The organism is Streptomyces sp. LARHCF249 (assembly GCF_052871255.1).
In genome coordinates this window covers 55,193-164,742 of sequence record NZ_JBIXJQ010000009.1, presented here as the reverse complement: position 1 = coordinate 164,742, position 109,550 = coordinate 55,193, and the positions used below count along the sequence as shown (strand labels likewise).

General features: G+C 72.4%; 109 protein-coding genes, 1 tRNA gene, 1 pseudogene and 1 riboswitch (2 of these 112 running past the window's edge). Of the genes and pseudogenes, 62 read left to right on the top strand and 49 right to left on the bottom strand.

Translation table 11 applies throughout. The features are described 5' to 3' along the window. Window positions 1-987: the 5' portion of an FAD-binding and (Fe-S)-binding domain-containing protein gene (locus ACIPUC_RS25750; protein WP_446592483.1), read on the bottom strand. The gene continues 1,743 nt to the left of window position 1, outside the view; the window shows 987 of its 2,730 coding nt (coding positions 1-987); it begins with the start codon at window positions 985-987; the stop codon falls past the left edge of the window. Between the two features lie 114 nt (window positions 988-1,101). On the opposite strand from ACIPUC_RS25750, the gene serC reads away from it, so the two are divergent. Together serC and ACIPUC_RS25740 are read left to right on the top strand one after the other, a co-directional pair. Further along, on the top strand, window positions 1,102-2,220 hold the full coding sequence (gene serC / locus ACIPUC_RS25745; RefSeq protein ID WP_446592481.1) for a phosphoserine transaminase: 1,119 nt from the start codon (window positions 1,102-1,104) through the stop codon (window positions 2,218-2,220). A gap of 137 nt (window positions 2,221-2,357) precedes the next feature. After that, complete coding sequence (locus tag ACIPUC_RS25740) at window positions 2,358-5,498, top strand: sacsin N-terminal ATP-binding-like domain-containing protein (protein ID WP_446592480.1); 3,141 nt, start codon at window positions 2,358-2,360, stop codon at window positions 5,496-5,498. Window positions 5,499-5,516: 18 nt separating this feature from the next. Here ACIPUC_RS25740 and ACIPUC_RS25735 read toward each other — a convergent pair whose 3' ends face one another. Further along, window positions 5,517-7,970, bottom strand: coding sequence for an HAD-IC family P-type ATPase (locus ACIPUC_RS25735; RefSeq protein ID WP_446592478.1), 2,454 nt, complete (start codon window positions 7,968-7,970; stop codon window positions 5,517-5,519). Between the two features lie 171 nt (window positions 7,971-8,141). On the opposite strand from ACIPUC_RS25735, the gene ACIPUC_RS25730 reads away from it, so the two are divergent. Continuing rightward, window positions 8,142-8,768, top strand: coding sequence for an NIPSNAP family protein (locus tag ACIPUC_RS25730; protein ID WP_446592476.1), 627 nt, complete (start codon window positions 8,142-8,144; stop codon window positions 8,766-8,768). Here ACIPUC_RS25730 and ACIPUC_RS25725 read toward each other — a convergent pair. After that, window positions 8,765-9,046 carry a DUF2530 domain-containing protein gene (locus ACIPUC_RS25725; RefSeq protein WP_446592475.1) on the bottom strand — a complete coding sequence of 94 codons (282 nt, stop codon included), beginning with the start codon at window positions 9,044-9,046 and terminating at the stop codon, window positions 8,765-8,767. The genes ACIPUC_RS25730 and ACIPUC_RS25725 overlap by 4 nt on opposite strands. Before the next feature lie 204 nt (window positions 9,047-9,250). On the opposite strand from ACIPUC_RS25725, the gene ACIPUC_RS25720 reads away from it, so the two are divergent. Next, window positions 9,251-10,714, top strand: coding sequence for an NCS2 family permease (locus ACIPUC_RS25720; RefSeq protein WP_446592474.1), 1,464 nt, complete (start codon window positions 9,251-9,253; stop codon window positions 10,712-10,714). A 3-nt stretch (window positions 10,715-10,717) separates the two neighbouring features. Here the strand turns inward: ACIPUC_RS25720 and ACIPUC_RS25715 are convergent, their stop codons facing one another. Continuing rightward, window positions 10,718-10,900: a hypothetical protein gene (locus ACIPUC_RS25715; protein ID WP_030156886.1), complete on the bottom strand. Its 183-nt coding sequence runs from the start codon at window positions 10,898-10,900 to the stop codon at window positions 10,718-10,720. Window positions 10,901-11,018: 118 nt separating this feature from the next. Between ACIPUC_RS25715 and ACIPUC_RS25710 the strand changes: the two genes are divergently transcribed. The 5 genes from ACIPUC_RS25710 to ACIPUC_RS25690 all read left to right on the top strand — a co-directional run bounded on the left by ACIPUC_RS25710 (window position 11,019) and on the right by ACIPUC_RS25690 (window position 15,738). After that, window positions 11,019-11,456, top strand: a complete 438-nt coding sequence (locus tag ACIPUC_RS25710; RefSeq protein WP_446592472.1) for a MarR family winged helix-turn-helix transcriptional regulator — start codon at window positions 11,019-11,021, stop codon at window positions 11,454-11,456. Window positions 11,457-11,481: 25 nt separating this feature from the next. Further along, on the top strand, window positions 11,482-12,849 hold the full coding sequence (locus ACIPUC_RS25705) for an MFS transporter (RefSeq protein WP_446592471.1): 1,368 nt from the start codon (window positions 11,482-11,484) through the stop codon (window positions 12,847-12,849). A 170-nt stretch (window positions 12,850-13,019) separates the two neighbouring features. After that, window positions 13,020-13,571: an RNA 2',3'-cyclic phosphodiesterase gene (gene thpR, locus ACIPUC_RS25700; protein WP_446592470.1), complete on the top strand. Its 552-nt coding sequence runs from the start codon at window positions 13,020-13,022 to the stop codon at window positions 13,569-13,571. Window positions 13,572-13,800: 229 nt separating this feature from the next. Continuing rightward, window positions 13,801-14,580: a dimethylargininase gene (gene ddaH / locus ACIPUC_RS25695; protein WP_446592666.1), complete on the top strand. Its 780-nt coding sequence runs from the start codon at window positions 13,801-13,803 to the stop codon at window positions 14,578-14,580. A 165-nt stretch (window positions 14,581-14,745) separates the two neighbouring features. Beyond that, on the top strand, window positions 14,746-15,738 hold the full coding sequence (locus ACIPUC_RS25690) for an aldo/keto reductase (protein WP_446592468.1): 993 nt from the start codon (window positions 14,746-14,748) through the stop codon (window positions 15,736-15,738). A gap of 6 nt (window positions 15,739-15,744) precedes the next feature. On the opposite strand, the gene ACIPUC_RS25685 is transcribed toward ACIPUC_RS25690, so the two are convergent. Beyond that, window positions 15,745-16,428, bottom strand: coding sequence for a GDSL-type esterase/lipase family protein (locus ACIPUC_RS25685; protein ID WP_446592467.1), 684 nt, complete (start codon window positions 16,426-16,428; stop codon window positions 15,745-15,747). A 77-nt stretch (window positions 16,429-16,505) separates the two neighbouring features. Between ACIPUC_RS25685 and ACIPUC_RS25680 the strand changes: the two genes are divergently transcribed. Then, a complete protein-coding gene (locus ACIPUC_RS25680; protein ID WP_446592466.1) occupies window positions 16,506-17,498 on the top strand; it encodes a WD40 repeat domain-containing protein in 993 nt (330 codons plus the stop codon). Between the two features lie 97 nt (window positions 17,499-17,595). Here ACIPUC_RS25680 and ACIPUC_RS25675 read toward each other — a convergent pair whose 3' ends face one another. Next, window positions 17,596-18,513: a DUF3027 domain-containing protein gene (locus tag ACIPUC_RS25675; RefSeq protein ID WP_446592465.1), complete on the bottom strand. Its 918-nt coding sequence runs from the start codon at window positions 18,511-18,513 to the stop codon at window positions 17,596-17,598. A gap of 345 nt (window positions 18,514-18,858) precedes the next feature. Here ACIPUC_RS25675 and ACIPUC_RS25670 point away from each other — a divergent pair, with 345 nt between their 5' ends. The 4 genes from ACIPUC_RS25670 to ACIPUC_RS25655 all read left to right on the top strand — a co-directional run bounded on the left by ACIPUC_RS25670 (window position 18,859) and on the right by ACIPUC_RS25655 (window position 22,439). Then, entirely contained in the window at window positions 18,859-20,220 is a 1,362-nt protein-coding gene (locus ACIPUC_RS25670) for an MFS transporter (RefSeq protein WP_446592464.1), read from the top strand. Window positions 20,221-20,346: 126 nt separating this feature from the next. Further along, window positions 20,347-20,835 carry a DUF2771 domain-containing protein gene (locus tag ACIPUC_RS25665; protein WP_215139559.1) on the top strand — a complete coding sequence of 163 codons (489 nt, stop codon included), beginning with the start codon at window positions 20,347-20,349 and terminating at the stop codon, window positions 20,833-20,835. A 13-nt stretch (window positions 20,836-20,848) separates the two neighbouring features. Next, complete coding sequence (locus ACIPUC_RS25660) at window positions 20,849-21,601, top strand: futalosine hydrolase (protein ID WP_446592463.1); 753 nt, start codon at window positions 20,849-20,851, stop codon at window positions 21,599-21,601. Then, the gene (locus ACIPUC_RS25655; RefSeq protein WP_446592462.1) at window positions 21,588-22,439 is read left to right on the top strand and encodes a 1,4-dihydroxy-6-naphthoate synthase; all 852 of its coding nucleotides are present in this window, start codon (window positions 21,588-21,590) and stop codon (window positions 22,437-22,439) included. Before ACIPUC_RS25660 ends, ACIPUC_RS25655 begins: the two co-directional genes overlap by 14 nt. 63 nt (window positions 22,440-22,502) lie before the next feature. Here the strand turns inward: ACIPUC_RS25655 and ACIPUC_RS25650 are convergent, their stop codons facing one another. Continuing rightward, a complete protein-coding gene (locus ACIPUC_RS25650; RefSeq protein ID WP_322975534.1) occupies window positions 22,503-22,886 on the bottom strand; it encodes a cold-shock protein in 384 nt (127 codons plus the stop codon). Between the two features lie 179 nt (window positions 22,887-23,065). Here ACIPUC_RS25650 and ACIPUC_RS25645 point away from each other — a divergent pair, with 179 nt between their 5' ends. Further along, on the top strand, window positions 23,066-23,317 hold the full coding sequence (locus ACIPUC_RS25645) for a hypothetical protein (protein WP_446592461.1): 252 nt from the start codon (window positions 23,066-23,068) through the stop codon (window positions 23,315-23,317). Between the two features lie 33 nt (window positions 23,318-23,350). Here ACIPUC_RS25645 and ACIPUC_RS25640 read toward each other — a convergent pair whose 3' ends face one another. After that, window positions 23,351-23,986 (bottom strand): HAD family hydrolase, encoded by a 636-nt coding sequence (locus tag ACIPUC_RS25640; RefSeq protein ID WP_446592460.1) that lies wholly within the window; start codon window positions 23,984-23,986, stop codon window positions 23,351-23,353. A gap of 94 nt (window positions 23,987-24,080) precedes the next feature. Between ACIPUC_RS25640 and ACIPUC_RS25635 the strand changes: the two genes are divergently transcribed. From ACIPUC_RS25635 to ACIPUC_RS25615, 5 genes are all read left to right on the top strand, one after another. After that, window positions 24,081-25,103 (top strand): FecCD family ABC transporter permease, encoded by a 1,023-nt coding sequence (locus ACIPUC_RS25635; protein ID WP_446592458.1) that lies wholly within the window; start codon window positions 24,081-24,083, stop codon window positions 25,101-25,103. Beyond that, complete coding sequence (locus ACIPUC_RS25630; RefSeq protein ID WP_446592456.1) at window positions 25,100-26,143, top strand: FecCD family ABC transporter permease; 1,044 nt, start codon at window positions 25,100-25,102, stop codon at window positions 26,141-26,143. Before ACIPUC_RS25635 ends, ACIPUC_RS25630 begins: the two co-directional genes overlap by 4 nt. Before the next feature lie 5 nt (window positions 26,144-26,148). Continuing rightward, window positions 26,149-26,934, top strand: coding sequence for an ABC transporter ATP-binding protein (locus ACIPUC_RS25625; RefSeq protein ID WP_446592665.1), 786 nt, complete (start codon window positions 26,149-26,151; stop codon window positions 26,932-26,934). A gap of 130 nt (window positions 26,935-27,064) precedes the next feature. After that, window positions 27,065-27,577: a SigE family RNA polymerase sigma factor gene (locus ACIPUC_RS25620; protein ID WP_446592455.1), complete on the top strand. Its 513-nt coding sequence runs from the start codon at window positions 27,065-27,067 to the stop codon at window positions 27,575-27,577. Between the two features lie 9 nt (window positions 27,578-27,586). Then, a complete protein-coding gene (locus ACIPUC_RS25615) occupies window positions 27,587-28,426 on the top strand; it encodes a hypothetical protein (protein WP_446592454.1) in 840 nt (279 codons plus the stop codon). Between the two features lie 48 nt (window positions 28,427-28,474). Here the strand turns inward: ACIPUC_RS25615 and ACIPUC_RS25610 are convergent, their stop codons facing one another. Continuing rightward, on the bottom strand, window positions 28,475-29,470 hold the full coding sequence (locus ACIPUC_RS25610) for a hypothetical protein (protein ID WP_446592452.1): 996 nt from the start codon (window positions 29,468-29,470) through the stop codon (window positions 28,475-28,477). Window positions 29,471-29,602: 132 nt separating this feature from the next. Between ACIPUC_RS25610 and ACIPUC_RS25605 the strand changes: the two genes are divergently transcribed. The 3 genes from ACIPUC_RS25605 (at window position 29,603) to ACIPUC_RS25595 (ending at window position 34,855) form a co-directional block, all read left to right on the top strand. After that, window positions 29,603-32,038, top strand: coding sequence for a helicase-associated domain-containing protein (locus tag ACIPUC_RS25605; RefSeq protein ID WP_446592450.1), 2,436 nt, complete (start codon window positions 29,603-29,605; stop codon window positions 32,036-32,038). Between the two features lie 346 nt (window positions 32,039-32,384). Next, a complete protein-coding gene (locus tag ACIPUC_RS25600) occupies window positions 32,385-32,975 on the top strand; it encodes a DUF4291 domain-containing protein (RefSeq protein ID WP_446592449.1) in 591 nt (196 codons plus the stop codon). A 236-nt stretch (window positions 32,976-33,211) separates the two neighbouring features. After that, window positions 33,212-34,855, top strand: a complete 1,644-nt coding sequence (locus ACIPUC_RS25595) for a DNA repair helicase XPB (RefSeq protein ID WP_446592448.1) — start codon at window positions 33,212-33,214, stop codon at window positions 34,853-34,855. A gap of 19 nt (window positions 34,856-34,874) precedes the next feature. On the opposite strand, the gene ACIPUC_RS25590 is transcribed toward ACIPUC_RS25595, so the two are convergent. Beyond that, window positions 34,875-35,060 (bottom strand): hypothetical protein, encoded by a 186-nt coding sequence (locus tag ACIPUC_RS25590; protein ID WP_446592447.1) that lies wholly within the window; start codon window positions 35,058-35,060, stop codon window positions 34,875-34,877. A gap of 289 nt (window positions 35,061-35,349) precedes the next feature. Between ACIPUC_RS25590 and ACIPUC_RS25585 the strand changes: the two genes are divergently transcribed. Continuing rightward, window positions 35,350-37,416 carry a HelD family protein gene (locus tag ACIPUC_RS25585; protein WP_446592446.1) on the top strand — a complete coding sequence of 689 codons (2,067 nt, stop codon included), beginning with the start codon at window positions 35,350-35,352 and terminating at the stop codon, window positions 37,414-37,416. 175 nt (window positions 37,417-37,591) lie between these two features. Here the strand turns inward: ACIPUC_RS25585 and ACIPUC_RS25580 are convergent, their stop codons facing one another. After that, the gene (locus ACIPUC_RS25580) at window positions 37,592-38,278 is read right to left on the bottom strand and encodes a copper homeostasis protein CutC (RefSeq protein ID WP_446592444.1); all 687 of its coding nucleotides are present in this window, start codon (window positions 38,276-38,278) and stop codon (window positions 37,592-37,594) included. Between the two features lie 119 nt (window positions 38,279-38,397). Between ACIPUC_RS25580 and ACIPUC_RS25575 the strand changes: the two genes are divergently transcribed. Continuing rightward, window positions 38,398-39,066, top strand: coding sequence for an HD domain-containing protein (locus ACIPUC_RS25575; protein WP_446592443.1), 669 nt, complete (start codon window positions 38,398-38,400; stop codon window positions 39,064-39,066). Between the two features lie 57 nt (window positions 39,067-39,123). After that, on the top strand, window positions 39,124-40,353 hold the full coding sequence (locus tag ACIPUC_RS25570; RefSeq protein WP_446592664.1) for a Cmx/CmrA family chloramphenicol efflux MFS transporter: 1,230 nt from the start codon (window positions 39,124-39,126) through the stop codon (window positions 40,351-40,353). Between the two features lie 7 nt (window positions 40,354-40,360). Here the strand turns inward: ACIPUC_RS25570 and ACIPUC_RS25565 are convergent, their stop codons facing one another. From ACIPUC_RS25565 to ACIPUC_RS25550, 4 genes are all read right to left on the bottom strand, one after another. Beyond that, window positions 40,361-41,929 (bottom strand): caspase family protein, encoded by a 1,569-nt coding sequence (locus tag ACIPUC_RS25565; RefSeq protein ID WP_446592442.1) that lies wholly within the window; start codon window positions 41,927-41,929, stop codon window positions 40,361-40,363. Then, window positions 41,917-43,077, bottom strand: a complete 1,161-nt coding sequence (locus ACIPUC_RS25560; RefSeq protein WP_446592440.1) for a hypothetical protein — start codon at window positions 43,075-43,077, stop codon at window positions 41,917-41,919. The genes ACIPUC_RS25565 and ACIPUC_RS25560 overlap by 13 nt, the downstream gene beginning before the upstream one ends. 86 nt (window positions 43,078-43,163) lie before the next feature. Further along, window positions 43,164-43,436, bottom strand: a complete 273-nt coding sequence (locus ACIPUC_RS25555; RefSeq protein WP_446592438.1) for a DUF4031 domain-containing protein — start codon at window positions 43,434-43,436, stop codon at window positions 43,164-43,166. Then, a complete protein-coding gene (locus ACIPUC_RS25550) occupies window positions 43,433-43,804 on the bottom strand; it encodes a hypothetical protein (protein ID WP_446592436.1) in 372 nt (123 codons plus the stop codon). The genes ACIPUC_RS25555 and ACIPUC_RS25550 overlap by 4 nt, the downstream gene beginning before the upstream one ends. A gap of 109 nt (window positions 43,805-43,913) precedes the next feature. On the opposite strand from ACIPUC_RS25550, the gene ACIPUC_RS25545 reads away from it, so the two are divergent. The 4 genes from ACIPUC_RS25545 to ACIPUC_RS25530 are packed head-to-tail and all read left to right on the top strand — an operon-like array spanning window position 43,914 to window position 47,935. Continuing rightward, window positions 43,914-44,843 (top strand): MurR/RpiR family transcriptional regulator, encoded by a 930-nt coding sequence (locus tag ACIPUC_RS25545; protein WP_446592663.1) that lies wholly within the window; start codon window positions 43,914-43,916, stop codon window positions 44,841-44,843. Between the two features lie 31 nt (window positions 44,844-44,874). After that, window positions 44,875-45,816 carry an N-acetylmuramic acid 6-phosphate etherase gene (gene murQ, locus ACIPUC_RS25540; RefSeq protein ID WP_446592434.1) on the top strand — a complete coding sequence of 314 codons (942 nt, stop codon included), beginning with the start codon at window positions 44,875-44,877 and terminating at the stop codon, window positions 45,814-45,816. Between the two features lie 33 nt (window positions 45,817-45,849). Then, window positions 45,850-47,325, top strand: coding sequence for a PTS transporter subunit EIIC (locus ACIPUC_RS25535; RefSeq protein WP_446592433.1), 1,476 nt, complete (start codon window positions 45,850-45,852; stop codon window positions 47,323-47,325). Between the two features lie 16 nt (window positions 47,326-47,341). Beyond that, a complete protein-coding gene (locus ACIPUC_RS25530) occupies window positions 47,342-47,935 on the top strand; it encodes a GNAT family N-acetyltransferase (protein WP_446592431.1) in 594 nt (197 codons plus the stop codon). A 22-nt stretch (window positions 47,936-47,957) separates the two neighbouring features. Here the strand turns inward: ACIPUC_RS25530 and ACIPUC_RS25525 are convergent, their stop codons facing one another. Then, window positions 47,958-49,364: a hypothetical protein gene (locus ACIPUC_RS25525; RefSeq protein WP_446592430.1), complete on the bottom strand. Its 1,407-nt coding sequence runs from the start codon at window positions 49,362-49,364 to the stop codon at window positions 47,958-47,960. Window positions 49,365-49,507: 143 nt separating this feature from the next. On the opposite strand from ACIPUC_RS25525, the gene ACIPUC_RS25520 reads away from it, so the two are divergent. Then, window positions 49,508-49,714 (top strand): hypothetical protein, encoded by a 207-nt coding sequence (locus ACIPUC_RS25520; protein ID WP_446592429.1) that lies wholly within the window; start codon window positions 49,508-49,510, stop codon window positions 49,712-49,714. A 13-nt stretch (window positions 49,715-49,727) separates the two neighbouring features. Here the strand turns inward: ACIPUC_RS25520 and ACIPUC_RS25515 are convergent, their stop codons facing one another. Then, a complete protein-coding gene (locus tag ACIPUC_RS25515; RefSeq protein ID WP_446592428.1) occupies window positions 49,728-51,155 on the bottom strand; it encodes a hypothetical protein in 1,428 nt (475 codons plus the stop codon). Between the two features lie 140 nt (window positions 51,156-51,295). Between ACIPUC_RS25515 and ACIPUC_RS25510 the strand changes: the two genes are divergently transcribed. Continuing rightward, the gene (locus ACIPUC_RS25510; protein WP_446592427.1) at window positions 51,296-51,499 is read left to right on the top strand and encodes a hypothetical protein; all 204 of its coding nucleotides are present in this window, start codon (window positions 51,296-51,298) and stop codon (window positions 51,497-51,499) included. 3 nt (window positions 51,500-51,502) lie between these two features. Here ACIPUC_RS25510 and ACIPUC_RS25505 read toward each other — a convergent pair whose 3' ends face one another. Beyond that, window positions 51,503-52,162, bottom strand: a complete 660-nt coding sequence (locus ACIPUC_RS25505; RefSeq protein WP_446592426.1) for a hypothetical protein — start codon at window positions 52,160-52,162, stop codon at window positions 51,503-51,505. Next, complete coding sequence (locus ACIPUC_RS25500; protein WP_446592425.1) at window positions 52,159-52,377, bottom strand: hypothetical protein; 219 nt, start codon at window positions 52,375-52,377, stop codon at window positions 52,159-52,161. The genes ACIPUC_RS25505 and ACIPUC_RS25500 overlap by 4 nt, the downstream gene beginning before the upstream one ends. Window positions 52,378-52,491: 114 nt before the next feature. Between ACIPUC_RS25500 and ACIPUC_RS25495 the strand changes: the two genes are divergently transcribed. Then, the gene (locus ACIPUC_RS25495) at window positions 52,492-53,328 is read left to right on the top strand and encodes a helix-turn-helix domain-containing protein (protein ID WP_446592423.1); all 837 of its coding nucleotides are present in this window, start codon (window positions 52,492-52,494) and stop codon (window positions 53,326-53,328) included. Continuing rightward, window positions 53,312-53,566, top strand: a complete 255-nt coding sequence (locus ACIPUC_RS25490) for a DUF397 domain-containing protein (protein ID WP_446592422.1) — start codon at window positions 53,312-53,314, stop codon at window positions 53,564-53,566. The genes ACIPUC_RS25495 and ACIPUC_RS25490 overlap by 17 nt, the downstream gene beginning before the upstream one ends. A gap of 3 nt (window positions 53,567-53,569) precedes the next feature. On the opposite strand, the gene ACIPUC_RS25485 is transcribed toward ACIPUC_RS25490, so the two are convergent. Beyond that, on the bottom strand, window positions 53,570-54,751 hold the full coding sequence (locus tag ACIPUC_RS25485; protein ID WP_446592421.1) for a S8 family peptidase: 1,182 nt from the start codon (window positions 54,749-54,751) through the stop codon (window positions 53,570-53,572). A 387-nt stretch (window positions 54,752-55,138) separates the two neighbouring features. Here ACIPUC_RS25485 and ACIPUC_RS25480 point away from each other — a divergent pair, with 387 nt between their 5' ends. Then, entirely contained in the window at window positions 55,139-55,501 is a 363-nt protein-coding gene (locus tag ACIPUC_RS25480) for a protease inhibitor I9 family protein (protein WP_446592420.1), read from the top strand. A 1-nt stretch (window position 55,502) separates the two neighbouring features. On the opposite strand, the gene ACIPUC_RS25475 is transcribed toward ACIPUC_RS25480, so the two are convergent. Then, a complete protein-coding gene (locus ACIPUC_RS25475; protein WP_446592419.1) occupies window positions 55,503-56,252 on the bottom strand; it encodes a beta-glucanase in 750 nt (249 codons plus the stop codon). 69 nt (window positions 56,253-56,321) lie between these two features. Next, window positions 56,322-56,945, bottom strand: coding sequence for a phosphoribosylanthranilate isomerase (locus tag ACIPUC_RS25470; RefSeq protein WP_446592418.1), 624 nt, complete (start codon window positions 56,943-56,945; stop codon window positions 56,322-56,324). 216 nt (window positions 56,946-57,161) lie between these two features. Between ACIPUC_RS25470 and ACIPUC_RS25465 the strand changes: the two genes are divergently transcribed. Then, window positions 57,162-57,659 carry a Uma2 family endonuclease gene (locus ACIPUC_RS25465; RefSeq protein WP_446592416.1) on the top strand — a complete coding sequence of 166 codons (498 nt, stop codon included), beginning with the start codon at window positions 57,162-57,164 and terminating at the stop codon, window positions 57,657-57,659. A gap of 94 nt (window positions 57,660-57,753) precedes the next feature. Here the strand turns inward: ACIPUC_RS25465 and groL are convergent, their stop codons facing one another. The 4 genes from groL to thrC form a co-directional block, all read right to left on the bottom strand. Continuing rightward, window positions 57,754-59,376 carry a chaperonin GroEL gene (gene groL / locus ACIPUC_RS25460; protein ID WP_446592415.1) on the bottom strand — a complete coding sequence of 541 codons (1,623 nt, stop codon included), beginning with the start codon at window positions 59,374-59,376 and terminating at the stop codon, window positions 57,754-57,756. A gap of 302 nt (window positions 59,377-59,678) precedes the next feature. Further along, the gene (locus ACIPUC_RS25455; protein WP_030009783.1) at window positions 59,679-59,885 is read right to left on the bottom strand and encodes a cold-shock protein; all 207 of its coding nucleotides are present in this window, start codon (window positions 59,883-59,885) and stop codon (window positions 59,679-59,681) included. 408 nt (window positions 59,886-60,293) lie between these two features. Further along, on the bottom strand, window positions 60,294-60,569 hold the full coding sequence (locus tag ACIPUC_RS25450; protein WP_446592413.1) for a MoaD/ThiS family protein: 276 nt from the start codon (window positions 60,567-60,569) through the stop codon (window positions 60,294-60,296). Window positions 60,570-60,607: 38 nt separating this feature from the next. Further along, on the bottom strand, window positions 60,608-61,906 hold the full coding sequence (gene thrC, locus ACIPUC_RS25445) for a threonine synthase (RefSeq protein ID WP_446592412.1): 1,299 nt from the start codon (window positions 61,904-61,906) through the stop codon (window positions 60,608-60,610). Continuing rightward, window positions 61,900-62,051: riboswitch (SAM riboswitch) on the bottom strand. It overlaps the preceding gene by 7 nt. A 185-nt stretch (window positions 62,052-62,236) precedes the next feature. On the opposite strand from thrC, the gene ACIPUC_RS25440 reads away from it, so the two are divergent. Both ACIPUC_RS25440 and ACIPUC_RS25435 read left to right on the top strand, forming a co-directional pair. After that, a complete protein-coding gene (locus tag ACIPUC_RS25440; protein ID WP_446592411.1) occupies window positions 62,237-63,214 on the top strand; it encodes a glucosyl-3-phosphoglycerate synthase in 978 nt (325 codons plus the stop codon). Between the two features lie 46 nt (window positions 63,215-63,260). Beyond that, a complete protein-coding gene (locus ACIPUC_RS25435) occupies window positions 63,261-64,616 on the top strand; it encodes an alpha,alpha-trehalose-phosphate synthase (UDP-forming) (protein WP_446592409.1) in 1,356 nt (451 codons plus the stop codon). A 49-nt stretch (window positions 64,617-64,665) separates the two neighbouring features. Here the strand turns inward: ACIPUC_RS25435 and otsB are convergent, their stop codons facing one another. The 3 genes from otsB to ACIPUC_RS25420 all read right to left on the bottom strand — a co-directional run bounded on the left by otsB (window position 64,666) and on the right by ACIPUC_RS25420 (window position 67,173). Beyond that, entirely contained in the window at window positions 64,666-65,514 is an 849-nt protein-coding gene (gene otsB / locus ACIPUC_RS25430; RefSeq protein ID WP_446592408.1) for a trehalose-phosphatase, read from the bottom strand. A gap of 74 nt (window positions 65,515-65,588) precedes the next feature. Beyond that, complete coding sequence (locus ACIPUC_RS25425) at window positions 65,589-65,825, bottom strand: DUF3263 domain-containing protein (RefSeq protein ID WP_446592406.1); 237 nt, start codon at window positions 65,823-65,825, stop codon at window positions 65,589-65,591. Between the two features lie 46 nt (window positions 65,826-65,871). After that, the gene (locus ACIPUC_RS25420; RefSeq protein ID WP_446592404.1) at window positions 65,872-67,173 is read right to left on the bottom strand and encodes an ABC transporter substrate-binding protein; all 1,302 of its coding nucleotides are present in this window, start codon (window positions 67,171-67,173) and stop codon (window positions 65,872-65,874) included. 166 nt (window positions 67,174-67,339) lie between these two features. On the opposite strand from ACIPUC_RS25420, the gene ACIPUC_RS25415 reads away from it, so the two are divergent. The 3 genes from ACIPUC_RS25415 to ACIPUC_RS25405 all read left to right on the top strand — a co-directional run bounded on the left by ACIPUC_RS25415 (window position 67,340) and on the right by ACIPUC_RS25405 (window position 70,453). Then, entirely contained in the window at window positions 67,340-68,272 is a 933-nt protein-coding gene (locus tag ACIPUC_RS25415; protein WP_446592661.1) for an ROK family protein, read from the top strand. Then, window positions 68,272-69,429 (top strand): N-acetylglucosamine-6-phosphate deacetylase, encoded by a 1,158-nt coding sequence (gene nagA / locus ACIPUC_RS25410; protein ID WP_446592402.1) that lies wholly within the window; start codon window positions 68,272-68,274, stop codon window positions 69,427-69,429. Before ACIPUC_RS25415 ends, nagA begins: the two co-directional genes overlap by 1 nt. Window positions 69,430-69,529: 100 nt before the next feature. Beyond that, window positions 69,530-70,453: a 1-phosphofructokinase family hexose kinase gene (locus ACIPUC_RS25405; protein ID WP_446592400.1), complete on the top strand. Its 924-nt coding sequence runs from the start codon at window positions 69,530-69,532 to the stop codon at window positions 70,451-70,453. A gap of 4 nt (window positions 70,454-70,457) precedes the next feature. Here the strand turns inward: ACIPUC_RS25405 and ACIPUC_RS25400 are convergent, their stop codons facing one another. Next, entirely contained in the window at window positions 70,458-71,489 is a 1,032-nt protein-coding gene (locus ACIPUC_RS25400) for a CBM35 domain-containing protein (RefSeq protein WP_446592399.1), read from the bottom strand. 68 nt (window positions 71,490-71,557) lie between these two features. Further along, a complete protein-coding gene (cdgB, locus tag ACIPUC_RS25395; protein WP_446592398.1) occupies window positions 71,558-73,309 on the bottom strand; it encodes a diguanylate cyclase CdgB in 1,752 nt (583 codons plus the stop codon). Between the two features lie 303 nt (window positions 73,310-73,612). On the opposite strand from cdgB, the gene ACIPUC_RS25390 reads away from it, so the two are divergent. Next, window positions 73,613-74,194, top strand: a complete 582-nt coding sequence (locus ACIPUC_RS25390) for a flavin reductase family protein (RefSeq protein WP_446592397.1) — start codon at window positions 73,613-73,615, stop codon at window positions 74,192-74,194. 66 nt (window positions 74,195-74,260) lie between these two features. Here ACIPUC_RS25390 and arfB read toward each other — a convergent pair whose 3' ends face one another. Beyond that, a complete protein-coding gene (gene arfB, locus ACIPUC_RS25385; RefSeq protein ID WP_446592396.1) occupies window positions 74,261-74,686 on the bottom strand; it encodes an alternative ribosome rescue aminoacyl-tRNA hydrolase ArfB in 426 nt (141 codons plus the stop codon). A 159-nt stretch (window positions 74,687-74,845) separates the two neighbouring features. Here arfB and ACIPUC_RS25380 point away from each other — a divergent pair, with 159 nt between their 5' ends. Both ACIPUC_RS25380 and ACIPUC_RS25375 read left to right on the top strand, forming a co-directional pair. Continuing rightward, entirely contained in the window at window positions 74,846-75,421 is a 576-nt protein-coding gene (locus tag ACIPUC_RS25380; RefSeq protein ID WP_030718836.1) for a TerD family protein, read from the top strand. Between the two features lie 93 nt (window positions 75,422-75,514). Next, a complete protein-coding gene (locus ACIPUC_RS25375; RefSeq protein ID WP_446592395.1) occupies window positions 75,515-76,075 on the top strand; it encodes a GNAT family N-acetyltransferase in 561 nt (186 codons plus the stop codon). Here ACIPUC_RS25375 and ACIPUC_RS25370 read toward each other — a convergent pair. After that, complete coding sequence (locus ACIPUC_RS25370; RefSeq protein ID WP_446592393.1) at window positions 76,072-77,484, bottom strand: M1 family metallopeptidase; 1,413 nt, start codon at window positions 77,482-77,484, stop codon at window positions 76,072-76,074. The genes ACIPUC_RS25375 and ACIPUC_RS25370 overlap by 4 nt on opposite strands. Before the next feature lie 72 nt (window positions 77,485-77,556). Continuing rightward, on the bottom strand, window positions 77,557-78,114 hold the full coding sequence (locus tag ACIPUC_RS25365; RefSeq protein WP_446592392.1) for a GlcG/HbpS family heme-binding protein: 558 nt from the start codon (window positions 78,112-78,114) through the stop codon (window positions 77,557-77,559). 276 nt (window positions 78,115-78,390) lie between these two features. Here ACIPUC_RS25365 and ACIPUC_RS25360 point away from each other — a divergent pair, with 276 nt between their 5' ends. The 3 genes from ACIPUC_RS25360 (at window position 78,391) to ACIPUC_RS25350 (ending at window position 80,848) form a co-directional block, all read left to right on the top strand. Next, window positions 78,391-79,641, top strand: coding sequence for a sensor histidine kinase (locus ACIPUC_RS25360; protein WP_446592391.1), 1,251 nt, complete (start codon window positions 78,391-78,393; stop codon window positions 79,639-79,641). Further along, a complete protein-coding gene (locus ACIPUC_RS25355) occupies window positions 79,638-80,261 on the top strand; it encodes a response regulator (protein WP_446592390.1) in 624 nt (207 codons plus the stop codon). Before ACIPUC_RS25360 ends, ACIPUC_RS25355 begins: the two co-directional genes overlap by 4 nt. Window positions 80,262-80,344: 83 nt before the next feature. Further along, window positions 80,345-80,848: a hypothetical protein gene (locus ACIPUC_RS25350; protein ID WP_446592389.1), complete on the top strand. Its 504-nt coding sequence runs from the start codon at window positions 80,345-80,347 to the stop codon at window positions 80,846-80,848. A 3-nt stretch (window positions 80,849-80,851) separates the two neighbouring features. On the opposite strand, the pseudogene ACIPUC_RS25345 reads toward ACIPUC_RS25350, so the two are convergent. Beyond that, window positions 80,852-81,558: pseudogene (locus ACIPUC_RS25345) on the bottom strand (pentapeptide repeat-containing protein). Between the two features lie 94 nt (window positions 81,559-81,652). Here ACIPUC_RS25345 and ACIPUC_RS25340 point away from each other — a divergent pair. The 3 genes from ACIPUC_RS25340 (at window position 81,653) to ACIPUC_RS25330 (ending at window position 84,157) form a co-directional block, all read left to right on the top strand. Further along, window positions 81,653-82,645 carry a zinc-binding dehydrogenase gene (locus ACIPUC_RS25340; protein WP_446592660.1) on the top strand — a complete coding sequence of 331 codons (993 nt, stop codon included), beginning with the start codon at window positions 81,653-81,655 and terminating at the stop codon, window positions 82,643-82,645. Between the two features lie 103 nt (window positions 82,646-82,748). After that, complete coding sequence (locus ACIPUC_RS25335) at window positions 82,749-83,309, top strand: carboxymuconolactone decarboxylase family protein (protein WP_446592388.1); 561 nt, start codon at window positions 82,749-82,751, stop codon at window positions 83,307-83,309. Beyond that, window positions 83,306-84,157 (top strand): RNA polymerase sigma-70 factor, encoded by an 852-nt coding sequence (locus ACIPUC_RS25330; protein ID WP_446592387.1) that lies wholly within the window; start codon window positions 83,306-83,308, stop codon window positions 84,155-84,157. Before ACIPUC_RS25335 ends, ACIPUC_RS25330 begins: the two co-directional genes overlap by 4 nt. A gap of 21 nt (window positions 84,158-84,178) precedes the next feature. On the opposite strand, the gene ACIPUC_RS25325 is transcribed toward ACIPUC_RS25330, so the two are convergent. Both ACIPUC_RS25325 and ACIPUC_RS25320 read right to left on the bottom strand, forming a co-directional pair. After that, window positions 84,179-84,655: an N-acetyltransferase family protein gene (locus ACIPUC_RS25325; protein ID WP_446592386.1), complete on the bottom strand. Its 477-nt coding sequence runs from the start codon at window positions 84,653-84,655 to the stop codon at window positions 84,179-84,181. Window positions 84,656-84,698: 43 nt separating this feature from the next. Next, the gene (locus ACIPUC_RS25320; RefSeq protein WP_446592384.1) at window positions 84,699-85,634 is read right to left on the bottom strand and encodes an aminoglycoside phosphotransferase family protein; all 936 of its coding nucleotides are present in this window, start codon (window positions 85,632-85,634) and stop codon (window positions 84,699-84,701) included. A 119-nt stretch (window positions 85,635-85,753) separates the two neighbouring features. Here ACIPUC_RS25320 and ACIPUC_RS25315 point away from each other — a divergent pair, with 119 nt between their 5' ends. After that, window positions 85,754-87,136, top strand: coding sequence for an NAD(P)/FAD-dependent oxidoreductase (locus ACIPUC_RS25315; protein WP_446592382.1), 1,383 nt, complete (start codon window positions 85,754-85,756; stop codon window positions 87,134-87,136). Window positions 87,137-87,214: 78 nt separating this feature from the next. Here ACIPUC_RS25315 and ACIPUC_RS25310 read toward each other — a convergent pair. Next, window positions 87,215-87,289, bottom strand: a tRNA-Thr gene (locus tag ACIPUC_RS25310). Between the two features lie 212 nt (window positions 87,290-87,501). On the opposite strand from ACIPUC_RS25310, the gene ACIPUC_RS25305 reads away from it, so the two are divergent. From ACIPUC_RS25305 to ACIPUC_RS25295, 3 genes are all read left to right on the top strand, one after another. Next, the gene (locus tag ACIPUC_RS25305) at window positions 87,502-88,590 is read left to right on the top strand and encodes an ABC transporter ATP-binding protein (RefSeq protein ID WP_446592380.1); all 1,089 of its coding nucleotides are present in this window, start codon (window positions 87,502-87,504) and stop codon (window positions 88,588-88,590) included. A 185-nt stretch (window positions 88,591-88,775) separates the two neighbouring features. Next, window positions 88,776-89,192, top strand: coding sequence for a hypothetical protein (locus ACIPUC_RS25300; protein WP_069921294.1), 417 nt, complete (start codon window positions 88,776-88,778; stop codon window positions 89,190-89,192). Window positions 89,193-89,220: 28 nt separating this feature from the next. After that, a complete protein-coding gene (locus ACIPUC_RS25295; RefSeq protein ID WP_446592378.1) occupies window positions 89,221-90,006 on the top strand; it encodes a nucleotidyltransferase family protein in 786 nt (261 codons plus the stop codon). 145 nt (window positions 90,007-90,151) lie between these two features. Here ACIPUC_RS25295 and ACIPUC_RS25290 read toward each other — a convergent pair whose 3' ends face one another. From ACIPUC_RS25290 to ACIPUC_RS25265, 6 genes are all read right to left on the bottom strand, one after another. Further along, complete coding sequence (locus ACIPUC_RS25290; protein ID WP_446592377.1) at window positions 90,152-91,666, bottom strand: DoxX family membrane protein; 1,515 nt, start codon at window positions 91,664-91,666, stop codon at window positions 90,152-90,154. 169 nt (window positions 91,667-91,835) lie between these two features. Next, the gene (gene rlmB / locus ACIPUC_RS25285) at window positions 91,836-92,807 is read right to left on the bottom strand and encodes a 23S rRNA (guanosine(2251)-2'-O)-methyltransferase RlmB (RefSeq protein ID WP_446592375.1); all 972 of its coding nucleotides are present in this window, start codon (window positions 92,805-92,807) and stop codon (window positions 91,836-91,838) included. A gap of 103 nt (window positions 92,808-92,910) precedes the next feature. Then, window positions 92,911-94,311, bottom strand: coding sequence for a cysteine--tRNA ligase (gene cysS, locus ACIPUC_RS25280; RefSeq protein ID WP_446592374.1), 1,401 nt, complete (start codon window positions 94,309-94,311; stop codon window positions 92,911-92,913). 94 nt (window positions 94,312-94,405) lie between these two features. Then, on the bottom strand, window positions 94,406-94,900 hold the full coding sequence (ispF, locus tag ACIPUC_RS25275) for a 2-C-methyl-D-erythritol 2,4-cyclodiphosphate synthase (protein WP_446592372.1): 495 nt from the start codon (window positions 94,898-94,900) through the stop codon (window positions 94,406-94,408). Continuing rightward, window positions 94,890-95,636: a 2-C-methyl-D-erythritol 4-phosphate cytidylyltransferase gene (ispD, locus tag ACIPUC_RS25270; protein WP_446592370.1), complete on the bottom strand. Its 747-nt coding sequence runs from the start codon at window positions 95,634-95,636 to the stop codon at window positions 94,890-94,892. The genes ispF and ispD overlap by 11 nt, the downstream gene beginning before the upstream one ends. 275 nt (window positions 95,637-95,911) lie before the next feature. Continuing rightward, window positions 95,912-96,394, bottom strand: a complete 483-nt coding sequence (locus ACIPUC_RS25265) for a CarD family transcriptional regulator (RefSeq protein WP_003953493.1) — start codon at window positions 96,392-96,394, stop codon at window positions 95,912-95,914. Window positions 96,395-96,986: 592 nt separating this feature from the next. Between ACIPUC_RS25265 and ACIPUC_RS25260 the strand changes: the two genes are divergently transcribed. Further along, window positions 96,987-97,679, top strand: a complete 693-nt coding sequence (locus tag ACIPUC_RS25260) for a DUF461 domain-containing protein (protein ID WP_446592369.1) — start codon at window positions 96,987-96,989, stop codon at window positions 97,677-97,679. 71 nt (window positions 97,680-97,750) lie between these two features. Here ACIPUC_RS25260 and ACIPUC_RS25255 read toward each other — a convergent pair whose 3' ends face one another. Next, complete coding sequence (locus ACIPUC_RS25255) at window positions 97,751-98,431, bottom strand: response regulator transcription factor (protein WP_030387286.1); 681 nt, start codon at window positions 98,429-98,431, stop codon at window positions 97,751-97,753. Beyond that, window positions 98,428-99,666 (bottom strand): sensor histidine kinase, encoded by a 1,239-nt coding sequence (locus ACIPUC_RS25250; RefSeq protein WP_446592368.1) that lies wholly within the window; start codon window positions 99,664-99,666, stop codon window positions 98,428-98,430. The genes ACIPUC_RS25255 and ACIPUC_RS25250 overlap by 4 nt, the downstream gene beginning before the upstream one ends. A gap of 213 nt (window positions 99,667-99,879) precedes the next feature. Here ACIPUC_RS25250 and phoU point away from each other — a divergent pair, with 213 nt between their 5' ends. The 3 genes from phoU (at window position 99,880) to ACIPUC_RS25235 (ending at window position 102,568) form a co-directional block, all read left to right on the top strand. After that, entirely contained in the window at window positions 99,880-100,557 is a 678-nt protein-coding gene (phoU, locus tag ACIPUC_RS25245) for a phosphate signaling complex protein PhoU (RefSeq protein ID WP_446592367.1), read from the top strand. A 112-nt stretch (window positions 100,558-100,669) separates the two neighbouring features. After that, on the top strand, window positions 100,670-100,819 hold the full coding sequence (locus tag ACIPUC_RS25240) for a hypothetical protein (protein ID WP_167344738.1): 150 nt from the start codon (window positions 100,670-100,672) through the stop codon (window positions 100,817-100,819). Between the two features lie 207 nt (window positions 100,820-101,026). Continuing rightward, the gene (locus tag ACIPUC_RS25235; RefSeq protein WP_446592365.1) at window positions 101,027-102,568 is read left to right on the top strand and encodes a hypothetical protein; all 1,542 of its coding nucleotides are present in this window, start codon (window positions 101,027-101,029) and stop codon (window positions 102,566-102,568) included. Between the two features lie 75 nt (window positions 102,569-102,643). On the opposite strand, the gene ACIPUC_RS25230 is transcribed toward ACIPUC_RS25235, so the two are convergent. Further along, window positions 102,644-103,405: a phosphoglyceromutase gene (locus tag ACIPUC_RS25230; protein ID WP_446592363.1), complete on the bottom strand. Its 762-nt coding sequence runs from the start codon at window positions 103,403-103,405 to the stop codon at window positions 102,644-102,646. A 152-nt stretch (window positions 103,406-103,557) separates the two neighbouring features. Here ACIPUC_RS25230 and ACIPUC_RS25225 point away from each other — a divergent pair, with 152 nt between their 5' ends. Then, window positions 103,558-104,868, top strand: a complete 1,311-nt coding sequence (locus tag ACIPUC_RS25225; protein WP_446592362.1) for an MDR family MFS transporter — start codon at window positions 103,558-103,560, stop codon at window positions 104,866-104,868. Here ACIPUC_RS25225 and ACIPUC_RS25220 read toward each other — a convergent pair. Together ACIPUC_RS25220 and mshA are read right to left on the bottom strand one after the other, a co-directional pair. Then, a complete protein-coding gene (locus tag ACIPUC_RS25220) occupies window positions 104,840-105,328 on the bottom strand; it encodes a YbjN domain-containing protein (RefSeq protein WP_446592361.1) in 489 nt (162 codons plus the stop codon). The genes ACIPUC_RS25225 and ACIPUC_RS25220 overlap by 29 nt on opposite strands. Continuing rightward, entirely contained in the window at window positions 105,321-106,703 is a 1,383-nt protein-coding gene (mshA, locus tag ACIPUC_RS25215; protein ID WP_446592360.1) for a D-inositol-3-phosphate glycosyltransferase, read from the bottom strand. The genes ACIPUC_RS25220 and mshA overlap by 8 nt, the downstream gene beginning before the upstream one ends. Before the next feature lie 284 nt (window positions 106,704-106,987). Between mshA and ACIPUC_RS25210 the strand changes: the two genes are divergently transcribed. From ACIPUC_RS25210 to ACIPUC_RS25200, 3 genes are all read left to right on the top strand, one after another. Then, window positions 106,988-107,809 (top strand): class I SAM-dependent methyltransferase, encoded by an 822-nt coding sequence (locus tag ACIPUC_RS25210; protein ID WP_446592359.1) that lies wholly within the window; start codon window positions 106,988-106,990, stop codon window positions 107,807-107,809. A gap of 266 nt (window positions 107,810-108,075) precedes the next feature. After that, on the top strand, window positions 108,076-109,134 hold the full coding sequence (locus ACIPUC_RS25205; protein WP_446592358.1) for an NlpC/P60 family protein: 1,059 nt from the start codon (window positions 108,076-108,078) through the stop codon (window positions 109,132-109,134). Window positions 109,135-109,442: 308 nt separating this feature from the next. Further along, window positions 109,443-109,550, top strand: the 5' end (the start) of a protein-coding gene (locus tag ACIPUC_RS25200; protein ID WP_446592357.1) for a PP2C family protein-serine/threonine phosphatase. 1,200 nt of this gene lie beyond the right edge of the window; 108 of the gene's 1,308 nt are visible here — the first part of the coding sequence; its start codon is at window positions 109,443-109,445; its stop codon lies beyond the right edge, outside the window.

The following is a 109,550-nucleotide window of genomic DNA, read 5'->3' as shown; positions in this document are numbered from 1 at the left end:
CACCACCGCGTCGAGCGCGTCAGCGCCCCGTACGAGGTCCCGCGCCGCGCCCTCGTCCCGCATCTCCACGAACAGCCAGGCCCCGCCCCTCGGCAGGCCGACCGCTCCCGGCACCAGGTCCTGCGCCATCCCCTCCACCGTGAGCGGCCGGTACGGCAGCAGCCCGGCGGCCGCGTCCGCCGCCGCGCTCTCGTCCCCGTACCCCAGGACCGCCAGCACCGGCGCGGGCGGCAGCTCCACCAGGCGCACCACCGCCTCCGTGACCACCCCGAGCGTGCCCTCGCTCCCGCAGAACGCCCGCGCGAGCTGCACGCCCCGCTCGGGCAGCAGCGCGTCCAGTCCCCCGTAGCCGGAGATCCGCCGGGAGAAGCCGCCCGCCATCCCGGTGCGCAGGAGCGCCAGGTTGTCGCCGACGAGCTCCCGCAGGCCGTGGGGGGCTCCGGACCAGCCTTTCGCGATCCGGTGGGCGGTGCCCCCGTACGCCGTCACCGCCAGCTCGGCCACGTTGTCCGCGGTGGTCCCCCAGGCGACCGAGTGGGCTCCGCACGCGTTGTTGCCGATCATGCCGCCGAGGGTGCAGCGGGAGTGCGTGGAGGGGTCCGGGCCGAACGTCAGGCCGTACGGGCGCACCGCCTCCCGCAGCCGGTCGAGGACCAGCCCGGGCTGGACCACGGCGAGGCGCGCGGCCGGGTCCACGGAGACCAGGGCGTCCATGTGCCGGGTCAGGTCGAGCACCACGCCCACGCCCGTGGCCTGGCCCGCGATGGAGGTCCCGCCGCCGCGCGGGACGACCGGCACCCCGGCCGCGGCGCACACGCGCAGCGCGGCCGCCACGTCGTCGCCGTCGCGCGGCGCGACGACGCCGACCGGCACGCGCCGGTAGTTCGAGGCGTCCATGGTCGCCAGCGCCCGGGCCGCGGCACCGAAGTCCACCTCCCCGCGCAGCTCCGCCCGCAAGGTCCGCTCGAGTTCCCCGGGTGTGGTCACGGCGTCTACCCTGCCACCGGCCCGGCGTCCACGTCCGTCCACTCCTCATCCCGGTGCGTCTCATCGGGTGGACGCGCCTCCGGGGCGCGGACCGGGACCCGATACGCTCCGCTCGTGGCCGAGATCCAGATTCCCGCTGACATCAAGCCCGCCGACGGACGCTTCGGCGCGGGCCCCTCCAAGGTGCGGACCGAGGCGCTGGACGCCCTGGCCGCCACCGGTACCTCACTGCTCGGAACCTCGCACCGCCAGGCCCCGGTCAAGAACCTGGTCGGCTCGGTGCGCCAGGGGCTCCGGGACCTCTTCTCCCTCCCCGAGGGCTACGAGGTGATCCTGGGCAACGGCGGCTCCACCGCCTTCTGGGACATCGCGACCCACGGGCTGATCGAGCAGAAGTCCCAGCACCTCACCTTCGGCGAGTTCTCCTCCAAGTTCGCCAAGGCCGCGAAGCTCGCGCCGTGGCTGGACGCTCCGACCGTCATCTCCTCCGAGCCGGGCACGCACCCCGAGCCGCAGGCCGAGGCGGGCGTGGACGTGTACGCGTACACGCACAACGAGACTTCGACGGGTGTGGCGGCGCCGGTCAAGCGCGTCGCGGGCGCGGACGCCGGTTCGCTCGTCCTGGTGGACGCGACCTCGGGCGCCGGCGGTCTGCCGGTGGACATCACCGAGACCGACGTCTACTACTTCGCCCCGCAGAAGTCCTTCGCCTCGGAGGGCGGCCTGTGGCTGGCCGCGTTCTCCCCGGCCGCGCTGGAGCGCGCCGCCCGCGTGCACGCGTCGGGCCGGCACGTACCGGAGTTCTTCTCGCTGCCGACGGCGATCGACAACTCGCTGAAGAACCAGACGTACAACACCCCGGCGCTGTCCACCCTCTTCCTGCTGAACGAGCAGCTGGAGTGGATGAACAGCCAGGGCGGTCTGGAGTTCACGACCGGGCGTACGGCGGCCAGCGCGCGCAACCTGTACGGCTGGGCCGAGGCGTCCAAGTACGCGAACCCGTTCGTCGTGGACGCCGACAAGCGTTCCGCCGTCATCGGCACGATCGACTTCTCGGACGACATCGACGCGGCGGCCGTCGCCAAGGTGCTGCGCGCCAACGGGATCGTGGACACCGAGCCGTACCGCAAGCTCGGCCGCAACCAGCTCCGTATCGCGATGTTCCCGGCGATCGACCCGGCGGACGTACAGGCGCTGACCACCTGCATCGACTACGTGATCGAGAAGCTCTAGCAGTTGACCGCGCAGCCCCCGGCGGCCTCGTGCCACCGGGGGCTGCGCCGTGTTCGCCCACCTGACGGGCAAGCAGTGGCTCCGTACGCGGTACCTTCAGGAGTTCTTTGAAGGCGGCACAGCGTGGAGGCAGCGGCGTGAGCGTGCGAGTGACGGCGGCCCAGAGCGGCGTGGACCCCTTCGGCACGGCCCGGCTGCGGCGGGGGGTGCTCGACGCGTGGGGCGCGGGCCCGGCCCGCTTCCGCGAGGACGCCAACGCCGAGGAGGACCTGGCGCTCGGCGGCTACCGCGACCGGCTCGTCGTCGAGCTGGCCCAGAACGCCGCCGACGCCGCCGCGCGGGCCGGGGTGCCGGGCCGGCTGCGGCTCACCCTGCACGCGGGCGAGGGCGGGCACGCGGTGCTGGCCGTCGCCAACACCGGTGCTCCGCTCGACGCGACGGGCGTGGAGTCGCTGAGCACCCTGCGCGCCTCGGCCAAGCGGGAGGCCGCGGGAGGCGGCTCCGGGGACACCGTCGGCCGCTTCGGCGTCGGCTTCGCGGCCGTCCTCGCGGTCTGCGACGAGCCCGCCGTCCTCGGCCGCCACGGCGGCGTCCGCTGGTCCCTGGCCGAGGCCCGCGAACTGGCCCGCGACGCCGCCGTCGGCAGCCCCGGCCTCGGCGACGAACTGCGCCGACGCGACGGCCACGTCCCGCTGCTGCGGCTCCCGCTGCCCGCCGAGGGCACCGCCCCCGACGGCTACGACACCGTCGTGGTCCTCCCGCTGCGCGACGCCGCCGCCGAGGACCTCGTCGAGCGGCTCCTCACCGGCATCGACGACGCCCTGCTGCTCACCCTCCCCGGGTTGCGCGAGGTCGTCGTCGAGACACCGTCGGGCAGCACGGCGGGCCCCTCCCGCACCCTGCACCGCCGGGACGAGGGCCCGTACGCGGTCATCGAGGACTCCCGGTCGGGCACCAACCGCTGGCGCACCGTCCGCCACGGCGGCCCCATCGAGAAGGCCCTGCTCGCCGACCGGCCCGTCGAGGAGCGGCTGCGGCCCTCCTGGTCGGTGTCCTGGGCCGTGCCCGTCGACACCGACGGCGCGCCGCTGCGCCCGGCCACCGCGCCCGTCGTGCACGCGCCGACCCCCACCGACGAACCGCTGGGCATCCCCGCCCTGCTCATCGCGACCCTGCCGCTGGACACCACCCGCCGGCACCCGGCCCCGGGCCCGCTGACCGACTTCCTCGTGGAGCGCGCAGCCGACGCGTACGCCGAACTCCTCGGCTCCTGGGACCCGGTGACCACCGCCCTCGTGGACCTGGTCCCCGGCCCGCTCGGCAAGGGCGAGCTGGACGGGGCCCTGCGCGCCGCCGTGCTCCGGCGGCTGCCCCGTACGGCGTTCCTCGCGCCCGCCGCCCCGCCCGAGCACGCCGAGGAGCGGGCCGCGCTGCGCCCCTTCGAGGCCGAGGTGGTGGAGGGTGCGGGCGCCGACACCGTACGGGTACTGGCCGAGGTGCTGCCGACGCTGCTCCCGGCCGGCCTGGAGCGCCGTGCCGAGCTGCGCACCCTGGGCGTGGGCCGGCTGCCGCTCGGCGACGCCATCGAGCGGATCGCGGGCATCGAGCGGACCCCCGAGTGGTGGCACCGGCTCTACGACTCCCTCGCCGGGGTCGACCCGGACCGGCTGTCCGGGCTGCCCGTGCCGCTCGCCGACGGCCGTACGACGATCGGGCCGCGCCACGTCCTGCTCCCGTACGCGGACACCCCGGCGGACCTGGCCCGGCTGGGGCTGAAGGTGGCCCACCCGGACGCCGCGCACCCGCTGCTGGAGAAGCTCGGCGCCCTCCCGGCCACCGCGCGGGCCGTCCTGACGACCCCGCAGGTGCGGGCCGCCGTGGCCGGCTCGATGGACGCGGGCGAGATCTGGGACGAGGACGCGCTGGACCCGGAGGAACTGGTCGACGTGGTCCTGGGCCTGGTCCGGGACGCCGAACTGGCCCCGGGCGACGAGCCCTGGCTGGGCGCGCTGGCCCTCCCGGACGAGGACGGGGAGCTGACTCCGGCCGGCGAACTGCTGCTGCCCGGCTCGCCGCTCGCCTCGGTGATCCGCGAGGACGAGGTCCCGTACGTGGACGCCGAGCTGGCCTCCCGCTGGGACGCCGACACCCTCACCGCCGTCGGCGTCCTCGCCACGTTCCAGCTGGTCCGCGCCACCGACGTGGTACTCGACCCGGACGAACTGGAGCCGCGCGAGGGCGACTTCGCCGAGCCGGACGACGCGGGGCTGCTGGACGCGGTCGACGTGTGGTGCGAGGACCTGCTGGACCAGCTGCCGGACACCCCGGTCCCGCCGGTGGCCACGGAACTGGTCGCCGTACGGGACCTCGACCTGGTCGACGACGACTGCTGGCCCCAGGCCCTGGCGATGCTCGCGCAGCCCCCGCTCCGCGACGCCCTCACCCAGCCCGTGCGCGTCCTGCTCCCGGACGGCACCACGCAGTCGGTGCGCCCGTACACCGCCTGGTGGCTGCGCGACCACCCGGTGCTCGACGGCCGCCGCCCGGCGGGCCTGCGCGCGGCGGGCGGCGACCCGCTGCTGGCCGGCCTCTACACCTCGGCGGACGCCACCGGCTTCGAGGACGAGCAGGTCCTGCGGGCCCTGGGCGTACGGACCACCGTGCCGGCCCTGCTGGACGAGCCGGGCGGCGCGGCCGAGCTGCTGGCCCGCCTCGCCGATCCGGAGCGCGAGGTGACGGGCCGCCAGCTGCACGGCCTGTACTCGGCCCTGGCCGATCTGGACCCCGAGCAGGTCACCCTCCCGGACGAGCTGCGCGCGGTGGTGGACGGCGAGGTCCTGGTGGTGGACGCGGCGGAGGCGCTCATCGCGGACGCCCCGGACCTGCTCCCCCTGACGGAGGGCCTGCCCCTCCTCCCGGTGGCCCCGTCCCGCGCGGCCGACCTGGCGGACCTCCTCCAGGTCCGGCGCCTCTCGGAGACGGTCCCGGCGGAGGTCACCACCCCGGGCGAGGAACACGGGGTCCCTGAGCCGGTCCGCATCCTGCTGGGCCCCGCGACCCCGTCCACGTACCTCGAGCACGAGGAACTGATCGCGGGCGGCGTCGAACTGGACTGGCGCCACACCCCCGACGGCACCCTGCACGCCTCCACCCTGGAGGGCGTCGCCGCGGGCCTGGCCTGGTCGGCCGGCCAATGGCCGCGCCGCTTCGAGGTGGCAGCCCTCCTGGAGGACCCGTCCCGTACCGCGGAACTGGCCCGGGACCGCTGGTTCGACTGATGAGCAGCCCTCAGGCGGCTAGGCCGGGAACTTGCGGTCCACCCATCTGAAGGTGAACTCGATCAGGGTCGCGGCGGCCGCGGCGACCGCTACCGCGATCCAGGGCATGGTCACGCCCTCCAGCTTGAGCTGGAAGAAGTCCTGGAGCCACGGCACGACCAGCACGATCAGGAAGGCGCCGGCCATCGTGCCGACCAGGCCGACGCGCCACCACGTGTACGGGCGGGCGATGATCGCCAGGACCCACATCGAGGTGAGGAAGAGGGCGAGGGTGGCCGCGCTGGTCTCGGACTTCAGGGAGTCGGGGCCCGTGTAGTGGGCGCGGGCGATCAGGTACGTCACGAAGGTGGCCGTCGCCGCGATCACGCCGCCCGGGATGGCGTACCGCATCACCCGTTTCACGAAGTGCGGCCTCGCGCGTTCCTTGTTCGGCGCGAGGGCCAGGAAGAAGGCCGGGATGCCGATGGTGAGGGTGGACAGCAGGGTCAGGTGGCGGGGCAGGAACGGGTACTCGACCTGGGAGCAGACCACCAGGATCGCGAGCAGGACCGAGTAGACCGTCTTCGTGAGGAAGAGCGTCGCCACCCGGGTGATGTTGCCGATGACCCGGCGGCCCTCGGCGACCACCGAGGGGAGGGTCGAGAAGCTGTTGTTGAGGAGGACGATCTGGGCCACGGCCCGGGTGGCCTCGGAGCCGGAGCCCATGGAGACGCCGATGTCGGCGTCCTTGAGGGCCAGGACGTCGTTGACTCCGTCGCCCGTCATGGCGACCGTGTGGCCCTTGGACTGGAGGGCCCCGACCATGTCGCGCTTCTGCTGCGGGGTGACGCGTCCGAAGACGGAGTGGGCGTCGAGGGCCTGGGCCATCCCGGACTGCTCGGTGGGGAGCTTGCGGGCGTCGATGGTGTTCTCGGCGCCCGGCAGGCCCAGCTTGCCGGCGACCGCGCCGACCGAGACGGCGTTGTCGCCGGAGATGACCTTCGCCTTGACGTCCTGGTCCTCGAAGTAGCGCAGCGTGTCGGCGGCGTCGGGGCGCAGCCGCTGCTCGAGGACGACGAGGGCGGTCGGCCGGACCCCGGTGGCCACGGCCTCGTCGTCGAGTTCGCGGGCGGAGCGGGCCAGCAGCAGGACGCGCAGGCCCTGTTCGTTGAGGCCGCTGATCTCGTCGAGGGCGGGGTCCCCGGTGGGCAGCAGGACGTCGGGGGCGCCCAGCAGCCAGGTGTTGTTCTCGCCGTCGCCCTCGCTGAAGCTGGCGCCGCTGTACTTGCGGGCGGAGGAGAAGGGGAGGGACTCGGTGCAGCGCCACTCCGCGCTGTCGGGGTAGGCGTCGATGATCGCCTGGAGGCTGGCGTTGGGGCGCGGGTCGGACTCGCCGAGGGCGCCGAGCACCTTCTTGACGTACGAGGGGTCCGCGCCGCCGAGCGGGCGGAGCTCGGTGACGTCCATGCCGCCCTCGGTGAGGGTGCCGGTCTTGTCGAGGCAGACCACGTCGACGCGGGCGAGGCCCTCGATGGCGGGCAGTTCCTGGACCAGGCACTGCTTGCGGCCGAGCCGGATGACGCCGATCGCGAAGGCCACCGAGGTGAGCAGGACGAGGCCCTCGGGGATCATCGGGACGATGCCGCCGACGGTGCGGGCGATGGAGTCCTTGAGGTTGGAGTCCTTGACGATCAGCTGGCTGATGATGAGGCCGATCGAGGTCGGGATCATCATCCAGGTGACGTACTTGAGGATGGTGGAGATGCCGGAGCGCAGCTCGGAGTGGACGAGGGTGAAGCGGGAGGCCTCTTCGGCCAGCTGGGCGGCGTAGGCCTCGCGGCCGACCTTGGTGGCGGTGAAGGCGCCGCCGCCGGCGACGACGAAGGAGCCGGACATGACCTGGTCGCCGGGTTTCTTCAGGACGGGGTCGGCCTCGCCGGTGAGGAGGGACTCGTCGATCTCCAGCCCGTCGGCCTCGCCGACGGCTCCGTCGACGACGACCTTGTCGCCGGGGCCGAGTTCGATGACGTCGCCCAGGACGATCTCGGAGGTGGAGATCTCCGCGGTCCTGCCGTCGCGGCGGACGCTGGGTTTGGCCTCGCCGATGACGGCGAGGCCGTCGAGGGTCTTCTTGGCGCGCAGTTCCTGGATGATGCCGATGCCGGTGTTCGCGATGATCACGAAGCCGAAGAGGCTGTCCTGGATCGGCGCGACGAAGAGCATGACCACCCAGAGCACGCCGATGATCGCGTTGAAGCGGGTGAAGACGTTGGCGCGGATGATGTCGGCGGTGGAGCGGCTGCTGCGGACGGGGACGTCGTTGACGTCGCCGCGCGCCACGCGCTCGGCGACCTCGGCGGTGGTCAGGCCGCCGGGCTTGAACCGGGGCGCGGGCGGTTGCACCGGGTGTACGGGGTCCAGCTCGGCCCCCGCGTCGATGGCGGCGCCGGCCCGCTCCGGACCGTCCTGATCGATCTTCGCCCGCTGCGTCATGCTTTCGACGGTACGGGCGGTTCGAACGCTTCACCCGCCGAGAAGTCCGAAGATCCGACTTCGGGATGACCCCAATCCTCCCCTGGTCCCCCTCGGTCGCCCTTGCCGCTCCGCCGGAGGGGGGTTTCCGCTGACGGCAGGTGTCAGTGGACACCTCCTACCGTCCAGGCCATGGACCTCATCGTCGAACTGCGGCAGTACACCCTGCACCCCGGCGCCCGGGACACGCTGATCGAGCTCTTCGAGCGGGAGCTGGTCGCCGGACAGGAGGCGGCCGGTATCACCCTCGGCGGCCGGTTCCGGGACCTGGACGATCCGGACCGCTTCGTCTGGCTGCGCAGCTTCCCCGACATGGCGGCGCGCGAGCGGGCGCTCCACGCCTTCTACGGCGGCCCCGTCTGGCGGGCCCACCGCGAGGCGGCCAACGCGACCATGCTGGACTCGGACGACGTGCTGCTGCTGCGCGGGCCGGGCTTCGCCGCCCCCGACGCCGGGGGGCCGGTCGTCGCGACCGTCTGCCACCCGCTGGATCCGGAGGCCTTCGCCGGCCACTTCGAGCGGCGGCTCCGGCCGGCGCTCACCGCCGCCGGATCCGCACCGCTGGCCGTGCACCGCACCGAGCACGCGGAGAACACCTTCCCGGCGCTGCCGGTCCGTACGGGTGAGGACGTCCTCGTGTGGTTCACGGCCGGAGGGGCCGGGCCCGTGTCGGACCTCTCTGACCTGCCGGACCTGTCGGACCACGTGCGGTGCGCTCCGCAGCGGCTCCGCCTGGAGCCCGTGCGGCGGGGAGCCTAGGACTGCGGGGAGGGGTCCGCCCCGGCGGCGCGTTCCGCGGCGTGGCGCTTGAGGGCGGCGTCGCGGCCGCGGACGTACCAGATGCCGATCAGGCCGAGGAAGCCGCCGGCCGCGCAGGTCCAGACCCACCACAGCAGGCCGCGGTCGGAGAACCAGCCGTAGAAGGGGAGCTGGACGACGAAGAGGACGAACCAGAGGATCGTGCCGCCGGTGATGGTGGCGACGACCGGACCCTCAAGGGGCTCGGGCGCCTCGTGCTGCGGAGTCCATTTCGCCATGCGGCAAGTCTAGTGCTGTGGCCGGAAAGGTTTGCCGGGTCGCGGTGTCCGGTGCGGTGCATCGCAAGGCTTTCCGGTCACAGCACTAGGCTGGCCGATCCGTGGTCTACGCGCGGAGATGGACGCTCCTTCGTTCATGTGTTCATACTGAAACGGTTTGGGCGCGGCCCATTTTCTTCGTATGAACCACCCAATGAGGACCGTATGAGCACCCCTGCCCCGGCCCCCGCCCCCGCGGCCAGCGCCCCGGAACCCGGCCCTCGGGAGACCTCGGTCCTCGACCGCCACTTCCGGATCTCCGAGCGCGGCTCGACCATCGCCCGCGAGGTCCGCGGCGGCTTCGCGACCTTCTTCGCGATGGCCTACATCATCGTGCTGAACCCGATCATCCTGGGCAGCGCGAAGGACATGTACGGGCACCAGCTCGACGGCGGCCAGCTCGTCACCGCCACCGTCCTGACGGCCGCGTTCTCCACCCTGCTCATGGGTGTCATCGGCAACGTCCCGATCGCGCTGGCCGCGGGCCTCGGCGTGAACACCGTCGTCGCCCTCCAGCTCGCCCCGCGGATGAGCTGGGCCGACGCCATGGGCATGGTGGTCCTGGCCGGCTTCGTCGTGATGCTGCTGGTCGCGACCGGCCTGCGCGAGCGGGTCATGAACGCCGTCCCGACGGGCCTGCGCAAGGGCATCGCCATCGGCATCGGCCTGTTCATCATGCTGATCGGCCTGGTCGACTCGGGCTTCGTCACCCGCATCCCCGACGCCGCGCACACCACCGTCCCGCTCCAGCTCGGCGCGGGCGGCCACCTCGTCGGCTGGCCCGTACTGATCTTCGTCGTCGGCGTGCTGCTCACCCTCGCCCTGCTGATCCGCAAGACGCCGGGCGCGATCCTGATCTCCATCGTGGTGATGACCGTCGTCGCGGTCGGCGTCCAGCTCGCCGCCGAGCTCCCGAACGAGGCCTGGGGCCTGACCGTGCCCGCGTGGCCGGGCAACCCGGTGGCCGCGCCGGACTTCGGGCTCGTCGGCCAGGTCAGCCTGTTCGGCGGCTTCGAGAAGGTCGGGCTGCTGACGGGCGTCCTGTTCGTCTTCACCGTGCTGCTGTCCTGCTTCTTCGACGCCATGGGCACGATCCTGGGCGTCGGCGACGAGGCGAAGCTGATCGACAAGGAGACCGGCGAGTTCCCCGGCATCAACCGGGTCCTGCTGATCGACGGCCTGGCCGTCGCCTCGGGCGGAGCCACCTCGTCCTCGGCCACCACCTGCTTCGTGGAGTCCACGGCCGGGGTCGGCGAGGGCGCCCGTACCGGTCTGGCGAACGTCGTGACCGGCGGCCTGTTCACCGTGGCGCTGTTCCTGACCCCGCTCGCCACCATGGTCCCGTCCCAGGCGGCCACCCCCGCCCTGGTGGCGGTCGGCTTCCTGATCCTGGCGGGCTCGGTCAAGGACATCGACTGGAGCGACTTCACCGTCGCCGTGCCGGCCTTCCTGGCCATGGTGATGATGCCCTTCACGTACTCGATCACCAACGGCATCGGCATCGGCTTCGTCAGCTTCTGCGCGCTGCGCGCCGCGACCGGCCGGGGCCGTGAGGTCCCGGTGGCCATGTACGTCGTCTCGGCGGTGTTCGTCTTCTACTACGCGATGCCGGCCCTCGGCCTCACGTAAGGGCTACGTCAGCCCGTAGAACTTCTCTGTCTCGTCGACGGCCGCCTTGAAGCGCTCGTCGAAGTCATCGCGAATGAGCGTCCGGACCACATAGTCCTGGACGCTCATTCCGCGTTTGGCGGCATGAGTCCGGAGCCTGTCGAGGAGCTCCCCGTCTATGCGCATGCTGAGCACATGTGTCCCCATGCCGAAAGAGTCGGGGCAGAGGGTAGGGACGCGTGTCACTTTCCGCTGCCGACTCACCCGTACGAGTGACGGCCGGTAATGGTGTTCCTTAGCTAGAGTAATGAGTTATTCTAAAGAGATGCGTGACCTTACCCATGGCGACGATGCATCCGCCGTGAACGACCTCCGCTCCGCCGTCATGCGGCTGGGCCGGCGCCTGAAGCACCAGCGCGTCGACGAATCGCTGAGCCCGACCGAGATGTCGGTCCTCGGCACCCTCGCCCGCTGCGGCCAGGCCACACCTGGCGAGCTGGCCCGGCGGGAACACGTCCAGCCGCCGTCGATGACGCGCATCGTCGCGTTGCTGGAGGCCAAAGGACTGGTCACGCTGGAACCACACCCCGACGACCGCCGCCAGAAGGTGGTCCGCCAGACGGAGGAGGCCGAAGCGATGCTCGAAGAGAGCCGCCGCAAGCGCAACGCCTTCCTGGCCGGGCTCGTGGACGAGCTGACCGAGGACGAATGGGCCAAGCTGCGCGAGGCCGCACCCGTCCTGGAGAAGCTCGCGCACCTATAGGAACGACGCCAGGAGGCGAACGCTTTTGAGTACGGGAAACGGAGCAGACTCCGCACCCGGCCACATATCCACCCCCGACACAACCCCCGCGGGCAAGAACCCGGGGTCACCTCCCGGCGGTAGCCGGGGCACGTTCAGCTCGCTGAAGATCCGGAACTACCGGCTCTTCGCGACCGGCCAGGTCGTATCGAACACGGGCACCTGGATGCAGCGCATCGCCCAGGACTGGCTGGTCCTCTCCCTGACCGGTTCGGCTTCCGCCGTCGGCATCACCATCGCCCTGCAGTTCCTGCCGATGCTGGTGTTCGGGCTCTACGGAGGCGTACTCGCCGACCGGCTGCCCAAAAGGCCGCTGCTGCTCGCCACCCAGAGCGCGATGGGCCTGACCGGCGTCGCGCTGGCCGTGCTCACCCTCGCGGGACACGTCCAGGTCTGGCACGTCTACCTCGCCGCGTTCCTGCTCGGCCTGGTCACCGTCGTCGACAACCCGGCCCGGCAGACCTTCGTCACCGAGATGGTCGGCAAGGACCAGGTCGCCAATGCCGTCAGCCTGAATTCGGCCAACTTCCAGTCCGCGCGGCTGGTCGGCCCGGCGATCGCCGGTGTGCTGATCACCGCATTCGGCTCCGGCTGGGCCTTCCTGCTGAACGGACTGTCCTTCGCCGCGCCCATCGCCGGCCTGCTGATGATGCGGACGCACGAACTGCACCCGGTCGCGCCCCGGCCCCGCGCCAAGGGGCAGCTCCGCGAAGGCCTGCGCTACGTCGCCGGCCGGCCGGAGCTGGTCTGGCCGATCGTCCTCGTCGGCTTCATCGGCACCTTCGGGTTCAACTTCCCGATCTGGCTGTCGGCGTACGTGAGCGACGTGTTCCACGGGGACGCGGGCACCTACGGGCTCTTCAACACCCTGATCGCGGCCGGCTCCCTCGCGGGCGCGCTGCTCGCCGCCCGGCGCGGACACTCCCGCCTGCGGCTGCTGGTGGCCGCTGCCGTGCTGTTCTCGGTGCTGCTGGTCGTGACCGCCTTCGCGCCGGGCTTCTGGCTGTTCGCGGCGCTGCTCGTGCCGATCGGCGTCTTCGGCCTGACGGTCAACGTGACGGCGAACTCCAGCGTGCAGATGGCGACCGACCCCGAGATGCGGGGGCGGGTCATGGCCCTGTACATGATGGTCTTCACCGGCGGCACGCCGCTGGGCGCTCCGCTGCTGGGCTGGATCACGGACACGTACGGCGCGCGGATCGGCATGGCCGCCGGCGGTGTGCTCTCGCTGCTCGCCTCTGTTTCGATCGCGATCGTCCTTGCGCGGGTGGGCAACCTGCGGCTGCGGGTGGACCGGCGTGGCGTGACGTTCGTTCCGGCCGTGCGCGAACGGGAGCTGGTGTCCGCCGCCTGACCCTGCGGGTCCGCTTCCTTGATTTGGCTGATGCCGTCCGCCACGTGCGGCGGTAGGCGCAAACGCAGCTCGGCCAAATCCAGCCCCGCCGGCGTTTGAGGCGCGGGGGTTCGGGGGCGGAGCCCCTGACAACGGCTCCGCGCACGGGCGGCCCCGCTAGGCTCGGCCGCATGAGACTGTTCGCAGCCCTGCTGCCCCCGGACGCGGCCTTGGCCGAGCTGGCCGCGGCCGTACGGCCGTTGCGGGACGACCGGTTGACCTGGACCGGCGAGCCGGGCTGGCACTTCACGCTCGCCTTCATGGGCGAGGTCCGGGACGAGCTGCTCCCCGAGCTGCACGCCCGCCTCGCCCGCGCAGCGACCCGCACCGCACCCTTCGCGCTGCGCCTGCACGGCGCCGGCCACTTCGGCGAACGCGCGCTGTGGATCGGCGCCGCCGGGGACCTCGACGCGGTGCGGCTGCTCGCGGAACGGGCCGACGCCGCCGCCCGGCGGGCCGGGGTGCCCATGGAGCAGCACCGCCGCTACACCCCGCACCTCACCCTGGGCCGGTCCCGCGAAGGCACCCCACTGCGGCCCTACCTCGACGCCCTCGCGGACTTCGAGGGCACCCCCTGGCAGGCCGACACCCTGTCCCTGGTCCGCAGCAACCTGCCCGTCAGCGGGATCCCCGGCGAGCAGCCCCGCTACGAGACCGTCGGAGCCTGGCCGCTGAAGGGCTGAGCTGACGGGCTGAGGCGGGTGTTCGGTCCGGGTTCAACCGCTGGACCCCCGCTCGGAACGCTCCCGTGGAGGACCGGGGGAAACGTCGCTCCCGGGCGGCCGGTAACCGCCTCCGACCACCTGCCGAGGAGCCCCCGTGCCGCTGACCGCGTCCGCCGCCGCCCCCGCCGCCCCTGCCGCCACCGCCCCTTCGAAGCCCTCCCGCACGGCCACCCGGCGCCGGCTGCTCATGTGCCGCCCGAGGCACTACGACGTCACGTACTCGATCAACCCGTGGATGAACCCGCAGAAGAGCACCGACACCGCCCTGGCCGTCCTCCAGTGGGAGCGGCTGCGCGACCTCTACCGGGAGCTCGGCCACCTCGTCGAGGAGATCGACCCGATCGACGGGCTCCCCGACATGGTGTTCGCCGCGAACGGCGCCACCGTGGTCGACGGCAAGGTCTACGGCGCCCGGTTCCGGCACGCGCAGCGCACCGCCGAGGGGCCCGCGTACCTCAAGTGGTTCGAGAGCCGCGGCTGCCGCGAGCTGCTGTGGCCGGAGTACATCAACGAGGGCGAGGGCGACATCCTCACCGTCGGCCGCCGCCTGCTGGCCGGCACCGGCTTCCGCACCGACCCGCGCTCGCACGCCGAGGCGCAGGAGTTCTTCGGCCTGCCGGTGACCGGCCTGACCCTCGTCGACCCGGAGTTCTACCACCTGGACACGGCGCTCGCCGTGCTCTCGGACGAGGAGGTCATGTACTACCCGGCCGCCTTCTCCGAGGGGAGCCGGGCCGTGCTGCGCACCCTTTTCCCCGGGGCGATCCTCGCCACCGCCGAGGACGCCGCGGCCTTCGGGCTCAACGCCTTCTCCGACGGCCGCCACGTGCTGCTGCCGGAGGCGGCCGCCGGCCTGAAGGCCCAGCTCAGCGCGCGCGGCTTCGAGCCGATCGGGGTCGACCTGTCCGAGCTCCTCAAGGCGGGCGGCAGCGTCAAGTGCTGCACCCTGGAGCTGCGCGGGATCTGAACCGCGTTAGGCTCGACGGGTGGATCCCAAGACCAGAAACCGTGTCATGGCCGGTGTGCTCGTACTGATGTTCGTCGTCGTCGCCGTCGCGGCCGCCGTGGGGCAGTAGGCGGCGGCAAGCGCGCCCTTGCCTCGAGCGGACTCCAAGCAGTTGGCTTGGGGCCCATGAAGTACACGCAGCTCGGACGCACCGGACTCAAGGTCAGCCGACTCGTTCTCGGCACGATGAACTTCGGTCCGCAGACAGACGAACCCACCAGTCACCGCATCCTGGACGCCGCCCTCGCCGCCGGCCTGAACTTCGTCGACACAGCCAACGTCTACGGCTGGGGCGACAACAAGGGCCGCACCGAGGAGATCATCGGCACCTGGTTCGCCCAGGGCGGCGGCCGCCGGGACAAGACCGTCCTCGCCACCAAGGTCTACGCGAACATGGCCGGCGACGGCGACGCCCCCTGGCCCAACCACGACCGGCTGTCGGCGCTGAACATCCGGCGGGCCGTCGAGGCGAGCCTGAAGCGGCTCCAGACGGACTACATCGACCTGTACCAGTTCCACCACATCGACCGCCGGACCCCCTTCGAGGAGATCTGGCAGGCCGTCGACGTACTGATCCAGCAGGGCAAGATCCTGTACGCGGGGTCGTCGAACTTCCCCGGCTACAAGATCGCCCAGGCGAACGAGGCGGCCGCCCGGCGCGGCATGGTCGGACTGGTCAGCGAGCAGTGCCTCTACAACCTCGCCGAGCGGCGCGCCGAGATGGAGGTCATCCCTGCCGCCCAGGAGTACGGGCTCGGGGTCATCCCGTGGTCCCCGCTGCACGGCGGCCTGCTGGGCGGGGTCATCCGGAAGGAGGTCGAGGGCGGCCGCCGGGCCTCCGGGCGGTCGGCGGAGGCGCTGGCCGACACCGCGGTACGGGCGCAGGTGCAGGCGTACGAGGACCTCCTCGGCAAGCACGGCCTGGAACCCGGCGAGACGGCGCTGGCCTGGCTGCTGACCCGGCCCGGGGTCACCGGTCCGATCGTCGGCCCGCGCACGGCCGAGCAGTTGGACAGCGCGCTGCGGGCGCTCGAGCTGGAGCTGAGCGAGGAGGTGCTGGCCGCCCTGGACGAGGTCTTCCCGGGGCCCGGCCCGTCCCCGGAGGCCTTCGCCTGGTAGCTCCCGCTACGGCTGCCGGTAGGGGCCGCCGATGCCCCAGGCCTGGTGCAGGACCGCCGCGAACTCGCCCGCCAGGCGGTGTTCGCCCGAGGCGTTGGGGTGGGTCCCGTCGTAGGTGTCGCGGTGGATGTCGTACGCGTCCGGGCGGGCGCCCAGCAGGATCGGTGAGGCGGCGGTGGTCAGATCGGCCACCGCCTTCGCCAGGAGCTCGTTGAAACGGGCCACTTCGGCGGCGAAGGGGGCGTCCTCCTCGGCGCGGATGTTCGGTATCACCGGCAGCAGCACCATCCGGATGCCGGGGCGGGCCTCCCGTGCGGCCGCGACGAAGCGGCGCATGTTGGCGGCGGTGTCGTCGGCGCCGGTGTAGAAGCCGAGGTCGATCAGGCCGAGGGAGACGAGCAGGACGTCGGCGCGGCCGGCGCGGGCCGCGGGGCCTATCAGGGGGGCCATGTGCTGCCAGCCCTCGCCCCAGCCGGCCAGATGGCGGCGGGCGTCCGGCGGGAAGTCCGGGTCGGCGTAGGCGTGGCTGGTGGCCGCGTCGGCGGCGGTGTCGTACAGCTCGGTGCGCGGGCCGACGATCTCGTACGGCCCGCCGGGGGTGGAGCCAAGGTGCTGCCACATCCGGTAGCGCCAGGTCCAGTCGCCGGCGCGTCCGATGGTCATGGAGTCGCCGACGAACATGAAACGCATCCGGTCATCATCGCGGATCACCCGACCCGAGCCCCTGTGATGCCCGACACGCCGAGGCGGGCTGGCAGGCTGGGGGCATGCGCCTGCTGCCGTTGTCGTCCGCCTCCGCCGCCCTGGTCCTCGCCCTGCTGCCGTCGTCGGCGCCAGCGGCCGAGGCTCCCGGCGTGTCCTCGTTCACCATCACCGACCCGCGGATCATGGAGTCGAGCGGGCTGGCGGCCAGCCGGATCCACCCGGGCGTGTACTGGACGCACAACGACAGCAACGACGGCCCGTACGTCTACGCGGTGGACTCGGCGACCGGCAAGACGGTGGCGCGGGTCACGCTGTCGGGCGTCGGGCGGCCGCGGGACGTCGAGGCGATCTCGCTGGGGCCGGACGGGCAGCTGTACGTCGGCGACATCGGGGACAACAAGGACGGCTCCTGGCAGCACGTCTGGATCTACCGGTTCCCCGAGCCGAAGCAGCTGGGCGATGTCACGGTCAGGGCCGCCCAGTTCACGGTGCGGTACGCGGACGGGCCGCGGAACGCGGAGGCGCTGATGGTGCATCCGGTGACGGGGCGGGTGTACATCGCGAGCAAGCACGAGAGCGCGGGCGGGCTGTACGAGGGCCCGGAGCGGCTGTCGGAGGGCGGGGCGAACGTGTTCCGGCGGGTCGCGGACGTGCCGTGGGTGACGGACGGGGCGTTCTCCCCCGACGGGAGCCGGCTGGCCCTGCGGGGGTACTTCACGGCCCGTACGTACCCGTGGAAGGACGCGCGGCCGCAGGGCGAGGGCGAGCGGGTGGACGCGCCGTGGCAGGGGCAGGCGGAGTCGGTGACGTACGCGGCGGACGGCTCGGCGCTGATGTTCGGCGCGGAGGGCGAGGCCAGCCGCGTCGTCGCGGTCCCGCTGGCCGGCGCGTCCGGAGCCCCGTCGGCGTCCCCGCAGCCGGGCTCTCCGTCGGACGCGGCCACCGCTCCGGAGCCGCCGGGCGGTTTCGGCAAGGGAGCCGTGGTCCTGGCGGTCGCGCTGGCCGTCCTCCTGGGCGCGAAGCGCCTCTTCCGCCGGCGGGGCTCGGCCGGGTAGCCGGCGGCTCGCTGCGGGGCTCCACGGCGTTCAGGCCCGCGCCCGGGTGCGGTGCTGCCGTGGCTCCGCCCCAGACCCCGGCAAGACGGCCGCAGGGCTACGAGTGGCCCAGGTCGGCGGCCGGGAGGTCGGACGTGGGGACGGAGCCGGTGTCGGCGGACGGGCGGAGGGTGAACTCGTCCGCGGCCATCGAGTCGAGCACCGGCGGCGCCGGCCTCAGCGGCGCCGGCATGACCGCCGCCTCCGAATGCCCGCCGCACCCGTACGAGAGCGAGACGAGCCGCCCGTCGGCCGGGCTGAACTCGTTCGCGCAGACACCGAAGGCCTGCCCCAGCGAGCCGCCGATCGCGACCAGGAACCCGCAGGAGACACAGGACGCCGGCGCCGCCTGCGCCATCGGGGTCTTCGCCCCGAACGACTCGTCCCAGCGGTCGGCCGCGCTGTGCAGCCCGTACCGCGAGAGGACCCGGGCCCGGCGCATGCCGAGTTCCTCGGCGACCGAGGTGATCGAGCCGCGGACCGGGACCACCGCGCGGTCGGTGACGTCCGCGTCCTCCGCCTCGACCAGTTCGGCCATCTCGGTGGAGACGACCGAGTTCGGCGGCGGGGCGTCCTCGCCCGACCAGCCCGGCTCGAGCCGCAGGTCCTCGGCGTCGGTGGGCAGCAGGTCGCCCGGGCCCATGTCGCCGGGGCGCAGCCGCTCGCTCCACGGCACCCACTCGGGGGCCAGCAGCGCGTCGTCGCCGGGGAGCAGCACCGTTTCGTCGAGCGTGACGTTCTTGGCGCGGGAGGCGCGGGTGACGGTGACGGCCCAGCGCCAGCCGCGGTAGCCCGGCTCCTTGGACTCGAAGAAATGCGTGACGACCCGGTCACCCTCCGCCACGGCGGAGACGTGCTCTCCCACCACACCGGGGAAAGCGGCTTCCTCGGCCGCCGCACGGGCGAGTTCTACCGCCTCGACGCACAGGCGGTCGGGGGTACGCGGGGTACGGCTTCGCGTCGTCGCAGCACTCACTGGTCTCGTTCTCTCCTACGCCGTCTCACGAGTGCGCCGTCCGTACTGTCGTCCACAACGACCCGTCGGTCCTGTCCGTACGTGGAGCGGGCGGAGCGGACCAGAGGGCCGCGTCGACGTCCGCACCCGATCGGACTCCGGGCGCACCTTTATGCGATCCATTCTGCGGGATCGCGAAGAGGCGCGCGGCCAAGAGCAACCGCCGGTGGCGCGCTACGCACGCTACCTCCTCCGAAGCCTTGGGCCCACATGCAAGGTCCGATTCGCGGAGAAGCCCGCGCGCTGAGGAACGCCCCCGACGCGCCGGGAGGGGTCCGGGAGGGACCTGTGGGGCACTATGGCCAGGTGGCACCCGTACGGTCGTCCCGCGACGGCTCGGGACCGGCCAGGCGGGCCGGCCGGGCCCTGGGTCGTGCCCTGCACCTGCCCATCACCGGTACGGCGCGCGGCATCCGGCGCGCCACGCACGCGCACGGGGCCGGTGAGTCGGGCCTCGGCAAGCTGATCGAGCTGCACGCCATCAACGGCGCCGGCGACATGATGATCACGGTGGCGCTGGCCTCGACGGTGTTCTTCTCCGTCCCCACGGACGAGGCACGCGGCCGGGTGGCCCTGTACCTGGCGATCACGATGGCCCCCTTCACCCTGCTCGCCCCGGTGATCGGCCCGCTGCTGGACCGGCTGCCGCACGGGCGGCGGGCCTCGATGGCGGCCGCGATGCTGACGAGGGCGCTGCTGGCGCTGATGATGTCGGCCGCGGTGGCCACCGGCGGCCTGGAGCTGTACCCGGCGGCGCTGGGGGTGCTGGTCTCCTCGAAGGCGTACGGAGTAGTGCGCAGCGCCGTGGTGCCGCGGCTGCTGCCGCCCAAGTTCTCGCTCGTCAAGGCGAACTCCCGGGTGACGCTGGCCGGGCTGCTGGCCACGGGCGTGGCGGCGCCGGTGGGCGCCGGACTGCACCAGATCGGCCCGCAGTGGCCGCTGTACGGGGCCTGCGCGATCTTCGTCTGGGGCACGTTCGCGGCGTTCACGCTGCCGCACAAGGTGGACGAGGCCAAGGGCGAGGGCCGGGCCCGGCTGTCCACGCACGAGGCGCACTCGCGGCGGCCGGGGCTGCGGACGGTCAGCCGGTCGGTGCTGTGCGGCCTGCTGGCGAACGCGGCGATGCGCGGGCTGTCCGGGTTCCTGATCTTCTTCCTGGCGTTCCTGCTGCGCGAGCACCCCCTGGCCGGGCAGAGCGCGGCGGTGTCGCTGGGCATCGTGGGCGTCTCGGCGGGGGTGGGCAACGCGTGCGGCACGGCGGTCGGGGCATGGCTGCGGGCCAGGGCGCCGGAGGCGATCATCGCGGCCGTGCTCAGCCTGACGCTCGGGGTCGCGGTATTGGCGGCGGCGTTCTTCAGCGGGCTGTTCATGGCGGTGCTGGGCGCGACGGCGGGCTTCTGCCAGGCGCTGGCGAAGCTGTCGCTGGACGCGATGATCCAGCGGGACGTGCCGGAGGCGGTGCGCACGTCCGCCTTCGCCCGCTCGGAGACGCTGCTCCAGATGGCGTGGGTGCTGGGCGGGGCGATCGGGATCGCCCTGCCGTTGAACGGGGTCCTGGGCATGTCCGTCGCGGCGGCCGTGGTCGCCGTCGGCACCGCCATGGCCTACCGCGGCCTCGTCGGCGCCCCCCGCCACCACTCCGGCGCGCCCCGGCCGAGGGTCGCGTAGCCGCGCCCGCTCCCGGGGCTGCGCCCCGGACGGCGGAGCCGTGGCCGCCGGACCACGGCGCGCCGCGCCACAGGCCAGTGGACCCCGTGCAGCGGCGCAGCCCAGCGGCCCGATAGCCTTCGGCTCATGACCGCACCGCTTTTCTCGGGTAGGGCCCGCCGCAGCGTCGCGGCCCTCGGAGCCGTGTCCGCCGGCCTCCTCCTCCTCTCGGCCTGCGACAAGCCGACACCGCTGGCGACCGTGACGGTCGGCACCTCGTCGGTGTCCGCCGAAGCCGCCTGCCACGAAGGCACCGAGCCGCTGTCCATGGACAAGGTCCAGGACTGCCTCACCAACCTGAAGGACGCCAAGACCGTCGAGTACGCCCGTGGCGACACGCTGCGCCTGGGCGTCGAGCCGGACGTCGTCGAGGACGGCAAGAAGTGGCAGGCGGTCCTGGACGGGCAGCCCATCACCGAGCCCTCCTCGAACACCTACCGCAGCTTCCCGGGCGCCGACGTCTTCGCGACCGGCGGCCAGGGCGAGGCCCCGGCCTCCAAGAAGCTCGCCTTCGTCCAGGTCGCCGAGGACGGCAAGCCGCTCTCCGTCTGGACCTTCAACCTCAAGCTCAAGTAACCGGGCGGCCCCGGTGCGCGCGCTCGTCGTGACCGCGGTGGCGGCGGAGGCAGACTCCGTCATCACCGGGCTGACCCCTCATCCGGACGCCCCCGGTCCTGAGCCGCGCACCCTTCCCGGCGGGTACCTCATCACGCTCCCCCAGACTCCGTCCGGGGGGACCCCCAGGGACCTCCCGGGCATCGCCTTCGACGTGCTCGTCGGGGGCGTCGGTCCGGCGGCCGCCGCCGCCGGGACCGCCACCGCCCTGGCCCTCGGCTCGTACACGCTCGTCGTCTCGGCCGGCATCGGCGGCGGGTTCCAGCCCGCCGCCCCGCCCGGCTCCCTCGTCGTCGCGGACGCGATCGTCGCCGCCGATCTGGGGGCCGAAACCCCCGACGGCTTCCTGGACGTGCGGACGCTCGGCTTCGGGCACAGCGTGCACCTGCCGCCCGCCGAACTCGCCGCGCGCGCCGCCGAGGCCACCGGGGCGCTGCTCGCGCCCGTCCTGACCGTCTCCACCGTCACCGGTACCGCCGCCCGGGCCGCCGAGCTCGCCGCCCGGCACCCGATGGCCGGGGCCGAGGCCATGGAGGGCTTCGGGGTGGCGGAGGCGGCCGTCGCGCACGGGCTGCCCGTACTGGAGATCCGCGCCGTGTCCAACGCCGTGGGCCCGCGTGACCGTGCCGCCTGGCGGATCGGGGACGCGCTCGCCGCGCTCGCCGACGGCGTCCGCGCGCTGGGGCCCGTACTCGCGAACTGGGGAGAACGCCATGAGCACCGGTGAACCGCTGAAGATCGCCTACTCGCCCTGCCCGAACGACACCTTCGTCTTCGACGCCTGGGCGCACGGCCGCGTCCCGGACGCGCCCGCCCTCGACGTCACCTTCGCGGACATCGACCTCACCAACGGCATGGCCGAGCGCGGCGAGCTGGACGTGCTGAAGGTGTCGTACGCCGTGCTGCCCTGGGTGCTCGAGGAGTACGCGCTGCTGCCCTGCGGCGGGGCCCTGGGGCGCGGTTGCGGCCCGCTCGTGCTCACGCGTGAGCCGGGGGTCGACCTGGCGGGCAAGACGGTCGCCGTGCCGAGCGAACGCTCCACCGCCTACCTGCTGTTCCGGCTGTGGGCGGCGGACGTGCTTCCGGCCGGGGTCGGCACGGTGGTCGTGCTGCCGTTCAACGAGATCATGCCCGCGGTGCGCGACGGCCGGGTGGACGCCGGACTGGTCATCCACGAGGCCCGGTTCACCTATCAGGACTACGGACTGCACTGCCTGGCCGACATGGGCGAGCACTGGGAGTCAACGACCGGCCTGCCGATCCCGCTCGGCGCGATCATCGCCAGGCGTTCGCTGGGCGCCGCGACCCTGAAGGCCCTGGCCGAGGCCGCCCGTACGTCGGTCCGGATGGCCTGGGAGGACCCGGAGGCCTCCCGTCCGTACGTACGGGCCCACGCGCAGGAGCTGGACCCGGCGGTCGCCGACCAGCACATCGGGCTCTACGTCAACGAGTTCACCGCCGACCTCGGCGACGACGGCTACGCGGCCGTGCGCGGCCTGCTGACCAGGGCCGCGGCGGAGGGGCTGGTACCGGCCATTGCACCCGGCGCGCTGGCCTTCCCGTAACGACGGAACGACGGTGCCCCGCCGCTCTGCCGAGCGGCGGGGCACCGTCGTGTACGGCGGGGCTCAGACGTCGAGCTGGTCGGCCACCGCGCGCAGCAAGCCGGCGATCTTCGTGCCGTGCACCTTGTCGGGGTAGCGGCCCCGCTCGAGCATCGGCGTGATGTTCTCCAGCAGGGTCGTGAGGTCCTGCACGATCGAGGCGAGCTCGTCGGGCTTGCGGCGCTGGGCCGCGGCCACGGACGGCGCCGGGTCCAGGACCGTCACCGAAAGCGCCTGGTCACCGCGCTGACCGGCGACGACACCGAACTCGACGCGCTGGCCGGGCTTGAGGGAGTCGACCCCGGCAGGGAGCACCGACGAGTGGACGAAGACGTCGCCGCCGTCGTCACGGGAGAGAAAGCCGAAGCCCTTCTCGCTGTTGAACCACTTGACCTTGCCGGTAGGCACGTCCGTCCTCTGTCCTTGTGCTCGTCGGGGTCCGAAGTGCCGTGGAACGGCTCCGGATAACAGTGCAGCGGGCCAACTGTGACCCGCCACCTCAAGGCTAATGGTCGAGGGCCCGGTGACAAGACGTTCCCCGGTCCTTCGCCGTCGGCCACCTCAGGCCAGGGAACTACCCTGGTGGGGTGACTGTTACTCCTCCTGCCGACGAAGCACGGCCCGGCGACGCCCTGGTGAAGGCCGGCGGCATCGTGTTCATCGTGGGCGCCGTGGCCACGCTCGCGACGATGGCCCCGCTGTTCCTGGACGTCGACCCGTTCCCGTCGTACGCGTGGGCCGTGTGCATGCTGATGGGCGTCGGCTTCGCGATCTCGGCGGCGGGCGTACTGCGCTCGGCCGCGGCGCAGCGCCGGGCGGCCCGGGCCTCGCAGGCGTAGCCGTACCTTCCCGGCCGTGCCAGGCGGCCGTGCCTAGGCGGGCTGGGCGGGCTGGGCGGCGACGTACTGCGCGAGCCACTGCGGCAGCGCAGTGAGGTCCGCGAGCACCACGTCGGCGCCCGCCGCGCGCAGTTCCGGCTCGGGGCAGGGGCCGGTCGGCACCACGACGGACAGCGCGCCGGCCGTGCGGGCGCCGCGTACGTCGCCGACGTGGTCGCCGACGTAGACCTGCGCGCCGTACTCGCGCAGCGCCCCGGCCTTGGCCTCGGCCCACAGCCAGCCGATGACGGCGTCCGGCTCGATGCCCAGGTGCTTGAGGTGGAGGCGGGCGTTGGGCTCGTGCTTGGCGGTGACGACGATCGCGCGGCCGCCGAGCGCCTGGACGGCCTCGATCGCCTCGCGGGCGCCCGGCATCGCGGGGGTCGGCTCGATCGCGTATGTGGGATAGATCTCCCGGTAGCGGTCCGACATGGCCGGGATCTCGGCCTGCGGGAACCAGTACGCCAGCTCCTCCTCCAGCGGCGGCCCGAGCCGTGTGACCGCCGCGTCGGCGTCGATGAACGTGCCCGTCTCGGCCGAGAGCGCCAGGTAGGCGGCCTTGATTCCCGGGCGCGAATCGATGAGGGTCATGTCGAGGTCGAAGCCGACGGTGAGGTTCATACCTGCCATTGTGCCGAGGCGGGCCGACACCCGGGCCGACAGCGGGCCGACAACGGGGGAACGTAGACTGAGGTTTGCCTTACAAGATCATGAAATAGGTGACATGTCTGCCCCGCCCGCTCTCCGGCGCGCCCTGACGACCCGTCGTATCGGGTGGACGGCAGCCGCCTTCGCCGCGCTGATATGCGCGGTGGTCCTCTCCCTCTGCGTCGGGGCCCGTCCCGTTCCGCCCTCCGTGGTCTGGGACGCCCTGGTCCACGGGGCCGGCGGCCCCGACGCCGACGTGGTGCGCAGCCTGCGCGTCCCCCGCACCCTGATCGCCCTCATGGTCGGCGCGGCCCTGGCCGTGGCCGGGACCGCGCTCCAGGGCATCACGCGCAACCCGATCGCCGACCCCGGCATCCTGGGCATCAGCCAGGGAGCCGGGGTCGCTGTCGTCTGCGCCATCGCCTTCGCGGGGGTGCACACGCTGAGCGGGTACGTGTGGTTCGCCTTCGCCGGGGCGGCGGCGGCCTCGGTCGCCGTCTACGCCATCGCCTCCGGCGGACGTGGGGGCGCGACCCCCGTGAAACTGGCGCTGGGCGGGGCCGCGATCAACGCGCTGCTCGTGTCGGTGACCACGGGGGTGCTGACGACGAAGGCCTCCGCGCTGGACGAGTTCCGCTTCTGGCAGGTCGGCTCGGTGGCCGGACGGGACCTCCAGGTGGTCCACCAGATCTGGCCGTTCCTGCTGGCGGGCGTCGTGCTGGTGGTGTCCGCGGCCCGCGGCCTGGACGCGCTGGCGCTCGGCGAGGACGTGGCCAGGGGGCTCGGGCAGAACGTGGCCGCCGTACGGATCACCGGCGGGCTCGGAGCGACCGTGCTGACCGGCGCCGGGGTCGCAGCCGCCGGGCCGATCGCCTTCATCGGGCTCGCCGTCCCGCACATCGCGCGCGCCGTCGTGGGCAGCGACCACCGCTGGCTGCTGCCGATGGCCGCGCTGATCGGGCCGGTGATGCTGCTCGTCGCGGACGCGGTCGGACGGGTCGTCGTGCCGCCGGGCGAGGTCCCGGCCGGGGTGATGACGGCGCTCATCGGGGTGCCGTTCCTGGTCACGCTGGTCCGCCGCAAGGCGGTGGCCGCGTGAGCGCCGTGCCGTTCGGATACACCCTGGTGCGTGCCGGGCGCGGCTCCTTCCTGCTGCACCGCCGGGCCGCGGTCGTGTCGCTGGGCCTCGCCGCCGCGCTGGCGGCCGTCTGCGTCGTGTACCTCTCGGTCGGCGAGTCCTTCGTCGCCCCCGGCGAGGTGGTGAAGGTGCTGCTCGGGCAGCCGTCCCCGGACGAGCTGGTCGTCGGCACCCTGCGGCTGCCCCGGATGACGGCCGGGCTGCTCGTCGGCCTGGCCTTCGGGGTCGCCGGCGCGCTGATCCAGACCGTGGCCCGCAACCCGCTGGCCTCCCCCGACATCATCGGCATCAGCCAGGGCGCGAGCGCCGTCACCGTGGCGGCGCTGACCTTCGGGGTGACCTCGTACGCCGTACTGCCGTACCTGTCGGTGCTCGGCGGTCTCGCCGCCGCCGTCCTCGTCTACCTCTTCGCGTGGCGGGGCGGGCTGCACGCGACCCGCTTCGTGCTGATCGGCATCGGCTTCGCCATCGCGCTGCGGTCGGTGACGGCCCTGCTGATGACCAAGGGCGACTACCTGGTCGCCCAGCAGGCGCAGATCTGGATGACCGGCTCGCTCAACGGGCGCGGCTGGGACGTCGCCACCCCGCTGGCGTGGGTGCTGCTGGCGCTGCTGCCGGGCGTGCTGTGGGCGGCGCGGGCGCAGCGCACCGTCTCCCTCGACGACGACACCGCCACGGCGCTCGGGGTGCGGCTGGGCCGGGTGCGGCTCGGGCTCATCGCGCTGGGCGTGGTCCTGGCCTCGGTGGCGACGGGCGCGGCCGGCCCGGTGGACTTCGTGGCGCTGCTCGCGCCGCAGATCGCCCGGCGGATGACCCGCACCGCCCAGATCCCGCTGCTGTGCTCGGCGTTGGCCGGCGCGCTGATCGTCGTCCTGGGCGACCTCCTCGCGCGCCGGCTGCTCTCCCCGACCGAGCTCCCGGTGGGCGTGCTGACCGCCGCCGTGGGCGCCCCGTACCTGATCTGGCTGATCGTCCGCAGCCGCACTGGAGGCAAGGCATGACCCCGATGAGCCGTCTCTCGGCGAGTGCGCTGACGCTCGCGTACGAGGACCGGGTGGTCGTCGAGGACCTGGACCTGGCCGTCCCCGACGGCCGGGTGACGGTGATCGTCGGCCCGAACGCGTGCGGCAAGTCGACGACGCTGCGGGCGCTCGGCCGGCTGCTGAAGCCGCGCTCGGGCGCGGTGCTGCTGGACGGGGCCGCGCTGTCCTCGCTGCCGACGCGGCAGATCGCGCAGACCATCGGGCTGCTCCCGCAGTCCCCGGTGGCCCCGGAGGCGATCACGGTCGCCGACCTGGTCGCGCGGGGGCGGCAGCCGCACCAGCACTGGTGGCAGCAGTGGTCGGAGGCGGACGAGCGGGCCGTGGTCGACGCGATGGCCCGTACCTCGGTCGCGGACCTGGCGGACCGTTCGGTGGACGCCCTGTCGGGCGGCCAGCGCCAGCGCGTGTGGATAGCGATGGCCCTCGCCCAGGACACCGAACTGCTGCTGCTCGACGAGCCGACCACCTTCCTGGACATCGCCCACCAGGTGGAGGTCCTGGACCTGGTCCGCCGACTCAACCGGGAGCGCGGCCGCACCGTGGTCGCCGTCCTCCACGACCTCAACCAGGCGGCGCGCTACGCCGATCACCTGGTGGCGATGAAGGCGGGCCGCGTGGTGGCCGAGGGCCCGCCGGCGTCGGTGGTCACCGCCGACCTGGTCCGCGAGGTCTTCGGCCTCGACTCGATCGTCATCCCGGACCCGGTGACGGGGTCCCCCCTGGTGATCCCGGGAGCCCCTGGCGCGTAGCGCTGCGGCGCCCTGCGGGCAATCCAGCCCGGCGCCTGGCGGGCGGCCGCCTCGAAAACTCGTGCTCAACCTTTCCCGTGCGGCAGCACTCAGGACAGGGGTGAGAGACACGAAGCAACGGGGAGGGCGGATGCCACCAGGCACCAAGCACGACTCCGGGCAGGATTTCGAGGCCTTTGCCCGGGCCGGTCAGCGCAAGCTGTACCGGACCGCGTACCTGCTGTGCGGGAACGCCGACGGCGCACGCGATCTGACCCAGACGACGCTCGCGAAACTGTTCCAGCACTGGCGGAGGGTGTCCGCCGCCGAGAGTCCGGACGCGTACGCCAGGACCGTACTGACCCGCACCTTCCTCGCCGAGCGGCGACGGCGGCTGCGGGACCTCCTGGCCCACAGCCGCGCGGACCCGCCACCGCTGCCCGAGCACGCCGAGCTGCGCGTCACCCTGCTCGCCGCACTGGCCGCGCTGCCCCCGCGGGCCCGGGCCATGGTCGTCCTGCGCTACTGGGAGGACCTGAGCGTCGGCACGGTCGCCGAACTGCTGCGCTGCAGCGAGGGAACGGTCAAGAGCCAGTGCTCGCGCGCCCTGGCGAAGCTGCGCACGCAGCTCGGCGAGGCCCACCTCTACGCCACCGAGAACTGAGGAGACGTCATGGGTACCACCGAAGACCTCTACGAAGTCCCCGACGACAGGGCCGTACGGCTGGTCCGCGACGCGATGGACCGTACGACCGCGGACCTGCCCCCACTGCCGGACCTGGCGGGCGCGGCCCGCGCACAGGGGCGGCGGCGCAAGGCGCGGGTCCGGGCGGCGATCGGCGGCGGGGTACTGGCCGTCGCCGCGCTCGGTGTGGCCGGGGCCGCGGCCCTGCCGGTCGGCAACAGCGGCGAGAAGGTGTCCGGGGTGGTCAACGTGGCCGCGCCGCCGTCGAGTTCCGCGCCGCAGCCGCCGGTGCACATCGAACCGACCCCGGGCGAATCGTCGATGGCCGACCTGCCCGTGGCCGAGCGGACCCGGCAGGAGAACTTCCAGAACCAGGCCGTCGGCGTGCTCCAGGGGCTGCTGCCCGAGTCGGTCGGCACCGTGCAGCGGACCGACCTCTCGGTGCGGCTCTACCAGGGCACGAAGGACGGCAAGACGTTCACCATCGTCTTCTCCGTACGGCCGTCGGGGGCGGACCACACCGACCGGCCCTGCCTGGAGGTGAAGGGACAGGTCTGCAAGCAGGCCACCCTGCCCGGCGGCATCCGGGCCACGGCGGCGACCGCGCCGATCAACAACGGCGATGTCACCGAGACCCGGCTCTCCTTCCGCTACGGCAAGAGCAGCGTCTCACTGGCCGTCAGCCCCCACGACGCCTCGAACACCTCGGCGCCCGTCACCAACGACCAACTGCTGGCCCTCGCCAAGGCGCCCGCCTTCCTCGACCTGGTCAAGACCGCCGACGCCGACCCGGTGGAACAGGAGCAGACGATCGTCCCCGGCGGCTGAGCCGGGTCCCGGCAGCCCGCCGCCGCGCCCTTGCCCCCGTGGCTCCGGCTAGCGGCGGCGGGCCCGCCAGACCAGGTACGCCACGGAGGCCAAACCGGCGGTCCGCAGGAGCCATGGCCACATCCCGTGCAGGGCCGGGCTCAGCTGGTCCTCCGCCAAGGCCTCGCCCCAGCGGTCGTTCATCCGGCCCCACAGCCACACCACCGCCCCCGCGAGGACCACGCCGGGCGGGCCGAAGACGGCCCACTTGCGCTCGGCCGGGCCCAGCACCCGCGAGGCGTACGGCAGCAGCCAGCCCACGACGAGGAGCAGCCAGTACCCGGTGACCACACCGGCGAGGAGGACGGCCGCGGCCAGCAGCAGGAAGGCGTTCGGGCGGGGCCGGGGGCCGGCGGCGGCCTCCGGCCCCGCGGCGGGGGCCGCCTCCGCCGCCGCCTCCTTCTTCGCCCGCCGCCGCTCGCGCAGGAACCGTACGAGGCCCCGTACGCCCGACTCCTGCGGCCCGGCCCCGGCCGCCGGCTCCGGCTCCGGCTTCACCGCCGCCTCGTCCGGGTCGGCCTCCGGCTCCGGGAACTCGATGCCGCCCGCGAACCCGTCGACCTGCGGCCCCGTCCCGTACGCGCCCGGGCCGACCCGCCACCAGTCGGGCTCGGATCCGCCCGAGGGGCCGAGTTCGTCGAGCCCGGCCAGGTGCGGCGGCACGTTCCGCGGCTCCGCGACCGGCTTCGCAGACGGCTTCGCAGGCGGCTTCGCGCCGCGCGGCCCGCGCTGCGCGGGCACGGCCGGAGCGGGCACCGCCGGCGCGGACCCGGTACCGGCGGTGCCGTGCCCCGCCAGGACCTCCTCCGGCGTGCCGAGCCGCTGCAGGATGCCGCGCACGGCCGCCGGGGTCTCCGGCTCGTACCGGGCGCGCCGACGGTCGATCTCGTCCCGAAGCCCCGCCACCAACCGCATCCGGTCCCCGGAGGACAGCTGCCGCTGTTGCGCCAAGTCCCCGACGCGGCTCAGATATTCGTAGACCAATTGGTCGCTTTCGATCCCCACGCCCGGCTCCTCCCTTACAGCCTGTCCCGAAGGTAGCGCGTGCGCCCGTGGAGCGGCCGCGGGCTCAGCGGATACCGTTGGCCGGATGGGGACCGGCCGACTGACCGGCCGACGCGACCAGGAGGCGACGACGTGCCTGAGGCAAGCACCGCAGGAGGCTCCGCGGGAGGCGCCCCGCGCTCCCTCGCCGAGGCGCTGCGCGCCCGCGACGACGCGGCCCTCGCCGCACTGCTGCACGCCCGCCCGGACCTGCTCAGCCCGGTGCCCGGCGACGTGACCCAGCTGGCCACCCGCGCCGGGACCCGCGCCTCGGTGGTGCGGGCGCTGGAGCGGCTGGACCGGTTCGCGCTGCAGACCGCCGAGGCCCTGGCGGTGGCCCCCGACCCGTGCCCGTACCCGGTGCTGGAGTCGCTGCTGACCGGCCAGGAGGGCACCACCGGCCACGACAACGGCGCGCGCGCCGCGCTCCCCCGGGCGCTCGCCACCCTGCGCGACCAGGCCCTGGTGTGGGGCGACGACGAGCGGCTGCGCCTGGTGCGCACCGCCCGCGAGCTGCTCGCGCCCTCCGCCCAGCGGCCCTCCCCGACGGGCCTCGGCCCGACCGTCGCCGAGGCCACGTCCGGGATGTCGCCGACCCGGATCCAGGAGATCGTGGCGGCCCTCGGGCTGCCCGCCACCCACGATCCGGTGTCCGCGGTCTCGGCGCTGACCGGGCTGTTCACCGACCCGCAGCGGATGTCGGCGCTGCTGGACGAGGCCCCGGCGGAGGCGCACCAGGTGCTCGGGCGGCTCGTGTGGGGCCCTCCGTACGGGGAGGTGACCCCCAACCCGACCGCGCCGGTGCGCTGGCTGCGCGACCGCGGCCTGCTGCTGCCCGCGTCCGCGCGGACCGTGGTCCTGCCCCGCGAGGTGGCGCTCCACCTGCGCGGCGGCCTCGCGCACCGGGACACCGCGCCGGTGCCTCCGCCGGTGCCCGCGCACCACGAACACCGTCCACAGCTTGTGGACGCGAACGCCGCCGGGCAGGCGCTGGCCGCGCTGTCCACCGTCGAGGAGCTGGTGAAGTCCTGGGAGCACACCGGCCCGCTGGTGCTGCGCGCGGGCGGGCTCGCCGTACGGGACCTGAAGCGGGCCGCGGCCGCCCTGGACACCACCGAGCCGGCGGCGGCGTTCTGGATCGAACTCGCCTACGCGGCCGGTCTGCTGGCCGGCGACGGGGAGGCGGACGAGCGCTACGCGCCCACCCCCGCCTTCGACGACTGGTGCGAACTGCCGCCCCCCGAGCGGTGGTCGGCCCTCGCGGCGGCCTGGCTGCCGGCCACCCGCACGTCCGGCCTGGCCGGCGAACAGGACGGCAAGGGCCGCACCCTGTCCGTCCTCGGCCCCGGCCTCGACCGCTCGGCCGCCCCCGAGGTGCGCCGGCGCGTCCTGGAGCTCCTCGCCGCGCTGCCCGAAGGGGCCTCCCCCGCCCCCGAGGCGGTGCTGGACCGGCTCGCGTGGGAGCGTCCCGTACGCGGCACGAGCGATCTGCGCGGCCGCCTCGCGCACTGGACGCTGACCGAGGCCGAGGTGCTGGGCGTCACCGGCCGGGGCGCGCTCAGCGCGTTCGGCCGCGCCCTGCTGGAGCACCGCGACCCGGCGCCGCTGCTGGCCCCGCTGCTGCCGGAGCCGGTGGACCACGTCCTGCTCCAGGCCGACCTGACGGCGGTGGCCCCCGGGCCGCTGCGCCGCCCGCTCGGCGACACCCTGGCGGTGCTCGCGGACGTGGAGTCCAAGGGCGGGGCCACGGTGTACCGGTTCACGCCCGGGTCGGTGCGCCGGGCCCTGGACGCCGGGCACGCCGCCGCCGACCTGCACGCCTTCCTCAAGGAACACAGCCGCACGCCCGTGCCGCAGCCGCTGGCGTACTTGATCGACGACGTCGCGCGGCGGCACGGGCACCTGCGGGTCGGTGCGGCGTCCTCGTACGTGCGCTGCGACGACGACGCGATGCTCGGCGAGATCCTGGCCGACAAGCGCTCGGCGGGGCTGGGGCTTCGCCGCCTCGCCGACACCGTCCTGGCCGCGCAGGCCGAACCCACCGCGCTGCTGGAGGGGTTGCGGGCGATGGGGTACGCGCCGGCCGCGGAGTCCCTGACCGGCGACGTGCTGGTGGGCCGGGCCGAAGTCCGCCGCACCCCGCCGCGCTCGGCGCCCGTACCGGTGCCGGACGGGCCGCCGGTGCCGGACGACACCCTGCTGGGGGCGGCGGTACGGGCGATCCGCGCGGGCGACCTGGCGGCGACGGCCGTGCGCAAGGAGCCCGCCGCCGCGGTGGGCGCGCCCGGCGAACTCCCGCGCACGAGCGCAGCGGAGACCCTCGCGACGGTGCAGGCGGCCGCCCTGACGGGGTCGGCGGTGTGGATCGGCTACGTGAACGCGGACGGCGCGGCGAGCCAGCGCGTCATCGCCCCGGTCCGGGTGGAGGGCGGCTTCGTCACCGGCTACGACCACACGGCGGACGAGGTACGGACGTACGCGCTGCACCGGATCACGGGCGTCGCGGAGCTGGCGGAAGAGCACCTCTAACCACCCGGCCCGATCCGGCCCCGGCAAATCCAGCCCCGACCCGCGGCGCCATCCAGCCCTGGGCCCGGCAAATGCAGCCCCGACCCGCGGCGCCATCCAGCCCTGGGCCCGGCAAATGCAGCCCCGCCGGCGTTTGAGGCGCGGGGCCTGGGGCGGAGCCCCAGCAACGGCGCCGCACCCGCCCGGCCCGGCACATCCAGCCTGCCCCGGCAAATGCAGCCCCGCCGGCGTTTGAGGCGCGGGGTCTGGGGCGGAGCCCCAGCAACGGCGCCGCACCCGCCCGGAACACCGCAGCCCCGCAGGAAAACGGCTGGCCGGCGCGGCCAGGCCCCGCCAGGATGTGGCCATGCCCGAACCACGGCCGCGAGCGATCCGCGCCGCCCACACCGACACCACCATCACCGTCTACCAGGCCTACGCCCCCCGCCTAGGGGAACCGGCGGCCCGCGACGGCCGTTTCCCGCCCGCCTGGAAGCGGGAGCGGATGACGTGGATCAAGCCGTCGTTCCTGTGGATGATGTACCGCTGCGGCTGGGCCGCGAAGGCCGACCAGGAGACGGTACTGGCGATCGACATCACCCGGTCCGGCTTCGACGAGGCGCTCCGCGGGGCCTGCCTGTCCCACTACGAGCACGGGGTGCACGCGGACCGCGAGGCCTGGCAGGAGTCGCTGCGCGCGACGCCGGCCCGGGTCCAGTGGGACCCGGAGCGCGACCTCCACCTGAACCCGCTGCCGCACCGCTCGCTCCAACTGGGCCTGTCCGGCCCCGCCTCGCGCGCCTACGCCGACGAGTGGACGGTCGCCATCCGCGACGTCACCCCGCTGGCCCGGGAGATCCACTCCCTGCTCCGCGCGGGCGACGAACCGGCGGCCCGCGCCCTGCTCCCCGCGGAAACCCCGTACCCGGCGGGCCCGCTGCCCCACCTGGGCGCGTAGTCGATCCGTTCGCACTCGAACGCAGCCAGCGGCTGACGGCCTCGTACAGCGGGGCGTCGAGGCGGGCCCGGTCGGCACGACCCGTCCCGGCCGGCGCCGCGCTGACCTGGTGCTCAAGCGACACGGTGGCGTCGCGGGCATCGCGGAGTCCAGCCCCTGATCACCCCCGCATGGGGCACACTGGAGGTTTGGCCGCCCGCGCCCGGGTGGGCCGCCCATGTCTGAAAGGGACGTGCGTGAACGGGCCTCTCATCGTCCAGAGCGACAAGACACTCCTTCTCGAGGTCGACCACGAGCTCGCCGGAGCCGCGCGGCGTGCCATCGCGCCCTTTGCCGAGCTGGAGCGGGCTCCCGAGCACATTCACACCTACCGGATCACCCCGCTCGGGCTGTGGAACGCCCGGGCCGCCGGGCATGACGCCGAGCAGGTCGTCGACGCGCTCGTCGAGTTCTCGCGGTATCCCGTCCCGCACGCCCTGCTCGTCGACGTCGCGGAGACGATGGCCCGCTACGGCCGGCTCACGCTCTCCAAGCACCCCGTGCACGGGCTGGTGCTGACCAGCACCGACCGGCCGGTGCTGGAGGAGATCCTGCGGTCCAAGCGGATCACCCCGCTCGTCGGGGCGCGGCTCGACGCCGACACCGTGGCCGTGCACCCCTCCGAGCGCGGGCAGATCAAGCAGACGCTGCTCAAGCTGGGCTGGCCGGCCGAGGACCTCGCCGGGTACGTCGACGGCGAGGCCCACGAGATCGACCTGGCCGAGGACGGCTGGGCGCTGCGTCCGTACCAGCAGCAGGCCGTCGAGGGGTTCTGGCACGGCGGTTCCGGTGTGGTCGTGCTGCCCTGCGGCGCGGGCAAGACGCTGGTGGGCGCCGGGGCCATGGCGAAGGCCAAGGCGACCACGCTGATCCTGGTCACGAACACCGTCTCGGCCCGCCAGTGGAAGCACGAGCTGGTCAAGCGGACCTCGCTGACGGAGGAGGAGATCGGCGAGTACTCCGGGACCCGCAAGGAGATCCGGCCCGTCACGATCGCCACGTACCAGGTCCTGACGACCAAGCGGAAGGGCGTCTACCCGCACCTGGAGCTGTTCGACTCCCGCGACTGGGGCCTGATCGTCTACGACGAGGTGCACCTGCTGCCCGCGCCGGTGTTCAAGTTCACCGCCGACCTCCAGGCCCGTCGGCGCCTGGGACTGACGGCCACGCTCGTCCGCGAGGACGGGCGCGAGTCGGACGTCTTCTCTCTCATCGGGCCGAAGCGGTTCGACGCCCCGTGGAAGGAGATCGAGGCGCAGGGCTACATCGCGCCCGCCGACTGCGTGGAGGTCCGGGTGAACCTGACCGAGTCGGAGCGCCTCGCCTACGCGACCGCCGAGACCGAGGAGAAGTACCGCTTCTGCGCGACGACGGCGACGAAGCGGAAGGTCACCGAGGCGCTGGTGCGCAAGCACCGGGGCGAGCAGACGCTGGTCATCGGCCAGTACATCGACCAGCTCGACGAGCTGGGCGAGCACCTCGACGCGCCCGTCATCAAGGGCGAGACCTCCAACGCGCAGCGCGAGAAGCTCTTCGACGCCTTCCGCCAGGGCGAGATCAGCGTGCTGGTCGTGTCGAAGGTCGCGAACTTCTCGATCGACCTGCCCGAGGCGACGGTCGCGATCCAGGTGTCGGGTACGTTCGGCTCCCGCCAGGAGGAGGCCCAGCGGCTGGGCCGGGTCCTGCGCCCGAAGGCGGACGGCCACGAGGCGCGGTTCTACTCGGTGGTCGCGCGCGACACCATCGACCAGGACTTCGCGGCGCACCGCCAGCGCTTCCTCGCCGAACAGGGCTACGCCTACCGCATCATGGACGCCGACGAGCTGCTGACGAGCGACTGAGCCCTTCGGGGCCCGCCCGTCAGCGGCGTATGACGCCCGCGTCCTCGGCGTACTCGCCGAGGACGACGACGCTCACGGCAGCCGCGGCGAAGATTTTGGCGGCCCGCAGCAGGCCGCCGAAGCCGTGGCGCGTGCGGACGTGTGAGGTGGCGGTGGCGCCGCGCGGGACGCCGCCCTGGACCGGGGTGAAGGTTGCGGTGCTCATGTGTCCATGGTGCGTTCGCGCGGGCGCCGCGGCATCGCCCTGGGGGCGGAACCTCCGGGCCTCCGGCGTCCTCCTCCGGGCTCATGGAACCCCCTAGTGGCTCTGCCCGAAGTCTCACACCCCTGGGTATGACACCCGTTCGGAGGACCCCGGAATTCATTCGCGCGGCCCCGCCGCGGTGACTACAATCGCCGCTCTTGCCGCCTCCCGCCGCACCACCGGGGAGAGCCGCCCACCGGACGGAAACCGGTGGGCCATCTGTTCCGTACCAGCAGCTGGAGGCAGTCCCGTGCCCGCGCACGCCCCCGAATCCGACCCAGGCTCCGATCCCCTCGCCCGCGAGCGCTCCCACCTCACCGCCTCCCGCGCCGCGCTCCGCGCCATGCGCGAGGACGTCGAGGCCCTCGACATCCGCGACGTCACCGCGAACTGGGTCAACGCGATCGTCCTCCAGGCCCAGATCGACGACCGGATCAAGGCCCTCGCCGACCTCGCCCACACCCCCCTCTTCTTCGGCCGCCTGAACTACCTGCACGCGCCCGGTGCGGAGCTCGCCGAGGGAGCGGAGGGCGAGCAGTTCTACATCGGCCGCCGCCACGTCCACGACGCCGGCGGCGATCCGATGGTCATCGACTGGCGCGCGCCCGTCTCCCAGCCGTTCTACCGGGCGTCCAAGACCGATCCGCAGGACATCGCGCTGCGCCGCCGGTTCGGCTACACCGGCGGCGAGCTCACGGCGTACGAGGACGAGCACCTGTCCGACCCCTCGGAGGCGGCCGCGGTCAGCAAGCTGCTCCAGCAGGAGATCGAGCGCCCGCGCGTCGGTCCCATGCGGGACATCGTCGCGACGATCCAGCCCGAGCAGGACGAGATCGTCCGATCCGGCCTGTCCGGCTCCGTGTGCGTGCAGGGCGGTCCCGGCACCGGGAAGACGGCGGTCGGCCTGCACCGGGTGGCGTACCTGCTGTACGCGCACCGCGACCGGCTCGCCCGGACCGGCACCCTCGTCATCGGGCCGAACCGTTCCTTCCTGCACTACATCGAGCAGGTCCTGCCCGCCCTGGGCGAGTTGGAGGTCAAGCAGGCCACCGTCGACGACCTGGTGGCGCGCGACGGCCTGGAGGTACGCGGCACGGACGCGGCCGAAACGGCCGTGGTCAAGGGCGATGCCCGGATGGCGGAGGTGCTGCGCCGCGCGCTCGCCTCGCACGTCACACAGCCCGCCGAGGCGCTGATGGTGGTACGCGGTTCGCGCCGCTGGCGGGTGCCCGCGTACGAGATCGCCGAGATGGTCGAGGAGCTGCAGGAGCGCGACATCCGGTACGGAGCCGCCCGCGAGGCGCTGCCGCGGCGGATCGCGCACGCGGTGCTCGTACGGATGGAGCAGGCGGGCGAGGCGCCGGACGACCGCGTGCAGGACGCGGTGGCGCGCAACGCGGCCGTGAAGGCGGCGGTCAAGGAGATCTGGCCGCCGGTCGAACCGGCGAAGCTGGTGCTGCGGCTGCTGTCGGACCCGGATTTCCTGGCGCTGCACGCGGCGGACGTGCTGACGGCGGACGAGCAGAAGCTGCTGCTGTGGCCGAAGCCGTTCCGGAGCGTGAAGTCGGCGCAGTGGTCGGCGGCGGACCTGGTCCTGATCGACGAGGCGGCCGATCTGGTGGAGCGGACGCCCTCGCTGGGCCACGTCGTACTCGACGAGGCCCAGGACCTGTCGCCGATGCAGTACCGGGCGGTGGGGCGGCGCTGCACGACGGGGTCGGCGACGGTGCTCGGCGACCTGGCGCAGGGCACGACCCCGTGGGCCACGCGCAGCTGGGACGAGGCGCTGGCCCACCTCGGGAAGCCGCAGGCGGTGGTGGAGGAGCTGACGGCGGGCTTCCGCGTGCCGCGCGAGGTGATCGCGTACGCGTCGCGGCTGCTGCCGGCGATCTCGCCGGGGCTGGCTCCGGTCTCCTCGGTACGCGAGACTCCGGGGTCGTTGCGGATCGCGGAGACGGCGGACCTGACGGCGGCGGTGGTCGAGGCGTGCCGGGCCTCGCTGGTGCACGAGGGGTCGATCGGGCTGATCGCGGCGGACGCCCGTGTTCCGGTCCTGGCGGAGGCCCTGCGGGGGGCGGGGCTGGCGTACCTGTCTCCCGGCGAGGAGACGACTGCGGAGTCCCGGCTGACCCTGGTCCCGGCCTCCCTGGCCAAGGGTCTGGAGTACGACTACGTGGTGCTGGACGAGCCCGCCGCGATCGTTGACGGCGAGCCGGACGAGCGGACCGGCCTGCGCCGCCTGTACGTCTGCCTCACCCGAGCCGTCTCGGGCCTCACGGCCCTCCACTCGGCCCCGTTGCCGGCGGCCCTGGCCTGACCCCCCTGCGGGCCCGCTCCTGGGGCTCCGCCCCAGACCCCGCGCCTCAAACGCCGGCGGGGCTGGATCTTGGCTGATGCCGCCTGCCAAACGTAGCCCGGCCACAATTCAGCCCCGCCGGCGTTTGAGGCGCGGGGGTCCGGGGGCAGCGCCCCCGGCAACGGTGCCGCACCCGTCAGGACAGGGCGGCTCGCCATTCCGCGACGGCCTCGGCAGAGACGGGGCGGCCCCACCCGGAGGGACGGGCCGCGCCGCCGATGTGGAAGGCGTCGATGCCCGCCCCGCGCAGCACCGGCACGTGCGACAGCGTCAGGCCCCCGCCGACCAGGATCCGCGGCCCGTACCCCGGCTCGCCCCGCCGCGCGGCCTCGGCGATCAGCACCGGCAGGCCCTCGTCGACGCCTGCCGCCGAGCCCGCCGTCAGGTAGGTGTCCAGGCCGGGCAGGTCCGCCACCGCCTTGCGCAGTCCGTCGCGGTCCGCCGCGCGGTCGATCGCCCGGTGGAAGGTCCAGCGGCAGCCGTCCAGCTCCGCCACCACCGCCTCGACCGCCGCCAGGTCAGGGGTGCCGTCCGGGTTCAGGAACCCGAGTACGAACTCTTCCGCGCCCTCGGCCCGCAGCTCCCGCGCCGCCTCCACCAGCCCGGAGACCTCGCCCGCCGCGAAGCCGTCCGTCTTGCGGATCATCACCCGCAGCGGGATGTCGACCGCCGCCCTGATGGCCGCGAAGGTCTCGCGCGGCGGGGTGAGCCCGTCGGCGGCCATGTCGGTGACCAGCTCGAGCCGGTCCGCCCCACCGGCCTGGGCCGCGATCGCGTCCTCCGCGTCGAGGGCGATCACCTCCAGGAGCGCACGGTTGCTCATTCGATCCCATCCTTCGAGAAGCTGCACGGAAATTGCGTGATAGGTCTAGTCCAATATCCAGGGTACGGGCCTCCGCCCGCGCTCCACCAGCACAATCACGCCACCCCCACAATGTGCCCATGGACACAGACACCCCGCACAGCGACACCGCGGCCCTGCGCGCCCGCTGGCAGGCGGCCGCCACCGCCGCCGGCGCCCCCGCCGACCGGGACGCCGCCCCCTACGCCGACCGCCTGCTCACTGCCTGGGCGGAGCCGCAGCGCCGGTACCACACCACCGCGCACCTGGCCGACGTACTGGCACGGATCGACGTACTTGCGGGGCACGCCGCCGACCCCGCCGCCGTCGAGCTGGCCGCCTGGTTCCACGACGCCGTCTACCGTCCCGACCGCTCCGAGAACGAGGAGCGCAGCGCCGCCCTCGCCGAGCGGGCCCTGCCCGAGCTCGGCATAGACGCCGCCCGCACCGCCGAGGTGGGCCGGCTGGTCCGGCTCACCGTCACGCACGACCCCGCGCCCGGCGACACCAACGGCGAGGTGCTCTGCGACGCGGACCTCGCCGTCCTGGCCGGAGCGCCCGAGGCGTACGCCGCCTACGCCGCCGCCGTGCGCGCCGAGTACGCCTTCGTGCCGGACGACGCCTTCACCGCCGGCCGCGCCGACGTGCTCCGGCAGCTGCTCGCCCTGCCGCGGCTCTTCCGCACCCCGTACGGAGCCGCCCACTGGGAGGCCCCGGCGCGCGCCAACCTCGCCGCCGAGCTGGCCCGGCTCGCCCCGCGGGGAATGTGATCGCGTTCGCGACGGTTGGAGACAGTCATGCCCGCAGATGCCGCACGCCGCCCCCGCATGCCCGTAGCCGTCTACGTACTCGGCCTCTCCGTGTTCGCGCTCGGCACCAGCGAGTTCATGCTCTCCGGACTGCTGCCGCCGATCGCGCGGGACATGGGCGTCACCATCCCGCAGGCGGGCCTGCTCATCTCCGCGTTCGCGATCGGCATGGTCGTCGGGGCGCCGCTGCTGGCCGTGGCCACGCTGCGCCTCCCGCGCCGCACCACCCTCATCTCCCTCATCAGCCTCTTCGGCCTCGGGCAGGTCGCGGGCGCGCTGGCCCCCTCGTACGAGCTCCTCTTCGCCTCCCGCGTGGTCTCCGCCCTCGCCTGCGCCGGCTTCTGGGCCGTGGGCGCGGCCGTGGCCATCGCCATGGTCGACAAGGACCAGCGGGCCCGCGCGATGGCCGTCATGATCGGCGGCCTGTCCATCGCCAACGTCCTCGGCGTGCCCGCCGGAGCCTTCCTCGGCGAGCACCTGGGCTGGCGCTCGGCGTTCTGGTCGGTCGGCGCGGCCTCCGCGATCGCCCTCGCCGGCATCCTGGCGCTGATCCCGAAGATCCCGCTGCCCGCCGAGAAGCCCTCGCTCGGCCGCGAGCTGCGCATTTACCGCGACCGCCAGGTGTGGCTCTCCATCGGCATCACGGCCCTGGCCGCGGGCGGCGTGTTCTGCGCCTTCAGCTACCTGTCTCCGCTGCTCACGGACGTGGCCGGGCTGGACTCCGGCTGGGTCCCGTGGATCCTCGGCCTCTTCGGCGTGGGCGCGCTGGTCGGCACCACCATCGGCGGGCGGGTCGCGGACGCGCACCTGTTCGGCGTGATGATCTGGGGCATCACCGCCTCGACCGTCTTCCTGGCCGCGCTCGCCCTCCTCGCGTCCGTCCAGGTCGCGGCGATCGGCCTGTCGTTCCTGCTCGGCGTCTCGGCCTTCTTCACCGCCCCGGCGCTCAACGCCCGCATGTTCAACGTGGCCGGCGCCGCCCCGACCCTGGCCGGGGCCACCACCACCGCCGCCTTCAACCTCGGCAACACCGGCGGCCCCTGGCTCGGCGGCACCGTCATCGACGCGCACCTCGGCTTCGCCGCCACCGCCTGGGCGGGCGCGGCCATGACCGTCACCGCGATCGCCCTCACGGCGATCGCGCTGCGCCTGCACCGCCGCACCCCGGCCCCGGCCACCCGCCTGGTCGCCTCGGGAGGCGCCGCAGCCCCGGCCACGGGTCAGCCGCAGGCCGTGGACCGCCTCTGAACCGCCCTCAGTGCGCCGTGAAGAGCATCGAGTGGCCGCGGTTCGGGTTGGCCGTCGCGTTCAGCGTCTGACCGGCGGGCATCGTGGAGACGTGGACTTCGTACACGGCCTTGGGCGTGAGCGCGGCGGCGACCGGCATCGCGAGCCGCTGGGGTGCGGCGCCGGCCCGGATCGTCCACGTCCTCGGCCCCCCGGCGGGGAACACGTACGTGTTCCCCGGCTGCCCGACCAGCCAGAGGCTCACCGTCACGTCCTTGGGAACGGTCGCCCTGACGAAGGCCACCATGGTGACCTGCTTCCCGTCCTGCTCGTAGCAGACCGTCTCGAGGACGTCCTGGACATTGGTAGTCGTGTGTTCTGCCCCGCACGACGGTCCGGCGCTGCCCGCCGAGGGCGTCGCAGCCGGTTTCTGGGAGGCGGGCGCGGCGGCCGGCGCCGCCGAAGCGCCCGGCGGCGCGGAACCGCTCACCGGCGGCGAGGGCGTGGGCGAAGGTGACGGCGAGGGCGACGGCCCGGACGCGGCCGCCTTCCCCGGCTCCGCCGACCCGGCCGCGCCGACCGGATCGCCCCGGCCGTCCCGTCCGTCGCCGCCCGGGCGGTGCAGGGCCAGCGCCACGATCGCGACCATGGCCACCAGGGCGAGCGCCCCGACCCCGGCCCAGACACCGGCCCGGTGGCCGCCCCCACCCGCCGCGCGGTCCGCGGGCGCCCGGGCCGGCTCCGGCCGGGCGGGCCTCGGCGGCGTGAAGACCTGTGCGTTGCCCCCGAGCGGCTGGATCAACAGGCTCACGGGGGTCTGGGCCCGCCCCCGGGACTGCCCGCCCGCGGCGGCGGTGAAGTGCTCCTTGACGTGACCGACGAGTGCCTCGAGGTCCGGGGTGAGCTTCGGCGAGTGCTCCTCCAGCCAGCCCGTGACGACCGTCGAGAAGTCACCGGACCCGCCGGCGACCGTGCCCTGGCCGGCGACCTGCCCGGCGGCCGCGGCGAACAGCGTGAACTGGGTGACGGCTTCCCGCCGGCCGGCCGGGAAGGCCGCGAGCGCCGGTCCCGGCTGGTCCTCCACGTGGCGGTGCTCGATGAACAGGGCGCAGGAGTCCACCAGGAAGACGTGCTGCGGGAAGCGCGTCACGTCCCGCCCGGTCAGGTGCTCCTGGAGGTTGGTCAGCTCGATGCAGCGCCGGTCCGCGTCCGAGGCGTCCGGGCACAGCAGCAGGCGCCGGTTGCCGTGGTCGAGCACGCCGTGGCCGCCCCAGTAGACGAACAGCACATCGCCCTCGGGGACGGCCCCCCGCGGTGTGAAGTGGTCCATGATGCGGTCGCGCGAGCGGACGTACGTGGGCTCCAGCCCGATGGCGTCCGCCGCCTCGTTCAGGCCGGAGTGCGAGCCGGGAGCCGCGGCCAGCAGCAGCGTGATGTTGGCCGCGGGGACGCCCCGCTGCCGCAACCAGCGTGCGAAGCGCACGGCGTCGGCGCAGGCCCCCACGAGGTCCCACCCCGCGTCCACCCGCGGGTAGTGCTCGATGCCGACCACGACGGCGTGGACGCGCGTCGGGTCGGAGACGGTCAGCTCAGCCATGTGTCGACGGCGTTCCAGACGTCGGGGTTCGACCAGTACGTGGTGTGGGCCGAAGGGAAGGGCTGCCGGTTGTCGACCTTCCGGTCGTGGGCCCGGCCGGGAAACACCTTGGCGGCCCGGTACGAGAGCCAGTCGCGCTCGTCGTAGATGTTCAGCCACTTCGCCGGGAAGCCGGGCGGCAGGGTCTCGGGGTGCTCCAGCGACACCAGGGCGCCGATCTCGTAGAGGTACGGCGCCTGCGAGCCCACGGTGATCAGCTGGTCCACCCGCTCCAGCCGCTCGCGTACCAGCAGGTCGACGCAGGCGACCCCGCCGAGGCTGTGCGCGATCACGGTGACCGCGTCCCCCGGGGTGTTCTCCAGCGTCCGCTTGATCTGATCGCGCACGCCCTGGCCGCGGGCCTGGTAGCGCAGGATGTCGCCCGTCATCGGCAGAGCGGCGTCGCCCCATCGGCCGCGACGCTTGCGTGCCAGCCGGCCGGCGCCCGCAAGGGCCGCCTTCCAGGCCTTGCCCTTCAGCGACCGGCCCTCGGTGGCCAGCTCCGAGCCCAGCGAGGCGAGCAGCGCGTCGCGGACCATCCCGGAGACCTCGACGCCGCGGTCCTCCGCGAGCGAGAGGGTCAGGGCGAGGACGGCGCGGGCGAAGGCGGCCCGGTGCTCGAACCCGTCGGCGTCCGCCGTGCCCGCGGCGTCGCGCACCTCCGGCGCCCGCGCGGCGGTGCGCAGGGCCTCCGCGAAGTCCCCGGCCAGCCCCCGCGCGCCGAAGGCCTCGAGGAGGGCGGGCGAGGGGGCGTACTCCGTGACCTCGGCGAGGAACTGCTCGGAGGGCGTCGGCCCCCGGCCCAGCCCCGCGGCCGAGGGCCGCTGCAGGCCGAGCAGCCGCAGCTCGTACCAGGGGTCGTCGTAGAGGATGCCCCAGAGCCCGACCTCGGCGTCCTCGTCGCGGGTGCCGCCGCCCGTCTGCCGGTAGCCGGGGACGGAGTCCCCGCCGAGGGCCATGGCCGCCCCCTGCTCGCGTCCCCAGAAGCAGCCGCGGAGCTCGATGCCGGGACGGATCCGGTCGAGTCCGGCGCGGACCTCGTCCAGGCTCTGCTTGTACGAAGCCTCGCGGACTCCGGTCCCGTGTACGAACAGCACTGACCGACGCACGATCCCCCTCAAGCTCATACGAGTGGCCGAACCGCGGTCATCCTAATGCAGCAAATTCCCCTGAACGCAGGAGAGATGACGGGCATTCAGGCCATCGGCGGGCGATGTTTCGGCCGTCGCAGCCCGGCGTCGGTGAGGCGGCGGACGAGTTCCTTGCTGCCGATCTCCACCGCGCCCGCGTCGACCGCGTCCGCGTAGCGGTGGGAGGGGACGTCGTAGTGGTCCCGTTCGAAGGCGCGGGGCGGGCAGCCGATGGCCGCCGCGAACGCGTGCAGCTCCTCGTACGAGACGTCGCTGATCAGGTGCGACCACATGCGGCCGTGGCCCGGCCAGGTCGGCGGGTCGATGTAGACGGTCACCGGTGGAGGACGGGGCCGAGGCCGCCCACCGCCGCCACTCTCACGCCCGCCTCCGAGCACACCCAGTGCGGGTCGGGTCCGAGCTCCGGCTCCACGTCCAGGGCGTGCGGCTCGCCGTGCGCGCAGACCGGGCACAGCGGCCAGCGCCCGTACTTCTCCAGCAGCGCGTCCTGCACGTCCTGGGCGACGAGTCCGGCAAGGCAGCCGACTCCCTCCGGCCACTGCTCCACCCACCACCGGCGGTGCGTGACCGAGTCCTCGACGAGGGAGACGACATCGGCATCGGCGACCTCGCCGGCGGCGAGATCGGCGAGAACAAGGGCACGGGCGACGTGCAGCGCCTGCTCCAAGGGGGTCGCGTGGTCCATGGGCTCATTGTGGACCCGCGCGGCCCCTGTGGCGAAGGTCCTCTTTCCGAGGGCCTTGTGGCGCCTTGCCCCTCGTCCCGGCTGAAAATAGATTTCACATGTGAGCGACATGCCGAAGGAAACTTTCAACCCGCCGGACGCAGCCGAGCACGACTCGACCCCGCCGGCCCCGCCGGCCCACGCGCTGCGGGCGCGCGTGCGCGGGCTCGGGCCCTCGATGACCCGCTCCATGCAGGCCGTCGCCGAAACCGTCGCCTCCGACCCCGCCGGCTGCGCCCGGCTCACCGTCTCCGCCCTCGCCGCCCGCACCGGCACCAGCGAGGCCACCGTCGTCCGCACCGCCCGCCTCCTCGGCTACCGCGGCTACCGCGACCTGCGCCTCGCGCTCGCCGCCCTCGCCGCGCAGCAGGAGTCCGGCGCCGCCCCGGCCGTCACCGTCGACATAGCCGTCGACGACCCACTGGCCGACGTCGTCGCCAAACTCGCCCACGAGGAGGCGCAGACCCTCGCCGACACCGCCGCCGGACTCGACCTGACCCAGCTGGCCGCCGCCGTCTCCGCCCTGGCGACCGCCCGCCGGACCGACATCTACGGCATCGGGGCCTCCGCCCTCGTCGGCCAGGACCTCGCCCAGAAACTGCTGCGCATCGGCCTGGTCGCGCACGCCCACAGCGACCCCCACCTCGCCGTCACCAACGCCGTCCAGCTGCGCCCCGGCGACGTGGCCGTCGCGATCACCCACTCCGGCTCCACCGGCGACGTGATCGAGCCCCTCCGCACGGCCTTCGAGCGCGGCGCCACGACCATCGCCCTCACCGGCCGCCCGAACGCCCCCGTCGCCCACTACGCCGACCTGGTCCTGGTCACCTCCGCCGCCCGGGAGACCCAGCTGCGCCCGGCCGCCATGTCCAGCCGCACGAGCCAGCTCCTCGTCGTCGACTGCCTCTTCGTCGGCGTCGCGCAGCAGACGTACGAGACCGCCGCCCCCGCCCTCGCCGCCTCGTACGAGGCCCTCGCCCACCGCCACACCGCCCGCTGAACCGCGCACCGACCAGCCAGGAGCCCCGCACATGACCGCGTACGCCGCTCTCCGCGCCCAGCTGGAGACGCTGACCACCGAGGCCTTCCGTCCCGAACTCGCCGAGATCGACCGGCTGCCCACCCTCGACATCGCCCGCACGATGAACGCCGAGGACGCCACCGTCCCGGCCGCCGTCGCCGCGCAGCTGCCGCGGATCGCCGACGCGATCGACGCGATCGCGCAGCGGATGGCCCGCGGCGGCCGGCTGGTCTACGCGGGCGCCGGCACGGCCGGCCGGATGGGCGTCCTGGACGCCAGCGAGTGCCCGCCCACCTTCAACACCGACCCGGCCGATGTCGTCGGCCTCATCGCGGGCGGCCCCTCCGCCATGGTCAGGGCCGTCGAAGGCGCCGAGGACTCCGAGGAGCTGGCCGCCGAGGACCTCGGCGCGCTGGGGATCGGGCCGGACGACACCGTCATCGGCATCTCCGCCTCCGGCCGCACCCCGTACGCGATCGGCGCCGTCGCGTTCGCCCGTACGCGCGGCGCGCTCACCGTCGGCCTGTCCTGCAACGCGGGCTCCGCGCTCGCCGCGGCCGCGGACCACGGCATCGAGGTCGTCGTCGGCCCCGAACTGCTCACCGGCTCGACCCGCCTGAAGGCGGGCACGGCGCAGAAGCTCGTACTCAACCTCATCTCGACGATCACGATGATCCGGCTCGGGAAGACGTACGGGAACCTGATGGTCGACATGCGCTCCTCGAACGAGAAGCTGCGCGCCCGCGCCCGCCGCATCGTGGCGCTGGCCACCGGCGCGCCCGACGCGGAGATCGAGGCGGCGCTGACCGCGACCGGCGGCGAGGTCAAGCACGCCATCCTCGTCGTCCTCGGCGGCGTCGACGGCCCGCAGGCCGCGGAGCTGCTCGCCGCCTCGCAGGGCCACCTCCGCGCGGCCCTCGCCGCGGCCCCCGCCCGGCCCCAGACCCGCTGACGTCCCCTCCCCCTACGGCAAGGCGACCCCCACATGCCCACTGACAAGAACCGCGCCACAGCCGCCGCGATCCTTCCCCTGGTCGGCGGCCCGGACAACATCGCATCCATCGCGCACTGCATGACCCGGCTGCGCATCGGCCTGCTGGACCGCTCGCTGGTCGACGACGAGGCCCTGCGGGCGCTGCCCGCGGTCCTGGGCGTGGTCGAGGACGACACCTACCAGATCGTGCTGGGTCCGGGTACGGTCGCCCGCGTCACCCCGGAGTTCGAGGCGCTGGTCGAGGAGGGCCGCTCCGCCGCCGCCCACCCGGTCACGGCGGACGAACTGGCCGCTCACGGCGCGGCGTTGAAGGAAGCCCGGAAGGCCCGCAACGCGACGCCCTTCAAACTGTTCCTGCGCCGCGTCGCGAACATCTTCGTCCCGCTGATCCCGGCCCTCATCGGCTGCGGCATCATCGCCGGGCTGAACGGCGTCCTGACGAACGCGGGCTGGCTGCCCGGCGTCGTCCCGGCGCTCGCCGCCATCGCCTCCGGCTTCATGTCGCTGATCGCCGTCTTCGTCGGCTACAACACCGCCAAGGAGTTCGGCGGTACGCCCGTCCTCGGCGGCGCGGTCGCCGCGATCATCGTCTTCCCCGGCGTCGCGAAGATCACCGCCTTCGGGCTGGAGCTCAAGCCCGGCCAGGGCGGCGTCCTCGGCGCGCTCGCGGCGGCAGTACTCGCGGTGTACGTGGAGAAGTGGTGCCGCAGGTGGGTCCCCGAGGCCCTGGACGTGCTGATCACCCCCACCCTCACGGTCCTGGTCTCGGGCCTGGCCACGATCTTCGGCCTGATGTTCCTCGCGGGCGAGGCCTCCGCCGCCATCGGTACGTTCGCCAACTGGCTGCTCGCCACCGGCGGCGCCTTCGCGGGCCTGGTCCTGGGCGGCCTGTTCCTGCCCCTCGTGATGCTGGGCCTGCACCAGGCCCTCATCCCCCTCCACACCACCCTGATCGAACAGTCGGGCTACACCGTCCTGCTGCCGATCCTCGCCATGGCGGGCGCGGGCCAGGTCGGCGCGGCCATCGCGGTCTACTACCGGCTCCCGCGCAACGGCTCGCTGCGCACCACCATCAAGTCCGCGCTCCCGGCGGGCTTCCTGGGCGTGGGCGAACCCCTGATCTACGGGGTCTCCCTCCCCCTCGGCCGCCCGTTCGTCACCGCGTGCATCGGCGGCGCGGCGGGCGGGGCCTTCGTCGGCCTGGCGAACCAACTGGGCGTGGCCTTCGGCTCCACCGCGATCGGCCCCTCGGGCTGGGCCCTGTTCCCTCTGCTCAACGGCACGTCGGGGCCGGCCGCCACGCTCGCCGTCTACGCGGGCGGCCTGGCCGTCGGCTACCTGGTGGGCTTCCTCGCCACGTACTTCTTCGGCTTCACCCGCCAGATGCTGGCCGACCTGAACACCGATCCGGAGCCGGCGCGGACCACGGACGGCCCGGAACCCGCGAAGGAACCCGCCCTGACCTGACCGGCATGATGGGGCCATGACCGTCGACCCCCTGGCTCCCGTGGTCCCGCCGGGCAGGCTGCACGCCCTGCCCCAGCCGGAGTTCACCCTCCCCGGCGGGATGCTGCTGCGCCCCTGGGGCCCGTACGACGCACCCGCGCTGGTCGAGGCCTGCCGCGACCCGGAGATCCAGCACTGGAACCGCCCCGGCCTCCTCACCGAGCCCGGGGCCGCGGACCGCATCGCCCGCTGGGAGGCCCGCCGACAGGCCGAGGCGTCCGTGGTCTGGGCGGTCGCGCCCGCCGCGGGCGGCCTGCCCGTCGGCCTGATCGGCCTCGCCGACCTCGATCTCGCGGGCGGCAGCGGCGAGTTCCTCTACTGGCTGCTGCCCGCCGGGCGCGGCGGCGGCGTCATGGTGCACGCGGTCGACCGCGTCGGCCGCTGGGCCTTCGAGGACCTGGGCCTGCACCGCCTGCGGATCACCCACTCCGTGGCCAACCCAGCCTCCTGCGCGGTAGCCGCAAAGGCGGGCTACCCCCTGGAAGGCACCATGCGCGGCGCCCTCCTCCACGCGGACGGCTGGCACGACGAACACCTCCACGCCCGCCTGCGCACCGACGCCCCGGTGTGAGCCGGGAAATCGGGAGACCGGGTCAATTGGGGGCCGGGCTCGCCGCCCTCTGGGTGGAGCGGGCCTTCTCCAGGAGCTCCTTGTAGGGCGTCTGCGCCGTGGCGCCGCGCACCTGCGTGAGACCGTACCGCTCTTCGGCCTCTTCGTTCGCGTACGGCAGATTGGGGTCGAATGTTATCTGTTCACCTGGTGGTGACACATCCACTTTGATGTGCGGCCACTCGCCGCCGCCGAGCTTCCACACGGTGATGACCCGCGGGCCGCGGGTCACGTTCAGGATTTCACTGCTGTTCGAGATCTCGGTCCGGTATCTGGATTTCGCATTGGGCGGATCCCCTTCCTCGCGGCGCTTTTCGAGACTCGGGCCCTCCAGCTTCGAGCGCTCGTAATCATTGGTCATCATCATTCTGTCTTTCCTGATCACGTACACCTCGGTCTGGGCCCTGAGGGCTTCATAACCGCGCACCGCCGGTGCGTCGATCGCAACGACCGCGTCCTGCGCCACCTCTTCCCCCGGATTCAGCACCCGGCCCGCCGGCTGAACGAACTCGCCATCGTAGATCAATTTATTGTCGGCCATCTGCACGTCCGGGGGACTGGCAGGCGCGCCGTGGATCCAGAAGATGCTGGCGAGCACGTAGACGGGAACCTCTCCGGCGTTCTTCACGTACATATGGACCGTCACATACATCGGCGCCCCGGGCTTTTCTATGTTCGACTCCGTGAATTGGGCCCCGCTCTGTATCAGCGGGGTCCTCACATAGGGAACATAGACCTGTGAGTACGCCAGGTTGGCGGCGGCGAGAAGGGTGGAAATGATCACCCCGATCGCAAGCTTCCTGGGAATGCGGAGGCCCTTCCCCGCCCGGCATATGACCAGTTCCAACAGAGCCGCCGAAGACCAGACGACGAGGGCTATCCCCATCACGGTGTACTCGGTGAAGCGTTCGCCGATCTGCAGCAGAAGGACGGAAATGCTACAGAACAGGGCGATCAAGACTCCGACCAGAACGACGGCCCCCGAGTGGCGCCACCGCCGAATTTCCCAGAAGTCGACCGCGGCCACGCCGGCGATTGCCTCCACCACGGCCACGATGACAATGGTGGCTCCGGCGATGCGTCCGCCATAGGTCAGGGCATCACCACTGTCCGCCCATCCGATCTCCCAGAGCGGCCATGCGGTCAGGAAGAGGCCGGCGGCCACGCAGAAGCCGGTGGTTCGCCGCATCCACGCCGGGTCTTCCGGCCAAACATTGCTGTCCGCGCCGATCCAACGAAGGGGGTGTCCGTCCGGCACACCTTCACGACTCAGGAGTTTCTTGAGTTCCTTCTCGGACCAGACCCTGCCCACCGGCCTGCCGTCGATCAGAACCTTCCGCCAGCCGAGGTCATCCGGCGCTCCCACGGTCACGACGCGCGTGTTCGCCATGACACCAGCCTGCCGCTTGTCCGCGCGAGGCGCTCCCGGAGCACGGACCCCGTCAGCACCCCCGGGGTCAGGGTGCGCCCGGCGCGGCGCAGGGGGAAGCTGGTGGTGAGGTGTTGGTGTCCCTCGTCCCCAGGGGAGCTCCCATGCGTACACGACTTCTCGGCTTCACCGCCGCCCTCGTCCTGGCCGCTTTCGGCGCCGCGGTTCCCGTTGCGCAGGCTGCCGTACCGGTTGTCACCGGACCGGACTGCGTGGCGGACGGCGGAAAGGTCGAGTACGACGCCACCGTCGGCCTGTACAGGTGCGTAGGCGCCACCGAATACGACAACGAGCTCATCACCAAGAGCTGAGCTCAGCAGGCGGTCACCCGGCCGGGGTAGGCGTCGCGGTGGGGGGCGGGGTCGCGCCCTTCTCTATGGAGAGGGCCTTTTCCAGGAGTTCCGGGTAGGGCGTCTGCGCCATGGAGCCGCGTTCCTGCGAAAGACCGTACCGCTCGATGACTTTTTGATTCAGAGGCGGCCTGTCGGATTTGAACGCTATGCGCTCGTCCGGCGGGGACACATCCACAAGGACCGTAGGCCACATAGGGCGGTCCAACCTCCACACCGTTACGCGCTGCGGGCCGCGGGTCACGTTCAGGATCTCACTGCTGTTCGACATCCCGGTTACGTACTTGTACTTCGGATTGGCCGGATCGTCCTTCGTCAAGGATTCCTTCAGCGTCTTACCCGACACCCTGGACTTCTCGTAGTCCCCGGTCAATTTCATTCTGTCTTTCCTGATCACGTACACCTCGGTCTGAGCGGTGAGAGCCTCATACTTGTGAGGACTCGGATCCTTTATCTCGACGACCGCATCCTGGGCCACTTCTTCCCCCGGATTCAGCACGTGACCGTCCGGGCTGACGAACTCGCCGTCGTAGATCAATTCGGATTTGTCAGCCTTGTCGGCCAACTTACTTCTCGCCGGCTCGCCACGGACCCAGTAGGCGCTGCCCAGGATGTAAACGGGCACCTCACCGGAGTTCTTCACGTACAGATGGACCGTCACGAGAAGCTTCGTCCCCCCGGCCTCCAGGTTCGACTCCTTGAACGAGGCCCCCGTCAGGATCAGCGGCGTCGTCACGTAAGGAACATAGATCTGCGCATACGCCAGGTTCGCAGCGGCCAGAAGGGTGGAAATGATCAACCCTATGGCGATCTTCCTGGGAATACGGAGGCCTTTCCAAGCCTCGCTCTTGAAAAGCACGAACAGGGCCACCAGCGACCAGATAACGAGGACTATCCCGACCACGGTGTAATTGGTGAACCTCTCCCCGATCTGCAGTACAAGGAGGGCGACACTGCAGAGGAGGGCGATCACGACTCCCACCAGGACGAGCACGCCCGAATAACGCCACTGGCGCTTGTACCAGTAGTCCAGGGCGGCCACGACGGACAGCGCCTCCACCATGGCCACGACAAGGATGCTGAGTCCGGCGATTCGTCCGCCGTACGTCAGCGCATCGCCGCTGTCCGACAAACCGATCCGGAACAGCGGCCATGCCGTCACAGCAAGGCCGGCGACCATGAACAAGCAGGTGCCTCGACGCAACCACGTCCGGTCCGGCCAGACGGTGCTGTCCTCGCCGAGATAGCTGATGTCGTATCCCGGTGCCACACCGGCACGATCCAGGATTCTTCGGAGTTCTCTGAGGGATCGGGCCCTGCCCACGCGCTCGCCGTCTACCAGGACCTTCCGCAAGCCGCGTTCATCAGGCGCCCCCACCACTACCTTCGGCGTCTTCGCCATAACTCCAGCCTGCCGCTTGACCGCCTGCGGCGCCTCTCGCGCGCCCCCGTGTGCGCCCCCTGCCGACGTGCACCCGCCGCGCCGCAGAGGGAAGCTGGTCGTGAGACGTGTTGGTGTCACCCGCTCCCGGAGGAGCTCCCATGCGTACCCGAATCCTCGCGTTCACCGCCGCTCTCGTACTGGCCGCTCTCGGCGGCGCAGTCCCCGTCGCACAGGGCGCCGCACCGGCCATTCCCGGACCGACGTGCACGGCCGCCGAGGGGACGGTGGAGTACGACTCCTCCACCGGCCAGTGGACCTGCAAAGGCGGCGAGCACGACGGCGAACTCATCACCGAGAGCTGAAACTCAGCAGGCGGCGGTGCGCAGGAACCGCACCAGGTCATCGGCGCTGTAGCCGAGCTTCGGGCCGCGCTCGGCGGCCATCAGCAGCAGCTGGCCCACGATCTCCGCGCCCCAGCCGTCCGTACCGTCCGGCGACCATTCCCACAGCTTCTCGATGCCGAGGTCGGACATGAGCAGCCCGTGCTCCGCCCGGATCTCCCGGCACGTCTCGGCGACGGCATCCAGCAGCCGCGCGCCCGGCCGCTCGCAGCGGAGCCCGACGTACCCGCCGACGTCCTCGACGACGCACCCCTCCGGCGGCCTCGACTTGAGCCCCTCGTAGCGCGGATCGTCGAAGCCCGGATGCTCCCCGACCGGGCAGTGGATCAGCGTGAACCGCTGTCGGCCCGGCGGCGGAGGCGGCAGCGGCCGCCGCGCCGTGAGCCCGAAGGCCTCATGGACCAGCGCCGTCGCCTGGTCCGCCGTATCGGCCGATCGCGTCTCCCGCCGGTCCCCGTCGTCCCCGACCGCGGTCCACGGCCCGCTGCCCTCGTCGCGCCGCACGCGCACGGAAAGTCCCGTACCCCTGCGCTTCCACCCGCCACTGACGAGTGCGGCTTCCAAGGCGTGCAGCTTCCAGCCGAGTTCGAAGCCGAACTCCGCGGCCTCGACCGCCTCGCTCACGCGCGCACCCGCTCGTGGAGCACGGCGGCCAGCCGGAGCGCGGTGTCCACGTTGCAGCGGCCGAGGTCGACCAGCGGCAGCCCGTACGTACCGGCCGCGGAGACCTGGTCCACGTCCAGCGACGGGAAGACCACCCCCACCCCGTCGAGCGCGCCCTTCAGCTGCCGCACGGCCTCCTCGGCCGTGAGCATCCGCTCCTTCGCCGTCATCACCATGACATGTCACCTTTCCACTCTGAGTGTTCGGCTTCTGTACTCAGAGTGGCGACGCGCTCGCTAGCCTTCAACCACGGCCACCCAGCAACCGCATCTGTTGGACCGGGAGTTGCCATGGCAGGAAAGAACCTCGATCCGTCCTCCTCACCCCGCGCCATGCTCGGCGCCGAACTCCGCGTCGCCCGCGAGCGGGCCGGCCTCAGCCAGGCGGAGCTCGGCGAACCGCTCTTCGTGAGCGGGTCGTACATCGGCCAACTCGAAGCCGGTACGAGGCGCATGCGGCTCGAACTCGCCCACCAGATAGACGAAGTACTCGGCACCGGCGGCTTCTTCGCCCGCAACTGCGGCGCCCTGGCCAAGTCCAAGTTCCCTGACCACTTCGCCGAAGCGGCTGAGGCCGAAGCGGAGGCGGTGGAAATCCGGGAGTACGCGCCCCTCGTGATTCCTGGGCTTCTCCAGCAGGAGGCGTACGCGCGTGAGGTCTTCCGCGCCTACCAGCCGACCGCGACGGACGAGGAAATCGACCTGCTGACCGAGGCTCGACTGGATCGTGCCGCGATCCTCTCGGATCCAACAACGCCTCTGTTGTGGTGTGTCCTAGACGAGGCGGTGCTCCGCCGGATCGTGGGCGGCGCAACGGTGATGGCCGAGGCCCTACGCCACGTCGCCACCCTCATCCGGTCACGGCGGATCATCGTGCAGGTACTCCCGTTCAAGGCAGGCGCCCACGCGTCGATGGGCGGGTTCCTCCAGTTGATGTCCTTCGGAGACGCTCCGCCGCTTGCCTACGTCCAAGGCAATGGAACAGGGCTGCTATTGGACGATCCAGCCACCGTCGCCCGACACTCCCTGACCTACGATCTGCTCACGGCCAGCGCGCTCGCACCCCGGGAATCGCTGGCCCTGATCGAGTCCGTGGCGGAGGATTACGCACATGACCAGCACGCCTGAGTACGACCTGTCGATGGCCACATGGCACAAGTCCAGCTACAGCGACGGTAGCGGCGGAAGCTGCGTGGAAATGGCCACCTGGCGCAAGTCCACCTACAGCGACGCCAGCGGCGGCAGCTGCGTCGAAGTCGCCGACGGCCACCCCGACCTCGTCCCCGTAAGGGACTCCAAGCAGCCCGAAGGCCCGCACGTGGTGTTCCACGCACGGGCCTGGGCCAGCTTCGTCGCGACCCTCTGACGGTCAGAGACCCGCGGTGAACAGCAGCTCGTTCGGCGTGCCCTTGCTGACGGAGGTCAGGGCGTCCTTGGTGGACTCCTCGCCCAGGAAGTTGGCGATGTCCGCCGGGAGCTCGTTCGGGTGCGCCTGCTTGTAGAGCGCGACGACACCGGCGACGTGCGGCGCGGCCATGGACGTACCGTTCAGGGCCACGCTGCCGCCGCCCAGCTTCGCGGAGACGATCTCCTGGCCGGGTGCGTAGAGGCTGACGCACTGGCCCCAGTTGGAGAAGGAGGTCTCCTCGTCCCAGCGGTTGCTCGCCGCCACCGTGACCACGCGGGACGCGGACGCGGGCGAGACGTTGCAGGCGTCCTGCGCGTCGTTGCCCGCCGCGATGACCGGCAGGACGCCCGCGTCGGAGAGGGCGTTGACCGCGTTGTTGAGGGCCTCGGACCTCGGGCCGCCGAGGGAGCCGTTCAGCACCGCCGGCTGCGTGGCGTTCTTGGCCACCCAGTCCATGCCGGCGATCATCCCGGCGTAGGTGCCCTTGCCGTCACAGCCGAGGACGCGCACGCTGACCAGGTTCGCCTTGCGCGCCACGCCGTACGTGGAGCCCGCGACCGTGCCCGCGACGTGCGTGCCGTGGCCGTTGCAGTCCTGGCCGTTGCGCCCGTCGCCCATGGCGTCGTAACCGGCCTTCGCGCGCCCGCCGAACTCGGTGTGCGCGTAGTCGATGCCGGTGTCGAGGATGTACGCCGTCACCCCGGAGCCGTTGTTGTTGACCGTGAAGTTGCTGTCCAGCGGCAGCTGCTGCTGGTCGATCCGGTCCATGCCCCAGGACGAGGACGGCGCCCTGCTCGCGCTCGGCGCGACGGGGACCGGCACGGAGGCCACCTTCGTGTCCTCCTCGACCGCCTTCACTCCGAGGCTCACCCGGACGATGTCCAGCTGGAGCGGGGTGAGGGGTACCGCGAAGCCGTTGAGGGCCGACCCGTAGACGTGCTTCGGCTTCAGCTTCAGCTTCTCCGCCAGCTTGGCCGCGTCCACGCCCTTCTCGAGGGTCACGATGTACTGACCGGGTACGGCGTTGGCGGACGTCTGCAGCGGCACCGGGGTCGGCTCGGGCGCGGCGGCGGACGCCGTACCGGCGACCACCGGGGCGAGGGCGAGGAGGGCGGCGGTTGCCACGCGTGCGATCAGGCGCATGAGAGGAACTCCCGAAGGGGGAAAGGCCGACATGGGGGAGCCGCCCCCGTTCGACGCGGAACACGTTGCGGAGGGCGGCCGTCCCCTTCATCGGTCGCCCTCCGAGCTGAACTTAAACAGCACGGTCCGCTTGGCCGATGGGCCCGACGGCAACCCGGAGCCGGGCTCCGCACCTGGTTGAAAAAAGGATTCCTGCCAGTTGACGTCCGGGGCCTGCCACCTGCCGGAACGCCCGCGCAGGGCAGGTCCGGGGCCCGACAAGTTCACCCGTACGGGGATCACTCACGCACCCGTCGAGGGGGCGCACTCGTTGTTCACCTCCGCCCGCGTCCGCCACACCGCCGGGGGTCGTTGACCGGCCCGGCGGCGCGTGATGCCCTCGCCGTCATGCGCACTCGTCCGACCTGGGCCCTGCCGACGGCCGTCGCCGCTGCCGCACTGGCCGCCGTAGCCGTCCTGCCCGCCCACGCCTCCCCCGCCTCCCCCGCCTCTCTCGCCGAGCCCGCCCCAGCCTCCACCGCGGCACCCGCCGCCGAGTGGCCGACGTACATCGTCACCGTGCGGCGCGGCCTCGACCCGACCGTCGTCGCGGACGCCCACGGCATCACCCCGGTCCACGTCTACCGCGAGGTGACGAACGGCTTCGCCGCCCGGCTCTCCCCCGAGCAGGTCGAGGCCCTGCGGGCCACCGCCCTCGTGGAGTCGATCGAGGAGGACGGGGGCGCGTCCTCCTTCGGCACGGCCGTCTGACCTAGCGCCGGTACACCCGCAGCTGCGAGACCTCGTACGCCATTTCCGTCACCTCCGGGCCGGGCGCCGGGTGGTAGCGGCCGGCCGATACGGACAGGTTCACGATGAGGTACGCCCACCAGGACCGGCCGACGCCCTTGTGGTCGGCGTAGACGCGGGCGCCGTTGACCCACCAGACGACCGAGGTCCTGCCGAACTCGACCTTGAGGTCGACCCAGGCGCCGGGCCGGACCGACGGGTCGCGGTGGTAGCAGTGGGCCTCGCGGACGTGGTTCGACAGCTCCAGCAGGTCCGGGTTGTCGGGGTGGTACTCGAAGACGTCGATCTCCTGGTCGCCGTCCCGCCAGGTCCAGATCGCGGGCCACGCCCCGACCTCCGCCGGGAGTTTGACCCGCGCCTCCAGGACGTCGCCGGTGCGCAGCGCGAAGCCCTCGTCGCTCCCCTCGGTGGTGAGCAGGCCGGTGTCCCAGTTGCCGTCGGGGCGCGGCGTCGCGCGGAAGACACCGCCGCGGCTGTAGGCGGGGTCGGAGACGAGGTGGTCCAGCTTGTTGTCGCCCGGGTTGGTGGGGCCGCCGTCGGGATAGGCCCAGGAGCGGCCCGCGACCCACTGGGTCTCGGAGGAGAAGTCGGCGGTGAAGACGGGGGTTCGGGTTCGGCGGGGCGAGGGCAGCACCGGCCCGCGGCCGCCCTCACCGCCCGGAGCGAAGCGGCGCGTCAGGCGCCGCAGCCAAGCGAGCGTGTCCGTGACCATGGGATTCCTCTGCCCCTGGGGGAGCGCGCCACACCTGCGTTCTCGCAAAGAGTAATCACATGAATATGCTCAGCGAGCGGAGGCCGTTCCGCGTGCCGCCTCGATGAAGGCGCGGATGAGCTCCGGGGACTTCACCCCGCGTTCCCGCTCCACCCCGCTGGAGACGTCCACGCCCCAGGCGCCGGTGGCCAGGGCGGCCTCCCGGACGTTGCCGGGGGTGAGCCCGCCGGCGAGCAGCCAGCGCCCCTTGGGCGGGGTGAACTCCGCGGAGCCCCAGTTCCACGGCTTGCCGGAGCCCGGGTCGGGGGCGTCGAGCAGCAGCAGGTCCTCGCCGTACTCGCCGCAGCGCCGCACGTGCTCGGCGGTGGCCCGCAGCAGCGTCCGGCCGTCCGCGCGCAGCGCCGCGAAGTCCTCGGGACCCTCCTCGCCGTGCAGCTGCACGCCCCGCACGCCGCTCTCCCCGGTGAACCGGCGCACCTCGTCCACCGACTGCCGCCGGAACACCCCGACGGTGAGCACCCCGTCCGGCACCCGAGCGGCGAGCTCCCGCGCCGTGGCGGCGTCGACCGTACGCGGGCTGCCGGGGGCGAAGACGAACCCGACGGCGTCCGCCCCGGCGGCCACGGCCACGTCGACATCGTGCGCCGTCTTGAGCCCGCAGATCTTGATGAACACGTTCGTCCCGTCCGTCATACCAGCAGTCAACCAAACCGGGAGCGATTCCCGGCGATGCGTCCCATCAGCCGGGCACGGGCGCACACCCGCCCTTAGCCTGGGACGAGGCACACATTCAGGGCGCAGCACGCCACCCGGAGGACGATGGTGACGATCATGATCGAGCGGGCTACACCCATAGAGGCGCCGTCAGCGCCGCCGACGTACGAAAGCCTCCTGCGCACCGTCGAGGAGATGAACACGCCAGACGGCTTCAAGGCCGAGCTCATCCGGGGGAAGATCGTCGTGTCACCGTGGTCCAAGCTGCGCTACTCCCGTCGCATGCGTGTACTGCGCGAGCAGCTGCAGGCTCACGTTCCCAAGGGACACTTCGCGGATACCTCCCCCTTCCTCTTCCAGTTCCCGGCGGCCGAGCGCGGCTACGGTCCGGATCTGTACGTCGCGGACGAGTCCGCGTTCGATGAGGAAGGCCGCCACGCGGACGGCGCGGCCCTGTCGCTCGTCGGCGAGTTCACCTCCGTCTCCACGAAGGACGCCGACTGGACCGAAAAGCTGGAGGTTTACGGCCGGATCGTGCCCGTCTACTTGGTCGTCGACGTGGAGGGTTCGGAGATCACCTGCTTCTGGGACCCCTCGCCGCAGGGGTACCGCTCCCGTACGACGGTGTCCTTCGGCGAGCCCCTGCACATCCCCGAGCCGTTCGAGTTCGCGATCGACACCACCGGATTTTGAGGCGCCGGGAACGCCCGAGGGCGGCACCCCCCGCAGGGGATGCCGCCCTCGTTCGAGAACAGCCGATCGAGCCGGGGCCGGAGCCCCGTCGCGATCAGAAGTCCATGTCACCGCCCGGCATGCCGCCCGGGGCGCCCGCGGACGCCTTCTCCGGCTTGTCGGCGATGACGGCCTCGGTGGTGAGGAAGAGGGCCGCGATGGACGCCGCGTTCTGCAGGGCAGAGCGGGTGACCTTCGCCGGGTCGATGATGCCCTCGGCGATCATGTCCACGTACTCGCCGGTCGCGGCGTTCAGGCCCCAACCGATCTGCAGGTTGCGGACCTTCTCCACGACGACGCCACCCTCGAGACCACCGTTGACGGCGATCTGCTTGAGCGGGGCCTCGAGGGCCAGGCGCACGGCGTTGGCGCCGGTCGCCTCGTCGCCCGTGAGCTCGAGCTTCTCGAAGACCGCGGAGGCCTGGAGCAGGGCCACGCCGCCACCGGCGACGATGCCCTCCTCGACGGCCGCCTTCGCGTTGCGAACGGCGTCCTCGATGCGGTGCTTGCGCTCCTTGAGCTCGACCTCGGTCGCGGCACCGGCCTTGATGACGGCCACGCCGCCGGCCAGCTTCGCGAGGCGCTCCTGGAGCTTCTCGCGGTCGTAGTCCGAGTCGGAGTTCTCGATCTCGGCGCGGATCTGGTTCACGCGACCCTGGACCTGGTCGCTGTCACCGGCACCGTCGACGATGGTGGTCTCGTCCTTGGTGATGACGACCTTGCGGGCGCGGCCGAGCAGGTCGAGACCGGCGTTCTCCAGCTTGAGGCCGACCTCCTCGGAGATGACCGTGCCACCGGTGAGGATGGCGATGTCGCCGAGCATGGCCTTGCGGCGGTCGCCGAAGCCCGGGGCCTTGACGGCGACGGACTTGAAGGTGCCGCGGATCTTGTTGACGACCAGGGTCGACAGGGCCTCGCCCTCGACGTCCTCGGCGATGATCAGCAGCGGCTTGCCGGACTGCATGACCTTCTCCAGGAGCGGCAGCAGGTCCTTGACCGAGCCGATCTTGGAGTTGACGATCAGGATGTACGGGTCGTCGAGCGACGCCTCCATACGCTCCATGTCGGTGGCGAAGTACGCCGAGATGTAGCCCTTGTCGAAGCGCATGCCCTCGGTGAGCTCGAGCTCGAGACCGAAGGTCTGCGACTCCTCGACGGTGATGACGCCTTCCTTGCCGACCTTGTCCATGGCCTCGGCGATGAGCTCGCCGATCTGGGTGTCAGCGGCGGAGATGGAGGCCGTGGAAGCGATCTGCTCCTTGGTCTCGACATCCTTCGCCTGCTCGAGCAGGGCGCCCGAGACGGCCTCGACGGCCTTCTCGATGCCACGCTTGAGGGCCATCGGGTTGGCGCCGGCAGCCACGTTGCGCAGGCCCTCGCGGACGAGCGCCTGGGCGAGCACGGTGGCGGTGGTCGTACCGTCGCCGGCGACGTCGTCCGTCTTCTTGGCGACTTCCTTGACCAGCTCGGCGCCGATCTTCTCGTACGGGTCCTCGAGCTCGATCTCCTTGGCGATGGAAACACCATCGTTGGTGATCGTGGGGGCGCCCCACTTCTTCTCAAGGACGACGTTGCGACCCTTGGGGCCAAGGGTGACCTTGACGGCGTCGGCGAGCTGGTTCATCCCACGCTCGAGACCGCGCCGGGCCTCCTCGTCGAACGCAATGATCTTGGCCATCTGAAGTGGTCCTCCCGGACAGCGGTGGATTGCTCCTGGACCGCGCCCGCGCCCGCGACGGACGGCCTGCGTGCCCGGCGGTTCCTTCCCGCCGGACCCTGCGGGCCTCACCGACCCGGTCCTCGTTCAGTAGCACTCTCACCAGGAGAGTGCTAACGCCAATGATTAGCACTCGACCCCCGCGAGTGCAAGCGGCTTGGGGCAACACCCCGGTGAACACACCGGCGACGCGCGAGGGGCCCACATCCCGTGTCCAGGATGTGGGCCCCTCATGTACGCGTGGGCGGTCGATCGCGCCGGGACTAGCCGAGTGCGAGCTTGACCATGTCCGCCTGCGGACCCTTCTGGCCCTGCGAGATCTCGAACTCGACCCGCTGACCCTCTTCAAGGGTGCGGTACCCGTCCATCTGGATGGCGCTGTAGTGGACGAACACATCCGCACCACCGTCGACCGCGATGAAGCCGTAGCCCTTCTCCGCGTTGAACCACTTGACGGTGCCCTGAGCCATGCCTAACTCCCCTATTACTGGCCCTTGCGCAGGAACGCACTTCGCGGTCCCGGGTCATCACTTGCGTCGGAACGCGTCGACCGAGGCTGAATGTATCCGCGCCGGTGCTGTCTGCAACAGGTCAATCCGACGAGAATTCTGGACACGGGGAAACATAGAAATAGAGTGAAAATCTGGCATATTCCAGGGCAACTCGGGCCCGGCATATCTCGCCAAAGCCCCATACCGCACTTGCACATTGACCCGATGTCGACCCTCACGCGACCCGTTCATATGCGGCGGGCAAGTCCAGCGGAGGGGACTTCCCCAACCCTACCGCGCCCAATCAAACAGAATTACCCCCTCCGCTTATTAACGGAGGGGGTAATTACGTTTCGCGTATCAGCCGGCGGGGCCGTGCCGGTCCGGTCAGCCCCCGGCGACGGCGGGAATGATCGAGACACCCGCGCCGTCCGGCGTCGCCGCCGCCAGCCCGCCCTCGAAGCGCACGTCGTCGTCGTTGACGTAGACGTTCACGAAGCGGCGCAGCTTGCCCTGGTCGTCGAGCACGCGGGCGGCGATGCCCGGGTGGCTCTTGTCGAGCGACTCGATGACCTCGGCGAGGGTCGCCCCCTCGGCGGGGACCTCGGCCTGACCGCCGGTGTAGGTGCGCAGGATGGTGGGGATGCGGACGTTGACGCTCATGGCGGTACTGCCTTTCCGGTAGTGCAGGGGGGGTCGGGTCAGGCCAGGCCGGCGGCGCGGAACGCGTCCAGGCTCGGGCGGATGGTGGCGGTCTGGCCGCTGTCCGCGGCCACCGCCTCCAGGGTCTTGAGGCCGTCTCCGGTGTTCAGGACGACGGTGGTCAGCGCCGGGTCGAGCTGCCCGTTCTCGATGAGCTTCTTCGTGACGCCGACGGTCACGCCGCCCGCGGTCTCGGCGAAGATGCCCTCGGTCTGCGCGAGGATCTTGATGGCCTCGACGACCTGCTCGTCGGTGACGTCCTCGACGAAGCCGCCGGTGCGCCGCGCGATGTCCAGGACGTACGGGCCGTCCGCCGGGTTGCCGATGGCCAGGGACTTGGCGATGGTGTTCGGCTTCTGCGGGCGGACCACGTCGTGACCGGCCTTGAAGGCGGTCGACACCGGGGAGCAGCCCTCGGCCTGGGCACCGAAGATCTTGTACGGCTTGTCCTCGACGAGACCGAGCTTGATCAGCTCCTGCAGGCCCTTGTCGATCTTCGTCAGCTGCGAGCCGGACGCGATCGGGATCACGATCTGGTCGGGCAGCCGCCAGCCGAGCTGCTCGCAGATCTCGTACGCCAGGGTCTTGGAGCCCTCGCCGTAGTACGGGCGCAGGTTGACGTTGACGAAGCCCCAGCCCTCGCCCAGCGGGTCGCCGATGAGCTCGGAGCAGAAGCGGTTCACGTCGTCGTAGTTGCCCTCGATGCCGACGAGGTCGCCGCCGTAGACACCGGCCATGACGACCTTGCCCTGCTCCAGGTCGTGCGGGATGAACACGCAGGAGCGGAAGCCGGCGCGGGCGGCCGCGGCGCCGACGGCGCCGGCCAGGTTGCCGGTGGAGGAGCAGGACAGGGTGGTGAAGCCGAAGGCGCGGGCCGCCTCGACGGCGATGGCCACGACGCGGTCCTTGAAGGAGTGCGTCGGGTTGCCGGAGTCGTCCTTGACGTAGAGCTTGCCGGTGACGCCGAGCTCCTTGGCCAGGTTCTCCGCGTCCACGAGCTTGGTGAAGCCCGGGTTCAGGCTCGGCTTGGAGGCCACGTCCGCGGGGACCGGCAGCAGCGGCGCGTAACGCCAGATGTTGTTCGGGCCGGCCTCGATCGCGGCGCGCAGGGCCTCGGGGTCGCCGGTGGGAAGGTCGTAGGCGACTTCCAGCGGTCCGAAGCACTCGGCGCACGCGAAGATCGGACCGAGTTCGAAGCGGGTACCGCACTCGCGACACGAGAGGCCGGTGGCAGGTCCGAGATCAACAGAGGTGGCAACAGTCTGTGCAGCCATGATGGCGAGGCCCTTTCTCCTCATCTTCCCCATGGCGCACTTCGCCATGAGACGGAATTGGCACCTTCCCTAGCCGGGGCCCCGCGGGATGCTTGTCGCATCGCGAGAACCGACTGGAGGGTTGCCGGGGCTTCAACGGGCCGTGTCCCTCTGCCCCTCTGGATGAGCGGTATGGCACCGGCACACGCGCTCTATGGCGCGCCGGTGCGTTTATGCGCGAGGACCCCCGGCATGCGGTGGTCCTTCGCGTTGTTCAAGACTGTAACCGAAGGCCCGGGCGGTTGAGACAGGCGTCCGAACCGCGAGATGGATCACTTTTCGGTCAATACGACCAAGCCGCAAGGAGTGCTCAGAGTGCTGGAAGAGGTGGAGCGCTGGCTGGCCGACCGCTCCTGGTCCGCCGCCGACCGACCGCTCGACCAGCTGCTGGAGCGGAAACGGGCAGCTGGGACCACGGTCAGCGTGGTGCTGCCGGCGCTCGACGAGGAGGCGACGGTCGGCGCGATCGTCGAGGTGATCCGGCGTGAGCTGATCGAGGGACTGCCGGTGCCGCTGGTGGACGAGCTGATCGTGATCGACTCGGACTCCAGCGACGCTACGGCGGAGGTGGCGGCGAAGGCCGGTGCGCGCGTGGTGCACCGCGACGACATCCTGCCGCGGCTCCCGGCGCTGCCCGGCAAGGGCGAGGTGCTGTGGCGCTCCCTGCTGGCCGCCACCGGGGACGTCATCTGCTTCGTCGACGCCGATCTGCGGGACTTCTCGGCCACCTTCGTCTCCGGGATCGTGGGGCCGCTGCTGACCGAGCCGGACGTGCAGTTCGTGAAGGCCATGTACGACCGCCCGCTGGGCGACGCCCCGGGCCAGGGCGGCCGGGTCACGGAGCTGGTGGCCCGCCCGCTGCTCAACCTGCACTGGCCGCAGCTGGCCGGCTTCGTCCAGCCGCTGGGCGGCGAGTACGCCGTACGCCGCTCCCTGCTGGAGCGCCTGCCCTTCCCCGTCGGGTACGGCGTCGAGCTCGGCCTGCTGGTCGACGCGCTGCACATGGTCGGGCTGGACGCGCTGGCCCAGGTGGACGTGGGCGTACGGCTCCACCGCCATCAGGACGGGCAGGCGCTGGGCCGGATGGCCGCGGCGATCTACCGCACCGCGCAGCTGCGGCTCTCGCGCGGGCAGTCCCCCGGCTACCGCTGGGGGCACCCCCTCGTACGGCCGGAGCTGACGCAGTTCGAGCGGGGCCCGGACGGGTTCGTACCGCGCACGTACCCGGTGGACACCGAGGAGCGGCCGCCGATGCTGGGCATCGAGGAATACGCCGTGCGCCGCGCGGCCTGACGGCTTCGGAAGTTTGCGCGAGGCCGGGCCGGGCTAGGTTCGCGGCATGGCTGCATCTCAGGTACTCGTCGCCGCCAACCGCGGCCCGCTCTCGTACGCCCTCGACAACGACGGCGCGCTCAGCGCCCGGCGCGGCGGGGGCGGTCTCGTCTCCGGGCTCTCCGCGGCCCTCGCGGAGCAGCCGGAGGCGCTGTGGATCTGCGCGGCCCTGTCGGACGCGGACCGGGAGGCGGTCCGGCGGGGGGTCGCGGAGCCTGGCGTCCGCATGCTGGACATCGATCCCACGATGTACGACGACGCGTACAACGGCATCGCGAACTCGGTGCTGTGGTTCACCCACCACCACCTGTACGACGTTCCGCGCGAGCCGGTCTTCGACGCGGAGTTCCGGCGGCGCTGGGCGTCGTACACGGCGTACAACCAGGCCTTCGCGGAGGCCCTGGCCGAGGAGGCGGCGCAGGGTGCGTACGTCCTCGTGCAGGACTACCACCTGGCGCTGGTCCCGGGCGCGCTGCGCGAACTGCGGCCCGACCTGCGGATCGGGCACTTCACGCACACGCCGTGGGCGGCGAAGCCGTTCCTGGACATGCTCCCGGACGACGTCCGGGAGCAACTGCTCCACGGGATGCTCGGGGCGGACGTGCTGGGCTTCCACACCCGGGCCTGGGCGGACAGCTTCCTGGACGGCGCGGGCCGGGGGAACGTGGCGGTGTTCCCGCTGGGCGTCGACGCGCAGGAGCTGCAGGCGCTGGCCCACCGGCCGGAGGTGAACGACAAGCTGGCGCAGCTGCGGGCGGAGGTCGGCGACCTGAAGACGATCGTCCGGGTGGACCGGACGGAGCTGTCCAAGAACATCCTGCGGGGGCTGCTGGCGTACCGGGAGCTGCTCACGGTGCATCCCGAGTGGCGGGGCCGGGTGGTGCACCTGGCCTCGGCCTACCCGTCGCGGCAGGACCTGAAGGTGTACCGGGACTACACGGAGTCGGTGCGGGAGCTGGCGGCGGCGGTGAACGCGGAGTTCGGCACGGCGGACTGGCAGCCGGTGCTGGTGTCCGTGCAGGACGACTTCGCGCGGTCGCTGGCGGCCTATCGCATGGCGGACGTGGTGCTGGTGAATCCCGTGCGGGACGGGATGAACCTGGTGGCGAAGGAGGTGCCGGTGGTTTCGGAGGCGGGGTGCGTGCTGGTGCTGTCGCGCGGGGCGGGGGCGTACGAGGAGCTCGGGCAGGACTCGTTGACGGTGAACCCGTACGACGTCTCGGAGACGGCCGCTGCGCTGCACGCGGCGCTGGCCATGCCGGCGGAGGAGCGCGCGGAGCGCACGAAGCGTCTGGCGGCCGCCGCCACCGCCCTGCCGCCGGCGGCCTGGTTCACGGCCCAGCTGGCCGCGCTGCGCGCCTGAGCCGCGGGTCCGTTGCCGGGGGCGCTGCCCCCGCCAACGGACCCGCAGGTCAGGAACGCGCCGCCGCGGCCAGGGCTGCGAGGAAGGCGACCACCGCGCCGGGGCCCGGCAGGACCAGGTCGGCGCGGGAGGCGAGTTCCGGGACTTCCGCGGAGCCGCTGCACACCAGGAGCCCCGGCAGGCCGTCGGCCCTCCGCTTCTCGACCGCCGAGTACGCGGCCAGGTCGCCCAGGTCGTCGCCCGCGTACAGCACCGCCTCCGCGCCCGTCTCCGCCAGGAACTCGGTGAGGGCGACGCCCTTGTCCATGCCCGGGGGCCGCAGTTCCAGGACCGCGCGGCCCGGCTCCACCATCAGCCCGTGCCGCGCCGCCAGCTCCGCCAGGGGTTCGCGGAGCGCCGCGAACGCCGCCTCCGGATCCTCGGCGCGCCGCGTGTGGACGGCCAGCGCCCGGCCCTTCTCCTCGATCCACGTGCCCCGCCAGGCCCCGATCGAGTCGAGGAAGCCGGGGAGCTCGGCCCGTACCGCCGCCACCCCGGGGTGTTCGGCGGGGGCGTGCACGATCCCGCTGACGGCGTCCCAGCGTTCGGCCCCGTAGTGGCCGAGGACGACCAGGTGTTCCAGGCCCGGGACCCCGGCGAAGCCTCCGTAGCGGACGGCGACGCCCGCCGGCCGGCCGGTGATCACGGCGACGGAGGCCACCTCGGGGGCCAGCGCGGCCAGGGCGGGTACGGCTCCGGGGTGGGCCCGCGCCTGGTCCGGGTCCGGGACGATCTCGGCGAGGGTGCCGTCGAAGTCCAGGGCGACCACGGAACGGCGTGGTGCGCGGAGCAGGGCCTCGAGTCCCTCGCGTCCGGCTGCGGTGACGGGCATCGGCAAGTCGTGCGGATGGCTCCCCATACGGACGACCCTAACGGCCGCGCCGGGCGACGGCTATGGCGCGGACCACCCGGCCCGTGCGCTGCCCGTGCGCCCTAACGCCGGGCCCGCTGGGCCTCGCGGAGGCGGCGCAGGCGGTTCACCGTGCCCGGTGCGTGGGCCAGCGCGCGGGGATCGTCCATCAGCGCGTTGAGCAGCTGGTAGTAGCGGACCGGGGTCATCCCCAGCCCTTCCCGTATCGCCCGCTCCTTGACCCCCGGCCCGGGCCAGGTGCGTCCCTCGTACGCGAGCACCGCGGCCTCCGTGGCCGTCAGCCGCCCGTCGTCCGTCATACCGCCAGATTAACGCCGCCCACCGACACCGGCCGGGCGGCCCCGCTCACCTCGGCTCGGCCGCCCGCGCCTTCGCCGCGATCGCCTCCAGCACCTTGGCCGGCTGCCCGCCCGGCTGCACCGACGTGCCGATGTTCTGCTTGATGTCCTCGCTGACGCCCGCCCAGGACTTCTTGCCCACCGGGTAGAGCCGTGAGGACGGCAGGGCGTCCAGGAAGGTCTTCAGCTGCGGCGCGGTCCCGCCCGTACCGGCCTGGGCGGCCCGGTAGCCGGTGGTGGTGGCCGGGAGCAGGTCGTACATGCCGGTGAAGGCCGTCACGTTCTTCGCCTCGTACAGGTGGTCCAGGAACTTCCCGGACTCCTTGCGGTGGCCGTTCTTGAAGGCCATCACCCAGTCGGCGACGCCCATCGCCGAGCGCTCGGTGCCGTCGGAGGTCGGCATGGTGACCATGCCGAGCTTGACGCCCTTGGCGGCCGCCTGCTTGATCAGCGTCGGGTGGCCGTTGAGCATGCCGGCCTCGCCGCGCGTGAAGGCGTCGAAGGCGTCCTGCCGGTTCAGCTTGGCGGGTTCGACGGGCCCCGTCAGGCCCTGGCCGACCATCTTGTCGCGGAGGAACTCCAGCGCCTTGGCGTTCTCGGCGGAGTCGAGGGAGTACTGCTCCTCGTTGTCGGTGTAGCCGCCGCCGGCCGACAGCATCCACATCATCGTCTCGGCCTGGGCCTCCTCGCGGCCCAGCGGCAGTGCGAAGGGGGTGGGAACGCCCGCGGCCTTGAGCTTCTTGGCGGCCGCCTCCAGCTCCGCCCAGCTCTTGGGCTGCCAGCCGTTCTTGGCGTCCTTCGCGACGACCCCGGCGTCGGCCAGCAGCTTCTCGTTGTAGAAGAGGAGCCGGGTGCTGGCCACGAAGGGCAGCCCGTACTGGATCCGCTTGACCTTGCCCGCGTCGGCGAGCGGGCCGAGGAAGTCGGCCTCGGTCTTGACGGAGAGCAGCTCGTCCGCCGCGTAGAGCTTGCCCGCCTCCGCGTAGTCCGCGTACGCGCCGATCTGTGCGATGTCGGGGGCCTTGCCCGCCTTGACCATCTCGGCGACCTTGGCGTCGACCTCGGACCAGGAGTAGACGCTGACCTCGACGTTGATCCCCGGGTTGGTCTTCTCGAAGTCCTCGGCGAGCGACTTCCAGTAGGTGGCCGACGAGTTCTGCGGATTGTCCCCGTACTCGGCCGCCACGACCCGCAGGGTCACCTCGTTGTCCCCGGTGAGTCCGCCGACGGTTCCGCAGCCGGTCAGTGTCACGGCCGTCAGGAAGAGTGCGGCGCCGGGCGCGGCCAGGCGCAGGTTTCGGCGGTTCACAGTTCTCGTTCCACCCCTTGTTGTACGTACGATCCACGTAAGGTCTACACCACTTTGGCCGCTGGTCCACATCCTTGGTCCCGAATTTGTATGGCCGCTCAACAATCCCCCTCAATGGACTAGACCTTTCCCCGTGAAGCACGCGAGACTGTCCCCTGTGAAACCCGTGAAACACGTCATCGCCCTCGATGTGGGCGGCACCGGGATGAAGGCCGCCCTGGTCGCCGCCGACGGCACCCTGCTCCACGAGGCGCGCCGCGCCACCGGGCGCGAGCGGGGCCCCGACGCCGTCGTCGAGACGATCCAGGACTTCGCCGCCGAGCTGCTCGCCATCGGCCGGGAGCGCTGCGGAGAGGGCGCCTCGGCGGCCGGAGTCGCCGTCCCCGGCATCGTCGACGCCGAGCACGGGATCGCCGTCTACGCGGCGAACCTGGGCTGGCGCGACGTACCGCTGCGCGCGCTGCTCAGCGCCCGGCTCGGCGGCATCCCGGTGGCCCTCGGCCACGACGTGCGCACGGGCGGCCTCGCCGAAGGCCGCATCGGAGCGGGCCGGGGCGCCGACCGCTTCCTCTTCGTCCCGCTGGGCACCGGCATCGCCGGAGCCATCGGCATCGCCGGCCGCATCGAGGCCGGCGCCCACGGCTACGCCGGAGAGATCGGCCACATCGTGGTCCGCCCCGGCGGCCCCGCCTGCGGCTGCGGCCAGCACGGCTGCCTGGAGACCCTCGCCTCCGCCTCCGCCGTCTCCCGCGCCTGGGCCGCCGCCAGCGGCGCACCCGAGGCCGATGCGGCCGACTGCGCCAAGGCCGTCGAATCCGGCGACGAGCGCGCCCGCGAGGTGTGGCTGGCCGCCGTCGGCGCCCTCGCCGACGGCCTGGTCACCGCGATCACCCTGCTGGATCCGCGCACGCTGATCATCGGTGGCGGGCTCGCCGAGGCGGGGGAAACCTTGTTCACACCACTACGGACGGCCGTCGAGGAGCGCGTGACGTTCCAGCGGCTGCCCCACATCGTTCCGGCGGCCCTCGGGGACACCGCCGGATGCCTGGGCGCAGGGCTGCTCGCCTGGGACCTACTCGCCACGGAGGTACCTGCCTGATGTCCGGAAGCGCGCACAGCACCGTTCTCTCCGGCGCCAGGGTGGTGCTGCCCACCGGAATCGTGGCGGGCGGCCGGGTCATCGTCGACGGCGACCGCATCGCCGGCAGCGCCCGGGAGGGCGCGCGGGTCGTGGACCTGTCCGGGCACTGGATCGTCCCCGGCTTCGTCGACATCCACAACCACGGCGGCGGCGGCGCCTCGTTCACCTCCGGCACCGCCGAGGAGGTCCTCCAGGGCGTCCGCACCCACCGCGAGCACGGCACCACCACCCTGGTCGCCTCCACCGTCACCGGCGACCTGGACGAACTGGCCCGCCGCGCCGGGCTGCTCGCCGAGCTCACCCAGCAGGGCGAGATCGCGGGCATCCACTTCGAGGGGCCGTTCATCAACGCCTGCCGCAAGGGCGCCCACATGGAGGACCTGCTGCGCGACCCCGACCCGGCCGAGGTCCGCAAGCTGATCGACGCCGCGCACGGCGCCGCCCGCATGTTCACCCTCGCCACCGAACTGCCGGGCGGCCTGGACTCCGTACGGCTGCTGGCAGAACACGGGGTCATCGCCGCGGTCGGGCACACGGACGCCACGTACGAGCAGACGCGCGCCGCCATCGACGCGGGCGCGACCGTGGCCACCCACCTCTTCAACGCGATGCCGGGCCTCGCGCACCGCGAACCCGGCCCGATCGCCGCGCTGCTGGAGGACGAGCGGGTCACCGTCGAGCTGATCAACGACGGCACCCACCTGCACCCGGCGGCCCTCGAGCTCGCCTTCCACCACGCGGGCGCGCACCGCGTCGCGCTGATCACCGACGCGATGGACGCGGCCGGCTTCGGAGACGGGACCTACCACCTCGGTCCGCTGGAGGTCGAGGTCAAGGAGGGCGTGGCCCGGCTCGTCGAGGGCGGCTCCATCGCCGGCTCGACGCTGACCCTGGACACCGCCTTCAAGCGCTCGGTCACCCTCGACAGGCTGCCCGTGGAGTCCGTGGTCCAGGCGATCTCCGCCAACCCGGCCAAACTGATCGGCCTCTACGACGAGATCGGCTCGCTGGAGCCCGGCAAGTACGCCGACCTGGTCGTCCTGAACGCCGAGTTCGACGTCCGGGGCGTCATGCGGCGCGGCGAATGGATCGTCAGCCCGCCGGCGGCTGCCTGACGGCCAACCGGCTGTAGAGCGCGGACGGTCGGCCCGCAGGACTGGGCCGACCGCTCTCTCTTTGGCATGATCCCGGCAGCAACAGACCCGGGGGAGCCCAATGATCCTGACCGTCACGCTCAACACCGCGCTCGACGTCACCTACCGCGTGCCGAGGCTGCTCCCGCACGCCTCGCACCGGGTCGCCGCCGTCACCGAGCGCCCCGGCGGCAAGGGGGTCAACGTGGCCCGCGTACTGGCCGCCCTCGGCCACGAGGTGACCGCGACGGGCTTCGCGGGCGGGCCGGTCGGCGCCGTCGTACGGGAGCTGCTCGCGCGCTCCGCGGGCGTGGTGGACGCCCTGGTCCCCTGCGCGGGCACCACGCGCCGCACGGTGGCCGTGGTCGACGAGAGCTCCGGAGACACCACGCAGTTCAACGAACCCGGCCCGCTGATCACGGCCGCGGAGTGGTCCCTGTTCCTGGACCGGTACGAGGACCTGCTGGCGGCCGGGGCCCGCGCCGTGGCCCTGTGCGGCAGCCTGCCGCCCGGCGTGCCGGTGGGCGCGTACGCGGTGCTCGTACGGGCCGCCCGCGCGGCCGGGGTGCCCGTCCTGCTGGACACCAGCGGCGAGGCCCTGCGCCGCGGGGTCGCCGCCCGCCCCGAGATCATCAAGCCGAACGCCGCCGAGCTCGCCGAGCTGACGGGGTCCCGCGAGCCGCTGCCGGCCACCCGCGACGCCCGCCGCCGGGGCGCCCACGCCGTGGTCACCTCGCTCGGCCCGGACGGCCTGCTGGCCGCCACCGCCGAGGGCGCCTGGCGGGCGGCCCCGCCTCGCGCCCTGGCCGGCAACCCCACCGGGGCCGGCGACTCGGCCGTCGCGGGGCTGCTGTCGGCCCTGGTGGAGGGCCTGGACTGGCCGGAGCGGCTGACCCGCGCGGTCGCCCTCTCGGCGGCCACGGTGCTCGCCCCGACGGCGGGAGAGTTCGACCCCCGCACCTACGAGGAGGTACGGGGGTCGGTGAAGGTCACGGAAGCCGGTTAGGGCCTCACTCCTTCTCGAGCCAGAGCTGGTCGAGGACGACGTCGCACTGGTTGCCCGCCTCGCACGAGATCCTGATCGTGTTCGAGCCCTGCTTGAGCTGCACGATCGAGTACGTGTTGGTCCAGCCCTTGGCCCAGTCGCCCTCGGCGGCCTTGGAGAAGTTCTTCATGTTGACCGGCCGGGTCTGCACCTCGCCGTTGATCGTCAGCGTGGTGTTGGCGTCCTTGCCCGGCACCCCGTAGGTCATCTTCAGCTTGTAGCCGCCCGCCTTGGGCACGTCGAGGGTCCACGTCGCCGCCGCGCCGAGCGCGCTCAGGCCGCCCACGTACTGGCCGCCGGCGCTCTTCGCGCCCGGCACGGTGTTCTGCAGCATGGCGCCGCCCGTGAGGGACATGCCGGCACCCGCGAAGTCCGCCTTCGGCAGCTCGGCCTCGGTGGGCTGAGCGGAGCTGGGGGCGGGGCTCGAAGGCTTCTGGGGGGCGGCGGACTGCTGGTTGCCGCTGCCCGCGGTGTCGCCGGACTTGTCCTTGCCCTTGTCGCCGAAGGCCAGGGCTGCGCCAATGCCGATCGCGACCGCGGCGACCACCGCGACCGCCGCGATCACCAGGCCCTTGCGGCTGGAGCCGCCGCCGCCGTGGCCGCCGTGGCCGCCGGAGTGCGAGATCGCCTGCGTCTGGTGCTGCGGGGGCTGCTGCTGCGGCGGAACGCCGTAGCCGCCCGCCTGGAGCGCCTCCGGGGCCTGGTACTGCGCCTGGTAGGGCTGCTGCGCAGGGCTCGGCTGGTGCGGGACGGGCCCGCGCTGGCCGCCGTACGTCCGCTCACCGACCGTCCGCACCTGGTGGTGGGAGGTACGGGGGACACCGGGCTGCGCGCCGGAATGACCGCCGGCCGCGGGGCCCGGGTAGCCGTATCCACCGCCCGACGTGGGCGGGGCGGCTCCGGCCGCCTGGCCGTCCGCGTAGAGATACCCGAACGGATCGTCGTCCTCGGGCTTGTTCGCCCCACCGTGCGGGCCGTTGTTCGCGGGCGTCGTCATCGCAGGTCACTCCTTTCGACCCCCGGGAGCCTACCCCGAACACGTGCGCTCACGAGCTTCCGATCGCCTCAGCCGGCCCGGCGGTGCGCCTTGGAGCGGGACCTTTTCTCGATGTACATCCGCTGGTCGGCGGAGCGAAGCACCTCGTCCGCCGACATGCCGCAGCTGGCCCAGCCGATGCCGAAACTGGCTCCGACACGCACCGCACGGCCGTCCACCCGGATCGGCGGGATGATCGCGTTGCGCAGCCGGACGGCGAGATCGGCGGCGTCGGCGGCGCCGAGTCCGTCGGCAAGGACGACGAACTCGTCACCACCCAGCCGGGCGACCGTGTCACCGTCCCTGACGCCGGTCGTCAGCCGCCGGGCCACCTCGATCAGGACCGCGTCACCGGTGTGGTGCCCGAACCGGTCGTTGATCGACTTGAAGCCGTCGAGGTCGCAGAAGAGCACCGCGAGCCCCTTCGTCCCGTCGTCGACGTCCGTCGCGGGGGCCACCGTGTGCACGTGGTGGTCGTACGGGCCGTCCGCCTGGGCGGGCACGGCCGCCCCGGGGAACTCGAAGGAGTCGGGCGCGCCGTACCGGTCGGGGCCCGGCCCGTGGCCGGGATCGTGCCCGGCGCCGGGGCCGTCGGGCCGAAAGCCGTGCTCACCGGCACCACCCGCCCCCACCCGCACCTCGTGCCCGTCACGCCCCTCGTAGGCCGCGTCCAGGGCCTCGACCGCGGTGGCCCGTACGGACTGCGGTCTGCGGCACAGCCGCGCGCCGAGCCGGGCCCGCAGCTCGGCGCTGTTGGGCAGGCCGGTCAGCGAGTCGTGGCTGGCCCGGTGGGCGAGCTGGAGCTCGTGGCGCTTGCGCTCCTCGATGTCCTCGACGTGCGTGAGCAGGAACCGCGGCCCGTCGGCCGCGTCGGCGACCACGGAGTTGCGCAGCGAGACCCATACATACGTGCCGTCGCGCCGGCCCAGGCGCAGCTCGGCGCGCCCGCCCTCGGCGGAGGTCCGCAGCAGGGTGCCGATGTCCTCGGGGTGGACCAGGTCGGAGAAGGAGTAGCGGCGCAGGACGGAGGCCGGGCGGCCCAGCAGCCGGCACAGCGCGTCGTTGGTGCGCAGCAGCCGGCCGTGCTGGTCCCCGCCCATCTCGGCGATGGCCATGCCGCTGGGCGCGTACTCGAAGGCCTGCCGGAAGGACTCCTCGCTGGCCCGCAGCGCCTGCTGCTCCCGCTCCAGCCGGACCAGGGCCCGCTGCATGTTCGCGCGGAGCCTGGCATTGCTGATCGCAATCGCCGCCTGGAAGGCGTACATCTGCAGCGCTTCGCGGCCCCAGGCGCCCGGCCGGCGGCCGTTGCGCGGTCTGTCCACCGAAATGACACCCAGAAGTTCCCCGCCGGACGCATACATGGGGGCGTAGAGCCGGTCCTCGGGGTGCCACTCGTCCCGAAACCGCGGTTCGGGGCCTTCCGTGTGCCACTGGGGGACGTCGTCCTCCATGAGGATCCAGCCCTCGGTGTGCGGGATGAAGCGGAGCCCGTCCCAGTTCTCACCCATGGTCAGGCGGCGTTCCCAGGAGGCGCGGGAGCCGACGCGGCCGGTGATGAGGGCCTCTGCGGCGGGGTCGCCGGCGAAGGCGGCGACGACGAGATCACCGTCCGGGCGTACGAGGTTGACACAGGCGAGTTCGTAGCCGAGGCCCACGACGATGCCGTCCACGACGGTCTGCAGAGTGTCCGCCAGGCTCCGGGCCGTATTGAGCTCGGCCACCACCCGGTGCAGCTGCCGCAGGGTCGCAAGACGGACGTACGGCTCCGACTCGGTCTCCATTGCTCGCTCTCCCCGAGACCTCGACAGCAACTCCAGGTTTGTCATCGGCGTTTCGTTGCGGTGTCCCGTCCACTGAATCACAGTGAGCTGTGCGGCAGGTACACAGGGTCAACAAATCTTGCTCTCTGTGACTTAAGTCACATGAGATGAATACGAGTGCCTGGCGGACGGGAAAACGGCTGGGAGCGCTCCCCTCCCTTTCCGAGAGCAAACGATACGCCCGGGGCCTAGGACAAGGGGCGGGGACGCGACTCGGACCAGGGCCCGATGTGCGCGCGGGGAGGCGGGACTAGCGTTCGGGGCGTGCTGAAGACGACCCCTGGACCCACCCCCCTACCCGCCTCGGCCGATGTCAGCCCCCATGCTGAGGGAGTGAGCAACGACGAGTTCCGGGCCGCCATGTCCCGGCTGGCGGCGGGCGTGTGCCTGATCACCGCGCACGAGAACCCCCTGACGGCGGACGGCCCGCGCGGCGAGGACGTCGGCATGACGGCGACCGCCTTCATGTCGGTGTCCCTGGACCCGCCCCTGGTGCTGGTGAGCCTGCGCGAGGGCTCGCGGATGGACGACCTGCTGGCGGAGCAGCCGCTGTGGGCGGTCTCGCTCCTCGCCGACCACCAGCTCCAGGTCGCCGGCCGGTTCGCGATGAAGGGCCGGATCAGCGACCGGCTGCTCTTCGCCGACCTGCCCTGCGTACGCGGCGAGGCCTCCGGCGCCCCGCTGCTGAGCGGCGCACTGGCCACCCTCGAATGCCGTACGGAGAACCGCGTCGAGGCGGGCGACCACACGCTGGTGATCGGCCGCGTCCTGACCGCCGCCCTGCCCTCCCCCGACGGGCAGCCGCTGACGTACTTCCGCGGCCGCTACCGGCACCTGGGGCAGTGAGGCGTCACCCGGGGCGGCGAGGCGCCACCCGTGGCAGCTGGCGCACCCGCCGTGGGTGGCGAGGCGTCACCAGTCGCGGCCGGTGCGGCCGCGCTTGGTCTCGGCCCGCGCCTTCTTCTCGCGCAGCCGCCGCTCGTTGATCCCCCGCGGGATCTTCGTCGCCCGGCGCGGCTTCGGCGGCGGCGCCGTCGCCTCGGCCAGCAGCGAAGCCAGCCGGACCAGGGCCATCTCCCGGTTGCGGAACTGCGAGCGGTGCTCGGAGGCCCGTACGGTCACCACCCCGTCCACCAGCCGGGGGGCGAGCCGCTCCAGCGCCCGCGCCTTCCACACCTCGGGCAGCGCCTTGGTCGCCGCCACGTCGAACAGCAGCTCCACGCGCGAGTCCGAGGTGTTCACGTGTTGTCCGCCGGGCCCCGACGACCGCGAGAAACGCCAGGCGAGCTCGCCCTCGGGGAGCACGACCGAACCGCGGATGACATAGGGACCAGGCATGCCCCCTATGATCCGTGCCCGCCCGCGCCGCGTCACCCTCATTAAAAGAGGCCGCGCGGATTCACCCCGGGAACTTGACCGCCCTCTCGTGGCGTTAGAGGGGTGAGCGGTAATTTGGCCGCCTGTACGTGCATGTCGGATGAGGAAAGGGACATTCCCATGGCTGTCAGCCTGTCCAAGGGCGGCAACGTCTCGCTCACGAAGGAGGCCCCCGGCCTCGCTGCCGTCACGGTCGGCCTCGGCTGGGACGTCCGTACGACCACCGGTGTCGACTTCGACCTCGACGCCTCGGCCATCGCGGTCAACCCGACCGGAAAGGTCGTCTCGGACGGCCACTTCGTCTTCTTCAACAACAAGTCGACCCCGGACCAGACCATCGTCCACACCGGTGACAACCGCACCGGCGAGGGCGCGGGCGACGACGAGGCCATCAACGTCAACCTCGCCGGGCTCCCCGCCGACGTCGACAAGATCGTCTTCCCGGTCTCCATCTACGACGCCGAGGCCCGCAGCCAGAACTTCGGCCAGGTCCGCAACGCGTACATCCGCGTCGTGAACCAGGCCGGCGGCGCCGAGATCGCCCGCTACGACCTCTCCGAGGACGCGGCGACCGAGACCGCCATGGTCTTCGGCGAGCTGTACCGCAACGGCGCCGAGTGGAAGTTCCGCGCGGTCGGCCAGGGCTACGCCTCCGGCCTCACCGGCATCGCGCAGGACTTCGGCGTCAACGTCTGATGAAGGCCTGACTCCGACGGTCCGAGACCGGCGGATTTACGGTGAAGCCCCCTCCCGGCCGTCCGGGGAGGGGGCTTCGCTACCGTTCGACGGGTGATTCTTCAACCGCTCGTCCCCGTGGACGGCGACCTGCCCGGTCCGGTCCTCACCGAGATCGCCGCCCTGTACGCGACGAACCACGCGTTCTTCGAACTCAGCGGCGACTTCCCCGACCCGGACCGCATCACGGTCGAACAGGTCGCGGCCGCCCTCGCCGACGAACTCGCCCACGACGGCGCCGAGGTCCTCCTCGCCCGCTCCGCCGGCCGGCTCGTCGGCCTGGCCGCCACCCTGGCCCACCCGCGCGACCCCGCTTCCGGCGCCCCCGCTTCCGGCGACCCGGCCGCCGAGGACCCGGACCCGTGGATCGGCCTGCTGCTCATCGACGCCACCGCGCACCGCGAGGGATACGGCCGCACCGTGGCCGGCCTGGTCGAGGACCGCTTCCGCGTCGCGGGACGCACGGGGGTACGGCTCGCCGTACTGGCGAACAACCCCGAGGCCCTCGCCTTCTGGCGGGCCCAGGGCTACCGGTTCGTGCGCCGGGCCGAGGACCGCGAACGGGGCCGCGAGTGCACGGTGCTGCGCAAGCCGCTGGTGGCCGAACTCCCTTAGCGGGGGCGCGCCTTCCCGTACAGCCACACGTCCCAGACCTTCTTCAGGTCGTGCCCGGTGCGCTCCTCGGCGTACGCGGTGAACTCGGCCGTGCTCGCGTTCCCGTGCCGGTGCTCGGCGGCCCAGCCGCGCACCAGCGCGAAGAACTTCTCGTCCCCGACCTCCTGGCGGATCCGGTGCAGCACCATCGCACCGCGGTAGTACACCGGGTGCCCGGAAATGTCCTCGGGACCGGGCGGGTCGGCGGGCGGGAAGGCGTACCAGTCGGAGTCGGCGGCCTCGTCGACCCCGGTGTCTCCCGCCAGGAACGCGTCGAACTCCTGCTGCGCCGTGGTCCCGCCGCGGTCCTCGGCCCACAGCCACTCCGCGTACGTCGCGAAGCCCTCGTTGAGCCACATGTCCTTCCAGGACTTCGGCGACACCGAGTTGCCGAACCACTGGTGGGCGAGCTCGTGCAGCACGAGCTCCTCACTGCCGGGCGCGCCGGAGAACACCGGCTTGGTCTGCGTCTCCAGGGCGTACCCGAGGGTCCCGGCGGGCAGCACGATCGCCCCGGCGGTGGTGAAGGGGTACGGACCGAACCGGCCGGCGCCCCACTCGACCATCTCCGGCAGCCGCGCGAGGTCCTCCGCGCTCGCCGCCGCCTCCGCGGGCGCCACCGCCTGGTACAGGGCCACGCCGGACGGGGTCCGCCCGGTCTCCACCCGGTACCTGCCGACGACGGCGGTCGCCAGATAGCTCGCCATCGGCTCCGCGCTGTGCCACGCGAACGCCGTGCTCCCGTCGGCCTGCGGGGTCCGCGCGCGCAACTCGCCGTTCGACACGGCCTCGTAGCCCTTCGGCACCGTGATCGTGATGTCGTACGCGGCCTTGTCGCTGGGGTGGTGGTTGCCCGGGAACCAGGTCATCGACCCCACCGGCTCGCCGACGCCCACGGCGCCGTCCGCGGTGGTGATCCAGCCCTCCCTGGCGCCGTCCGCGTCCGTGAGGGCCTTCGGCCGGCCGGAGTAGTCGATCTCCGTACGGAAGACCTCGCCCCGCTCCAGGTCTTCGGCCGGGCGCACGGTCAGCTCGTTGCCGGTCCGGTTGTACCGGGCCCCCTCGCCCTGGACGGTGACGTCCTCGACCTTCAGGCCGCTGAGGTCGAGGTTGAAGGAGCTGAGCCCCTGCCCGGCGCGGGCGGTGATCACGGCGGTGCCGTGCAGCTGCCCGTCGGCGGGGTCGTAGTCGAGGTCCAGCGCGTAGTGCTCGACCTGGTAACCGCCGTTGCCCGCCTTGGGGAAGTACGGGTCGCGCAGCCCCGACGCGCCCGGCCGCCCCTGCACCGTGTCGCCCGTACACGCCGTGGTGAGGGCGAGCAGGGCGGCAGCGGCAGGGGCGGCCAGGCGGGAGAGCGCACGGTGTTCCACGCGCTCGATCCTAGGCGGGCCGCCGACGCGGACCGGTGGACCGGCGGGCTGCTCGGCGGGCCACTGGGCGGGCTACTTGGCGAGCGCGTCGACGCCGGCCTTGGCGTACTTCTCGTCCAGGTCGCCGCTCGGGGCGCCGGCCACGCCGATGCCGGCGATCGGGGCGCCGTTCGCCTGGACCGGGGTGCCGCCGCCGAGGAAGAGGGTGCCGGGGATGTCCTTCAGGTTCGGGGCCTGGGCCAGGCGGCCCACGAGCACCGAGGTCGGGGCGTTCCAGGACACGGCGGTGAAGGCCTTGCGCTCGGCCGACTCGTAGGACTGCGGGCCCGCGCCGTCGCCGCGCAGGGTGACGATGGTGTTGCCGTTGCGGTCCACGACCGCGACCGTCACCTTCTGGTTCTCGGCCTGGGCGGCCTGCAGCGCGGCCTGGGCGGCGCGGGTGGCGGCGTCGACGGTGAGGTGGGTCGTGGTGGTGAAGTTCTTGTCGCTCACCTCGCTCTTCTTCGCGGCGGCCGCGGCCGGGGCGGAGTTGGCGGCGGGGCTGGCGCTGGCGCTGACGGCACCGAAGGTCCCGGCGCCCAGCGCGACGGCGAGGGCGGTACCGGTGAGAACGCGGGTGCGGGTGTTCATCTCTGCTCCTGAGAACGGTGACACGGTGACGGCATCGGGGCGGTCGGCCCCTGCTCCAAGCCTGAGCCCGAACCCCCCGCCACCCCGTCCCCGTACCGGCTCTCCCCGGCCCACCGCACCGGTTGACCCGGGGGTCATCCGATCGGTCGATGCGGCACCGCTCCGCGGCGGTATTGGCTGGTCAGACCCCACGGCACGAGCACGGCGCCGCAGCTCCACCAAGGCCGATCCAGCGGGGGCCGGGGCGGAGCCCCGGCAGCGGCGCCGCGGCCGACAATGGACGCACGCCCCCCGACCCAGGAGCACCCCGTGAGCCAGACCCCGCGGAACAAGGACACCCGCACCCTGGCCACGGTCGCCCACACCGCGTTCTTCCTCCTCCTCGGCGCCTCCGTGGTCCGCTTCCTCCTCCGCCACCCGGGCGAACCCCGCACCCCGTGGATCATCGCCCTCAGCATCACCCTGGCCCTGCTGTACGTCCTCGGCCCCGCCCTGGGCGGCACCCCACCGCCGCCCGGCACAGCCACCGGCACGGGCACCGGCACCCGCACGCCCGCCCAGCCCCCCGGCCGGCTGCTCTGGCTCGGCCTCGTCGTCGCCACCTGGGTGGTCCTCGTCGTCCTCGCGCCGAGCTTCGCCTGGTGCGCCGTACCGCTCTTCTTCACCGCCCTGCGCACCCTCCCCCCACGCGCCGCGATCGTCCTCGTCGCCCTCCTCACCGTCTTCGTCGTCATCGCCCAGCTGAAGCTGGCCGGGTCCTTCGACCCCAACCTGCTCCTCGCCCCGCCCGCCGTGGCCGCCCTCGCCACCGCCGTCTTCGTCCACATGGAACGCCAGGCCCAGGCCCAGCGCGCGCTGATCGACGACCTGATCCGCACCCGCCGGGAACTGGCCGCCACCGAACGCCGCGAGGGCACCCTCGCCGAACGCCAGCGGCTGTCCATGGAGATCCACGACACCCTCGCGCAGAACCTCTCCAGCCAGCAGATGCTGCTCCAGGCCGCCGACCGCACCTGGGACACCGACCCCGGCACCGCCCGCGCGCACGTCCGTACCGCCACCGGCATCGCGGCGCGCGGCCTCGCCGAGGCCCGCCGCCTCGTCCACGACCTGGCCCCGGCCGAGCTCGCCGACGGCGCCGGCCTCGCCGACGCCCTGCGCGCCCTGGACGCCGGCCCGGACATCGAGGTCCGCTTCCACCTCGAGGGCGGCCCGGCCCCGCTCCCCGACCGCGTCCAGTCGGCCCTGCTGCGCATCGCTCAAGGAGCCCTCGCCAACATCCGCGAGCACTCCGGTGCCCGCACGGCCGCCCTCACGCTCAGCTTCCTCGGCGACCAGGTCGTCCTGGACATCGCCGACGACGGCCACGGCTTCACCGAGCCCCGTACCGACGCCGCCGAACGCGGCCACGGCCTGCCCGCCATGCGGGCCCGCGTCCGCCAGCTCGGCGGCGCCCTGACCATCGAATCCACGCCGGGCGAGGGCACCGTCCTCTCCGCGGCCATCCCCCTGGAGCCGGCCCCATGACGACGATCCTGCTCTGCGACGACCACGTCGTGGTCCGCGCCGGACTCCTGGCCCTGCTCGGCAGCGAGCCCGACATCGAGGTGCTCGGCGAAGCGGGCAGCGGCGAGGAGGCCGTCGCCCTGGCCGCGAAACTCCGCCCCGACGTGGTCCTGATGGACCTCCAGCTGGGCGAGGGCATCGACGGCGTCGAGGCGACCCGACGCATCACCGCCACCCCCGACCACCCGCACGTCCTGGTCCTCACCACGTACGACACGGACGCGGACATCACCCGGGCCATCGGCGCGGGCGCGACCGGCTACCTCCTGAAGGCGGAACGCCCCGAGGAGCTGTTCGCCGCGATCCACTCGGCCGCGCAGGGCCGCACCACCCTCTCCCCGCCGGTGGCCAGCCGCGTCATGGCCCACATGCGGGGCACCCGCCCCACCCTGACCGACCGCGAGCTGGACATCCTGGGCCAGCTGGCCCGTGGCCTGGGCAACCGCGACATCGCCCGCGCGCTGTTCATCAGCGAGGCCACCGTCAAGACCCACCTGGGCCGCATCTACGACAAGCTCGGCGTCGACACCCGCGCCGGCGCGGTCTCGGTCGCCAAGGAGCAGCGCCTCCTGCCGTCCTGACGCGCCCCTCGCCCGCCTCGCCCGTCGCGCCCCTCGCACCGCCGGGGACGGGGGCGGCCCCGGACCGTGACACCATCGGGTACGTGCTCGACATCGGCTACTCCCTCTCCCGGCGCTTCCCGGACCCCCCGCAGACCGACTACCGCTCGGCGGACGTCCACACCCTGCGCCACGACCTGTTCTGCGGGGACGTCTACCTCGCGGACACCGACAAGGACCGGGAAGTGTCCACAGCCTGGGGATGGGTGCCGGTACTGGACTTCGCCTGGGCCCTGTGCGACATCGTCGAGCAGCTGGACCAGGACCCGCGCGGCAACCGCTCCGCCCACCGCCAGTACGCCGAGATCGACTTCACCGAGTCCACGGACCGCATGCTCTTCGAGCGCCGCTTCGGCTGGGTCGACATCGAGGCCGACTGGATGCCGGGCGACGAGGACCCGCTTACCTTCAGCCACCGGCTGCTGCGCCGCGAGGCCCGCGACTTCCTCCACGACCTCATCGCGGACCTCGTCGACATGCACGAGGGCCTCGCCGACAACCCGGCCGTCTGGATGCTCCAGTCCCGCTTCCCCCGCGTCCCGGCATAGCCCCTACGGCAGCACCCGCAGCCCCAGCTGCGCTGCCAGCGCCGGGGCCAGGTCGAACAGCTGCGCCGGGCTGATCACCGCCCCCGCCAGCGCGTCCACCCCGCGCGCGATCCCCAGCTCGGCAGCAGCCCGCAGGTCCACGTCGGACATCCGCACCCCGGAGAAGTCCGCCCCGCGGAGCACACAGTCCCGGAACTCCACCTTCCCCCTACGCCCTGGGGGCGTGGGGGGACCCCCACCAGCACCGCCCCCGCGAAGTCCGGCTCCACGAGCACGCACCCCTCGAAGACCACGTCCCGCAGCCGGGCCCCGCGCAGGTTCAGGTAGTCGATCTTGCCCCCGCGCACCACCACCCTCTCCAGCACCGCCCCGTGCATCCGCACCCCGCCCAGCCGGGCATCCACCAGTTCCACGTCCCGCAGCGAGGCCTCCGACAGGTCGGTCCCCACCCCCCGGACGCCGTCCAGCACCGAGTCCAGGATCCGCGCCTTCGCCAGCCCCGCCCCGTCCAGCACACACCGCCGCACCGCGCAATCCATGAAACGGGCCCCGGTCCCCTCCTGACCCGCCAGGTCCAGGTCCGCGAACTCCAGCCCGTCGTAATCCCCGTCCGGCTCCAGCTCACCCCCCTCCCACACCACCGGCTCCGGCAGCCGCACCTCCGGCCGCCGCGCCGCCTTCACCGTCTCCTGCTGCCGTTTGCACGCCATCGCCCCATCGTGGCCCACCCCACCGACAAACCCTTGACCTCAACCACGCTCGAGGTCCGAGGCTTGCCCTATGCCCACTCACTCGACCGCGCACATGAACGCCGTCCGCCTCCACGCCTTCGGCCCCGCCGAGAACCTCGCGTACGAGGCCGTCCCCACCCCGGTACCCGCCCCCGGCCAGGTCCGCATCGCCGTGGCCGCCGCCGGGGTCCACCTCCTCGACACCGTCCTGCGCCAGGGTGTCCGGGGCCCCGCCCCCGCGCTGCCCGACCTTCCGACGATCCCCGGCCGCGAGGTCGCCGGCACCGTCGACGCCCTCGGCCCGGGCACCGACCCCGCCTGGCTCGGCCGCCGGGTCGTCGTCCACCTCGGCTTCGCGCCCGGCGGCTACGCCGAGTACGCCGTCGCCGACGCCGAGCGCCTGCACACCGTCCCCGACGGGCTCGACCCCGCCCAGGCCGTGGCCGTGATCGGCACCGGCCGCACCGCGCTCGGCATCCTCCAGTTCGCCGACCTCGGCCCCGCCTCCACCGTCCTGATCCCCGCCGCCGCGGGCGGCATCGGCACCCTGCTCGTCCAGTACGCCAGGAACGCCGGCGCCACCGTCATCGCCCTGGCCGGCGGCCCCGCCAAAACCGCCCTCGCCGCCTCCAACGGCGCCCACCTCGCCCTCGACTACACGGCCCCCGGCTGGGCGGACGCCGTACGCGCCCAGTACCCCGGCGGCGCGACCCACTTCTTCGACTCCGTCGGCGGCGACACCGCCCGCACCGCCCTCGGCCTGCTCGCCCCCGGCGCCCGCCACCTCGTCTTCGGCTGGTCCGAGGGCCCGCTCACGCTCACCGACGCCGAACGCGCCGACCTCACCGCCCGCTCCATCACCACCCGCACCGTCCTCGGCCCCGCCATGCTCGAGGCCGTCGGCGCCCCCGACCCCCTCCGCGTCCTGGAGACCCGCGCCCTCGCCGAAGCCGCCACCGGCCGCCTGCGCCCGGCCCTCCACCGCGTCCCCCTCGCCGAGGCCGCGGCCGCCCACCACGCCCTGGAATCCCGCGCGACCACGGGCAAGGTCGTACTCGAGCCGTGAACCGCCCCGCGACAGGGCCCCCATGTCACTTTCCCGGGAGCTGTCCTGTCCTACCTCCAGAACCACCCACCGGACACATCCACCGGAAGCCTGGAGGCCCGACATGACCGCCCGCATCTCGCTCACCCCGCCCCGCACCCTGCTGAACCGCATCGGCTCCTGGTACTCCCGGCGGATGTACGGCGAGGTCCTCGACCCCGGGCTCGCGATCGGCCACAACCCGAAGGTCCTGCTCACGTACGTCAAGCTGGAGCGCTCCGTCGCCAAGTGGAACGCGCTCGACCCGGCCCTGCGGCATCTCGCCGTCATGGCCACCGCCGCCCGGATCAACTGCTCCTGGTGCATGGACTTCGGCCATTGGGAAGGCAGCGAACTCGGCCTGCCGCTCGACAAGATCTCCCAGGTGCCGCAGTGGCGGGACCACCGCGAGGCCTTCACCGAGCTGGAACTCCAGGTCATGGAGTACGCCGAGGCCATGACCGAAACCGAGCCGGGCGTCACCGACGCGCTCGCCGAAGCGCTGCTCCGGCGGCTGGGCGAAGCCGCCTTCGTGGAACTCACCGCCACGGTCGCCCTGGAGAACTGGCGCTCCCGGATGAACAGCGCCTTCGGCCTGACCAGCCAGGGCTTCTCCGAAGCCTGCGAGGTACCGTCGCGTACGTGATCGAAATCGCCGACTTCGAACAGCACCGACCGATGCTCTTCGGCATCGCCTACCGGATGCTCGCCAGCGTCGCGGACGCCGAGGACCTGGTCCAGGACACCTGGCTCCGCTGCAGCCAGGTATCCGGCCAGGTCGACAACCCGGGCGGCTACCTGGCCCGTACGATCACCAACCTCGCGCTCAACCGGCTGACTTCGGCGGCCGCCAAGCGCGAGCAGTACGTCGGCCCCTGGCTGCCCGAGCCGCTGGTCACCGTGCCGGACGCCACCGGGGACATGGAAGTGGCCGAGTCGGTCTCGCTCGCCATGCTGGTGGTGCTGGAGAGCCTCTCACCGCTGGAGCGGGCGGTCTTCGTACTCAAGGAGGTCTTCGGCTTCTCCTACCGGGAGATCGCCGAGACGCTCGACCGCACCGAGACCGCGGTACGCCAAGTCGGCTCCCGGGCCAAGTCGCACGTCCGGGCCCGTCAGCCGCGCTACGCGACCCCCGCCGAGGTGAGGCGCCAGGTCACCGACGAATTCCTCGCCGCGTGCCTCGGAGGCGACCTGAACCGCATGCTGGAACTGCTCGCCCCCGACGTCACCGCATGGAACGACGGCGGCGGAAAGGTCAAGGCAGCCCTGCGCCCGCTGCACGGCGCCGAAAACGTGGCCCGCTTCCTCGCGGCCGTACTCGCCCAGCCGATGGACAACCCGCACCTCACGGCCGTCGACGTCAACGGCTGCCCGGGCCTGCTGCTCACCACGGCCGGAAAACCGGACACCGTCGCCTGCGTGGAGGTCGAGAACGGCCGGATCACCGAGATCCGGGTCATCCGCAACCCCGACAAGCTCCGCCACCTGGCCTGACCCGCCGGACTCCGGCGCACGTCACCGCGCTGCGGCCAGCTCCCGCAGCGCGTCGTCCGTGAGGCGGTTCACGGTCCACCCGTCCATGGGCACCGCACCCACCGACCGGTAGAAGTCGATCGCGGGCGCGTTCCAGTCGAGGACCGACCACTCCAGCCGGCCGTACCCCCGCTCCACGCACATCCGGGCCAACTCCCGCAGCAGCGCCTTGCCGTGGCCTCCGCCGCGGGCGGACGGGCGGACGTACAGGTCCTCCAGGTAGATGCCGTGCACGCCGCGCCACGTCGAGAAGTTGAGGAACCACACCGAGAAGCCGACGGCCTCGCCCTGCGCCGACTCCGCGATGTGCGCGAACGCCGCAGGCCGCTCCCCGAACAGCGCCTCCCGCAACTGCTCCTCGGTCGCACGCGCCTCGTGCGGGACCTTCTCGTACTCCGCGAGCTCGCGGATCATCGCCCGGATGACGGGAACATCGGCGGCTTCAGCATTCCGGATCATCCCCGCACCCTAAACGGCCGTCCCGCCGGCGCACGCGGCCCGGTCAGGACGCAGCTCCGCACCCGGCCTGGTTCAGCGGGCGCGGGCCCAGCAGCTCCTGCGCCACCGCCACCTGCTCCGCGTCCAGCCGCTCCTCCCCGTCCTCGAGGTCCCACAGGCAGTTCTGCAGCACCCGGCCCAGCGTCCACGCCCTCGCCCGGTCGCGATCCAGTCCCACCACCTCCGTCAGCAGGTCGAAGCGCCACCGCACCTCCTGCACGCGGAAGTTGTTCACGATCGCCGGCAGCAGCTCGAACCCCGGGTCGCCGGACAGCGGCTTCGGGTCGATCGCCAGCCACGGCTCCCGGCCCGCCGCGAGCACGTTGTCGTAGTGCAGGTCCCAGTGCAGCAGCCGGTCCCCCGGCTCCCCGGCGACCTCCGCCACCGCCGCCGCGCACGCCGCGAGCAGCCGCCGCTCCCGCACGTCCGCCACCTGCCCGAGCGCCTCCGGCACGTCGTCCAGCATCCCGGCGGCCATCGCGCCGAGCCCGCGCATCCCGGCCGGCGCCGGGACCGCCGTCAGCCGTGCCAGCAGCTCACCGACGACCTGGACCGCACGGCGCGCATCCCGCTCCGCGAGCGCCGACAAGTGCCGCCCCTCGTCCAGCCGTTCCAGCAGCAGCGTGCCCGTCTCCCCGTCGTGCTCCAGCAGCCGTACGGCGCCCTGCCCGGCCCACGCGCGCAGCGCGGCCGGCTCCCCGGCGCTCTCCTCGTCCACCTGCGGCAGCTTCAGCGCCGCCGCGCTCCCGTCGGCCCGCACCACCGGCAGCACCAGCGCCGTCACCCCGTGCATCACCGGCCCCGTGCGCCGCAGCTCCCACTGCTCCAGGAAGCGCGCCGCGCGCGCCGGCAGGGCGGCGATGAACTCGCGCCCCGCGTCGCCGTTCCACCTGATCTGCGCCTGGACGAGACCGTCCGGGATCTCCGCGATGTCCACCACGAGCCGACCCTACGACCCCGCCACCCGTCCCACACCGACCATCCGGTCCGGCATCCCTCCCCGAAACACGACAACCAGTCCCTGGACGCACCACCGGAACGGCGTGTACCAACTCCCCCATGACGATCAACGGCGGCATCTCCTTCTGGTACGCGACCGACCGCACCGCCCCCGCCACCCCACCGCGCGCGCCCCTCACCGCCGACGCCACGGCCGACGTCGTCATCGTGGGCGGGGGCTACACCGGCCTGTGGACCGCCTACTACCTGAAGACCGCCGCCCCCGATCTCCGCGTCACCGTCCTGGAGCAGAAGTTCTGCGGCTACGGGGCCTCCGGCCGCAACGGCGGCTGGCTCTACAACGGCATCGCCGGCCGCGACCGCTACGCCGCGCTCCACGGCCACCAGGCCGCCCAGCGCCTCCAGCAGGCCATGAACGACACGGTCACCGAGGTCATCGACGTGGCCGCCAAGGAGGAGATCGACGCGGACATCCACCGCGGCGGCGTCCTCGAAGTGGCCCGCACCCCCGCCCAGCTCACCCGCCTCAAGGCCTTCCACGCCGCCGAACTCGCCTTCGGCGAGACCGACCGCGAGCTCCACGACGCCACCGCCACCCGGGCCCGCATCGACATCGCCGACGCCGTCGGCTCCAGCTGGAGCCCGCACGGCGCCCGCATCCACCCGCTGAAACTGGCCAGGGGCCTGGCCGCCGCCTGCGAACGGCTGGGCGTGGTGATCCACGAGTCCACCCCGGTGACCGAGATCGCCCCGCGCCAGACCGTCACCCCCTACGGCACGGTCCGCGCCCCGTACGTACTGCGCTGCACGGAGGGCTTCACCGCCGCCCTCAAGGGCCAGAAGCGCGCGTGGCTCCCGATGAACTCCTCGATGATCGTGACCGCCCCGATCCCGGAATCGACGTGGCAGCAGCTGTCCTGGTCGGACTCGGCGCTCCTGGGGGACATGGCCCACGCCTACATGTACGCCCAGCGCACCGCGGACGGCCGCATCGCGATCGGCGGCCGCGGGGTCCCGTACCGCTTCGGTTCGCGCACGGACAACGACGGGCGCACCCAGCCGGCCACCATCGCGTCGCTGCGCGACCTGCTCTTCTCCTTCTTCCCGGTGCTCACCGGTACGGAGATCACCCACGCCTGGTCGGGGGTCCTCGGCGTGCCGCGGGACTGGTGCGCCACCGTCACCCTGGACGCCGCCACCGGCCTGGGCTGGGCGGGCGGCTACGTCGGCTCCGGCGTCGCCACCGCCAACCTCGCGGGCCGCACCCTGCGCGACCTGGTCCTCGGCGACACCACGGACCTGACCACCCTCCCCTGGGTGGGCCACCGCGTCCGCCGCTGGGAGCCGGAACCCTTCCGCTGGCTCGGCGTCCAGGCCCTGTACGCCGCCTACCGCCGGGCGGACCGCCACGAAACGACCAGCCACACCCCGACGACGACCCCCCTGGCCCGCCTGGCCGACCACATCTCGGGCCGCCACTGACAGGACGCCCGGCACTCCGCCCGCCTGGCCCTAAAAAACTAAGGCCAGGCCACACATCATGTGGCCTGGCCTTTCCCGGGCCCCCTGTCGGATTCGAACCGACGACCTACGCATTACAAGTGCGGTGCTCTGGCCGGACTGAGCTAAGGAGGCATGCACTCACGCGCCGGATTTCCGCGCGCACGGAGCGGCTTCACTCTACACAGCGGGCGATTCCCGAAGCCATCACGTTGTGAATCGATGCCCGCGGGGTGCTGACAGGACGCGGGCGGGCGGGTAGCGTCGAGCGGAGTCCAGGCGACTGGACTAGACCTTCCACTCGGATCGTCCGGCACGTTCCTGCCGGTAGAAGGGATTCATCACCCATGGCTTCTGTCACTTTCGACAAGGCGACCCGTCTGTACCCCGGCGGCGACAAGCCCGCCGTCGACCAGCTGGAGCTGGAGATCGAGGACGGCGAGTTCCTCGTCCTCGTCGGCCCCTCCGGCTGCGGCAAGTCCACCTCGCTGCGCATGCTCGCGGGCCTGGAGGACGTCAACGGCGGCGCCATCCGCATCGGTGAGCGCGACGTCACGCACCTGCCGCCCAAGGACCGGGACATCGCGATGGTGTTCCAGAACTACGCGCTCTACCCGCACATGTCCGTCGCCGACAACATGGGCTTCGCGCTCAAGATCGCCGGTGAGGACAAGGCCACCATCCGCAGGAAGGTGGAGGACGCGGCGAAGATGCTGGACCTGACCCAGTACCTCGACCGCAAGCCGAAGGCGCTCTCCGGCGGCCAGCGCCAGCGCGTCGCCATGGGCCGGGCCATCGTGCGCAAGCCGCAGGTCTTCCTCATGGACGAGCCGCTGTCGAACCTCGACGCCAAGCTCCGCGTGTCCACGCGTACGCAGATCGCGGCGCTCCAGCGCGACCTCGGCATCACGACCGTCTACGTCACCCACGACCAGGTCGAGGCCATGACCATGGGCGACCGCGTGGCCGTCCTGAAGGACGGGCTGCTGCAGCAGGTCGACACGCCGCGCAACATGTACGACCGCCCGGCGAACCTGTTCGTCGCGGGCTTCATCGGCTCCCCGGCCATGAACCTGGTCGAGGTCCCGATCACCGACGGCGGCGTGAAGTTCGGCGAGAGCGTGGTGCCGGTGTCGCGCGAGGCGCTGTCGGCCGCGGCCGACGCGGGTGACCGCACCGTCACGGTGGGCGTGCGTCCGGAGCACTTCGACATCGCCGAGAGCGGCGGTCTGACGATCGTCGTGAACGTGGTCGAGGAGCTCGGCGCGGACGGCTACGTGTACGGCTCCACCGACAAGGCCGACGGCGCGCAGGACCTCGTGGTCCGCGTGAACGGCCGCCAGGTGCCCGAGAAGGGCTCGAGCCTGCACGTCGTGCCCCGGGCCGGCGAGATCCACGTGTTCTCGACCTCCTCCGGCGAGCGGCTCTCCGACTAGTCGGCCGCAGCGGGATGTTGAAGGGGCGCCCCCGCCGGGGGCGCCCCTTCGTCGTGCAAGAACCCCGGCAGAGCGGTCCATTCGGCCCGATCCGTCAACCCTTAATTCGAAAAGCCACGTCGAACCATCCCCCGACCGGGTGACTGAATGTCGCCAAATCTTCACCGAGCGCTACTCTCGCCCTCGTGACCCACACTGCCCGCCGTATCGGCCGTTCCCTCGCCCTGGTCCTGCCCGTCGTCCTGGTCCTGTCCGGGACCCTCGCGGTCACCATGGTCCCCTGGGCGGACACGTCCTCCTCCCAGATCCTGACCGCCTCCGCCGAGGACGTCTCCGTCCCCGCCAAGCCGCGCCCCGCGCCGCACGAAGTGCTGCGCGACACGCTCGTCGGCGAGATCCAGCAGGGCAAGGAGCCGGGTGACGTGCTCACGCACCTCCAGCAGGAGGTGGACAAGCGGCCGTCGCTGGCGGCGCACTGCGTGGGGATCGCGCGGGCGCTGGGCCGGGCCGCGGTCGACGCGTACGGTCCGACGAAGGCGCAGTCCTTCGCCCGTCCGGTGTGCGACACCTCGTACGCGTCGGGTGTCGCCTCCATGGGCTGAGGCGCGCCGCGTCCCTACCCTGGCCTGCATGACCGACACTCCCCGATCCGACTCCCCCGCCCCTCCCGCCCCTCCCGCCCCTCCCGCAGCCGCGTTCCCCGCCGCCCCCACCCAGGCCGTCGTCCTGGCGGGCGGCCAGGGTTCGCGGCTGCGTCCGTATACGGACGACCGCCCGAAGCCGATGGTGGAGATCCCGGGGACGGGGGTGCCGATCATCGGGCACCAGCTGGCCTGGCTGGCGTCGGAGGGGGTGACGGACGCCGTGGTCTCGTGCGGGCACCTGGCCGGCGTCCTCCAGGAGTGGCTGGCCCAGGCGGAGTTGCCGCTGCGGGTGACGACGGTGGTGGAGGAGGAGCCGCTGGGGCGGGGCGGCGGCCTGAAGTACGCGGCGCGCCACCTCCCGCACCCCGACCGGTCCTGGTACGCGACGAACGGTGACATCTGGACGCGGTTCTCGCTGCGGGAGATGGCCGCGTTCCACGCGGAGCGGGGTGCGGTGGCGACGCTGGCGCTGGCCCGTCCGCGGATCCCGTGGGGGGTGGTGGAGACGAACGAGTTCGGGCAGGTGCTGGACTTCATCGAGGCTCCGCCGTCGCCGTATCCGGTCAATGCGGGCGTGTACGTCTTCGGGCCCGAATTCGCGGCGCTGCTGCCGGACTTGGGGGACCACGAGCGGACCACGTTCCCGCGGCTGGCGCGGGAGCGGCGGCTGGCGGGCTTCCCGCTGCCGCAGGGGGCCTACTGGCGGGCTATCGACACGGCGAAGGACCTGACCGAGGCGGCACGTGAGTTGGCGGCGCAGACGGCCTCCTGAGCCTTTTCGTACGCCTGATCCCCTTCGCATGTTGTACGCATGCTCTTACGATGCTTCGCGCGCTCGGAACGCGCGGAGGGGCCCGGCACGCCGTGCGTGCCGGGCCCCTCCGCTGTCGGTGCCGGTCGGTTCCGGTCGGCCTGGTTCAGCCGAGGAGGCCTCCGACCAGGCCGGGCTGCTTGGTCGGCGTGCTGCTGCCGCCGGTGGTGCTCCCCGAGGAGGTCGGCGACTTCTGCGGGGCGGTCTGGCGCGGGGTGCTGCGGGGGGTCTGCTTGCCGGTGGTGCCCTTGGTGGCGGTGGGCGATTCGGAGCCGGTGCCGGCGGTCTCCCGGGCGGGGCCGCCGGAGGCGCCCTTGCCGGACTTCGCGGCGGGCTCGGAGGCGCTGGCCGAGGGCTGTGCGGGCTTGGCCGGCTGCTGCGCCGACTGCTGCTGCCTGGCCGGTTCCTGCGGGAGCGGGCGCCCGGGCAGGTAGTTGCTCGGGGCCTGTCCGGGCCCGGGGACGGTGACGACGGTGGTGGAGCGGACGGCGCCGCCGAGGAGGGAGCCGATGAGCAGGGTGAGCCCGCAGATGACGCTGGCCATGACGGCTCCGCGGCGCAGGACGCGCCGGCGCAGCCGCCAGATCTCGGAGCGCGGTCCGAGGGTGCGCCAGGCTTCGCCGGCGAGGCGTCCGTCGAGGGAGTAGACGGGGGCGCCGGCGATGATCAGCGGGCTCCAGGCGGCGAGGTAGATGATGTCGGGCGCGTCGTAGGCGGGGACGGTCTTCCAGCTCACCGTCATCAGGAGGGCGGCGGAGAGCAGTGCCCCGAAGCAGGCGGCGAACCGCTGCCAGAGGCCGAAGACGGTCAGGACGCCGACGATGACCTGGAGGAAGGCGACGCTGAGGCCCGCGCCGACGGGGTGGGCGAGGGCGAAGTCGCGCAGGGGTTCGGCGAGGGCCCAGGGGTGGAGGGTGTGCAGCCAGGTGACCATGGAGCCGCGTTCGCCGCCGTCGAAGTAGACGGGGTCGCACAGCTTGCCCATGCCGGCGTAGATGGAGATGAAGCCGAGGAAGACGCGCAGCGGGAGCAGCACGACGCCGAGGTTCATCCGGCGGCCGGGGTAGTAGGAGGCCTGGCCGCGCGCGTCGGTTCCGGTGCGCCGGCTGTCGGCGCCGGGGTCGGGTGCCCCGCCGCCGTAGCCGGGCCCGTGCGGCAGGTCCCGTACGGCGGCCAGGGGGCGGGTCTCGGCGGGGTCGCCGTAGGTGCGCTGGCCGATGACGGTGGGTGTGGCGAGGGTGTTGTCGGCGAGGTCGTGGGCCAGGTCGATGCGCGGGATGACCTGGGTGGCGCCGCCGTCGTACTCGTCGTTGCCGCGGCCGGCCTCGCGTACGGCCTGGAGGAGTCCGCCCATGGCCGCTCCGTCGCCGGGGGCGGACTTGCCGCTCCAGACGACGGGCGCTCTGCGGCGGGTGGCTCCGGCCGCGGCGACCACGGCGCCGCCGAGGACGGGGGCGCGGCCGGGGGCGTTCGCGGGCTTGGAACGCGCGCTCGGGCTCGGTGCGAGCCGCACGCGGAAGCTGGCGTGGTTGACGATGACCTGTGCGGGGTCGCACGGCACCTTGACCATGCTCAGCGCGGGCTGGTCGTCGAACCCTGACGTTCTGGTGTCCACACTCATCTAACCGAGTGATCAGTGTTTAGGACACTGCCTTGACAGCAGGGATCTGTCCGAGACCCGTCAAGATCAAGCCACCCCGCCCGAAACGGGCGGGGTGACAGCCTCACGTGTCACATTCCGTGAGCCAAGTGGATCAAGCGGATCGCGTGGACCGCGTGGACCGCGTGGATCAGACTCGGCCGCGGTCCGCGCGGCGGCGGGCGGCCTCGTAGAGCACGACGCCGGCCGCGACACCGGCGTTGAGGGATTCGGCGCCGCCCGGCATCGGGATGCGGACGAGGTAGTCGCAGTTCTCGCCGACGAGGCGGCCGAGGCCCTTGCCCTCGGAGCCGACGACGATGACGACCGGGCCGGCGAGCGCGTCCAGGTCGCTGACCGTGTGCTGGCCCTCGGCGGCGAGGCCGACGATCGCCATGCCGGCCTTCTTGTACTCCTGCAGGGCGCGGGTCAGGTTGGTGACGCGGGAGACCGGGGTGCGGGCGGCGGTGCCGGCCGAGGTCTTCCAGGCGCCGGCGGTCATGCCGGCGGCGCGGCGCTCGGGGATGACCACGCCGTGGCCGCCGAAGGCGGAGACGGAGCGGACGATCGCGCCGAGGTTGCGCGGGTCGGTGACCCCGTCGAGGGCGACGATCAGCGGGTCCTCGCCGTTGTCGTACGCGGCGGCGGTGAGGTCCTCCGGGTGCGCGTACTCGTACGGCGGGACCTGGAGGACCATGCCCTGGTGGTTGAGCCCGTTGGTCATGCGGTCGAGCTCGGGGCGCGGGGCTTCCATCAGGTTGATGTTGCCGCGCTCGGCCGCGAGCTGGAGGGCCTCGCGGACCCGCTCGTCGTTGTCGATGAACTGCTGCACGTACAGCGTGGTGGCCGGTACACCGTCACGCAGCGCCTCGAAGACCGGGTTGCGGCCGACGACCATCTCGCTGGTGCCCTTGGGACCGCCGCGGCGCGGGGCCGGGCGGCGCTTGGCGGCCTGCCGGGCCATCGCGTTGCTGATGCGGTTCGCCTTGTGCTTCTTGCGGTCCTCGGCCTTGGGCGTGGGGCCCTTGCCCTCCAGGCCCTTGCGCCGCTGGCCACCGCTGCCGACCGTCGCGCCCTTCTTGTTGGACGTGCGGCGGTTCCTGCGCTGGCTGTTCCCGGCCATGACTTCTACCTGTTTTCGTTGATGCTGCGATATGTACGTATGAAGAGTGTGCCGCCCGGAGCGCCGGGCAGCACACCAAGCTCAGCTGCCCGGCCGCGGGGACTCAGCGGGGGCCGAGCGTCCAGCGCGGACCCGTCGGACTGTCCTCGATGACCAGGCCCGACTGCTGGAGCTGGTCGCGGATGGCGTCGGCGGTCGCCCAGTCCTTGCGGGCCCGGGCGGACTCGCGCTGTTCCAGAACGAGCCGGACGAGGGTGTCGACGGCGCCGTGCAGGTCCTCGCCGCGGTCCGTCTCCTCGGCCCAGTGCGGGTCGAGCGGGTCCAGGCCGAGGACGCCCAGCATCGCCCGCACCTCCGACAGGCGCGCGATGGCCGCGTCCTTGTCGTCGGCGGCGAGCGCGCTGTTGCCCTGGCGGACGGTGGTGTGGACGATGGCGAGCGCCTGCGGGACCCCGAGGTCGTCGTCCATGGCCTCGGCGAAGGCGGGCGGGACCTCGGCGGCCGGTTCGACGGGCGAGCCGGCCTTCTCGATGACGCGCTGGTAGAAGCCCTCGATGCGCGCGAAGGCGGACTCCGCCTCGCGCAGCGCCTCCTCGCTGTACTCGATCATCGACCGGTAGTGCGGGGTGCCGAGGTAGTAGCGCAGGACGATCGGGCGCCACTGCTTGACCATCTCGGAGACGAGGACCGAGTTCCCGAGGGACTTGGACATCTTCTCGCCCGACATGGTGACCCAGGCGTTGTGGACCCAGTACTTCGCGAACTCGTCGCCGAAGGCCTTGGCCTGGGCGATCTCGTTCTCGTGGTGCGGGAAGATCAGGTCCAGGCCGCCGCCGTGGATGTCGAAGGCCTCGCCGAGGTACTTGTGCGCCATGGCGGAGCACTCCAAGTGCCAGCCGGGGCGGCCGCGGCCCCAGGGGGTCTCCCAGGAGGGCTCGCCGGGCTTGGCCGACTTCCACATGGCGAAGTCGCGGGGGTCGCGCTTGCCGGTCTCGCCGGTGGACTCCGGCTGGCGGATGTTGTCGAGCTCCTGGCGGGACAGCGAGAGGTAGCCGGGATACGACTTCACGTCGAAGTAGACGTTGCCCTCGGACTCGTAGGCGTGGCCGCGCTCGATGAGGCCGCGCATCATCTCGACCATCTCGGTGACGTGGCCGGTGGCGCGGGGCTCGTAGGTGGGCGGCAGGCAGCCGAGGGCGCTGTAACCGTCGTTGAAGGCGCGCTCGTTCTCGTAGGCGATGGACCACCAGGGGCGGCGCTGTTCGGCGGACTTCGCGATGATCTTGTCGTCGATGTCCGTGACGTTGCGGATGAAGGTGACCTCGTAGCCCCGGTACGCGAACCAGCGGCGCATCATGTCGAAGTTGAGGCCCGACCGGATGTGCCCGATGTGCGGGGCCGCCTGGACCGTGGCGCCACAGAGGTAGATCGAGACGCAGCCCGCGGTGAGCGGGGTGAAATCACGGATCTGCCGGGCGCTGGTGTCGTACAGGCGAATAGTCACGGCATCCAGGGTAGTGCGCCTGTAGCAGTGCCCCGCGACCCTTTGGGGACGCGGGGGCCTCTTTGTTGTGGAAGAAGTGTTTTCCTGCGTCGCACTACGCGCGATTCGTCCGGTACACGAGGGCGGTCGCGATGGCGGCGAGCCCTTCGGCGCGGCCGGTGAGGCCCAGCCCGTCGGTGGTGGTGCCGGAGACGGAGACGGGGGCGCCCGCGGCGGCCGCGAGCGCCTTCTGCGCCTCTTCGCGCCGTTTGCCGATCTTCGGGCGCACGCCGATCACCTGGACGGCGATGTTGCCGATCTCGAAGCCCTCGGCGCGGACGATCCGGGCGGCTTCTGCCAGGAGGGTGACGCCCGCGGCTCCGGACCACTCGGGGCGGGAGGTGCCGAAGTGCGCGCCGAGGTCGCCGACGCCGGCGGCGGAGAACAGCGCGTCGCAGGCGGCGTGCGCGGCGACGTCGCCGTCGGAGTGCCCGGCGAGGCCGTCCTCGCCCTCCCACAGCAGCCCGGCGCACCACAGCTCGCGCCCGGCCTCGAAGGCGTGCACGTCGGTGCCGATGCCGACGAGCGGGATCACGGGACTAGTAGGCATCGGTGGCCCTCCTGCGGGCGAGTACGGCCTCGGCGAGGACCAGGTCGAGGGGGCGGGTGACCTTGAAGGCCTCTTCGTGGCCGGGGACCACGACGACGGTGACGCCGAGGCGCTCGACCATGCCGGCGTCGTCGGTGGCTCCCTCGCCGGCCACGGCGATCTCGTCGTGGGCGCGTACGAGGGTGGCGCGGTCGAAGCCCTGCGGGGTCTGCACGGCGCGCAGCCGGGCCCGCTCGGGGGTGGCGACGACGGGCTCGGGCTCGCCGGGCTTGCCGGGCTCGACCTCCTTGACGGTGTCGGCCAGCGGCAGGGCGGGCACCACGGCCGGGGCCCCGTCCCGTACGGCTTCGATGACGGAGTCCACGGTGTCGACGGGGACCAGCGGGCGGGCCGCGTCGTGGATGAGCACCGAGGTGATGTCCGGCGGCAGCGCGTCGAGGCCGGCGCGTACGGACTGCTGGCGGGTCTGTCCGCCGGGCACGACCACGATCTCGGTGCGGTCGGGCAGGGCGTGCTCGTTCAGGAGGAGGCGCACGCCGTCGGCTCCGTCGGGCGGGGCCACGACGACCACGAGGGAGACCGCGCGGGAGCGGGCCATGGCGCGGACGGCGTGGATGAGCATCGGGGTGCCGCCGAGGGCCCGCAGGGCCTTGGGGGCGCCGGGCCCGAGGCGTACCCCTCGGCCGGCGGCCGGGATCACCGCGGCGGTGCGGTGGGGGCGCGTTTCGTCAGACATCAGTAGGTAGCTCCGAGCCAGGTTTGTGACTTCGGCCGACATGGGTATGGCCTGAAGGGTGCCGGGTGCGACGCCCTCGCCCCTTCCGTGACGACCGAGTCGAGCAGGCTGCCCCGGACCCGGCACGCCAGTGAGGATCAAAAGGTATGGGTACAGACATGCCGCAGCGCCCGGCAACAGGCCCCTCGTGGAGGAGAGGCCTTGTCAGCGGGCACCGCGGCACAACTGTGTACACATTGTTCAGATGAACACTGTTTGCTGTACGGGGCCTCGCGTCAGGACGCGAGCACCTCGTCGAGGAGGGCCTCGGCCTTGTCCTCGTTCGTGTTCTCGGCGAGCGCGAGTTCGCTCACCAGAATCTGGCGCGCCTTCGCGAGCATGCGCTTCTCACCCGCGGAAAGCCCGCGCTCACGCTCACGACGCCACAGGTCACGCACCACTTCGGCGACCTTGATGACATCGCCAGAAGCGAGCTTCTCCAGATTTGCCTTGTAGCGCCGGGACCAGTTCGTCGGCTCTTCTGCATACGGTGCGCGAAGCACCTCGAAGACCCGGTCCAGCCCGTCCTGGCCGACTACGTCGCGAACGCCGACGAACTCCGCATTGTCCGCAGGCACACGAACCGTCAGGTCGCCCTGGGCGACCTTGAGCACCAAGTAGGTCTTGTCCACGCCTTTGATCTGGCGAGTCTCAATGGCCTCGATCAGCGCGGCCCCGTGATGGGGATAGACCACGGTGTCGCCAACCTTGAACGTCATGTGACAGGTACCCCTTCCGTGGCTATCCAGGGTAACACGAGAACTGACTGTTATGAATGGCGTTTTCGCAGGTCAGGGCACATCTCGGGGCTTGACAACAGCGACAGGAACGTGCTGCGGAGGGCTTCCGGAAGGGGGTATTCGCAGGTCGGGGGCGCTGTGCGGACCAGGCGAAAGGGCCACGCTACACCCGCCCGACACCCCCGCCAGCGTGACGTACGTCCCGTTTTGCCGGTTTCGGAGTCGAGAAACCGAACTACTCCGTTCGACTGGCGGCCGCCTCGCGCGGAGGGGTTCCGGCCCAATCCCGAATTGATCACGCGGCGGCGTTCCCGGGAATCCCGGAATTGATCACGGGGCGCCCGCCGCCGATATGCGGGCGTCACATGATCGGCACGGGGGAATGCAAGATCGCGGGCTGGGGGCGGCCCCCCGGCAGGGCGGCCGCCGCGCTGCGGAGGGTCGGGTGCGGGGGCAGGGCGGCGGCTCGGTAACCTAAGGCCCGCTGACACACCCTTAGAGCGGCTTTACCTCGGCCGTTCCCAAGGGAGCCCACCCTCCCGTCCCGTACGTCCAAGGAGATGCCGCCGCCGTGAGCCGCAGCCTTCGACGCGGCGCCCTCGCCGCCACCGCCGTCGTGTTCTCGATCGCCTCGCTGGCCGCATGCGGTGCGGGCAACGACGCGCAGACCCTCCAGATCAAGCCGGACAACGCCGCCGTCACCAAGGGCGAGATCAAGATCCAGAACGCACTGGTGATCAGCCAGGGCACGAAGGAGAAGAAGGGCCCCGCCGCCGTCTCGGCGACGGTCTTCAACGCGGGCACCAAGGAACAGACGCTTGACGGCATCACCCTCCCGGGTGGCAAGGGCAAGGTCGTCCTGAAGGCCGCCACCGGCACCGGCAAGGTCATCGTCCCGGCCGGCGGCTCCGTGGTGCTGGGCGGCCAGGGCAACCCGTCCGCCGTAATCGAGAACGGCGCCGAGGCGGGCAAGGACGGTGACGTCCAGAAGGTCGTCTTCCAGCTGAGCAGCACCGGCGACGTCGCGCTGGACGCCTTCGTGGTCCCGGCCACCGGCATGTACGCGGGCTTCGGCCCGACGGCGGCCCCGGCCGCCGCCGGCCCCACCCCGTCGGGCAGCCCCGCGGGCACCCCGTCCGGCAGCCCGTCCGGCACCCCGTCGGGCACCGCCTCGGGTGCCCCGGCCGGCACTCCCTCGGGCACCCCGGCCGGCGCGCCGTCCGGCGCCCCGTCGGGTTCCGCCTCGCGCAGCGCGGGCCACTGAGCCGGTACGGCACGTACGGGAAGGGCCCCGGTCGCATCTGCGACCGGGGCCCTTCCCTGTATCCGTTCGGTTTACGGCTCGAACTTGTAGCCGAGGCCGCGCACCGTGACCAGGTAGCGCGGCGCGCCCGGGTCCGGCTCGATCTTGGCGCGCAGGCGCTTGACGTGGACGTCCAGCGTCTTGGTGTCACCGACGTAGTCGGCGCCCCAGACCCGGTCGATCAGCTGCATGCGGGTCAGTACGCGGCCCGCGTTGCGCAGCAGCATCTCGAGCAGGTCGAACTCCTTCAGCGGGAGGTCCACCTTCCCGCCGGCGACGGTGACCACGTGGCGGTCGACGTCCATCCGTACGGGGCCCGCCTCCAGAGCCGCCGGGGTGACCTCTTCCGGCTCGCCGCGGCGGCGCAGGACCGCGCGGATGCGGGCGACCAGCTCCCGCGAGGAGAAGGGCTTCGTGACGTAGTCATCGGCTCCTATCTCCAGCCCGACGACCTTGTCGATCTCGCTGTCCTTCGCCGTCACCATGATCACGGGGACGTTGGAGCGGCCGCGTAGCTGCCGGCAGACCTCCGTGCCCGGCAGCCCGGGGAGCATCAGGTCGAGGAGTACGAGGTCGGCGCCGTTGCGCTCGAACTCATCCAGCCCGTCGGGCCCGGTCGCGGCGATGGCGACCTCGAAGCCCTCCTTGCGGAGCATGTAGGACAGGGCGTCGCTGAATGATTCCTCATCCTCGACGACGAGCACTCGGGTCACGGAAGGACCTCCGGGGCAGGGATGGCTGTTGCTGAGTCGGGCAGGGGTGGAGCGGGTGCGGGGGTCGTCGCCGGGGCCGGCGCGGCCGCTTCGGGGAGTCGCAGCGTGAACGTGGAGCCCTGGCCCTCCGAGCTCCACACCGCCACCTCCCCGCCGTGCGAGGCGGCCACGTGCTTCACGATCGCAAGGCCCAGGCCCGTGCCTCCCGTGGCGCGGGAGCGGGCCGGGTCCACGCGGTAGAAGCGCTCGAAGATGCGCTCGCGGTCCTTTTCCGGGATGCCGATGCCCTGGTCGGTCACGGCGATCTCGATCAAGTCTCCCCCGGGTGCCGCGACCCTGCGCCCGGCTATGCCGACGCGGGTGCGGGCGGGGCTGTAGTTGACGGCGTTCTCGACCAGGTTTCCGAGGGCTGCCGCGAGCTGTCCGCGGTTGCCCCAGACGCGCAGGTCGGCGGTGCCGCCCGCGGCCATGGTGATCTGCTTGGAGGAGGCCGTGTGGCGGCAGCGGTCGATGGCCTCGGCGACCAGGGTGTCCACGCGGACGGGCTCGGCGTCCTCCAGCGGGTCGTCGTTCTGCACCCGGGAGAGGTCGATGAGCTCCTGCACGAGGTTGATCAGCCGGGTGGCCTCGATCTGCATGCGGCCGGCGAAGCGGCTGACCGCCTCGGGGTCGTCCGAGGCGTCCATGACGGCCTCGGACAGCAGGGAGATCGCGCCGACCGGGGTCTTCAGCTCGTGGGACACGTTGGCGACGAAGTCGCGGCGTACGGCCTCGATGCGGCGGGCCTCGGTGAGGTCCTCGACCAGGAGGAGCACCAGGCGGGAGCCGAGCGGGGCGACGCGCGCCGAGACGGCGAGGGCCTCGCCGCGGCCGGTGCCGCGCCGGGGCAGGTCCAGCTCGACCTGGCGTATCTCCCCGTCGCGGCGGGTGTCGCGCGCCATGTGGAGCATCGGTTCGACGGCGAGTTTGCCGCCGCGGACCAGTCCGAGGGCGTACGCCGCCGAGCTGGCCTTGACCACCGCGTCACCCTCGTCGAGTACGACGGCGGAGGAGCGGAGCACGGAGAGGACGGTGTCCACGCCGGGCGGGAGCACCGCGTTGATGTCGGGGCGCATGGAGCTCCGGGTGGGGCGGGCCTGGTCGCGCTCGCTCCAGCGGAACGCCAGCATCGCGATCACACCGGTGCAAAGACCGGCGATCGCTGCAGCTGCGGCGACCGCCGCGTTCACGTCCATGCATCCAGGTTAAGCAGGCACAACGACACTTCCACAGCCGTTCGGGTGCCACCTCGAACAGTCGTCGCCCAGAGTTCACCCTGGGTACGGGGTTGATTCATTTGTGATGCCGGCGTCGGACGCGTTTGCGGCTCACCGTGTCAACGTGGGGCCAGCGGCCGCCCCGGCCGGCCCCCGCCAGAAGTGCAGTAGGTCAAGAGAGGGACACCAGACATGCGTGACGCGTACCACGAGGAACTGGACTCGATCGGAGAGGGCCTGGTCGAGATGGCCCGGCTGGTCGGTTCCGCGATCGGGCGGGCCACGACGTCCATGCTCGACGCCGACCTGAAGCTCGCCGAGAGTGTCATCGCCGCCGACCAGAAGGTCGACGACCTCCAGCACGACCTGGAGGCGCGCGCGATCGCGCTGCTGGCCCGGCAGCAGCCGGTCGCCACCGACCTGCGCATCGTCGTGACCTCGCTGCGGATGAGCGCGGACCTGGAGCGCAGCGGCGACCTGGCCCAGCACGTGGCGAAGCTCGCCCGGCTGCGGTTCCCGGACACGGCCGTGCCGCGGGACCTGCACGCCACCATCCTGGAGATGGGGCAGCTGGCGCAGCGCCTGATGGCGAAGGCCGCCGAGGTCATCATCACCAAGGACGTCGACCTGGCCCTCCAGCTCGAGCACGACGACGACGAGATGGACCAGCTGCACCGCACGCTGTTCCAGCACCTGATGGACGACCGCTGGAAGCACGGCATCGAGACGGCCGTGGACGTGACGCTGCTGGGCCGCTACTACGAGCGCTTCGCGGACCACGCGGTGTCGGTGGCCAAGCGCGTGGTGTACCTGGTGACGGGCGAGCACGCGGACGAGCTCCAGCCGCCGACCCAGGTCGAGGGCGTCTGAGCCCGGGCGCGAGCCCCAATGCGCCGTTGACGCGCCGGTGTGGCTGGGCATGAATGAGGCGAAGGCGGTCCGTCGTACGGCGGCCCGTACGCCGCCTGCACGAGGAGGAACCATGCCCGATTCCCCCGTCCCCATCACACCGGAGCAGGAGCAGCCGCCCCGTCCGGAGCCGCTGCGCCTCCCGCTGCTCGCCGCCTGCGGCTGCGGCTCGGGCTGCGGCTGCGGCTGCCAGTCCGGCGCGCCGTGCCAGTGCGGCGGCTGACCCCGCCGACCCGGCGCACCACGCACGAAGAGCCCCCCGCCCCGCTGCACGTCAGCGGGCCGGGGGGCTCTGTCGACACCATCCCCGGTGATCGCCCGCCGCCCTGCTCGGTAGGCTGTGCGCGAGCTCATGCTGAGCGCGTTCAAAAGCTAAAAATCGGGGGGTTCGGTGCGCAATCGCCGACTCGTAATGTCCGCTGCCGCCCTCGTGGCGGCAAGCATCGGTCTCATACCCGGCACGGCTCAGGCCGCTGATCCGGTCAAGCCCGCCGCGCAGCCGGCGGGAGCACCTGCCTTCGACCCGGCAGAGGGTGTGGCGGCAGGGTTCGGGACCTTCACCAGCGCCGCCGCCGGCAGCACGCAGCTGAGTCTCTTCCTGAGCGCCCGGGTGTGGTCGGCGCACGGCTTCGAGCTGACGACCTCGCTGAGCAGGGGTACCCCGCCGCTGGACACCACCATCGACTGGGGTGACGGGACCACGGACACGGTGGTGGCGTCCGGTTCTTCGGAGACGCGGACCAACCACGTCTACAGGAAGCTCGGCGAGTACACGATCAAGGCCACTGTCGTCGATCCGGTACTCGGAACGCAGGACACCGAGGAGGTCCGGGTCAAGACGGCGGGCTCGGAGTTCACCCCGTACGGTCCCACCCGCCTGCTGGACACCCGCAGCGGCACGGGCGCCGTCAAGGGCAAGGTCAACGGGTACTCCTCGACCCGCCTGAAGGTCGCGGGGAACGGCGGCATCCCCACCGGGGTCGCCGCCGTCGCGCTCAACGTGACCGCCGCCAACACCACCAGTGGCGGGCACGTCAGCGTCTTCGCCTCCGGCAGCCCGCGGCCGACCGCGTCGAACATCAACTTCGAGGCCGGTCAGACCGTCCCGAACCTGGTGATCGCGCAGGTCGGCGCGGACGGCTACGTCGAGCTGTACAACGGCGGCTGGGAGCCGGTCGATCTGATCGCGGACGTCACCGGCTACTTCGGCCAGCGGGAAGCCAGCGGGTACGACCCGCAGGCGCCGGCCCGGGTCGTCGACACCCGCTACGGGACCGGCGCGCCGCGCGGTCCCGTAGCCGGCCAGGGGTCCTTCACCGTCAAGGTGGCCCAGCCGGGCGCCACCGCCGTCGCGCTGAACGTGACGGCCACCAACCCGCAGGAGGCCGGTCACCTGACCGTCCACCCGGCCGGGCAGGCGGCGCCGAGCACGTCGAACGTGAACTTCACCGCCGGGCAGACGGTAGCCAACTCGGTGATCGTGCCGGTCGGCAAGGACGGCGAGATCACCGTCCGCAACGGCTCCTGGGCTCCGTCCGACGTCATCGTGGAGCTGGTCGGCACGTACAGCACCGCGAGCGACGGTGCCTACGTGCCGCTCCCGCCCGTCCGGCAGATCGACACGCGCGAGCTCTACTGGTCCAAGGGGCCGTGGCCCGCGCGCGCGTACCTCTGGCAGGCCTTCTCGGTGGGGCAGGAGGCCTGGGTGCTGAACACCACGGTCACCAACACGCGCGGCGCGGGCTTCCTGTCGGTCGCACCGGACCCCAACTCCACCGGCAACTACGCCGACAGGACCGCCATCACCCCGAACCGCCCGGAGTCCTCCACCCTGAACTGGACGGCGGGCAAGACCGTCGCCAACCTGGTCCAGGCGAGCTCCGGCAACAACGGCATCGTCGACTTCTGGAACCAGGGCTGGGACAGCGCCGACCTGGTCGTCGACATCTTCGGCTACTACGACAACTGGTAGCCGAGCCGCGCTTCGAGGCGAACGAAAGCCCCTGACCCGCACCGTGCGTGCAGGTCAGGGGCTTGACCGCTCTTGCTACTTCTTCTTGCCCTGGTTCTTGACGGCCTCGATGGCGGCCGCGGCCGCGGCCGGGTCGAGGTAGGTGCCGCCCGGCTTGAGGGGCTTGAAGTCGGCGTCGAGCTCGTAGGCGAGCGGGATGCCGGTCGGGATGTTCAGGCCCGCGATGTCGGCGTCGGAGATGCCGTCCAGGTGCTTGACCAGGGCGCGCAGGGAGTTGCCGTGCGCGGCGACCAGCACCGTGTGGCCGTCCAGCAGGTCCGGGACGATCGAGTCGTACCAGTACGGGAGCATGCGGACGACGACGTCCTTGAGGCACTCGGTGCGCGGGCGCAGCTCCGGCGGGATCGAGGCGTAGCGCGGGTCCTCGGACTGGGAGAACTCCGTACCGTCCTCGAGGGCCGGCGGCGGGGTGTCGTACGAGCGGCGCCACAGCATGAACTGCTCCTCGCCGAACTCGGCGAGGGTCTGGGCCTTGTCCTTGCCCTGGAGGGCGCCGTAGTGGCGCTCGTTCAGGCGCCAGGAGCGGTGCACGGGGATCCAGTGACGGTCGGCGGCCTCGAGCGCCAGCTGCGCGGTGCGGATCGCGCGCTTCTGGAGCGAGGTGTGCACGACGTCGGGGAGCAGGCCGGCGTCCTTGAGCAGCTCACCGCCGCGGACCGCCTCCTTCTCGCCCTTCTCGTTGAGATTGACGTCCACCCAGCCGGTGAACAGGTTCTTCGCGTTCCACTCGCTCTCGCCGTGGCGGAGGAGGATCAGCTTGTACGGTGCGTCGGCCATGCGTACGAGCCTAATGGACGGCCCGGGGCGCTCGCGCGCGGTGTCCGCGCCCGCCGATTGACGCCGGACGTCAATTGAGTGGCGCGGGCAGACCCCCCGCTCGTAATGTGCGGCGAGCCGAAGAGACACTTACATCGCCGGGGGGATCCCTTATGTCCGCTGCCAGTTTGAGACGGGCCGCCCGGGAGAGCGTGTCGGGTCTGCCGCCCGCGTTCTGGTGGCTGTGGACGAGCACCCTGGTGAACCGGCTCGGGGCCTTCGTGGCGACGTTCATGACCTTGTACCTGACCCTGGACCGGGGCTACTCGGCCTCCTTCGCGGGACTCGTGGTCGCCCTGCACGGGCTGGGCGGGGTGATCTCCTCGCTGGTCGCCGGGGTGATGACCGACCGGCTCGGGCGCCGGCCGACGCTGATGGCCGCGAACGTCGCGACCGCCCTGTCGGTCGCGCTCCTCGGCTTCATGGAGCATCCGGCGGCGATCGCGGCCGTCGCGCTGCTGGTGGGCATGGCCTCCAACGCCTCGCGGCCCGCCGTGCAGGCGATGTTGGCCGACATCGTCCGCCCCGAGGACCAGGTGCGGGCCTTCGCGCTGAACTACTGGGCCATCAACCTCGGCTTCGCGATCTCCGCGACGGTCGCCGGTTTCGTCGCCGAGTACAGCTACCTGGCCGGGTTCCTGGGCGAGGCGGCGCTGACGCTGGTGTGCGCGGTGCTCGTCTTCGTGAAGCTGCCCGAGTCCCGGCCCGAGAAGGGCGACGCGGCCGCGGCGGCGGACGAGCCGGAGATCGGGCTCGGCACGGTGCTGCGCGACGGGCGCTTCATGGCGGTGGTCGGGCTGTCGTTCCTGATCTCGCTGATCTTCATGCAGGGGTCGTTCGGGCTGCCGCTGGCGATGGGCGCCGCGGGCTTCTCCACCGGGGACTACGGGCTGGTCGTCGCCGTGAACGGCGTGATGATCGTGGTGCTGCAGATTCCGCTCACGCGGTTCATCGAGCGCCAAGACCCGCAGAAGCTGCTCGTGGTCTCGGCGCTGCTGGCCGGGTACGGGTTCGGGCTGACGGCGTTCGGCGGGTCGATCGGGGTGCTGGCGCTGACCGTCTGCGTGTGGACCCTCGGCGAGATCATCAACTCGCCGACCCAGATGGGCCTGGTCGCCCGGCTCTCCCCGGTGCACGGGCGCGGCCGCTACCAGGGGATGTACACGATGTCCTGGGCGGTGGCCTCGCTGATCGCGCCGCTGCTGGCGGGCGGGATGATCGACCGGTTCGGCGCGGGCTGGCTCTGGGGGGCGACAGCGGCCCTCGGGACGGTCGCCGGGCTCGGGTACTGGCTGCTGATGCGCAACCTTCCCGCCGAGTCCGGGACCGGGACAGGGACCGGAATCGGGATCAGGACCGGAACCGAGCCCGCGGCGGGGGCCGTACCGGCCGAGGTCAGGCCGACGGCTGCGTCAGGTGCTTGAACGCGTCCAGGTTGCGGGTCGGTTCGCCGCGGGAGACGCGCCATTCGTACTCGCGGCGGATCGCCCCGGCGAAACCGAGCTCCAGCAGCGTGTTGAAGGCGCCGTCCGCCGCCTCGAGCACCGTGCCGAGCAGCCGGTCCAGCTCCTCCGGCTCGACCACCGAGAGCGGTAGCCGGCCGGTCAGGTAGATGTCGCCGAGGCGGTCCACCGCGTAGCTCAGCCCGTACAGCTTGAGGTTGCGCTCCAGCAGCCAGCGGTGGACGCCGGCCTCGTTCTCGTCCGGGTGGCGGATCACGAAGGCGTTGACCGACAGCGCGTGCCGGCCGACGCGGAGCGAGCAGGTGGTGCTCAGCTTGCGGGTGCCGGGGAGCTGGACGACGTACGAGCCCGGCTCGGGGCTCTCCCAGCTCAGCCCGGCGCCGGTGAGCGCGGCCTCGATGATCTCGGCGGTGTCAGCCATGGTGGGAGCGTACGCGACGGCGGTGATCATGCATCGCTGCGGTGTACACGTCGGCCGTGCCGCTCGCGGCCGTGTCCCAGCCGAAGAACTGCGCGTGCCGCGCCGCCTCGGCGCCCATCCGGTCCGCGAGCCAGGGGTCGTCCACGAAACGCCGCAGCTCACGCGCGTAGTCCACCGGATCGTGGCCGGGTACGAGGATGCCGGTGATCCCATCGTTGACGGCGACGGGCAGTCCCCCGACCTCGGCGGCGAGCACGGGCGTGCCGGTGGCCTGCGCCTCTATGGCGACGAGCCCGAAGGACTCGCTGTACGAGGGCATGACCAGCACGGACGCCGCCCGGAACCAGTCGGCGAGGCTGTCCTGCCCGACCGGCGGGTGGAAGTGCACGAGGTCGGCGATGCCGAGCTTCGCGGCGAGCTTCTGCAGGCCCTCCGGCTTGGCGAGGCCGCTGCCGCTGGGGCCGCCGACGACGGGGACGAAGAGGCGGCCGCGCAGCGAGGGGTCCCGGTCGACGAGCTCGGCGACGGCGCGCAGCAGGATGTCGGGGGCCTTCAGCGGCTGGATCCGCCCGGCGAAGAGCGGGATGACGGCGTCCTGCGGCAGGCCGAGGCGGGCGCGGGCGGCGGCCCGGCCGTCGCCGACGGTGAAGCGGTCGAGGTTCACGCCGGGGTGGACGACGGCGACCTTGCCGGGGTCGGCCTCGTAGTGCCGGACGAGTTCGTCGGCTTCCTCGGCGGTATTGGCGATGAGCCGGTCCGCGGCGGCCACGATCTGGGTCTCGCCGATGACGCGGGCGGCGGGCTCGGGCGTGTCGCCCTCGGCCAGCGCGGCGTTCTTGACCTTGGCCATGGTGTGCATGGCGTGCACGAGCGGGACGCCCCAGCGCTCGGCGGCGAGCCAGCCGACGTGCCCGGAGAGCCAGTAGTGGGAGTGGACGAGGTCGTAGTAGCCGGGGCGGTGGCCGGCCCAGGCCTGCATCACGCCGTGGGTGAAGGCGCACAGCTGGGCCGGGAGCTCTTCCTTGGCGAGGCCCTCGTACGGGCCCGCGTCCACGTGCCGTACGAGGACCCCGGGGGCCAGCTCGACCACGGGCGGCAGACCGCCGGCGGTGGCCCGGGTGAAGATCTCGACCTCGATGTTGATCGCGGCGAGGCGTTTGGCCAGCTCGACGATGTAGACGTTCATGCCGCCGGCGTCGCCGGTGCCGGGCTGGTGCAGCGGGGAGGTGTGGACGCTGAGCATGGCCACGCGGCGGGGCTTGCGGTGGTGGCCGACGGCCGGCAGGCGCAGTCGCGGCGGCTCGTGCCGGGTGGCACGGGCGGCGGCGAGGCGGCCGGTGAGGCTGCCGCCGAGGCGGGACACGTACTGGCTCAAGGGAGCAGTTCCTCTCGCTCGACGACACTCGGACCGGACGACACGGGACGGCACGGGGACGCCACGCGGACGGCGGCACGGCATGCCGACGGGCGGTGGCCGGGCATGCCGACAGGGGCGCGCCGGGCGCCCTGCAAGGAGTGCAACCCGGATGGCCGCCCCGCGCATTCCGGGGTGGCCGGATTTCCGCGACTTTTCTCGGCCGGGACGTGGCCGGATCTCGGCCGGATCTCGGCCGCGACCGGTTTTTCCTCCCGCGAGGGGGCTCCGCTTACTCTCGGCTCATGGCCTCCCGCACCACTCCGACAACGAGCCGCGCCCCCGGCCGCCCCGTGGGCTCGGTGACGCGCGGGACGACGAACCCGAACCGGTTGCGCCGGATGGACCGCTGGATCGCCGCCACGCACGGGGCGGCGCTGCGGCGCGCCGAGGCGCCGGTCGCGGTGGACCTCGGCTACGGGGCCGCCCCCTGGACGGCGGTCGAGCTGCTGGCGCGGCTGCGCGAGGCGGCTCCGCGGGTGCGGGTGGTCGGCATCGAGATCGAGCCCGCGCGGGTGGCGGGAGCGAAGCCGTACGAGCGGGAGGGGCTGAGCTTCCGGCACGGCGGCTTCGAGGTACCGCTGGAGGACGGGGCCCGCCCGGCGCTGATCCGGGCGGCGAACGTGCTGCGCCAGTACGACGAGGAGCAGGTCGCGGCGGTGTGGGAGCGGCTGTGCGCGCGGCTGGCCCCGGACGGGCTGCTGGTGGAGGGGACCTGCGACGAGATCGGGCGGCGGCACGTGTGGGTCGCGCTGGGGCCGGAGGGGGCGCGCACGGTGACCTTCGCGACCCGGCTGGGCTCCCTGGAGCGCCCCTCGGACCTGGCGGAGCGGCTGCCGAAGGCGCTGATCCACCGCAACGTGCCGGGCGAGCCGGTGCACGCGTTCCTGCGCGACTTCGACCGGGCGTGGGCGGCAGCGGCCCCGTACGCCTCGTACGGGGCGCGGCAGCGCTGGATCCGGACGGCGCGGGCGCTGGCGGGCGACTGGCCGCTTGCGGACGGGCCGGTGCGGTGGCGGCAGGGGGAACTGACGGTCTGCTGGGAGGCGTTGCGGCCGACGGGGTGAATGCGGTGTGCGGTGGAACCGGTGATACGGATCGCCCGTTGAGCCGTCAGGGGTGGGGTCCGTTGGGGCGGACAAGATCGGGACGGCATCCACAAGGGTGTCGGAATTCACCGGCTCGTGGCACCATCCCGAAGGCAGAGACAAGTTACTGATGGATAGTCAGATCCCTTGCAGGGTGATGCGGGATCCGACTCTGGGTGCCTGGGGGGACCATGGGGGCCGAACGGCGACGGCGGGGCGCGAGCGGGCTCGGGCTGCTGTGCGCGATGGCGATACTGACGGCGCCGGGGCTGGCGACGGGTGTGGCGTACGCGGCGCCGGGGGCGCCCGTCGCTCCGGCGACGCCTGGGGCACCCGGGGCGCCTGCGGCTCCTTCTCCCGCGCCGGGCGCGAAGTCCCTGGAACAGGTCCGCAAGGACATCGAGGAGCTGTACCGGCAGGCGGGCGCCGCCACGGACTCCTACAACCAGGCCGAGGCCGAAGCCAAGGCCCAGTCGGACAAGATCGTCGAGATCGCGAACCTGGTCGTCGCCGGCCAGGAGCGCATCTCCACCCTGAAGGGCCGGGCGGGCGCCGCCGCCCGCGCCCAGTACCGCTCGGGCGGACTGCCGCCGAGCGCGAAACTGGCGCTCAGCGAGGATCCGAACCAGTTCCTCGACGGGGCGAACCGGCTGCGCCAGGGCGAGAAGGCCGCCTCGGACATGCTGACCGAACTGGACCGCACCCAGAACGACTTGAAGCGGTACGCGCAGGACGCGAGCGCGCAGTGGGCCTTGCTCGAGGCCAACCGAATCAAGCAGGAGGACGCGAAGAAGCAGATCGAGGAGAAGATCAAGGCGGCGGAGGAGCTGGAGAACAAGCTGGAGGCCGAGGAGAAGGCCCGGCTGATCCAGCTGGAGCAGGAAGCGCAGTACAAGGCGCAGACGGCGTGGCTGTCGACGGGCGCGATGAAGGACGTCAACGGCGCGGCGACGGCCGCCGGGAAGCGGGCCGTGCAGTACGCCGCGGCCCAGATGGGCAAGCCGTACGTCTGGGGCGCCGAGGGCCCGGACGCGTTCGACTGCTCCGGCCTGACCTCCCAGGCCTGGCTGTCGGCGGGCAGGCCGATCCCGCGCACCTCGCAGGAGCAGATGCGGCTGCTGCCGAAGGTCGCGCTGAAGGACATGCGCCCGGGCGACCTGATCATCTACTTCGACGACGCGAGCCACGTCGGCATGTACATCGGCGACGGCGCGATGGTCCACGCCCCCCGCCCGGGCCGCCACGTCACGATCGCGGGCGCCGGCTCCATGCCGATCAAGGCAGTGGTCCGCCCCGACGCGTAGCCCCGGCGGTTTGGTCGGCCCGGGTGCGGCGCCGCTGCTGGGACTCCGCCCCCGACGGGATCCAGGGCTGGGTCCAGGGCAGGGTCCAGGCGGGCGCCGCAGGCAACCAAAGCGGCCCGCCGGACGTCTCGAAGGGCGGGACGGAACGCGGCCCCACGTGACCTTTGTCATCCAGTGAGGCCGATTTTCCCCCGCGATAACGGCATATGACGGAGGCCCTGGCCGACCACGGCATTCCGCCCGCCGTGCCGGGCGGCTAGGGTCGGCGCACGAGCGCACCCTCGGGGGGAGGGAAGGAACCGGAGACGATGCCCGTACCCGTACCGCGGCAGAGGGACACCCCGGCCACGGAGAACGGTCAGGCTGTTCTGACCGCCACCGCCCCACCCCTGGTGCAGGCGACGCCGCAGGCGACC

What these genes read in the sequence shown, in the direction of transcription:
- ACIPUC_RS25735 (WP_446592478.1), bottom strand. Translation starts at nt 7,970, where the DNA reads ATGACGCAGCGGGCGAAGATCGATCAGGACGGTCCGGAGCGGGCCGGC.
- ACIPUC_RS25730 (WP_446592476.1), top strand. Translation starts at nt 8,142, where the DNA reads ATGGACCTCATCGTCGAACTGCGGCAGTACACCCTGCACCCCGGCGCC.
- ACIPUC_RS25725 (WP_446592475.1), bottom strand. Translation starts at nt 9,046, where the DNA reads ATGGCGAAATGGACTCCGCAGCACGAGGCGCCCGAGCCCCTTGAGGGT.
- ACIPUC_RS25720 (WP_446592474.1), top strand. Translation starts at nt 9,251, where the DNA reads ATGAGCACCCCTGCCCCGGCCCCCGCCCCCGCGGCCAGCGCCCCGGAA.
- ACIPUC_RS25715 (WP_030156886.1), bottom strand. Translation starts at nt 10,900, where the DNA reads ATGGGGACACATGTGCTCAGCATGCGCATAGACGGGGAGCTCCTCGAC.
- ACIPUC_RS25710 (WP_446592472.1), top strand. Translation starts at nt 11,019, where the DNA reads ATGCGTGACCTTACCCATGGCGACGATGCATCCGCCGTGAACGACCTC.
- thpR (WP_446592470.1), top strand. Translation starts at nt 13,020, where the DNA reads ATGAGACTGTTCGCAGCCCTGCTGCCCCCGGACGCGGCCTTGGCCGAG.
- ddaH (WP_446592666.1), top strand. Translation starts at nt 13,801, where the DNA reads ATGTGCCGCCCGAGGCACTACGACGTCACGTACTCGATCAACCCGTGG.
- ACIPUC_RS25690 (WP_446592468.1), top strand. Translation starts at nt 14,746, where the DNA reads ATGAAGTACACGCAGCTCGGACGCACCGGACTCAAGGTCAGCCGACTC.
- ACIPUC_RS25685 (WP_446592467.1), bottom strand. Translation starts at nt 16,428, where the DNA reads ATGCGTTTCATGTTCGTCGGCGACTCCATGACCATCGGACGCGCCGGC.
- ACIPUC_RS25680 (WP_446592466.1), top strand. Translation starts at nt 16,506, where the DNA reads ATGCGCCTGCTGCCGTTGTCGTCCGCCTCCGCCGCCCTGGTCCTCGCC.
- ACIPUC_RS25665 (WP_215139559.1), top strand. Translation starts at nt 20,347, where the DNA reads ATGACCGCACCGCTTTTCTCGGGTAGGGCCCGCCGCAGCGTCGCGGCC.
- ACIPUC_RS25655 (WP_446592462.1), top strand. Translation starts at nt 21,588, where the DNA reads ATGAGCACCGGTGAACCGCTGAAGATCGCCTACTCGCCCTGCCCGAAC.
- ACIPUC_RS25640 (WP_446592460.1), bottom strand. Translation starts at nt 23,986, where the DNA reads ATGGCAGGTATGAACCTCACCGTCGGCTTCGACCTCGACATGACCCTC.
- ACIPUC_RS25635 (WP_446592458.1), top strand. Translation starts at nt 24,081, where the DNA reads ATGTCTGCCCCGCCCGCTCTCCGGCGCGCCCTGACGACCCGTCGTATC.
- ACIPUC_RS25625 (WP_446592665.1), top strand. Translation starts at nt 26,149, where the DNA reads ATGAGCCGTCTCTCGGCGAGTGCGCTGACGCTCGCGTACGAGGACCGG.
- ACIPUC_RS25620 (WP_446592455.1), top strand. Translation starts at nt 27,065, where the DNA reads ATGCCACCAGGCACCAAGCACGACTCCGGGCAGGATTTCGAGGCCTTT.
- ACIPUC_RS25615 (WP_446592454.1), top strand. Translation starts at nt 27,587, where the DNA reads ATGGGTACCACCGAAGACCTCTACGAAGTCCCCGACGACAGGGCCGTA.
- ACIPUC_RS25600 (WP_446592449.1), top strand. Translation starts at nt 32,385, where the DNA reads ATGCCCGAACCACGGCCGCGAGCGATCCGCGCCGCCCACACCGACACC.
- ACIPUC_RS25590 (WP_446592447.1), bottom strand. Translation starts at nt 35,060, where the DNA reads ATGAGCACCGCAACCTTCACCCCGGTCCAGGGCGGCGTCCCGCGCGGC.
- ACIPUC_RS25580 (WP_446592444.1), bottom strand. Translation starts at nt 38,278, where the DNA reads ATGAGCAACCGTGCGCTCCTGGAGGTGATCGCCCTCGACGCGGAGGAC.
- ACIPUC_RS25575 (WP_446592443.1), top strand. Translation starts at nt 38,398, where the DNA reads ATGGACACAGACACCCCGCACAGCGACACCGCGGCCCTGCGCGCCCGC.
- ACIPUC_RS25570 (WP_446592664.1), top strand. Translation starts at nt 39,124, where the DNA reads ATGCCCGTAGCCGTCTACGTACTCGGCCTCTCCGTGTTCGCGCTCGGC.
- ACIPUC_RS25565 (WP_446592442.1), bottom strand. Translation starts at nt 41,929, where the DNA reads ATGGCTGAGCTGACCGTCTCCGACCCGACGCGCGTCCACGCCGTCGTG.
- ACIPUC_RS25550 (WP_446592436.1), bottom strand. Translation starts at nt 43,804, where the DNA reads ATGGACCACGCGACCCCCTTGGAGCAGGCGCTGCACGTCGCCCGTGCC.
- ACIPUC_RS25545 (WP_446592663.1), top strand. Translation starts at nt 43,914, where the DNA reads ATGCCGAAGGAAACTTTCAACCCGCCGGACGCAGCCGAGCACGACTCG.
- murQ (WP_446592434.1), top strand. Translation starts at nt 44,875, where the DNA reads ATGACCGCGTACGCCGCTCTCCGCGCCCAGCTGGAGACGCTGACCACC.
- ACIPUC_RS25535 (WP_446592433.1), top strand. Translation starts at nt 45,850, where the DNA reads ATGCCCACTGACAAGAACCGCGCCACAGCCGCCGCGATCCTTCCCCTG.
- ACIPUC_RS25530 (WP_446592431.1), top strand. Translation starts at nt 47,342, where the DNA reads ATGACCGTCGACCCCCTGGCTCCCGTGGTCCCGCCGGGCAGGCTGCAC.
- ACIPUC_RS25525 (WP_446592430.1), bottom strand. Translation starts at nt 49,364, where the DNA reads ATGGCGAACACGCGCGTCGTGACCGTGGGAGCGCCGGATGACCTCGGC.
- ACIPUC_RS25520 (WP_446592429.1), top strand. Translation starts at nt 49,508, where the DNA reads ATGCGTACACGACTTCTCGGCTTCACCGCCGCCCTCGTCCTGGCCGCT.
- ACIPUC_RS25515 (WP_446592428.1), bottom strand. Translation starts at nt 51,155, where the DNA reads ATGGCGAAGACGCCGAAGGTAGTGGTGGGGGCGCCTGATGAACGCGGC.
- ACIPUC_RS25510 (WP_446592427.1), top strand. Translation starts at nt 51,296, where the DNA reads ATGCGTACCCGAATCCTCGCGTTCACCGCCGCTCTCGTACTGGCCGCT.
- ACIPUC_RS25500 (WP_446592425.1), bottom strand. Translation starts at nt 52,377, where the DNA reads ATGGTGATGACGGCGAAGGAGCGGATGCTCACGGCCGAGGAGGCCGTG.
- ACIPUC_RS25495 (WP_446592423.1), top strand. Translation starts at nt 52,492, where the DNA reads ATGGCAGGAAAGAACCTCGATCCGTCCTCCTCACCCCGCGCCATGCTC.
- ACIPUC_RS25490 (WP_446592422.1), top strand. Translation starts at nt 53,312, where the DNA reads ATGACCAGCACGCCTGAGTACGACCTGTCGATGGCCACATGGCACAAG.
- ACIPUC_RS25485 (WP_446592421.1), bottom strand. Translation starts at nt 54,751, where the DNA reads ATGCGCCTGATCGCACGCGTGGCAACCGCCGCCCTCCTCGCCCTCGCC.
- ACIPUC_RS25480 (WP_446592420.1), top strand. Translation starts at nt 55,139, where the DNA reads ATGCGCACTCGTCCGACCTGGGCCCTGCCGACGGCCGTCGCCGCTGCC.
- ACIPUC_RS25475 (WP_446592419.1), bottom strand. Translation starts at nt 56,252, where the DNA reads ATGGTCACGGACACGCTCGCTTGGCTGCGGCGCCTGACGCGCCGCTTC.
- ACIPUC_RS25470 (WP_446592418.1), bottom strand. Translation starts at nt 56,945, where the DNA reads ATGACGGACGGGACGAACGTGTTCATCAAGATCTGCGGGCTCAAGACG.
- ACIPUC_RS25465 (WP_446592416.1), top strand. Translation starts at nt 57,162, where the DNA reads ATGAACACGCCAGACGGCTTCAAGGCCGAGCTCATCCGGGGGAAGATC.
- groL (WP_446592415.1), bottom strand. Translation starts at nt 59,376, where the DNA reads ATGGCCAAGATCATTGCGTTCGACGAGGAGGCCCGGCGCGGTCTCGAG.
- ACIPUC_RS25455 (WP_030009783.1), bottom strand. Translation starts at nt 59,885, where the DNA reads ATGGCTCAGGGCACCGTCAAGTGGTTCAACGCGGAGAAGGGCTACGGC.
- ACIPUC_RS25450 (WP_446592413.1), bottom strand. Translation starts at nt 60,569, where the DNA reads ATGAGCGTCAACGTCCGCATCCCCACCATCCTGCGCACCTACACCGGC.
- thrC (WP_446592412.1), bottom strand. Translation starts at nt 61,906, where the DNA reads ATGAGGAGAAAGGGCCTCGCCATCATGGCTGCACAGACTGTTGCCACC.
- ACIPUC_RS25435 (WP_446592409.1), top strand. Translation starts at nt 63,261, where the DNA reads ATGGCTGCATCTCAGGTACTCGTCGCCGCCAACCGCGGCCCGCTCTCG.
- otsB (WP_446592408.1), bottom strand. Translation starts at nt 65,514, where the DNA reads ATGGGGAGCCATCCGCACGACTTGCCGATGCCCGTCACCGCAGCCGGA.
- ACIPUC_RS25425 (WP_446592406.1), bottom strand. Translation starts at nt 65,825, where the DNA reads ATGACGGACGACGGGCGGCTGACGGCCACGGAGGCCGCGGTGCTCGCG.
- nagA (WP_446592402.1), top strand. Translation starts at nt 68,272, where the DNA reads ATGTCCGGAAGCGCGCACAGCACCGTTCTCTCCGGCGCCAGGGTGGTG.
- ACIPUC_RS25405 (WP_446592400.1), top strand. Translation starts at nt 69,530, where the DNA reads ATGATCCTGACCGTCACGCTCAACACCGCGCTCGACGTCACCTACCGC.
- ACIPUC_RS25400 (WP_446592399.1), bottom strand. Translation starts at nt 71,489, where the DNA reads ATGACGACGCCCGCGAACAACGGCCCGCACGGTGGGGCGAACAAGCCC.
- cdgB (WP_446592398.1), bottom strand. Translation starts at nt 73,309, where the DNA reads ATGGAGACCGAGTCGGAGCCGTACGTCCGTCTTGCGACCCTGCGGCAG.
- arfB (WP_446592396.1), bottom strand. Translation starts at nt 74,686, where the DNA reads ATGCCTGGTCCCTATGTCATCCGCGGTTCGGTCGTGCTCCCCGAGGGC.
- ACIPUC_RS25380 (WP_030718836.1), top strand. Translation starts at nt 74,846, where the DNA reads ATGGCTGTCAGCCTGTCCAAGGGCGGCAACGTCTCGCTCACGAAGGAG.
- ACIPUC_RS25365 (WP_446592392.1), bottom strand. Translation starts at nt 78,114, where the DNA reads ATGAACACCCGCACCCGCGTTCTCACCGGTACCGCCCTCGCCGTCGCG.
- ACIPUC_RS25360 (WP_446592391.1), top strand. Translation starts at nt 78,391, where the DNA reads ATGGACGCACGCCCCCCGACCCAGGAGCACCCCGTGAGCCAGACCCCG.
- ACIPUC_RS25355 (WP_446592390.1), top strand. Translation starts at nt 79,638, where the DNA reads ATGACGACGATCCTGCTCTGCGACGACCACGTCGTGGTCCGCGCCGGA.
- ACIPUC_RS25340 (WP_446592660.1), top strand. Translation starts at nt 81,653, where the DNA reads ATGAACGCCGTCCGCCTCCACGCCTTCGGCCCCGCCGAGAACCTCGCG.
- ACIPUC_RS25335 (WP_446592388.1), top strand. Translation starts at nt 82,749, where the DNA reads ATGACCGCCCGCATCTCGCTCACCCCGCCCCGCACCCTGCTGAACCGC.
- ACIPUC_RS25325 (WP_446592386.1), bottom strand. Translation starts at nt 84,655, where the DNA reads ATGATCCGGAATGCTGAAGCCGCCGATGTTCCCGTCATCCGGGCGATG.
- ACIPUC_RS25315 (WP_446592382.1), top strand. Translation starts at nt 85,754, where the DNA reads ATGACGATCAACGGCGGCATCTCCTTCTGGTACGCGACCGACCGCACC.
- ACIPUC_RS25305 (WP_446592380.1), top strand. Translation starts at nt 87,502, where the DNA reads ATGGCTTCTGTCACTTTCGACAAGGCGACCCGTCTGTACCCCGGCGGC.
- ACIPUC_RS25295 (WP_446592378.1), top strand. Translation starts at nt 89,221, where the DNA reads ATGACCGACACTCCCCGATCCGACTCCCCCGCCCCTCCCGCCCCTCCC.
- ACIPUC_RS25290 (WP_446592377.1), bottom strand. Translation starts at nt 91,666, where the DNA reads ATGAGTGTGGACACCAGAACGTCAGGGTTCGACGACCAGCCCGCGCTG.
- rlmB (WP_446592375.1), bottom strand. Translation starts at nt 92,807, where the DNA reads ATGGCCGGGAACAGCCAGCGCAGGAACCGCCGCACGTCCAACAAGAAG.
- ispF (WP_446592372.1), bottom strand. Translation starts at nt 94,900, where the DNA reads ATGCCTACTAGTCCCGTGATCCCGCTCGTCGGCATCGGCACCGACGTG.
- ispD (WP_446592370.1), bottom strand. Translation starts at nt 95,636, where the DNA reads ATGTCTGACGAAACGCGCCCCCACCGCACCGCCGCGGTGATCCCGGCC.
- ACIPUC_RS25265 (WP_003953493.1), bottom strand. Translation starts at nt 96,394, where the DNA reads ATGACGTTCAAGGTTGGCGACACCGTGGTCTATCCCCATCACGGGGCC.
- ACIPUC_RS25250 (WP_446592368.1), bottom strand. Translation starts at nt 99,666, where the DNA reads ATGGACGTGAACGCGGCGGTCGCCGCAGCTGCAGCGATCGCCGGTCTT.
- phoU (WP_446592367.1), top strand. Translation starts at nt 99,880, where the DNA reads ATGCGTGACGCGTACCACGAGGAACTGGACTCGATCGGAGAGGGCCTG.
- ACIPUC_RS25240 (WP_167344738.1), top strand. Translation starts at nt 100,670, where the DNA reads ATGCCCGATTCCCCCGTCCCCATCACACCGGAGCAGGAGCAGCCGCCC.
- ACIPUC_RS25230 (WP_446592363.1), bottom strand. Translation starts at nt 103,405, where the DNA reads ATGGCCGACGCACCGTACAAGCTGATCCTCCTCCGCCACGGCGAGAGC.
- ACIPUC_RS25225 (WP_446592362.1), top strand. Translation starts at nt 103,558, where the DNA reads ATGTCCGCTGCCAGTTTGAGACGGGCCGCCCGGGAGAGCGTGTCGGGT.
- ACIPUC_RS25220 (WP_446592361.1), bottom strand. Translation starts at nt 105,328, where the DNA reads ATGGCTGACACCGCCGAGATCATCGAGGCCGCGCTCACCGGCGCCGGG.
- ACIPUC_RS25210 (WP_446592359.1), top strand. Translation starts at nt 106,988, where the DNA reads ATGGCCTCCCGCACCACTCCGACAACGAGCCGCGCCCCCGGCCGCCCC.
- ACIPUC_RS25205 (WP_446592358.1), top strand. Translation starts at nt 108,076, where the DNA reads ATGGCGATACTGACGGCGCCGGGGCTGGCGACGGGTGTGGCGTACGCG.